Annotated in this window: 118 protein-coding genes, 11 tRNA genes and 3 rRNA genes (2 of these 132 running past the window's edge); 19 read left to right on the top strand and 113 right to left on the bottom strand. The window is 40.0% G+C overall.

The window, feature by feature from the left end; all coding sequences use genetic code 11:
• The 22 genes from cls to pbp2a form a co-directional block, all read right to left on the bottom strand.
• Positions 1–68: the 5' portion of a cardiolipin synthase gene (cls, locus tag ACVAMZ_RS08645; RefSeq protein WP_461684609.1), read on the bottom strand. Its footprint begins 1,465 nt before the window's first position; the window shows 68 of its 1,533 coding nt (coding positions 1–68); its start codon is at positions 66–68; the stop codon falls past the left edge of the window.
• A gap of 171 nt (positions 69–239) precedes the next feature.
• A complete protein-coding gene (locus ACVAMZ_RS08650; protein WP_461684610.1) occupies positions 240–1,184 on the bottom strand; it encodes a 3-oxoacyl-[acyl-carrier-protein] synthase III C-terminal domain-containing protein in 945 nt (314 codons plus the stop codon).
• Positions 1,185–1,198: 14 nt separating this feature from the next.
• On the bottom strand, positions 1,199–2,461 hold the full coding sequence (locus tag ACVAMZ_RS08655; protein WP_461684611.1) for a F390 synthetase-related protein: 1,263 nt from the start codon (positions 2,459–2,461) through the stop codon (positions 1,199–1,201).
• Positions 2,439–3,254, bottom strand: a complete 816-nt coding sequence (locus tag ACVAMZ_RS08660; protein WP_263394130.1) for an MBL fold metallo-hydrolase — start codon at positions 3,252–3,254, stop codon at positions 2,439–2,441. Before ACVAMZ_RS08660 ends, ACVAMZ_RS08655 begins: the two co-directional genes overlap by 23 nt.
• Positions 3,229–4,209 (bottom strand): NAD-dependent epimerase/dehydratase family protein, encoded by a 981-nt coding sequence (locus ACVAMZ_RS08665; RefSeq protein ID WP_461684612.1) that lies wholly within the window; start codon positions 4,207–4,209, stop codon positions 3,229–3,231. The genes ACVAMZ_RS08660 and ACVAMZ_RS08665 overlap by 26 nt, the downstream gene beginning before the upstream one ends.
• A complete protein-coding gene (locus ACVAMZ_RS08670; protein ID WP_461684613.1) occupies positions 4,206–5,480 on the bottom strand; it encodes a glycosyltransferase in 1,275 nt (424 codons plus the stop codon). The genes ACVAMZ_RS08665 and ACVAMZ_RS08670 overlap by 4 nt, the downstream gene beginning before the upstream one ends.
• Positions 5,481–5,667: 187 nt before the next feature.
• A tRNA-Pro gene (locus ACVAMZ_RS08675) sits at positions 5,668–5,741 on the bottom strand.
• A gap of 14 nt (positions 5,742–5,755) precedes the next feature.
• Positions 5,756–5,829: transfer RNA gene (locus ACVAMZ_RS08680), tRNA-Arg, on the bottom strand.
• A gap of 11 nt (positions 5,830–5,840) precedes the next feature.
• A tRNA-Leu gene (locus ACVAMZ_RS08685) sits at positions 5,841–5,926 on the bottom strand.
• A gap of 7 nt (positions 5,927–5,933) precedes the next feature.
• Positions 5,934–6,005: transfer RNA gene (locus tag ACVAMZ_RS08690), tRNA-Gly, on the bottom strand.
• A 27-nt stretch (positions 6,006–6,032) separates the two neighbouring features.
• A tRNA-Thr gene (locus ACVAMZ_RS08695) sits at positions 6,033–6,105 on the bottom strand.
• Positions 6,106–6,117: 12 nt separating this feature from the next.
• Positions 6,118–6,199: transfer RNA gene (locus ACVAMZ_RS08700), tRNA-Leu, on the bottom strand.
• 5 nt (positions 6,200–6,204) lie between these two features.
• A tRNA-Lys gene (locus ACVAMZ_RS08705) sits at positions 6,205–6,277 on the bottom strand.
• Between the two features lie 18 nt (positions 6,278–6,295).
• Positions 6,296–6,368 (bottom strand) — tRNA-Asp (locus tag ACVAMZ_RS08710).
• 2 nt (positions 6,369–6,370) lie between these two features.
• A tRNA-Val gene (locus ACVAMZ_RS08715) sits at positions 6,371–6,443 on the bottom strand.
• 4 nt (positions 6,444–6,447) lie between these two features.
• Positions 6,448–6,563: ribosomal RNA gene (rrf, locus tag ACVAMZ_RS08720) — 5S ribosomal RNA — on the bottom strand.
• A gap of 77 nt (positions 6,564–6,640) precedes the next feature.
• Positions 6,641–9,543 (bottom strand): 23S ribosomal RNA (locus ACVAMZ_RS08725).
• A 125-nt stretch (positions 9,544–9,668) separates the two neighbouring features.
• A tRNA-Ala gene (locus ACVAMZ_RS08730) sits at positions 9,669–9,741 on the bottom strand.
• A gap of 50 nt (positions 9,742–9,791) precedes the next feature.
• Positions 9,792–11,340, bottom strand: a 16S ribosomal RNA gene (locus ACVAMZ_RS08735).
• Together the 16S, 23S and 5S rRNA genes with 11 tRNA genes alongside form the textbook arrangement of a ribosomal RNA operon.
• Before the next feature lie 229 nt (positions 11,341–11,569).
• Positions 11,570–11,641 (bottom strand) — tRNA-Glu (locus tag ACVAMZ_RS08740).
• Positions 11,642–11,708: 67 nt separating this feature from the next.
• Positions 11,709–12,188 (bottom strand): sigma factor, encoded by a 480-nt coding sequence (locus ACVAMZ_RS08745; RefSeq protein ID WP_004251150.1) that lies wholly within the window; start codon positions 12,186–12,188, stop codon positions 11,709–11,711.
• 184 nt (positions 12,189–12,372) lie between these two features.
• Positions 12,373–14,598 (bottom strand): penicillin-binding protein PBP2A, encoded by a 2,226-nt coding sequence (gene pbp2a, locus ACVAMZ_RS08750; protein WP_461684614.1) that lies wholly within the window; start codon positions 14,596–14,598, stop codon positions 12,373–12,375.
• 88 nt (positions 14,599–14,686) lie between these two features.
• On the opposite strand from pbp2a, the gene ACVAMZ_RS08755 reads away from it, so the two are divergent.
• A complete protein-coding gene (locus tag ACVAMZ_RS08755) occupies positions 14,687–15,562 on the top strand; it encodes an RluA family pseudouridine synthase (protein WP_461684615.1) in 876 nt (291 codons plus the stop codon).
• 66 nt (positions 15,563–15,628) lie between these two features.
• Here ACVAMZ_RS08755 and gap read toward each other — a convergent pair whose 3' ends face one another.
• The 51 genes from gap to mnmA all read right to left on the bottom strand — a co-directional run bounded on the left by gap (position 15,629) and on the right by mnmA (position 52,937).
• Positions 15,629–16,639, bottom strand: a complete 1,011-nt coding sequence (gap, locus tag ACVAMZ_RS08760; RefSeq protein ID WP_006154814.1) for a type I glyceraldehyde-3-phosphate dehydrogenase — start codon at positions 16,637–16,639, stop codon at positions 15,629–15,631.
• Between the two features lie 310 nt (positions 16,640–16,949).
• Positions 16,950–19,601, bottom strand: a complete 2,652-nt coding sequence (gene adhE / locus ACVAMZ_RS08765) for a bifunctional acetaldehyde-CoA/alcohol dehydrogenase (RefSeq protein WP_461684616.1) — start codon at positions 19,599–19,601, stop codon at positions 16,950–16,952.
• 299 nt (positions 19,602–19,900) lie between these two features.
• Positions 19,901–20,314 (bottom strand): MORN repeat-containing protein, encoded by a 414-nt coding sequence (locus ACVAMZ_RS08770; RefSeq protein ID WP_247922258.1) that lies wholly within the window; start codon positions 20,312–20,314, stop codon positions 19,901–19,903.
• Positions 20,307–20,744, bottom strand: a complete 438-nt coding sequence (locus tag ACVAMZ_RS08775) for a low molecular weight protein-tyrosine-phosphatase (RefSeq protein WP_461684617.1) — start codon at positions 20,742–20,744, stop codon at positions 20,307–20,309. The genes ACVAMZ_RS08770 and ACVAMZ_RS08775 overlap by 8 nt, the downstream gene beginning before the upstream one ends.
• Positions 20,745–20,792: 48 nt before the next feature.
• Positions 20,793–21,113: a preprotein translocase subunit YajC gene (gene yajC / locus ACVAMZ_RS08780; protein WP_247922259.1), complete on the bottom strand. Its 321-nt coding sequence runs from the start codon at positions 21,111–21,113 to the stop codon at positions 20,793–20,795.
• Positions 21,114–21,228: 115 nt separating this feature from the next.
• Entirely contained in the window at positions 21,229–23,205 is a 1,977-nt protein-coding gene (gene tkt, locus ACVAMZ_RS08785; protein ID WP_247922260.1) for a transketolase, read from the bottom strand.
• 118 nt (positions 23,206–23,323) lie between these two features.
• Positions 23,324–23,944, bottom strand: coding sequence for a ribonuclease P (locus ACVAMZ_RS08790; protein WP_247922261.1), 621 nt, complete (start codon positions 23,942–23,944; stop codon positions 23,324–23,326).
• Positions 23,945–23,995: 51 nt separating this feature from the next.
• A complete protein-coding gene (jag, locus tag ACVAMZ_RS08795; protein WP_074324785.1) occupies positions 23,996–24,952 on the bottom strand; it encodes an RNA-binding cell elongation regulator Jag/EloR in 957 nt (318 codons plus the stop codon).
• A gap of 14 nt (positions 24,953–24,966) precedes the next feature.
• Positions 24,967–25,782 (bottom strand): YidC/Oxa1 family membrane protein insertase, encoded by an 816-nt coding sequence (locus tag ACVAMZ_RS08800; protein ID WP_461684618.1) that lies wholly within the window; start codon positions 25,780–25,782, stop codon positions 24,967–24,969.
• Positions 25,757–26,128 carry a ribonuclease P protein component gene (gene rnpA / locus ACVAMZ_RS08805; RefSeq protein ID WP_025169334.1) on the bottom strand — a complete coding sequence of 124 codons (372 nt, stop codon included), beginning with the start codon at positions 26,126–26,128 and terminating at the stop codon, positions 25,757–25,759. The genes ACVAMZ_RS08800 and rnpA overlap by 26 nt, the downstream gene beginning before the upstream one ends.
• A 311-nt stretch (positions 26,129–26,439) precedes the next feature.
• Positions 26,440–27,777 carry a PFL family protein gene (locus ACVAMZ_RS08810; protein ID WP_461684619.1) on the bottom strand — a complete coding sequence of 446 codons (1,338 nt, stop codon included), beginning with the start codon at positions 27,775–27,777 and terminating at the stop codon, positions 26,440–26,442.
• A gap of 9 nt (positions 27,778–27,786) precedes the next feature.
• Positions 27,787–28,053 (bottom strand): ACT domain-containing protein, encoded by a 267-nt coding sequence (locus ACVAMZ_RS08815; RefSeq protein ID WP_461684620.1) that lies wholly within the window; start codon positions 28,051–28,053, stop codon positions 27,787–27,789.
• Positions 28,054–28,316: 263 nt separating this feature from the next.
• On the bottom strand, positions 28,317–28,703 hold the full coding sequence (gene rplQ / locus ACVAMZ_RS08820; RefSeq protein WP_000331493.1) for a 50S ribosomal protein L17: 387 nt from the start codon (positions 28,701–28,703) through the stop codon (positions 28,317–28,319).
• Between the two features lie 11 nt (positions 28,704–28,714).
• The gene (locus tag ACVAMZ_RS08825; RefSeq protein WP_004251121.1) at positions 28,715–29,650 is read right to left on the bottom strand and encodes a DNA-directed RNA polymerase subunit alpha; all 936 of its coding nucleotides are present in this window, start codon (positions 29,648–29,650) and stop codon (positions 28,715–28,717) included.
• Between the two features lie 43 nt (positions 29,651–29,693).
• On the bottom strand, positions 29,694–30,077 hold the full coding sequence (gene rpsK, locus ACVAMZ_RS08830; protein ID WP_001118385.1) for a 30S ribosomal protein S11: 384 nt from the start codon (positions 30,075–30,077) through the stop codon (positions 29,694–29,696).
• Positions 30,078–30,094: 17 nt separating this feature from the next.
• Positions 30,095–30,460, bottom strand: a complete 366-nt coding sequence (gene rpsM, locus ACVAMZ_RS08835; protein WP_004251117.1) for a 30S ribosomal protein S13 — start codon at positions 30,458–30,460, stop codon at positions 30,095–30,097.
• A 17-nt stretch (positions 30,461–30,477) separates the two neighbouring features.
• A complete protein-coding gene (gene rpmJ, locus ACVAMZ_RS08840) occupies positions 30,478–30,594 on the bottom strand; it encodes a 50S ribosomal protein L36 (protein ID WP_001808836.1) in 117 nt (38 codons plus the stop codon).
• Positions 30,595–30,618: 24 nt separating this feature from the next.
• Positions 30,619–30,837 (bottom strand): translation initiation factor IF-1, encoded by a 219-nt coding sequence (gene infA, locus ACVAMZ_RS08845; protein ID WP_001029883.1) that lies wholly within the window; start codon positions 30,835–30,837, stop codon positions 30,619–30,621.
• A gap of 117 nt (positions 30,838–30,954) precedes the next feature.
• The gene (locus ACVAMZ_RS08850; protein WP_004251114.1) at positions 30,955–31,593 is read right to left on the bottom strand and encodes an adenylate kinase; all 639 of its coding nucleotides are present in this window, start codon (positions 31,591–31,593) and stop codon (positions 30,955–30,957) included.
• Positions 31,594–31,748: 155 nt separating this feature from the next.
• Positions 31,749–33,059, bottom strand: a complete 1,311-nt coding sequence (secY, locus tag ACVAMZ_RS08855) for a preprotein translocase subunit SecY (protein ID WP_414272954.1) — start codon at positions 33,057–33,059, stop codon at positions 31,749–31,751.
• Positions 33,060–33,071: 12 nt separating this feature from the next.
• Positions 33,072–33,512 (bottom strand): 50S ribosomal protein L15, encoded by a 441-nt coding sequence (gene rplO / locus ACVAMZ_RS08860; protein ID WP_006151070.1) that lies wholly within the window; start codon positions 33,510–33,512, stop codon positions 33,072–33,074.
• Positions 33,513–33,655: 143 nt separating this feature from the next.
• Entirely contained in the window at positions 33,656–33,838 is a 183-nt protein-coding gene (gene rpmD / locus ACVAMZ_RS08865) for a 50S ribosomal protein L30 (RefSeq protein WP_000057241.1), read from the bottom strand.
• A 13-nt stretch (positions 33,839–33,851) separates the two neighbouring features.
• Positions 33,852–34,346 (bottom strand): 30S ribosomal protein S5, encoded by a 495-nt coding sequence (gene rpsE, locus ACVAMZ_RS08870; RefSeq protein ID WP_004251100.1) that lies wholly within the window; start codon positions 34,344–34,346, stop codon positions 33,852–33,854.
• Positions 34,347–34,363: 17 nt separating this feature from the next.
• Positions 34,364–34,720 carry a 50S ribosomal protein L18 gene (gene rplR / locus ACVAMZ_RS08875; protein ID WP_004251098.1) on the bottom strand — a complete coding sequence of 119 codons (357 nt, stop codon included), beginning with the start codon at positions 34,718–34,720 and terminating at the stop codon, positions 34,364–34,366.
• Positions 34,721–34,803: 83 nt separating this feature from the next.
• A complete protein-coding gene (gene rplF / locus ACVAMZ_RS08880; RefSeq protein WP_075565061.1) occupies positions 34,804–35,340 on the bottom strand; it encodes a 50S ribosomal protein L6 in 537 nt (178 codons plus the stop codon).
• A 188-nt stretch (positions 35,341–35,528) separates the two neighbouring features.
• Positions 35,529–35,927 (bottom strand): 30S ribosomal protein S8, encoded by a 399-nt coding sequence (rpsH, locus tag ACVAMZ_RS08885; protein WP_006144711.1) that lies wholly within the window; start codon positions 35,925–35,927, stop codon positions 35,529–35,531.
• A gap of 211 nt (positions 35,928–36,138) precedes the next feature.
• The gene (locus tag ACVAMZ_RS08890; protein ID WP_001085699.1) at positions 36,139–36,324 is read right to left on the bottom strand and encodes a type Z 30S ribosomal protein S14; all 186 of its coding nucleotides are present in this window, start codon (positions 36,322–36,324) and stop codon (positions 36,139–36,141) included.
• Positions 36,325–36,341: 17 nt separating this feature from the next.
• Positions 36,342–36,884, bottom strand: coding sequence for a 50S ribosomal protein L5 (gene rplE / locus ACVAMZ_RS08895; protein WP_000013542.1), 543 nt, complete (start codon positions 36,882–36,884; stop codon positions 36,342–36,344).
• Between the two features lie 23 nt (positions 36,885–36,907).
• On the bottom strand, positions 36,908–37,213 hold the full coding sequence (gene rplX / locus ACVAMZ_RS08900) for a 50S ribosomal protein L24 (RefSeq protein WP_000497691.1): 306 nt from the start codon (positions 37,211–37,213) through the stop codon (positions 36,908–36,910).
• Between the two features lie 74 nt (positions 37,214–37,287).
• Positions 37,288–37,656: a 50S ribosomal protein L14 gene (gene rplN, locus ACVAMZ_RS08905; protein ID WP_000616547.1), complete on the bottom strand. Its 369-nt coding sequence runs from the start codon at positions 37,654–37,656 to the stop codon at positions 37,288–37,290.
• Positions 37,657–37,681: 25 nt separating this feature from the next.
• Entirely contained in the window at positions 37,682–37,942 is a 261-nt protein-coding gene (gene rpsQ, locus ACVAMZ_RS08910; RefSeq protein WP_000440801.1) for a 30S ribosomal protein S17, read from the bottom strand.
• Positions 37,943–37,966: 24 nt separating this feature from the next.
• Positions 37,967–38,173 carry a 50S ribosomal protein L29 gene (gene rpmC, locus ACVAMZ_RS08915; protein WP_000772918.1) on the bottom strand — a complete coding sequence of 69 codons (207 nt, stop codon included), beginning with the start codon at positions 38,171–38,173 and terminating at the stop codon, positions 37,967–37,969.
• A 9-nt stretch (positions 38,174–38,182) separates the two neighbouring features.
• Positions 38,183–38,596: a 50S ribosomal protein L16 gene (rplP, locus tag ACVAMZ_RS08920; RefSeq protein ID WP_000960948.1), complete on the bottom strand. Its 414-nt coding sequence runs from the start codon at positions 38,594–38,596 to the stop codon at positions 38,183–38,185.
• A gap of 3 nt (positions 38,597–38,599) precedes the next feature.
• Complete coding sequence (gene rpsC, locus ACVAMZ_RS08925; protein WP_000529936.1) at positions 38,600–39,253, bottom strand: 30S ribosomal protein S3; 654 nt, start codon at positions 39,251–39,253, stop codon at positions 38,600–38,602.
• 12 nt (positions 39,254–39,265) lie between these two features.
• The gene (gene rplV, locus ACVAMZ_RS08930) at positions 39,266–39,610 is read right to left on the bottom strand and encodes a 50S ribosomal protein L22 (RefSeq protein ID WP_000818137.1); all 345 of its coding nucleotides are present in this window, start codon (positions 39,608–39,610) and stop codon (positions 39,266–39,268) included.
• An 11-nt stretch (positions 39,611–39,621) separates the two neighbouring features.
• Positions 39,622–39,903 carry a 30S ribosomal protein S19 gene (gene rpsS, locus ACVAMZ_RS08935; protein WP_000533766.1) on the bottom strand — a complete coding sequence of 94 codons (282 nt, stop codon included), beginning with the start codon at positions 39,901–39,903 and terminating at the stop codon, positions 39,622–39,624.
• A 104-nt stretch (positions 39,904–40,007) separates the two neighbouring features.
• Positions 40,008–40,841, bottom strand: a complete 834-nt coding sequence (gene rplB, locus ACVAMZ_RS08940; protein ID WP_006144707.1) for a 50S ribosomal protein L2 — start codon at positions 40,839–40,841, stop codon at positions 40,008–40,010.
• Between the two features lie 17 nt (positions 40,842–40,858).
• Complete coding sequence (locus ACVAMZ_RS08945) at positions 40,859–41,155, bottom strand: 50S ribosomal protein L23 (protein ID WP_001055347.1); 297 nt, start codon at positions 41,153–41,155, stop codon at positions 40,859–40,861.
• Positions 41,155–41,778 carry a 50S ribosomal protein L4 gene (rplD, locus tag ACVAMZ_RS08950; protein WP_000024549.1) on the bottom strand — a complete coding sequence of 208 codons (624 nt, stop codon included), beginning with the start codon at positions 41,776–41,778 and terminating at the stop codon, positions 41,155–41,157. The genes ACVAMZ_RS08945 and rplD overlap by 1 nt, the downstream gene beginning before the upstream one ends.
• Positions 41,779–41,802: 24 nt before the next feature.
• Positions 41,803–42,429, bottom strand: a complete 627-nt coding sequence (gene rplC / locus ACVAMZ_RS08955; RefSeq protein ID WP_004251088.1) for a 50S ribosomal protein L3 — start codon at positions 42,427–42,429, stop codon at positions 41,803–41,805.
• 216 nt (positions 42,430–42,645) lie between these two features.
• Positions 42,646–42,954 carry a 30S ribosomal protein S10 gene (gene rpsJ / locus ACVAMZ_RS08960; protein ID WP_003009585.1) on the bottom strand — a complete coding sequence of 103 codons (309 nt, stop codon included), beginning with the start codon at positions 42,952–42,954 and terminating at the stop codon, positions 42,646–42,648.
• Between the two features lie 265 nt (positions 42,955–43,219).
• A complete protein-coding gene (locus ACVAMZ_RS08965; protein ID WP_461684621.1) occupies positions 43,220–43,852 on the bottom strand; it encodes a uridine kinase family protein in 633 nt (210 codons plus the stop codon).
• On the bottom strand, positions 43,849–44,445 hold the full coding sequence (gene nrdG / locus ACVAMZ_RS08970; protein ID WP_461684622.1) for an anaerobic ribonucleoside-triphosphate reductase activating protein: 597 nt from the start codon (positions 44,443–44,445) through the stop codon (positions 43,849–43,851). Before nrdG ends, ACVAMZ_RS08965 begins: the two co-directional genes overlap by 4 nt.
• Before the next feature lie 5 nt (positions 44,446–44,450).
• Positions 44,451–44,951 (bottom strand): GNAT family N-acetyltransferase, encoded by a 501-nt coding sequence (locus ACVAMZ_RS08975; RefSeq protein ID WP_461684623.1) that lies wholly within the window; start codon positions 44,949–44,951, stop codon positions 44,451–44,453.
• A 37-nt stretch (positions 44,952–44,988) separates the two neighbouring features.
• Positions 44,989–45,129 carry a hypothetical protein gene (locus ACVAMZ_RS08980; protein WP_000521611.1) on the bottom strand — a complete coding sequence of 47 codons (141 nt, stop codon included), beginning with the start codon at positions 45,127–45,129 and terminating at the stop codon, positions 44,989–44,991.
• An 11-nt stretch (positions 45,130–45,140) separates the two neighbouring features.
• Complete coding sequence (nrdD, locus tag ACVAMZ_RS08985) at positions 45,141–47,348, bottom strand: anaerobic ribonucleoside-triphosphate reductase (RefSeq protein WP_461685182.1); 2,208 nt, start codon at positions 47,346–47,348, stop codon at positions 45,141–45,143.
• Between the two features lie 126 nt (positions 47,349–47,474).
• Positions 47,475–49,028, bottom strand: a complete 1,554-nt coding sequence (locus ACVAMZ_RS08990) for a damage-inducible protein CinA (RefSeq protein WP_461684624.1) — start codon at positions 49,026–49,028, stop codon at positions 47,475–47,477.
• Positions 49,029–49,072: 44 nt separating this feature from the next.
• A complete protein-coding gene (locus tag ACVAMZ_RS08995; RefSeq protein WP_259274709.1) occupies positions 49,073–49,207 on the bottom strand; it encodes a hypothetical protein in 135 nt (44 codons plus the stop codon).
• 87 nt (positions 49,208–49,294) lie between these two features.
• The gene (gene mnmG, locus ACVAMZ_RS09000) at positions 49,295–51,211 is read right to left on the bottom strand and encodes a tRNA uridine-5-carboxymethylaminomethyl(34) synthesis enzyme MnmG (protein ID WP_178895577.1); all 1,917 of its coding nucleotides are present in this window, start codon (positions 51,209–51,211) and stop codon (positions 49,295–49,297) included.
• 8 nt (positions 51,212–51,219) lie between these two features.
• The gene (locus ACVAMZ_RS09005) at positions 51,220–51,675 is read right to left on the bottom strand and encodes an NUDIX hydrolase (protein ID WP_461684625.1); all 456 of its coding nucleotides are present in this window, start codon (positions 51,673–51,675) and stop codon (positions 51,220–51,222) included.
• A 140-nt stretch (positions 51,676–51,815) separates the two neighbouring features.
• Positions 51,816–52,937, bottom strand: coding sequence for a tRNA 2-thiouridine(34) synthase MnmA (mnmA, locus tag ACVAMZ_RS09010; protein WP_461684626.1), 1,122 nt, complete (start codon positions 52,935–52,937; stop codon positions 51,816–51,818).
• A 304-nt stretch (positions 52,938–53,241) separates the two neighbouring features.
• On the opposite strand from mnmA, the gene ACVAMZ_RS09015 reads away from it, so the two are divergent.
• Positions 53,242–54,045, top strand: coding sequence for a hypothetical protein (locus ACVAMZ_RS09015; RefSeq protein WP_263394153.1), 804 nt, complete (start codon positions 53,242–53,244; stop codon positions 54,043–54,045).
• Positions 54,046–54,223: 178 nt separating this feature from the next.
• Here the strand turns inward: ACVAMZ_RS09015 and ACVAMZ_RS09020 are convergent, their stop codons facing one another.
• Complete coding sequence (locus tag ACVAMZ_RS09020) at positions 54,224–54,421, bottom strand: hypothetical protein (protein ID WP_416385342.1); 198 nt, start codon at positions 54,419–54,421, stop codon at positions 54,224–54,226.
• Here ACVAMZ_RS09020 and ACVAMZ_RS09025 point away from each other — a divergent pair.
• Positions 54,404–54,676, top strand: coding sequence for a hypothetical protein (locus tag ACVAMZ_RS09025; RefSeq protein ID WP_263394154.1), 273 nt, complete (start codon positions 54,404–54,406; stop codon positions 54,674–54,676). The genes ACVAMZ_RS09020 and ACVAMZ_RS09025 overlap by 18 nt on opposite strands.
• A 21-nt stretch (positions 54,677–54,697) precedes the next feature.
• Here ACVAMZ_RS09025 and apf read toward each other — a convergent pair whose 3' ends face one another.
• On the bottom strand, positions 54,698–55,324 hold the full coding sequence (apf, locus tag ACVAMZ_RS09030; RefSeq protein WP_263394155.1) for an aggregation-promoting factor: 627 nt from the start codon (positions 55,322–55,324) through the stop codon (positions 54,698–54,700).
• A 240-nt stretch (positions 55,325–55,564) separates the two neighbouring features.
• Here apf and sdaAB point away from each other — a divergent pair, with 240 nt between their 5' ends.
• The 3 genes from sdaAB to ACVAMZ_RS09045 are packed head-to-tail and all read left to right on the top strand — an operon-like array spanning position 55,565 to position 57,770.
• The gene (sdaAB, locus tag ACVAMZ_RS09035) at positions 55,565–56,236 is read left to right on the top strand and encodes an L-serine ammonia-lyase, iron-sulfur-dependent subunit beta (RefSeq protein WP_004251057.1); all 672 of its coding nucleotides are present in this window, start codon (positions 55,565–55,567) and stop codon (positions 56,234–56,236) included.
• 8 nt (positions 56,237–56,244) lie between these two features.
• Positions 56,245–57,117 (top strand): L-serine ammonia-lyase, iron-sulfur-dependent, subunit alpha, encoded by an 873-nt coding sequence (sdaAA, locus tag ACVAMZ_RS09040; protein ID WP_461684627.1) that lies wholly within the window; start codon positions 56,245–56,247, stop codon positions 57,115–57,117.
• 23 nt (positions 57,118–57,140) lie between these two features.
• On the top strand, positions 57,141–57,770 hold the full coding sequence (locus ACVAMZ_RS09045) for an HAD hydrolase-like protein (RefSeq protein ID WP_461684628.1): 630 nt from the start codon (positions 57,141–57,143) through the stop codon (positions 57,768–57,770).
• A 76-nt stretch (positions 57,771–57,846) separates the two neighbouring features.
• On the opposite strand, the gene ACVAMZ_RS09050 is transcribed toward ACVAMZ_RS09045, so the two are convergent.
• From ACVAMZ_RS09050 to ACVAMZ_RS09070, 5 genes are all read right to left on the bottom strand, one after another.
• Entirely contained in the window at positions 57,847–58,206 is a 360-nt protein-coding gene (locus tag ACVAMZ_RS09050) for a DUF805 domain-containing protein (RefSeq protein ID WP_049494423.1), read from the bottom strand.
• Between the two features lie 74 nt (positions 58,207–58,280).
• On the bottom strand, positions 58,281–58,745 hold the full coding sequence (locus ACVAMZ_RS09055; RefSeq protein ID WP_461684629.1) for a DUF805 domain-containing protein: 465 nt from the start codon (positions 58,743–58,745) through the stop codon (positions 58,281–58,283).
• A 167-nt stretch (positions 58,746–58,912) separates the two neighbouring features.
• Positions 58,913–59,269, bottom strand: coding sequence for a DUF805 domain-containing protein (locus ACVAMZ_RS09060; RefSeq protein WP_178895584.1), 357 nt, complete (start codon positions 59,267–59,269; stop codon positions 58,913–58,915).
• A 116-nt stretch (positions 59,270–59,385) separates the two neighbouring features.
• Positions 59,386–61,236 carry a polysaccharide biosynthesis protein gene (locus ACVAMZ_RS09065; protein WP_178895585.1) on the bottom strand — a complete coding sequence of 617 codons (1,851 nt, stop codon included), beginning with the start codon at positions 61,234–61,236 and terminating at the stop codon, positions 59,386–59,388.
• Positions 61,237–61,293: 57 nt separating this feature from the next.
• A complete protein-coding gene (locus tag ACVAMZ_RS09070) occupies positions 61,294–62,328 on the bottom strand; it encodes a glycosyltransferase family 2 protein (RefSeq protein ID WP_461684630.1) in 1,035 nt (344 codons plus the stop codon).
• 214 nt (positions 62,329–62,542) lie between these two features.
• Between ACVAMZ_RS09070 and ACVAMZ_RS09075 the strand changes: the two genes are divergently transcribed.
• The 7 genes from ACVAMZ_RS09075 (at position 62,543) to ACVAMZ_RS09105 (ending at position 69,070) form a co-directional block, all read left to right on the top strand.
• Positions 62,543–63,709 (top strand): CynX/NimT family MFS transporter, encoded by a 1,167-nt coding sequence (locus ACVAMZ_RS09075; protein WP_049494428.1) that lies wholly within the window; start codon positions 62,543–62,545, stop codon positions 63,707–63,709.
• A gap of 349 nt (positions 63,710–64,058) precedes the next feature.
• The gene (locus tag ACVAMZ_RS09080) at positions 64,059–65,555 is read left to right on the top strand and encodes a gliding motility protein (protein WP_461684631.1); all 1,497 of its coding nucleotides are present in this window, start codon (positions 64,059–64,061) and stop codon (positions 65,553–65,555) included.
• Between the two features lie 41 nt (positions 65,556–65,596).
• On the top strand, positions 65,597–66,022 hold the full coding sequence (locus ACVAMZ_RS09085; RefSeq protein WP_461684632.1) for a hypothetical protein: 426 nt from the start codon (positions 65,597–65,599) through the stop codon (positions 66,020–66,022).
• 172 nt (positions 66,023–66,194) lie between these two features.
• Positions 66,195–66,521, top strand: coding sequence for a PadR family transcriptional regulator (locus ACVAMZ_RS09090; RefSeq protein ID WP_049526196.1), 327 nt, complete (start codon positions 66,195–66,197; stop codon positions 66,519–66,521).
• The gene (locus tag ACVAMZ_RS09095) at positions 66,508–67,101 is read left to right on the top strand and encodes a DUF1700 domain-containing protein (RefSeq protein ID WP_461684633.1); all 594 of its coding nucleotides are present in this window, start codon (positions 66,508–66,510) and stop codon (positions 67,099–67,101) included. Before ACVAMZ_RS09090 ends, ACVAMZ_RS09095 begins: the two co-directional genes overlap by 14 nt.
• Complete coding sequence (locus ACVAMZ_RS09100) at positions 67,094–68,002, top strand: DUF4097 family beta strand repeat-containing protein (protein ID WP_414254577.1); 909 nt, start codon at positions 67,094–67,096, stop codon at positions 68,000–68,002. Before ACVAMZ_RS09095 ends, ACVAMZ_RS09100 begins: the two co-directional genes overlap by 8 nt.
• 84 nt (positions 68,003–68,086) lie before the next feature.
• The gene (locus ACVAMZ_RS09105; protein ID WP_461684634.1) at positions 68,087–69,070 is read left to right on the top strand and encodes a DUF6574 domain-containing protein; all 984 of its coding nucleotides are present in this window, start codon (positions 68,087–68,089) and stop codon (positions 69,068–69,070) included.
• A gap of 104 nt (positions 69,071–69,174) precedes the next feature.
• Here the strand turns inward: ACVAMZ_RS09105 and ACVAMZ_RS09110 are convergent, their stop codons facing one another.
• From ACVAMZ_RS09110 to ACVAMZ_RS09150, 9 genes are all read right to left on the bottom strand, one after another.
• Entirely contained in the window at positions 69,175–70,035 is an 861-nt protein-coding gene (locus tag ACVAMZ_RS09110) for a DUF4299 family protein (protein ID WP_461684635.1), read from the bottom strand.
• Positions 70,036–70,158: 123 nt separating this feature from the next.
• On the bottom strand, positions 70,159–71,145 hold the full coding sequence (gene trhO, locus ACVAMZ_RS09115) for an oxygen-dependent tRNA uridine(34) hydroxylase TrhO (protein WP_461684636.1): 987 nt from the start codon (positions 71,143–71,145) through the stop codon (positions 70,159–70,161).
• A 443-nt stretch (positions 71,146–71,588) separates the two neighbouring features.
• Positions 71,589–73,073: an ABC transporter substrate-binding protein gene (locus ACVAMZ_RS09120; RefSeq protein ID WP_414254572.1), complete on the bottom strand. Its 1,485-nt coding sequence runs from the start codon at positions 73,071–73,073 to the stop codon at positions 71,589–71,591.
• A gap of 106 nt (positions 73,074–73,179) precedes the next feature.
• Positions 73,180–74,100: a carbohydrate ABC transporter permease gene (locus tag ACVAMZ_RS09125; protein WP_036756344.1), complete on the bottom strand. Its 921-nt coding sequence runs from the start codon at positions 74,098–74,100 to the stop codon at positions 73,180–73,182.
• 13 nt (positions 74,101–74,113) lie between these two features.
• Positions 74,114–75,043 carry an ABC transporter permease gene (locus tag ACVAMZ_RS09130; RefSeq protein ID WP_006151078.1) on the bottom strand — a complete coding sequence of 310 codons (930 nt, stop codon included), beginning with the start codon at positions 75,041–75,043 and terminating at the stop codon, positions 74,114–74,116.
• A gap of 203 nt (positions 75,044–75,246) precedes the next feature.
• Entirely contained in the window at positions 75,247–77,127 is a 1,881-nt protein-coding gene (locus ACVAMZ_RS09135) for a beta-N-acetylhexosaminidase (RefSeq protein ID WP_461684637.1), read from the bottom strand.
• Positions 77,121–77,990, bottom strand: a complete 870-nt coding sequence (locus tag ACVAMZ_RS09140; protein WP_461684638.1) for an ROK family protein — start codon at positions 77,988–77,990, stop codon at positions 77,121–77,123. The genes ACVAMZ_RS09135 and ACVAMZ_RS09140 overlap by 7 nt, the downstream gene beginning before the upstream one ends.
• A gap of 84 nt (positions 77,991–78,074) precedes the next feature.
• Positions 78,075–80,720, bottom strand: a complete 2,646-nt coding sequence (locus ACVAMZ_RS09145; RefSeq protein WP_461684639.1) for an alpha-mannosidase — start codon at positions 80,718–80,720, stop codon at positions 78,075–78,077.
• Between the two features lie 232 nt (positions 80,721–80,952).
• On the bottom strand, positions 80,953–82,233 hold the full coding sequence (locus tag ACVAMZ_RS09150; RefSeq protein WP_461684640.1) for a glycoside hydrolase family 125 protein: 1,281 nt from the start codon (positions 82,231–82,233) through the stop codon (positions 80,953–80,955).
• Positions 82,234–82,403: 170 nt separating this feature from the next.
• Between ACVAMZ_RS09150 and ACVAMZ_RS09155 the strand changes: the two genes are divergently transcribed.
• Positions 82,404–84,488: a GH92 family glycosyl hydrolase gene (locus ACVAMZ_RS09155; protein WP_461684641.1), complete on the top strand. Its 2,085-nt coding sequence runs from the start codon at positions 82,404–82,406 to the stop codon at positions 84,486–84,488.
• A gap of 426 nt (positions 84,489–84,914) precedes the next feature.
• Positions 84,915–86,363: an APC family permease gene (locus ACVAMZ_RS09160; protein ID WP_461684642.1), complete on the top strand. Its 1,449-nt coding sequence runs from the start codon at positions 84,915–84,917 to the stop codon at positions 86,361–86,363.
• A gap of 105 nt (positions 86,364–86,468) precedes the next feature.
• On the opposite strand, the gene polA is transcribed toward ACVAMZ_RS09160, so the two are convergent.
• From polA to ACVAMZ_RS09205, 9 genes are all read right to left on the bottom strand, one after another.
• Positions 86,469–89,102 (bottom strand): DNA polymerase I, encoded by a 2,634-nt coding sequence (gene polA / locus ACVAMZ_RS09165; RefSeq protein WP_461684643.1) that lies wholly within the window; start codon positions 89,100–89,102, stop codon positions 86,469–86,471.
• Positions 89,103–89,166: 64 nt separating this feature from the next.
• Positions 89,167–90,288 (bottom strand): N-acetylmuramoyl-L-alanine amidase family protein, encoded by a 1,122-nt coding sequence (locus ACVAMZ_RS09170; protein WP_461684644.1) that lies wholly within the window; start codon positions 90,286–90,288, stop codon positions 89,167–89,169.
• Positions 90,289–90,382: 94 nt separating this feature from the next.
• On the bottom strand, positions 90,383–90,649 hold the full coding sequence (locus ACVAMZ_RS09175) for a Veg family protein (RefSeq protein WP_004250994.1): 267 nt from the start codon (positions 90,647–90,649) through the stop codon (positions 90,383–90,385).
• Positions 90,646–92,004, bottom strand: a complete 1,359-nt coding sequence (gene dnaB, locus ACVAMZ_RS09180) for a replicative DNA helicase (protein ID WP_006153396.1) — start codon at positions 92,002–92,004, stop codon at positions 90,646–90,648. Before dnaB ends, ACVAMZ_RS09175 begins: the two co-directional genes overlap by 4 nt.
• Before the next feature lie 42 nt (positions 92,005–92,046).
• Positions 92,047–92,499 carry a 50S ribosomal protein L9 gene (rplI, locus tag ACVAMZ_RS09185; RefSeq protein ID WP_004250991.1) on the bottom strand — a complete coding sequence of 151 codons (453 nt, stop codon included), beginning with the start codon at positions 92,497–92,499 and terminating at the stop codon, positions 92,047–92,049.
• On the bottom strand, positions 92,496–94,469 hold the full coding sequence (locus tag ACVAMZ_RS09190; protein WP_461684645.1) for a GGDEF domain-containing protein: 1,974 nt from the start codon (positions 94,467–94,469) through the stop codon (positions 92,496–92,498). Before ACVAMZ_RS09190 ends, rplI begins: the two co-directional genes overlap by 4 nt.
• Before the next feature lie 152 nt (positions 94,470–94,621).
• Positions 94,622–95,170: a ribosome hibernation-promoting factor, HPF/YfiA family gene (gene hpf / locus ACVAMZ_RS09195; RefSeq protein ID WP_414275539.1), complete on the bottom strand. Its 549-nt coding sequence runs from the start codon at positions 95,168–95,170 to the stop codon at positions 94,622–94,624.
• Positions 95,171–95,249: 79 nt separating this feature from the next.
• Positions 95,250–95,912 (bottom strand): ComF family protein, encoded by a 663-nt coding sequence (locus ACVAMZ_RS09200; RefSeq protein WP_461684646.1) that lies wholly within the window; start codon positions 95,910–95,912, stop codon positions 95,250–95,252.
• Positions 95,909–97,207 carry a DEAD/DEAH box helicase gene (locus tag ACVAMZ_RS09205; RefSeq protein WP_461684647.1) on the bottom strand — a complete coding sequence of 433 codons (1,299 nt, stop codon included), beginning with the start codon at positions 97,205–97,207 and terminating at the stop codon, positions 95,909–95,911. Before ACVAMZ_RS09205 ends, ACVAMZ_RS09200 begins: the two co-directional genes overlap by 4 nt.
• A gap of 55 nt (positions 97,208–97,262) precedes the next feature.
• Here ACVAMZ_RS09205 and ACVAMZ_RS09210 point away from each other — a divergent pair, with 55 nt between their 5' ends.
• Positions 97,263–97,898, top strand: coding sequence for a YigZ family protein (locus tag ACVAMZ_RS09210; protein ID WP_461684648.1), 636 nt, complete (start codon positions 97,263–97,265; stop codon positions 97,896–97,898).
• A gap of 155 nt (positions 97,899–98,053) precedes the next feature.
• Positions 98,054–98,980, top strand: coding sequence for a cysteine synthase A (cysK, locus tag ACVAMZ_RS09215; protein ID WP_461684649.1), 927 nt, complete (start codon positions 98,054–98,056; stop codon positions 98,978–98,980).
• Between the two features lie 84 nt (positions 98,981–99,064).
• Here the strand turns inward: cysK and tsf are convergent, their stop codons facing one another.
• From tsf to yfmF, 13 genes are all read right to left on the bottom strand, one after another.
• The gene (gene tsf, locus ACVAMZ_RS09220) at positions 99,065–100,105 is read right to left on the bottom strand and encodes a translation elongation factor Ts (RefSeq protein ID WP_461684650.1); all 1,041 of its coding nucleotides are present in this window, start codon (positions 100,103–100,105) and stop codon (positions 99,065–99,067) included.
• Positions 100,106–100,183: 78 nt separating this feature from the next.
• On the bottom strand, positions 100,184–100,966 hold the full coding sequence (gene rpsB / locus ACVAMZ_RS09225; RefSeq protein WP_004250981.1) for a 30S ribosomal protein S2: 783 nt from the start codon (positions 100,964–100,966) through the stop codon (positions 100,184–100,186).
• Between the two features lie 279 nt (positions 100,967–101,245).
• Complete coding sequence (locus ACVAMZ_RS09230) at positions 101,246–102,457, bottom strand: aminoacyltransferase (protein WP_414294028.1); 1,212 nt, start codon at positions 102,455–102,457, stop codon at positions 101,246–101,248.
• A 209-nt stretch (positions 102,458–102,666) separates the two neighbouring features.
• Entirely contained in the window at positions 102,667–103,872 is a 1,206-nt protein-coding gene (gene pcsB / locus ACVAMZ_RS09235; RefSeq protein WP_461684651.1) for a peptidoglycan hydrolase PcsB, read from the bottom strand.
• A gap of 92 nt (positions 103,873–103,964) precedes the next feature.
• Entirely contained in the window at positions 103,965–104,459 is a 495-nt protein-coding gene (mreD, locus tag ACVAMZ_RS09240; RefSeq protein ID WP_214262851.1) for a rod shape-determining protein MreD, read from the bottom strand.
• Positions 104,456–105,277, bottom strand: coding sequence for a rod shape-determining protein MreC (mreC, locus tag ACVAMZ_RS09245; protein WP_263394188.1), 822 nt, complete (start codon positions 105,275–105,277; stop codon positions 104,456–104,458). Before mreC ends, mreD begins: the two co-directional genes overlap by 4 nt.
• Positions 105,278–105,308: 31 nt before the next feature.
• Complete coding sequence (locus ACVAMZ_RS09250) at positions 105,309–106,103, bottom strand: energy-coupling factor transporter transmembrane component T family protein (protein ID WP_461684652.1); 795 nt, start codon at positions 106,101–106,103, stop codon at positions 105,309–105,311.
• Positions 106,096–106,935, bottom strand: a complete 840-nt coding sequence (locus tag ACVAMZ_RS09255; RefSeq protein ID WP_461684653.1) for an energy-coupling factor transporter ATPase — start codon at positions 106,933–106,935, stop codon at positions 106,096–106,098. The genes ACVAMZ_RS09250 and ACVAMZ_RS09255 overlap by 8 nt, the downstream gene beginning before the upstream one ends.
• Positions 106,920–107,747, bottom strand: a complete 828-nt coding sequence (locus ACVAMZ_RS09260) for an energy-coupling factor ABC transporter ATP-binding protein (protein WP_461684654.1) — start codon at positions 107,745–107,747, stop codon at positions 106,920–106,922. Before ACVAMZ_RS09260 ends, ACVAMZ_RS09255 begins: the two co-directional genes overlap by 16 nt.
• A gap of 2 nt (positions 107,748–107,749) precedes the next feature.
• Positions 107,750–108,289 (bottom strand): CDP-diacylglycerol--glycerol-3-phosphate 3-phosphatidyltransferase, encoded by a 540-nt coding sequence (gene pgsA, locus ACVAMZ_RS09265; protein WP_461684655.1) that lies wholly within the window; start codon positions 108,287–108,289, stop codon positions 107,750–107,752.
• A gap of 11 nt (positions 108,290–108,300) precedes the next feature.
• The gene (gene rodZ, locus ACVAMZ_RS09270; protein ID WP_461684656.1) at positions 108,301–109,134 is read right to left on the bottom strand and encodes a cytoskeleton protein RodZ; all 834 of its coding nucleotides are present in this window, start codon (positions 109,132–109,134) and stop codon (positions 108,301–108,303) included.
• A gap of 40 nt (positions 109,135–109,174) precedes the next feature.
• On the bottom strand, positions 109,175–110,455 hold the full coding sequence (gene yfmH, locus ACVAMZ_RS09275) for an EF-P 5-aminopentanol modification-associated protein YfmH (RefSeq protein ID WP_461684657.1): 1,281 nt from the start codon (positions 110,453–110,455) through the stop codon (positions 109,175–109,177).
• Entirely contained in the window at positions 110,452–111,702 is a 1,251-nt protein-coding gene (gene yfmF, locus ACVAMZ_RS09280) for an EF-P 5-aminopentanol modification-associated protein YfmF (protein ID WP_461684658.1), read from the bottom strand. The genes yfmH and yfmF overlap by 4 nt, the downstream gene beginning before the upstream one ends.
• Before the next feature lie 159 nt (positions 111,703–111,861).
• Here yfmF and yaaA point away from each other — a divergent pair, with 159 nt between their 5' ends.
• On the top strand, positions 111,862–112,230 hold the full coding sequence (gene yaaA / locus ACVAMZ_RS09285; RefSeq protein ID WP_461684659.1) for a S4 domain-containing protein YaaA: 369 nt from the start codon (positions 111,862–111,864) through the stop codon (positions 112,228–112,230).
• A 2-nt stretch (positions 112,231–112,232) separates the two neighbouring features.
• Complete coding sequence (gene recF / locus ACVAMZ_RS09290) at positions 112,233–113,324, top strand: DNA replication/repair protein RecF (RefSeq protein ID WP_461684660.1); 1,092 nt, start codon at positions 112,233–112,235, stop codon at positions 113,322–113,324.
• Between the two features lie 55 nt (positions 113,325–113,379).
• On the opposite strand, the gene guaB is transcribed toward recF, so the two are convergent.
• Together guaB and trpS are read right to left on the bottom strand one after the other, a co-directional pair.
• Entirely contained in the window at positions 113,380–114,858 is a 1,479-nt protein-coding gene (guaB, locus tag ACVAMZ_RS09295) for an IMP dehydrogenase (protein ID WP_006154819.1), read from the bottom strand.
• Positions 114,859–115,020: 162 nt separating this feature from the next.
• Positions 115,021–115,343, bottom strand: the end of a protein-coding gene (gene trpS / locus ACVAMZ_RS09300; protein ID WP_461684661.1) for a tryptophan--tRNA ligase. The gene runs 703 nt beyond the window's last position; only the last 323 of its 1,026 coding nucleotides appear in the window; the start codon falls outside the window, past its right edge; the stop codon is at positions 115,021–115,023.

The following is a 115,343-nucleotide window of genomic DNA, read 5'->3' on the forward strand; positions in this document are numbered from 1 at the left end:
TCTATCAGGATAATCGCAATACTAAAGCCATACTTGGACATCAATAATCGAAATTTTCTGATTCCCATATCTCCCTCTCAACTTCTAAGTATACTCCCTAATTCAACGTCTGAAAACGCTTGTTCCCTTCTAGTATACTTAGTTTCATAAAACTTATCAAGCTTTTTCTGTATAGGCCGATAGTTCTATGTTTAAAATTAATTTAAAAAGCAGGCCACTTATAGGTGCCTGCTCTTATTTTACAATTTCAAAGCCAACATATTAACCGTCATACCAGCTGCAGTCCCCATCAAGAAGATGGTATCTCCTTCCTTCACATAGCCATGATCGAGTGCATAGGCCAAGCCAAAAGGTACCGCAACGGAAACCATGTTCCCATACTCACTGACAATATTGAGATACTTGTCTTTGCTAACTCCTAGTTTATCCATAACAAGTGGTAATGCTCGGCTAGCTTGGTGTGGAATAATATAGTCTACAGCATCTTTAGAAATACCAGATTTCTCTTGGAATTCTTGGAACATTTCTGGAATGACACGAGCAGAAAGCAAGAGGATTTTCTTCCCTTTCATATCAAACATGAAATTGGTCTTCGTTTCTTCAGAGTACTCTTTTGGTTGATATGAAGTCAAACCTCCACGAATTTCAGTATCGTGAGCTCCCTCCGACCAAGTACGTTGAAGGCTTGCTATCACTCCCTTATCCTTGTCACTTGCTTGGAAAATAAAGGCTGCCGCCCCATCACCAAAGAGTTCATAACTTTCTTTTTGCTTTGGATTGAGACCCAAGCTACCGACTTCACTAGATACAATCAAAACGCGATCATATTCTCCTGCTTCAATCAAATATGACATCGTTGATAGAGCAGAGATAAAACTTGTACAAGTCGTATTGATATCCATAGCTGGAATAGAGAGTCCTTTTGCTACGCGCTCATGAATCAAAGCAGCTGTACATGGAATAGGTTGAACACCTACCGCGCTAGCTGATACAAGGCAATCAATATCTTTAATACTTAAGTTTGCATTTTCAAGCGCAGCTTGGATCGCCGCTTCTGCCAAATCTAGCTGTGTTTGTTCATTTTCTACGACACGATAACGCGTTTGGTCTTTAAATTGCACTGTGTTTTTTGGGAGGCAAACTCCATAGCCTGCAATTTCTACATGTCTTTTCACTTCTGTCATAATCTTTTGTCCTTTCATAAACGTTGGATACGTTTGAGCTTACGGCTTGTATCCCAGTGATAATCTGAAAATTTTATTTCAGGTGTTTTAAACTCTTTTTGTTGCGCCAAGAGTCTGAATTGCTCTGTGATTGCTGTTTCTACTTGCTCATCTCTTCGACTCAAACAAACTTCCACTAGCTTCTCAGAGTGTTGCTTAACTTGATAATCTCCAACATTCTCCACAAAGAGGATGCAACGTCTGATAAAGTCAGGATAAATCGTTACCTGACCTCCATCTCGTCCATCAAAATAGAAGATGTCGTCAGAACGCCCTTCGATCTTGTCAATCCTTGTGTAATGAGATCCACATGGACAAGGTTTAGGATTTTCAACCAAGATATCGTTGAGTTGGTAGCGATAAACAGGCTGACTGCTCCGCTTAAAATCCGTAATCACTGGATAAAAACGTCGTTCATCCAAGTAGTGCTTTTCTACAAAAATGATGTCTTCATTGAGATGAAGATTCCCAGCAGAGCAAGTACAGGCTAGGAAACCTTCGGTTGCCTGGTAGACTTGGTCAATAATCGGCAACTCAAAAGCGCTCAAAATTCGCTCTTTATCACTATCTTCCAAGATTTCAGCCACCGATACGATTTTTTGCGGATGAATCTTTAGCTCTCCGGCTTTTAGGCGCTTGCTCAATTCAATCAACATAGAAGCAGGTGCCACTACAATAGTCGGTTGATAACTATTGAGACGCTCGATATGCTCATCTGTATTCTTGAAAATATCAAAGTATTCTAAACGAATGAGTGCCGTATTGATTGTCTGATAGAGTTCATTATCCGCTCTCAGGAAAAAGGCGATGCGGTGTCCAAAAAGTTGACCTTTAGGCAACATCTTGGCTAGGATTGCCGCCGCCCACATACTTCGCTCTTTTTCGGTTGTAATAAAGATTCCCCGATGCCCGGATGTCCCTGAAGAAAGACCGACAGCTATTTCTCCTTTAAGTTCTGTGAAATTTCGAGTCTTTTCACTTTCGATAGCCAAAGCCAAGGCCTCGTCTCGATCCACTTCTTGGGTGTTGAGCTCATTAAAATGAGCCATCATAAAAGCTTTGTCCATATGGTCAAAGTCGCTAGGTACCCCATTTTTAAAATAAGGCGACTCACGTTTAAGAAAGGCCATATAGGCAGCTAGTTGCTTTTTCTGATAGTTTTCTAAAGCGTCTCGAGATTTAAAATGATGAAGCCACCGAGTTTGGATAAACGTTTTAAGAAAGGTTATTTTTTTCATACAAAATCCGCTCAATCCTTTCTACAGGGTCATGGCTGACAACTACCTCAATGCCGTCTCTCAAGACTTCTTCCAGTAACTCTGTTCCCTTGATATAGTCAGTCTTGCTATCTTGAACCAAGGAAGGAATCAGATGCATCTGCTTGGTATAAGGCAAGAGGTCTATTCCCCAACAAAGATCTGCCGCGATAAAGAGATGATAGTCTGGAATAAAGAGACAAGCTTGCCCTTTGGCATGACCATCTATCGAAGCTACAAGGATACTTCCGTCTCCAAAAAGATCCTTGGTAGGCCGATAGTTAAAGTTAGCATTTTGCTGATCTGCCTTAATAACTGTCAACCTCTCCTCAAAAGTAGCCGGTAAAAATTCTTTAAAAATTAAATCTTTTAGTTTTGGTTTCTTATAAACATCATACACTTCCTGGGTCAGGATAAAGTTTGCATGAGGAAAGAAGCTAGCCCCTCCTAGATGATCTGGATGTAAATGAGATAGCAAGACATAGTTAATGTCTTCTGGCTTTATTCCTTTAGCTTCCAGCAAATGTGAAATCTGATCCTCCTCCGTCATTTGAACTGGAGTTCCTAGACGATAAAAACCATAACGAAGTTTCCTCTTAATATCATAGTGATAGCCAGTATCGTAAAGCAGATAGCCCTTTTCCTTATGCTTGATTAAAAAGACACCCGCTGGAAAAGTCATCTTTCTATTCTTGACACCCTTAAAGAGCAAACCAGCATAACTTGTACAATATCCTGCTGGGAAATACTCAATGCTTTCGATAATCTTGGACATATTGCTCAATCCCTTCTGAAATACTTATTTTTGGATGATAACCCAGTTCCTTCTCAGCCTTACTAATATCAAGAGTCTGACTATAGCGAAGCAGGTAATAGGTATAGCGTGTCAGGGCTGGCTCCCCTTTAAGATTCAGAGTCTTATAAAGAAACTCTAAACTACTGGCAATTCCCGATAATAGAGTTGCTGGAATTTTTCTATATTTGATTGGATAACCCAAACCTGTCAAACTTTCCTCCAGCAAATCCCTAAAAGCTCTTGGTTCGCCATTAGTGATGTTATAGATATCACCTTTTGCTTCTGGAGTTTCCAAAGCCAAACGAATTGCCAAAGCTACATTTTCCACACAAGTCATGTCCATGAGCTGACGCCCATCTCCAATCAAAGGAATTCCTATTTTTTGACTAAGGTTGATCACCCGTGGCAAAATACTGGTATCCCCAATCCCAAAAAGTCCACGAGGTCTCAAGATGATACTAGGAACATCTGGATAATCTTTAAAGAGTTTCTCCGAAGCTAATTTACTACGGATATAGTTATTGAGATTGTTTTCCTCTGGAGCATCACTTTCTTTGATAGCCAACTGCTCCTTGGGAGCAGCATAAATACTTGGCGAGGATACATAGACTAAGCGCTGAATTCCAGCTTGACGACAAGCTTCAAGAACATGTTTAGTCCCTAAAACATTGGCCTGATAAAAATCTTCCCACGGGCCCCAAACTGTTGACAGAGCTCCCGCATGAACGACCATATCCATCCCCTTACAAGCCTCTAGCACATCATCAGCTTTGGTCAAATCCCCTTTAAAAAAACTGACTGAAGAATTCTCTAAGGAGTAACTAACTTTTCTATTTCTGCCAAAAGCTCGCACTAGATAACCATGATCTACTAATTCTTCTACTACATATTTACCCAAGAAACCTGTTGCTCCAGTTACTAAAACTGTTTTCATTTTTCTTTCTCCTTATCCGCTAGCAGACGATGAATTTCACTCTCCAAAATTTCCGTCGGATGATAAGACTGTGCTGCCTGGCGCAAAGTCTCTAATTCTGGCCAATTTTCTATAGCTAACAGTTTCTCAAAGGCTTGTCCAATGGCCTCGCTATTATCTCTTTTAGCTGTAAAAGCAATACCGGCCTCAACCCCACGAACGGCATAATCAAATTGATCATAATCATGAGGTAATATCAAAGCTGGCTTACCATAAATAATGCATTGATAAAAAATTCCAGCTCCACCATGATGAATGACATAATCCATCTGAGGGATATACTCCTTATAAGGGAGATAAGAAACAAGGGACAGATTCTCCATGAGTTTTTCACATTGGAAGGCCTCTCCACCTACACCACGAGTTACAAAAAAGTGACAATCAGGATGAGCTTTTGCAAGTTGCTTAGCTTGATAAATAAGATTTTCTTTTGCCCAAGCTAGTTGTGTACCGCAAGTCATCAAAACTTTCTTTCGCTCCATAAAAGGAGACAAATCTAAAGGATAATCCTCTCCTGCCTCAACTGAAGCTCCTGATGGGCCCACCCAACGAAAATGCTCTGGAAATTCCTTTTTAAGTTCTAATTCTTTCATGCCAATAGCGAGAATGGAATAAGGAGAATAAATTGTCTCCTGACCGAGTTGGTTATATACTTTGAATTTATATCTCTTTAAACGATCACGGAATGAAAAAGATACAATACGTTTCACTATACGAGTTGCTTTTCTCCCCAAAAATTGTATTGTAGCCTGCCAAAAATTCTTGGGACTTCCCAGTCCACCAAAGAAACAAGGAGGACCATCTGTCGTTTCAATCGCAAACTGGGTAGCCATAGTAGTTATCCAAGGAATACCAAGTTGATTAGCTACTAAACCTCCAGACAAGGTTATAAAATCAGCAATGACGATATCAGGGCGATTCATTTGCCACTCTTCCAATAATTGATCTGAAACTACATTAATTAAATCAATACTAGAAGAAAGTTGTTGATAAGCTGATAGTATCCCTAATTGCTGATCATTATTAGCAGCCCGTTCAAAATCCTCAATGTGATTTTCTAGTATTGGAACTACATGAAAACCTGCAGATTCGGCAACGGCTTTTTTTTGAGGACCAGTGAATAAGCGAATATCATATCGAGGGTTATTAAGTAAGGGTATTAATAAATTCATTGTTGGGTACAGATGTCCACTTAAAGGCACAACTACAACATCAATTTTGATTCTTTTCATATGTCTAGGATATCAAATTTTAAAAAAAAGAACTATCGATAAGATAATTCTTTACATATTTATTAGTTTAGACATGAAAAAGTAACGAAACATTTAAGAAAACGCAATGTAATTTTCAGATTATAATGATCAAAATCAAATATAAAAATAAAAAAAAGGCAATTGCCTCAATTCAAGTATTGACCAATCGGGAAGACAGGATTCGAACCTGCGACACCTTGGTCCCAAACCAAGTACTCTACCAAGCTGAGCTACTTCCCGAATTAAATTGTTAATGCACCCTAGAGGAGTCGAACCTCTAACCGCCTGATTCGTAGTCAGGTACTCTATCCAGTTGAGCTAAGGGTGCTCTTCAATATATGCCGAGGACCGGAATCGAACCGGTACGATCGTTACCAATCGCAGGATTTTAAGTCCTGTGCGTCTGCCAGTTCCGCCACCCCGGCCTCTATAAGCGAACGACGGGATTCGAACCCGCGACCCCCACCTTGGCAAGGTGGTGTTCTACCACTGAACTACGTTCGCATCGACTCTGGTTTATATTAAAAAAAATGCCGGCTACATGACTTGAACACGCGACCCTCTGATTACAAATCAGATGCTCTACCAACTGAGCTAAGCCGGCTGATTTCTATTATGCGGGTTAAGGGACTTGAACCCCCACGCCGTTAAGCGCCAGATCCTAAATCTGGTGCGTCTGCCAATTCCGCCAAACCCGCAAATATGACCCGTACTGGGCTCGAACCAGTGACCCATTGATTAAAAGTCAATTGCTCTACCAACTGAGCTAACGAGTCAAATAACTTTCGTTATTACGGTCCCGACGGGAATCGAACCCGCGATCTTCGCCGTGACAGGGCGACGTGATAACCGCTACACTACGGGACCTATGGGAGTTAACGGGATCGAACCGCTGACCCTCTGCTTGTAAGGCAGATGCTCTCCCAGCTGAGCTAAACTCCCTCGAGCTAAGCGACTTCCATATCTCACAGGGGGCAACCCCCAACTACTTCCGGCGTTCTAGGGCTTAACTTCTGTGTTCGGCATGGGTACAGGTGTATCTCCTAGGCTATCGTCACTTAACTCTGAGTAATACCTACTCAAAATTGAATATCTATCAAATTCCAAGAAAACCTTACGCTTTCGTATTCTCAGTTACTTTGGATAAGTCCTCGAGCTATTAGTATTAGTCCGCTACATGTGTCGCCACACTTCCACTTCTAACCTATCTACCTGATCATCTCTCAGGGCTCTTACTGATATAAAATCATGGGAAATCTCATCTTGAGGTGGGTTTCACACTTAGATGCTTTCAGCGTTTATCCCTTCCCTACATAGCTACCCAGCGATGCCTTTGGCAAGACAACTGGTACACCAGCGGTAAGTCCACTCTGGTCCTCTCGTACTAGGAGCAGATCCTCTCAAATTTCCTACGCCCGCGACGGATAGGGACCGAACTGTCTCACGACGTTCTGAACCCAGCTCGCGTGCCGCTTTAATGGGCGAACAGCCCAACCCTTGGGACCGACTACAGCCCCAGGATGCGACGAGCCGACATCGAGGTGCCAAACCTCCCCGTCGATGTGAACTCTTGGGGGAGATAAGCCTGTTATCCCCAGGGTAGCTTTTATCCGTTGAGCGATGGCCCTTCCATACGGAACCACCGGATCACTAAGCCCGACTTTCGTCCCTGCTCGAGTTGTAGCTCTCGCAGTCAAGCTCCCTTATACCTTTACACTCTGCGAATGATTTCCAACCATTCTGAGGGAACCTTTGGGCGCCTCCGTTACCTTTTAGGAGGCGACCGCCCCAGTCAAACTGCCCGTCAGACACTGTCTCCGATAGGGATCACCTATCCGGGTTAGAGTGGCCATAACACAAGGGTAGTATCCCAACAGCGTCTCCTTCGAAACTGGCGTCCCGATCTCATAGACTCCTACCTATCCTGTACATGTGGTACAGACACTCAATATCAAACTGCAGTAAAGCTCCATGGGGTCTTTCCGTCCTGTCGCGGGTAACCTGCATCTTCACAGGTACTAAAATTTCACCGAGTCTCTCGTTGAGACAGTGCCCAAATCATTACGCCTTTCGTGCGGGTCGGAACTTACCCGACAAGGAATTTCGCTACCTTAGGACCGTTATAGTTACGGCCGCCGTTTACTGGGGCTTCAATTCATACCTTCGGATTACTCCTAAGCACTCCTCTTAACCTTCCAGCACCGGGCAGGCGTCACCCCCTATACATCATCTTACGATTTAGCAGAGAGCTGTGTTTTTGATAAACAGTTGCTTGGGCCTATTCACTGCGGCTGACTTAAAGTCAGCACCCCTTCTCCCGAAGTTACGGGGTCATTTTGCCGAGTTCCTTAACGAGAGTTCTCTCGCTCACCTGAGGCTACTCGCCTCGACTACCTGTGTCGGTTTGCGGTACGGGTAGAGTATGTTTAAACGCTAGAAGCTTTTCTTGGCAGTGTGACGTCACTAACTTCGCTACTAAACTTCGCTCCCCATCACAGCTCAATGTTATAGAATTAAGCATTTAACTCAATTCACACCTCACTGCTTAGACAGACACTTCCAATCGTCTGCTTTAGTTAGCCTACTGCGTCCCTCCATCACTACATACTCTAGTACAGGAATATCAACCTGTTGTCCATCGGATACACCTTTCGGTCTCTCCTTAGGTCCCGACTAACCCAGGGCGGACGAGCCTTCCCCTGGAAACCTTAGTCTTACGGTGGACAGGATTCTCACCTGTCTTTCGCTACTCATACCGGCATTCTCACTTCTATGCGTTCCAGCGCTCCTCACGGTACACCTTCTCCACACATAGAACGCTCTCCTACCATACCTATAAAGGTATCCACAGCTTCGGTAAATTGTTTTAGCCCCGGTACATTTTCGGCGCAGGGTCACTCGACTAGTGAGCTATTACGCACTCTTTGAATGAATAGCTGCTTCTAAGCTAACATCCTAGTTGTCTGTGCAACCCCACATCCTTTTCCACTTAACAATTATTTTGGGACCTTAGCTGGTGGTCTGGGCTGTTTCCCTTTCGACTACGGATCTTAGCACTCGCAGTCTGACTGCCGACCATAATTCATTGGCATTCGGAGTTTATCTGAGATTGGTAATCCGGGATGGACCCCTCACCCAAACAGTGCTCTACCTCCAAGAATCTTGATGTCGACGCTAGCCCTAAAGCTATTTCGGAGAGAACCAGCTATCTCCAAGTTCGTTTGGAATTTCTCCGCTACCCACAAGTCATCCAAGCACTTTTCAACGTGCCCTGGTTCGGTCCTCCAGTGCGTCTTACCGCACCTTCAACCTGCTCATGGGTAGGTCACATGGTTTCGGGTCTACGACATAATACTAAAGCGCCCTATTCAGACTCGGTTTCCCTACGGCTCCGTCTCTTCAACTTAACCTCGCATCATATCGTAACTCGCCGGTTCATTCTACAAAAGGCACGCTCTCACCCATTAACGGGCTCGAACTTGTTGTAGGCACACGGTTTCAGGTTCTATTTCACTCCCCTCCCGGGGTGCTTTTCACCTTTCCCTCACGGTACTGGTTCACTATCGGTCACTAGGGAGTATTTAGGGTTGGGAGATGGTCCTCCCAGATTCCGACGAGATTTCACGTGTCTCGCCGTACTCAGGATACTGCTAGGTACAAAGACTATTTTAAATACGAGGCTCTCACTCTCTTTGGCTGACCTTCCCATGTCATTCTTCTATAGTCTTTGAGTCCACATTGCAGTCCTACAACCCCGAAGAGTAAACTCTTCGGTTTGCCCTCCTGCCGTTTCGCTCGCCGCTACTAAGGCAATCGCTTTTGCTTTCTCTTCCTGCAGCTACTTAGATGTTTCAGTTCACTGCGTCTTCCTCCTCATATCCTTAACAGATATGGGTAACAGGTAGTACCTGTTGGGTTCCCCCATTCGGAAATCCCTGGATCATCGCTTACTTACAGCTACCCAAGGCATATCGTCGTTTGTCACGTCCTTCTTCGGCTCCTAGTGCCAAGGCATCCACCGTGCGCCCTTATTAACTTAACCTTACTTTTTTGACCTTTCAGTCATAAACTCTTATTAATACTACAGCGTTTTCGGTTTATTTTCTTGTTACTATTTGATATAGATATTCAATTTTCAATGTGCATTACTTGGTGATCTCTCACCAATGGAGCCTAGCGGGATCGAACCGCTGACCTCCTGCGTGCAAAGCAGGCGCTCTCCCAGCTGAGCTAAGGCCCCACAAGACCTCTCAAGACTAAACAAGACCAATGTGCATTCCTTATCCTTAGAAAGGAGGTGATCCAGCCGCACCTTCCGATACGGCTACCTTGTTACGACTTCACCCCAATCATCTATCCCACCTTAGGCGGCTGGCTCCTAAAAGGTTACCTCACCGACTTCGGGTGTTACAAACTCTCGTGGTGTGACGGGCGGTGTGTACAAGGCCCGGGAACGTATTCACCGCGGCGTGCTGATCCGCGATTACTAGCGATTCCGACTTCATGTAGGCGAGTTGCAGCCTACAATCCGAACTGAGATTGGCTTTAAGAGATTAGCTTGCCGTCACCGGCTTGCGACTCGTTGTACCAACCATTGTAGCACGTGTGTAGCCCAGGTCATAAGGGGCATGATGATTTGACGTCATCCCCACCTTCCTCCGGTTTATTACCGGCAGTCTCGCTAGAGTGCCCAACTGAATGATGGCAACTAACAATAGGGGTTGCGCTCGTTGCGGGACTTAACCCAACATCTCACGACACGAGCTGACGACAACCATGCACCACCTGTCACCTCTGTCCCGAAGGAAAACTCTATCTCTAGAGCGGTCAGAGGGATGTCAAGACCTGGTAAGGTTCTTCGCGTTGCTTCGAATTAAACCACATGCTCCACCGCTTGTGCGGGCCCCCGTCAATTCCTTTGAGTTTCAACCTTGCGGTCGTACTCCCCAGGCGGAGTGCTTAATGCGTTAGCTACGGCACTAAACCCCGGAAAGGGTCTAACACCTAGCACTCATCGTTTACGGCGTGGACTACCAGGGTATCTAATCCTGTTTGCTCCCCACGCTTTCGAGCCTCAGCGTCAGTTACAAGCCAGAGAGCCGCTTTCGCCACCGGTGTTCCTCCATATATCTACGCATTTCACCGCTACACATGGAATTCCACTCTCCCCTCTTGCACTCAAGTTAAACAGTTTCCAAAGCGTACTATGGTTAAGCCACAGCCTTTAACTTCAGACTTATCTAACCGCCTGCGCTCGCTTTACGCCCAATAAATCCGGACAACGCTCGGGACCTACGTATTACCGCGGCTGCTGGCACGTAGTTAGCCGTCCCTTTCTGGTAAGATACCGTCACAGTGTGAACTTTCCACTCTCACACTCGTTCTTCTCTTACAACAGAGCTTTACGATCCGAAAACCTTCTTCACTCACGCGGCGTTGCTCGGTCAGACTTCCGTCCATTGCCGAAGATTCCCTACTGCTGCCTCCCGTAGGAGTCTGGGCCGTGTCTCAGTCCCAGTGTGGCCGATCACCCTCTCAGGTCGGCTATGTATCGTTGCCTTGGTGAGCCGTTACCTCACCAACTAGCTAATACAACGCAGGTCCATCTGGTAGTGGTGCAATTGCACCTTTCAAGTAGTTATCATGCGATATCTACTGTTATGCGGTATTAGCTATCGTTTCCAATAGTTATCCCCCGCTACCAGGCAGGTTACCTACGCGTTACTCACCCGTTCGCAACTCATCCGGAAAGAGCAAGCTCCTTCCTTCAGCGTTCTACTTGCATGTATTAGGCACGCCGCCAGCGTTCGTCCTGAGCCAGGATCAAACTCTCATTAAAAGTTTGAGTTCTCACTCATTTCTGTCACTGACAGATTTATTGTTTTTTTCATTGTTCAGTACTACAACTTAATGTTATAGTGCCCTGCACATTGGTTCGTCTTGTTCAGTTTTCAAAGGTCTTTGTCGCGCTTACGACAACTATATTAGTATATCACAGTCACTTTTCTCTGTCAACAGGTTTTTTTAACTTTTTTTAAATCCTATTTCCATTAACCGCGATACACCCATAGTCCGTACGGGATTCGAACCCGTGTTACCGCCGTGAAAAGGCGGTGTCTTAACCCCTTGACCAACGGACCTGAGCTTTTTTAACTCTTTCTATTATACCGACTTTTAGATTCTTGTCAAGAACTTGAGCTTATTTTTTTATCTTTTTGGAGAAAAATCTCTTAGTACATGCTTTAGTTCTTTCAACATTGCTTTTCTTCCTTTGAATCGCTCATCAGCCAACAATCGTTCAAATAACTCCAATTTTTCTTTCCCTAATCCTGCTCGATACTCGTTAAGCAATTCTTGTAGTGCGTAAGACTCATCTATCAACAACCCCCCTTCGCCTAATCGATGGCTAATCTCGCTCACTTCTTCATAAGCTTGTCGATCCAATCTTCTTTTATAACTTTCTTGTTTTCGAACTGCATCCAAAATTCGATTTCGAAACTTTGTTTTGAAGTAGGTATAAAATTCCTTATTTTTATTTTCCTTAAAATCAGGGTGATTTTCTAATAAGTCATGTAGGCAAATCATTCCCTCTTGATCCCAATCTTCTTTTTCCCATAAATGAAGGTAGTATTCTTTTCTACACTTATGTACAATAGCTTTTACTTCGTGATAATTCATGTCTAACATAGTCGTTCTCCTTTTCTGCCAATAGTATAGCAAAGGTAGAGACGAATTATGACATTTCTTCTATTTTGTTATTTATCTTGCTTGATTATATTTTTTAGAATTTTTGATATTTCGTTGGGATATCTTTTTAGACTTTTTAGGATATAAAAAGAGACAAGAGTTATGCTCTTGTCTTTTAAAAAATTTATTGGAACAAATCTACAATTGTATCCCAGACGGTTTTTGCCTTTTCTTTAATTTTTGCATCTGAAATAGCTTTTTCTGCTTCATCAATAAGGTTCTGAGCTCTACTTTGGATATCATTTATAGAGTCATTTGACTGCCCTCCACCATTGTCAGCAGACTGATTTGGAACATTTTTAGGAGCAATCCCATTTATTTTATAGGCGTTTTCAACTGTAAATGTACTTCCTGGCGTATATGGAAGAATTGTTTCTGCCATACTTCTAAAAATATGAGCGGCGCCATTTGATGTCGAACCTGCTAGATAATGATTTTCATCGGTTGTCGGGAAACCAAGCCAGTGACTAATGACTACATCTGGCGTATAGCCGATAACCCACTGGTCACTCGTATACACCGGGTTGAAGGCTGCTTCTGTTGTACCTGTTTTCCCGGCCATAACATAATCACCTGGTGATGAACTTATCCCTGTACCGTTTGTGAATGTCCCTAGCATCATACTAGTCATTTTATCCGCTACGGATTTATCTATCACTCGTTTTTGAGAATTCTTATGAGTAGCAATGACTTGCCCACTTGCATTTTCAATACGTGTAATGAAATGTGCTTCAGGCATCAAACCTTCGTTTGCAAATGCTGCATAAGCTTGCGCCATTTGCAGTGGACTAGTTTCCACACCACCACCCAGTGCAACACCCAACACACGATCTACATCGGTTAAGTTAAGCCCGAATCTTTCACCTGATTCAAAAGCCTTTTCAATACCAAGTTCCTTAACCGTGGCTACTGCAGGAAGGTTTAGGGATTCAGCTAAAGCTTGGTACATTGGAACTTCTGGAGATGTTTTGATTCCTGCGTAGTTATCTACCTTGTAATCACCATACTCCATAGTATGATTGTCCAACTCTTTATTTAGAGCCCAACCAGCTTCGACTGCTGGGGTATAGACAACTAAGGGCTTAATAGTTGAACCTGGGCTTCTTTTTGATTGAGTCGCATAGTTGAAATTTCGGAAGCCGGCTTTATCATCTCCTGCTACACGACCAACAACTCCTCGAACTCCTCCTGTTTTTGGCTCTAGAGCAACACTTCCCGACTCAGCATGAGTTCCATCTTCTGCGGTTGGAAAGAGAGCTGTGTTTTCATAAATGACCTGCATATTAGCCTGGTAATTCTGATCTAATTCCGTATATATACGATAGCCGTTGTTCACAATTTCTTCTTCAGTTAAATTATACTTTTCAATTGCTTCATTAACAACAGCATCAAAATAGGATGGATATCGGTAGTCTGAAACTTTACCTTCATAAGCATCTTGCAGTTGAGAGGCCATATCAACACCCGAAGCTTCCGCTTCTTTGTCTTTATCAATATAGCCAGCAGCGACCATGTTTTGTAGAACAGTGTCTCTACGATTAGTAGAATCTTCAATAGAATTCAAAGGGTTATACAATTCCGGCCCTTTGAGCATTCCAGCTAAAGTTGCAGCTTCATCAAGCGTCAGTTGAGAAGCTGAGACCCCGAAGTATTTTTTACTTGCATCTTCAACACCCCAAACTCCATTTCCGAAGTAGGCATTGTTCAAGTACATAGTCAGAATTTCTTTCTTGCTATACTTTTTAGTTAGCTCTAAAGCTAAAAAGAATTCTTTCGCCTTTCTCTGTACAGTCTGATCTTGAGAAAGATAGGCATTCTTCGCCAATTGTTGGGTAATTGTAGAACCACCACCTGAGCGTCCAGCCGTCACTATCGCTAGAAAAAAACGAACATAGTTAATACCATCGTTCTTGTAGAAACTTCTATCTTCTGTAGCAATGACGGCATTTTGTAAGTCTTCACTGATGTCCGAAAGTTCGACATAGGTGCCTTTTTGACCTGACAAGGCGCCTGCTTCTTTTTCCTCTCTGTCAAAAATCAGAGTGCGAGTTTTTAAAGCGTTTTGTAAGTCGGTAACATTTGTCGATTTTGCTAGAGCAAACAAATAGACCCCAACAAACAAGCTGGCACTAAGCCCAAGAATCAAAAAGATTTTTGTCAGGTGATAGCGACGCCAAAATTTTCGAACAGGGCCAATTGCCCCCGCTTTCTTTCGTCCTGCTCTTGAACGCCGTAAATTGCTCGACACACTTTCTTCTTGTTCAATTCCATTCATTTCTGTTTTTTCAATTTCAAATTCTTCTTTTTTAAACAAAGAAAGAAATTTTTCAAATAAGGTATCTAATTTCATGCGTATATTTTATCATCTTCCCCATAGGAAGACAAGAATTTTGCTAGTTCCCCTGTCCAAATAAATTGATTTTTGTTACAATATCAGTATGAAATTTACCTTTACAATCCCCGACTCTCTACCCGAAATGACTGTCAAACATTTTCTAGAAGAACAGCTGTTAATACCTAGAAAAATAAGGCACTTTTTGAGAATCAAAAAACACATCCTCATTAATCAAGAAGAAGTCCACTGGCATCAAACGGTCAAAGCTGGGGATGAATGTCAGTTGATCTTCGATGAGGAGGATTATCCTACAAAAAAAATTCTCTGGGGAAATCCCAAACTTGTCGAAGAAGTCTATCAAGACCAACATTTAATTATCGTCAATAAACCTGAGGGTATGAAGACACATGGAAATCAGCCAGACGAGATAGCTCTTCTCAATCATGTCAGCGCCTATGTCGGCCAAACCTGCTATGTTGTCCATAGACTAGATATGGAAACAAGTGGTCTCGTACTGTTTGCTAAGAATCCATTCATTCTTCCTATCCTTAATCGCTTATTAGAAAAGAAAGAGATTTCTCGAGAATACTGGGCTCTGGTTGATGGAAGATTAGAGGCTAAGGACTTGATCTTCCGAGATAAAATCGGTCGCAATCGCCACGATCGTAGAAAAAGAATTGTGGATCAAAAAAATGGTCAATACGCCGAAACTCATGTAACTCGGTTAAAACAATTTCAAAACAAAACCAGTCTCGTTCGGTGTAGATTAAAAACAGGACGTACTCATCAAATCCGAGTCCACCTATCTCACCACGGACATCCAATCCTCGGGGACCCTCTCTACAACCCACACTCAAAAAACAAGAGGCTGATGCTTCACGCATTTAAACTATCCTTTATCCACCCTCTGACTTTAAATAAATTAAGCTTTACCACTCTCTCAGATACATTTGAAAGAGAATTAAAACAAAATGGATGATAAAATCATCCATTTTGTTAGATACAAAAAGCAAGACCTATTGGTCTTGCTTTTTTGACTCAGAAATTATTTAGCAATTTTTGCGAAGTATTCAAGAGTACGTACAAGTTGTGCAGTGTAAGACATTTCGTTGTCGTACCATGATACAACTTTAACCAATTGTTTACCGTCAACGTCAAGAACTTTAGTTTGAGTTGCGTCAAACAATGAACCGTATGACATACCTACAACGTCTGAAGAAACGATTGGATCTTCAGTGTAACCGTATGATTCGTTAGCAACAGCTTTCATAGCTGCATTTACTTCATCAACAGTAACGTTCTTTTCAAGAACAACTACCAATTCAGTTACTGATCCAGTTGGAGTAGGAACGCGTTGTGCAGCTCCGTCCAATTTACCGTTCAATTCAGGGATAACCAAACCGATTGCTTTAGCAGCACCAGTTGAGTTAGGAACGATGTTAGCAGCACCAGCGCGTGCACGACGAAGGTCACCTTTACGGTGTGGACCGTCAAGGATCATTTGGTCACCAGTGTAAGCGTGGATAGTAGTCATCAATCCTTCTACAACACCGAAGTTATCTTGAAGAGCTTTAGCCATTGGAGCCAAGCAGTTTGTAGTACATGAAGCACCTGAGATAACTGTTTCAGTACCATCAAGAATATCGTGGTTAGTGTTAAATACGACTGTCTTAACATCTGATCCACCAGGAGCAGTGATAACAACTTTCTTAGCACCACCAGCATGCAAGTGTTTTTCAGCAGCTGCTTTAGTAGCAAAGAAGCCAGTTGCTTCAAGAACGATTTCTACACCGTCGTTAGCCCAGTCGATTTGTTCTGGATCACGTTCAGCAGAAACTTTAACGAATTTACCGTTAACTTCGAATCCACCTTCTTTAACTTCCACAGTACCGTCGAAACGACCTTGAGTTGTGTCATATTTCAACAAGTGTGCAAGCATAACTGGATCTGTAAGGTCGTTGATGCGAGTAACTTCAACACCTTCTACATTTTGGATACGACGGAAAGCAAGACGACCGATACGACCGAAACCGTTAATACCAACTTTAACTACCATTAGTGATTTCCTCCTTATGAAAATCATGAAAATTTTATTGTGAAAAGAGTAACTTGAATCACTACAAATCACCTTTCAACAAACCTATTATATAACTATTTTAGTTTTATTGCAAGCGCTGACGTTGATTTTCACTTCAGTTTTCTATTTTCTAGATACACAATTTTATATAGATTCCCTTTGTCAAAAGTCTATCAACATACATCTTTATAGTTATTTACAAAACTTTTTTGTTAAACTTTTAACCTCTTCTATTTTGAAAAACTATAAAAAAGAGACAGGATTACTCCTGCCTCTGACTGATAATCAATTATTTAAGACGTCCTGGTCTTTCTTTGTATCCATAGTAAGCATCTTCGATGATTTCTTGCATATGATCAACCATTGGAAGACGTGGGTTTGCAGGTGAACATTGATCTTCATAAGCAAGGAAGGCCAATTCGCGTGAATGTTCTTTCCATTCTTTCTCGTCAACACCTTGTGCTTTGAAGTTCATTTCGATACCTACGCGCTCACCGAGTTCGTAAACAGCTTTAGCATAAGATGCAACCCCTTCTTCTGGAGTAGAAGCTGGAAGTCCAAGCATACGAGCGATATCTTGATATTTCTCATCTGCACGGTAGTAGTTGTACTTAGGCCATGTAGCTGTCTTAGCTGGACGTGTACCATTGTAACGGATAACGTATGGAAGCAAGATTGCATTTGTACGTCCGTGAACTGTGTGGAATTGTGCACCAATCTTGTGAGCCATTGAGTGAGAAATTCCTAGGAAGGCATTAGCAAAGGCCATACCAGCAATAGTTGAAGCGTTATGCATTTTCTCACGTGAGTGGAAGTCTGCATTCTTAACTGAGCTTTCAAGGTTTTCAAATACGAGTTTGATCGCTTGAAGAGCAAGTCCATCAGTGTAATCGCTAGCCATTTGTGATACGTAAGCTTCAGTTGCGTGAGTCAATACGTCCATACCAGTATCAGCAGCAACAAATCCAGGAACTGTCAATACCAAGGCAGGGTCTACAATTGCCACAGTTGGTGTCAATGAGTAGTCAGCGATTGGGTATTTACGGTTGTTTGCTTTATCAGAGATAACGGCAAATGGAGTTACTTCAGATCCTGTACCAGATGTAGTTGGGATCGCGATGAATTTAGTCTTCTTACCAAGTAATGGGAATTTGAAGGCACGTTTACGGATATCCATGAATTTTTGCACAAGGTCACGGAAGTCCACTTCTGGTTGCTCGTAGAAGAGCCACATTACTTTAGCAGCGTCCATTGGTGATCCACCACCAAGAGCGATGATTGTATCTGGTTTGAAGGAACGCATAATCTCAGTACCACGTTCAACTGTCGTGATATCTGGATCTGGTTCTACATCTGCAAAGATTTGGTAAACAACCTTATTGCGACGAAGGTCAAGTTGTTCGATGATACGATCAAGGAAGCCAAGCTCTACCATAGCGTGGTCAGTAACGATCATGACACGCTCAACGTCACGACATTTTTGAAGGTATTGAATTGAATCACGTTCAAAGTATGTTTTTGAAGGAAGTTTCATCCATTGCATGTTATTTCTCCGTCTTCCGACTTTTTTGATATTCAAGAGGTTAATGGCGCTAACGTTATCCCCAACTGAGTTACGTCCGTAAGAACCACATCCGAGTGTCAATGATGGCAAGAAGGCATTATAAACATCCCCGATACCACCGAAAGTAGAAGGTGAGTTACAGATAACACGAATAGCTTTAACAGCTTTACCAAATTCTTTAGTCAATTCTTCATCAGCAGTATGGATGGCAGCTGAGTGTCCAAGACCGTTAAATTCAACCATTTGACGAGCTTTAGAAATACCGTCTTCACGGCTTTCAGATTTCAAAACTGCGATAACTGGTGACAATTTTTCACGAGTCAACGGCTCTTTTTCGCCAACTTCTTTACATTCTGCAGCAAGAATGTTTGTTCCTTCCGGAACAGTAAATCCTGCTTGTTCTGCGATCCAAGTTGCTGGTTTACCAACGATGTCAGCGTTCAATTTTGCACCAGCACAGTTTTTGCTGTTTGCTTTCACGCCGAAGCAGAACTCTTCAAGAAGAGCTTTTTCTTTTTTGTTTACAAAGTAAGTATGGTAAGATTTGAACTCAGCTACAAATTCATCATAAATTTCTTTATCAATGATAACCGCTTGTTCAGATGCACAGACCATACCGTTATCAAATGATTTAGACATGACGATGTCGTGAGCAGCTTGGCGGATGTTAGCTGATTTTTCAACATAAGCTGGAACGTTTCCGGCACCTACCCCAAGAGCTGGTTTTCCACATGAGTATGCAGCTTTAACCATGGCATTCCCACCTGTTGCAAGGATTGTTGCAACACCTTCGTGGTTCATCAATGCGCTAGTTGCTTCCATAGATGGTTCAGTAATCCACTGTACACAGTTTTCAGGAGCTCCTGCTTTAATCGCTGCATCACGCACGATTTGAGCAGCGTGAGCTGATGATTCTTGAGCTGATGGGTGGAACGCAAAGACAATAGGATTACGAGTCTTCAATGAAATCAAAGCTTTAAAGATTGCTGTTGAAGTAGGGTTTGTTGTTGGAGTGATACCACAAACAACACCAACCGGTTCAGCGATAAGAGTCAATCCTGTTACATCATCTTCTTCGATAACACCAACTGTTTTAGTGTGGCGCATGTTATTTACCACGTGCTCACAAGCAAATAGGTTTTTAGTCGCTTTATCTTCAAATACTCCACGTCCTGTTTCTTCAAAGGCATGTAAAGCCAATTCTCCGTGGGCATCAAGAGCTGCAACTGAAGCTTTTGCTACGATATAATCGACTTGATCTTGGTCAAGTTTACGCATTTCTTCAAGGGCAACCAAAGCTTTTTGCACCAAACCATCAACATGCTTTTCAGCAGCGAGTTTCTTTTCCTCTGGTGTTACAGTTTTTTTATCAGCCATATTTTCCTCCATAGCTTTCAAGGATTGTAAGTCCTTTGTTAATTTTTTCACAATCTTATTATAACTCTTTTTTCAAGATTTGTAAACAGTTTCATAGAAATTTCACAAACTTTTTTTATTTCCTTGTGAAAATATTTTTGTACATGCCTACACATGCACTTTTACACTTCCACTTTGTGAATAATTCAATAAAACTTTTATTTTTCACAAATTCCATTGTAAAAAGGTATTGTAAAGCATCTCAATTTCCATGTAAGCGCTTTCCGTTTACGCAGTATAATACCCCCTCTAAGAGGAGGTTATTGTGCTTGTTGGAAGAGCCCTTGTTTAAAGTCACCTTCATAGACAACTTCTTGCTCTGTAGTCAGTTTTCCTTTTCCTTCAGCTTGGCCATTAACAAAGTCACCTTCATAAACCCAGCCTTCTTTAGCTTGGTAGGTTCCTTTACCGCTAAATGCTCCATTTTTAAATTCACCAGTATAAGTGTCGCCATTAGAGAAGGTCATTGTGCCTTTGCCATTCATCTTCCCACGAACAATACTTCCATCATATACAAGTGAATCGCCATCCAGTTTTAAAACTCCTTGCTTAGGCATATTCCCTACAAATACAAATATAGCACAAAGAGCTATGACTACTACTGTTGCAATTTCCAAACGAGGACGCGTTATATAGACACTGTACTTATCATAGAATTTTTTTAAATCATCCATTTTTTGCCTCATTTTCTAAACGTGTTAGCCAAGCTTGGCAACCAGTTAAAACTCGATCGTAAGTTTCATCAAAATCACCTGTATACCATGGGTCAGGAACACCCTCAGAAGCAAATGCCTCTAGCTTGTGTTGTTGGTCTTGAGGACACATTCGAGTCAAATCTAGAAGATTGGACTCGTCCATTCCAATGACATAATCAAAATATTCAAAATCATCCTTAGAAATTTGCTGTGATGTTTTTGATGAATCGTAAGGAATCTCGTGAGCTTTAAAAATTTTCTGAGTTCCTTTGTGAATTGGATTTCCATGTTCCCAAGAAGAAGTTGCTCTACTTTCAATCTCATAATCATCGGTTAAAGACTTCATAACAAATTCTGCCATAGGACTTCGGCAAATATTACCAAGGCAAACAAAAACAATCTTTTTCATCATTATTCCCCATCTTCATAGAAAAAGGGGTATGAGATCCACCCCGTTTTATTCTTCAATCGCGCTTTCACCATCAACAACTGCACCTTCAGGTGTGACAGCTTCTTTAACTGGCAAAACTGTTCTAATTGCACTTAATTCGAAAGTCAAGTATACTCCGTCTACATCAAGTACAATCGTTTTGTTTTCAGTATCAACTTCGTCGACTGTACCGTAGAGACCACCAATAGTGATTACTTCGTAGCCTTTTTGAAGTTTGTTGAGGCTCTCCATACGTTTTTCAGCTTGTTTCTTTTGAGAACGTTGCATGAAGAACATCAAGGCAAACATCAAAACAAGCATAATCAAGAATGTTAAATTTCCACCCATTATTTTTTCTCCTTTGTAATTCAGATAAAACTACTATATCAAATTTCACTATTTTTTACAAGATTGCACCTTAGTTTTAGGTCAATAAAAAACCAGAGCAAAGCTCTGATTTTTCTTATTTCAAGTTGTTTACAAGTTCTACTAAGTTTTCAACTGTAAATCCATACTCTGCTAACACTTTTGAAGCTGGGGCAGATGCTCCAAAGGTATCAATACCGAGAACTGCTCCATCAAGACCAACGTATTTGTACCAGTTTTGAGTCGCTCCCATTTCAACCGCCACACGGCGACGAACTGCATTTGGTAGGATTTCTTCTTTGTATGTAGCATCTTGTGCATCAAAGACATCCGTAGATGGCATGCTGACTACGCGAACTTTTCCACCTTGACTTACCAATTCTTTAGCAGCTGAAACAGCCAGATTAACCTCTGAACCTGTTGCAATCAAAATAGTGTCAAAGTCTGTAGCATTTTCATAGACAACATAAGCACCTTTCGCAACCTTATCAAAGTTTGTTCCTTCCTCAACAGTCAAGTTTTGACGAGTCAAGACGAGGGCAGTTGGTGTTTTTTCACTCTTCACTGCTTGATACCAAGCTGCTTGAGTTTCACGCGCATCTGCTGGACGGAAAACATTAAGGTTTGGAATCGCACGAAGTCCTGCCAAGTGCTCAATCGGTTCGTGAGTTGGCCCATCTTCACCAACTGCGATTGAATCGTGAGTAAAGACATAGGTTACAGGAAGACCTTGTAGAGCTGACAAACGAACTGCTGCTTTAAGGTAGTCTGAGAATACGAAGAAAGTTCCACCGTAAACTCGAAGTCCACCGTGAAGAGCCATTCCGTTCAAAACTGTACCCATTGCAAATTCACGAACACCAAATTGGATATTACGGTTCAAGCGATTTGCATCGTCCTGAAGTCCGTCAGTTTTGATGTAAGTCATATTTGAATGAGCAAGGTCAGCTGATCCACCAAGGAAGGTTGGCAATTTAGCAGCGACTACATTTAAAGCATCCTGACTTGAGTTACGAGTTGCTTGAGAGAAGCCATTTTCTATAGCTGGGAAGTCTTCTGGAGTCAATTCAACTGGATCGCGTCCTTCGATGATGGCGTCCACTTCTTCAGCCAATTCTGGGTAAGCTTCTTTATAGTCTGCAACTAGTTTTGTCCATGCTTCATATGCTGATGCACCTCGATCTGCAACATTTTCTTTGAAATCAGCATAAACTTCTGCTGGGATTTCAAATGGTTCGTAGTCCCAACCAAGGGCTTGACGAGTTGCAGCAGTTTCGTCTGCACCAAGAGGAGCACCGTGTACGGCATTAGTTCCTTGTTTGTTTGGCGAACCATAACCAATAACAGTTTTTACTTCAATCAAAGATGGTTTCCCTGAAGCCTTAGCTTCTTCAATAGCTGCTTGAATAGCTTCTAAGTCTGTCCCATCTTCAACCAAGGCTGTATGCCAACCGTAAGCATTGTAACGATCGCGAACACTCTCTGTGAATGAATCTTTTGTCTCACCGTCCAAATTGATATCATTTGAATCATAGAGAACAACCAATTTATCAAGTTTCTGCAAACCTGCATAAGAAGCAGCTTCACTTGATACACCTTCCATCAAGTCACCATCTCCACAGATAACATATGTGTAGTGATCAAAGATGTTATAACCTTCGCGGTTATATTTGGCTGCAAGGAAACGTTCTGCTTGTGCAAAACCTGTCGCAGTCGCAATCCCTTGTCCTAGAGGGCCTGTTGTTGCATCAACCCCTGCTGTATGACCAAATTCTGGGTGACCTGGAGTTTTAGAGCCCCATTGACGGAAGTTCTTCACTTCAACCATGCTCACATCTTCAAATCCAGAAAGGTGAAGAAGGGCATAGAGAAGCATTGATCCGTGACCAGCTGAAAGAATGAAACGGTCGCGGTTGATCCAGTTTGGTTGAGCTGGATTGATACGAAGTTCTTTAGTGAAAAGGCTGTAAGCCATCGGAGCTGCACCCATAACCACTCCTGGGTGACCTGAATTAGCTTTATTAATAGCGTCAATACCTAAGAAACGAATAGCATTAACAGATAGATTTGACATAGAATTTCCTTTCTATTTAAGGTGATAAGTTTATCACATATCCTATTCTACTATTATATGAAAAAACAGATAGAATAGCAATAAAACAATTTACTATAAAATGACTCAGCCGATTATACTAAACTCTAGTCACTTGATAGTAAGGTGATAGTTTTTCAAAACCTCTATCAAGTTTATCTAGAACCTTATCTATAGTATCTTCATCGGCTACTGGAATATCAACTTTTACTAAAACCTTACGAATCTCCTGATTGGATAATTGTTGTCTTAAAAGTTGTCTATTCTCCTCAGTAGCTTGTACTCTATAGCTTTCATCGTTTTTCTGAACCCAATAATAGATTCCATCAACCACTGGGATATCCAATATTTTAGCCTGTTTTGACAAGGTAGTCTCATCTTTCTTTCTCTCTACAAAGCTGACTTCTATAGAGATTCCCCAATTATTCTGATTTCCATACAAACGAAGAGCCATCATGGGCTCTGTTACATACCCCTCTCTCTGTATATAAACCCAGAAATGTGGTCGTAATCTCTGCGCTTGATTCATCCATTGACTGGTTGGGTGTAAATTCCAATCGGAATGCCTAGCTTGAAAACATTCCGCTAGGTGAGTAAATGCCTTTCGCGCTTCCTGCCCTTTTTGACGCAGGTCTAGCATTTTATCCTTTTCAGCTCCTGCTTTTTCAGGATTCCGGTACTGTTCCCCTTGATAAGCAAGATAGTCCTTGATTTCTTTCATTTGCTTCCTTCTTTAGTTAGAAAAAAATCAGGTTTCCCTGATTTTTCATTTTTATTCTGTGTCAACTACAACGTAACGATTTGGTTCGTCACCTTCAGAGTAGCTAGTAACACCTTCCATTCGTGAGATGATACGATGGATAATTTTGCGCTCGCTGCTTGACATTGGATCTGTCATCTGACTACGGCCTTCTTCCAAGACACGTGTAGCTAATTTTTGAGCATAACTCTGTAACACTTCTGCACGATGTTCTACATAATCATTCACGTTGATAGTAATGTAGAAAGTTTTTGAATAACGATTGTAGAGGTAATTTTGTGCCAAAAGTTGAAGGGATTTCAAAACCTTACCATGGTAACCAATGATACGGCCTGGCTCATTTGTATCAATTTGCATGTTGATAGAGCGACGGTTAGAGGTGCTAGAAATAGTTCCCTCAACATCCATATCATCGATGATTGCTTGAACATAATTGGTTACTTCTTCAACAACCTTTTCGGTGTCGTATGTTGGCTCGACTTTCAAACCAAGATTTTCTAAGTCGCTGCCTTTTTCAGGCTCAACTTCATCTTGAGTTTCTTCAGGTTGCAATTCTTTTAAAACTTCAATATGGCCTGTTTCTTCTAAAATCGTGCTGGCTTCTTTATCATTCTTAAGAATTTCAGCCTTGACTTCTTCAGAAATTTCTTGGCCTTCTTCTTCAATTTTCTTGATAGCAGCAACTACATGTCCCAAATCAACGGTTGCTTCACTGACTGTTTTAACTGGATCATTTTGATCATTAATTTCTTTTGGAACACCTTTGATCGCCTGCTGATTTGCTTTTACAACAGTTGTTTCACTGATTGCTTCGATATCAACTTGAGCTGGTTTTGTACCAAAAAGTCCAAAAAATCCCTTTTTTTCTCTCGAGACAACTTTGATATGAGCTTTCATTCTCGGAATATTTAATTCATTCAATCCCTTTTGGATTGCTTCTTCAACTGTTGAACCTGTAAATAATACCATTATCAGATTTCTCCTTACTTTTTCTTTTTCTGTGCTTTCTTTTGAGCTTTTCTTTTCTTAACTTCTAAATCCTTCTTAGCTTGCACATCTGCTTCACGCTCTGCAATGATTTTGAAGGGGTTGTTCAAAAGGTAAGTTTGCAACACTTGATAAGCATTTGAAACCGCCCAGTAAAGAGCGACACCACTTGGAGCAGATATTGCAAAAAAGAAGATTATAACAGGCATCCCATACATCATACCTGTCATTGCACCATTTTTCTCAGGCAAAGCTTTATTTGAAAGCCAGCTACTGAGGAAGGTGAATAGGGCAGCTAAAATAGGTAGTACGAAAGTGGTATCAGCTCCACCTAAATTGAACCATAAAAAGTGGCCTGTCTTCAAAAAATCTACGTTTGATAAAGCTTGGAAAAGAGCCAATAGAATTGGCATTTGAATCAAAAGCGGCCAGAAGGATGCGGATTGCTTAACGCCTAATTCTTTAAATAATTTACGTGTTTCCTGATCTAGCTTAGTACGACTTTCCATGTCGCGACCTGGATAACGTTCGCGCAATTCTTTGATAAGAGGTTGCGCCTCTTGCATTTTTCTGGAAGCCACCATTTGTGTTTGAAAGACTGGTAACAGTATTGTTCTAATCAAGACTGTGAACAGAATAATCCCTAAACCAATGCTGACATCAAATGACAAAAATCGAATAATTTCAGCAAAAAAATAAACAAGTTTACTCCAAAAGTCTGCAGAATCTGCAGACACTTCACTAGTTGCACAAGCAGTCATTACCAACAAGGACAAACCTAACAAACTAGTCAATTGTAATTTCTTCTTCACTCTTATTTCCTTCCTGGTAAATCTTTGCTAATCTCAAAACATGAAGTAAGTTTTTTTCAATTTCTGCATATTCTAATAGTTCAACGCCTTTTCGAGCAATCACAACAAAATCGACATTATCAACAAGTTGATTACTATTTTGAATGAGAACATGCCGGATTCTTCTCTTGATTTGGTTTCTTGTCACAGCATTTCCTAATTTTTTACTGACTGACAAACCTACTCGAAAATGTGTTTCATTGTTTTCTAATCGATAAATAACAAATTTTCGATTAGCTACACTTGCTCCCTTTTTAAATATGGCGTCGAAATCTTTCTCTTTTTTTACACGAAAGCTTTTTCTCAAAAATTCTACTCCATCTAATAAAACTACTACTATTATACCATAATTTTTCAAAAAGCCAATCATGGCAAGGTTTTAGGCTGGTTTGACTTCGAAAAAAGTAGCCATTCTTAAAAAATTTGATCAGAATCAATGAAATTTTACTAGTTTTATTAGAGAATACAAAACAAAAGCCACTCTTACGAGCGACTTTTGTAGGAGATTATTATGAAAAAGTTTAGGATTTCTATTAAATAAAGTTAGGAGGTCTTTATTTAATGATTAGAGTATACACACCTATCCTTAAATTGAACTTAAATCATTTTATTTTTTTATTAATTTTTAAAACTATGAATTGGAGCTGGAATCTGTCCTCCACGAGCAATGAAATCAGCCGAAGAAGCTCCATTGACTTTCATAACTGGGGCAGTTCCTAGCAAGCCACCAAACTCTATCATATCGCCTTCTTTACCCTTTGGAATGATACGGACAGCTGTGGTTTTCATATTAATAACACCAATTGCTGCCTCATCCGCAATCATAGCCGCAATGGTTTCGGCAGGTGTATCTTCAGGGATAGCAATCATATCCAACCCAACTGAACAGATAGCCGTCATGGCTTCTAGCTTTTCAAGATTGAGAGAACCATTTTGCACTGCCGCAATCATCCCCTCGTCCTCAGAAACTGGGATAAAAGCACCTGACAGACCACCGACTTGGTTGCAGGCCATCACTCCGCCCTTTTTCACCTGATCATTTAAAAGAGCTAGAGCAGCAGTTGTTCCATGTGTTCCAACTGTTTCCAATCCCATTTCCTCGAGGACACGAGCCACTGAGTCACCAACTGCTGGAGTCGGCGCTAAACTTAAATCAACGATACCAAAATCAACACCTAGTCTTTCACTGGCCATCTGTCCAACTAATTGACCAATCCGAGTAATCTTGAAAGCTGTCTTCTTAACAGTCTCAGCTACTACATCAAAGCTTTGGCCACGAACTTTTTCTAAAGCACGTTTGACTACACCAGGACCTGACACACCAACATTAATAATAACATCAGCTTCGCCAACACCATGAAAGGCTCCCGCCATAAAGGGATTGTCTTCGACCGCATTGGCAAAAACGACTAATTTAGCAGCACCCATATCCGAAAGACTAGCAGTTTCCTTAATGATTCGTCCCATATCGGCAACTGCGGTCATATTGATTCCTGACTTGGTTGAACCGATATTAACAGACGAGCACACTTTGTCTGTCTCAGCTAAAGCACGAGGAATCGAGTTGATGAGGATTTCATCACCTTTTTGATAGCCTTTCTGTACCAAAGCAGAAAAGCCACCGATAAAGTCAACACCAATTTTTTTAGCAGCTCTGTCGAGAGCTTTAGCTAAAGGTACATAGTCCGTTGCATCTGTTGCAGCACCAATTAATGAGATTGGTGTTACCGATACACGTTTATTGACAATAGGAATACCTAACTCAGCAGCAATTTCATCACCGACAGCAACTAAATTTGCCGCCTTAGTCGTAATTTTTTCATATATTTTATCTGCAGCCTTATCAATATCTGAATCAATACAATCAAGTAGAGAGATTCCCATGGTAATTGTTCTGATATCAAAATTCTGCTCCTCAATCATTGCGATTGTTTCGGTAACTTGTCTAATATCCATAAGCACCTCCTAGATATTGTACATAGCATCGAAAATAGCCGCGCTCTGAATATTGATTTTGACATTCAAGGTCTGGCCAAAGGCTTCAAACTCATTTCTTAGTCGAGTAAAATCATGTTTTTCATCACTGGATACTACAGCCATCATGGTAAAGAACTCATCCAAGACAGTTTGTGAAATATCATCAATATTTAATCCTAATTCAGCAATCTTAGTCGCAACACCTGCAACAATACCACCCTTATCTTTTCCAACAACAGTTATAATAGCTTTCATATTGGTCCTCCATCTTTGAAATCATAGAAAAATAACCATATCTATATTTTTCTTTTTTCTCAGTATAGCACATTTACTTCAAAAAAACTAAAAAACGCCTGCTTACGAAATTGTTCTTAAAAGAAAAACAATTTCGTAAACAAGCGTCTACCCTACCATCTTATGATGAGTGTTCCCGCTAGGACAAAAGTCCTAGCGGTAGACCAGAGCTAGACTAAGAGCACAGGGCTCCATCATCATAACACTCAACAAAATTGATGATTTTATACTAATTCGATAATCGCCATTGGCGCTGCATCACCACGACGTGGTTCAGTTTTAAGGATACGAGTGTATCCACCGTTACGTTCTGCGTAACGAGGTGCGATTTCTGAGAACAATTTTTGAAGTGCTGTAGTAGAAGTGTACTTATCAGTTGCTTCATCATAGTTTTCAGATGCGATTTCATTACGTACGAAAGCAGCAGCTTGACGACGTGCATGCAAATCACCACGTTTACCTAGAGTAATCATTTTTTCAACAGTTTTACGGATTTCTTTAGCACGAGCTTCAGTTGTCACGATTGATTCGTTGATCAAAAGGTCAGTTGTCAAATCGCGAAGCATTGCTTTACGTTGTGAGCTAGTGCGTCCTAGTTTACGGTAAGCCATGTATTCCTCCTTTATTTATCTTTTAATCCAAGACCCAAATCAATGAGTTTGAGTTTCACTTCTTCCAAACTCTTGCGTCCAAGATTTCTTACTTTCATCATCTCTGCTTCAGATTTTTCTGTCAAATCATGCACAGTATTGATACCAGCACGTTTCAAACAGTTATATGAGCGTACAGACAAGTCAAGTTCCTCAATCGTACGTTCCAAAATACGGTCGTCCGATTCAGTATCAGCTTCTTTCATCACTTCTGCAGATTTAGCAATCTCTGTAAGATTTGTAAACAAATCAAGATGTTCTGTCAAAATACGTGCTGAAAGCCCTAAAGCATCTTCTGGAATAATAGTTCCATTTGTCAAGATTTCAAGGGTTAATTTGTCGAAACCATCATTGCTTCCTACACGAGCAGGTTCAACTTGATAGTTAACTTTTGTAACTGGTGTATAAATAGAATCTACAGCAAGTGTTCCAACTGGGGCATTATCTTTTTTATTTTCATCTGCAGGTACATAACCACGACCAGTGTTTACAGTCATAGTTGCTTTAAATGAAGCACCTTCTCCGATTGTGAAAAGATAATGATCTGGATTTACGATTTCAATATCACTGTCAGTTAAAATATCTCCGGCTGTCACTTCAGCAGGACCTTCAACATCAAGTTCAATAGTCTTTTCGTCTTTTACATATGATTTAACTGCAATACCTTTAATGTTCAGAATGATTTGCATCACGTCTTCGCGAACACCAGGAATTGTATCAAATTCATGTAATACTCCATCGATATCGATAGATGTAACAGCTGCTCCTGGAAGAGAAGCAAGAAGTACACGACGAAGAGAGTTACCAAGTGTTGTACCGTATCCACGTTCTAGTGGTTCGATTACAAACTTGCCATAATCTTTATTTTCATCAATTTTTGTTATATTTGGTTTTTCAAACTCGATCATTTAGTTACTCCCTCTTAAACGAAAAGCAGTGTAAAGGTAATGATTATACACGGCGACGTTTTGGAGGACGAGCACCATTGTGTGGCACTGGAGTCACATCACGAATTGCTGTTACTTCAAGACCAGCGGCAGCAAGAGCACGAATAGCTGACTCACGACCAGAACCTGGACCTTTTACAGTAACTTCAACTGATTTAAGACCGTGTTCTTGTGCAGATTTAGCAGCAGCTTCAGAAGCCATTTGAGCAGCAAATGGTGTAGATTTACGAGAACCTTTGAAACCAAGAGCACCAGCTGATGACCAAGCGATTGCATTACCATGCACATCAGTAATCATAACAATAGTGTTATTAAATGTAGCGTGAATATGAGCAATACCAGATTCGATATTCTTTTTCACACGACGTTTACGTGTTGGTTTAGCCAAGACTTTTACCTCCTATATTATTTTTTCTTACCAGCAATCGCAACAGCTTTACCTTTACGAGTGCGAGCGTTGTTTTTAGTGTTTTGTCCACGGACAGGAAGTCCACGACGGTGACGGATACCACGGTATGAACCGATTTCCATCAAACGTTTGATGTTCAAGTTCACTTCACGACGAAGGTCACCTTCAACTTTAATTGCATCCACTTCACGACGGATAGCATCTTCTTGATCTGATGTAAGGTCACGAACACGAATATCTTCTGAAACTCCAGCAGCTGCCAAAATCTTTTGAGATGTTGCAAGTCCGATACCATAGACATAAGTCAATGAGATAACTACGCGTTTGTCATTTGGAATATCAACTCCAGCAATACGAGCCATGTTTTCTCCTTTCTATCTTATCCTTGACGTTGTTTGTGTTTTGGATTTGCTGGGCAAATTACCATAACACGACCATTACGACGAATTACTTTACAGTATTCGCAAATTGGTTTGACCGATGGTCTTACTTTCATTTCTTATCCCTCCAAGTTTTTCGATTATTTAAAGCGGTAAGTGATACGTCCACGTGTCAAGTCATATGGACTCATTTCAACAGTAACACGATCTCCCGCTAAAATACGAATATAGTTTTTACGAATTTTACCAGAAACTGTTGCTAAAATCTGATGTCCATTTTCAAGTTCAACCGTAAACATTGCATTCGGCATCGTATCGACTACTTTGCCTTCAACTTCAATCACATCGTCTTTTGCCACGCAAAAGTACCTCCCTAAATTTCGATTTGATGCCTCTAGACACAGAGACAACAATTATAAGTCAGACTAACTCAGTATAACATTTGTCAAGACATTTTGCAAGTCTGAAAAACGCTTTTATTTCAAATTTGTCAATACCTTTTCGATATCTTTAAAGACATCATTGATATCTTGGTTACCTTCGATATCATGTACTAGACCTTTAGCACGATAGTGAGCAATAATTGGTTCACCTTGAGCAATATTGACATCCAAACGACGTTTAACTGTCTCTGGTTTATCATCTTCACGTTGGTAGTAATCTTCCTCTTTGTAATCAACTGGTGGGTTGAATACCTTATGGAAAGTTTCTCCAGTTTCACGGTGAATGATACGACCACTCAAACGTTCAAGTAGGCAAGATGGATCTACCTCGATGTTGATAACACCTTCAAGTTTAATTCCAAGTTCAGCCAATGTTTTATCTAAGGCATGTGCTTGCTCAATTGTACGTGGGTAGCCATCCAACAAGAAACCAGTTTCTTTAATATCATCTTGAGAAAGACGTTCTTTAACAATTCCATTTGTTACTTCATCTGGAACCAATTCGCCTTTGTCAATATATGACTTAGCTAGTACACCCATTTCAGTTTGGTTAGCCATTGCTGCACGGAACATGTCACCTGTTGAGATGTGGGCAACGTGAAACTGTTCAACAATTTTCGCTGCTTGTGTCCCTTTACCTGCACCAGGTAAACCCATAATCAAAAGATTCATGATTCAAACTCCTTTTTTGTATTTAAATAGAAGCAAAAATTCATTTCAACTCCTATTTAAAAACAAAATAGAAGAGAGGAGATAAAAATCTGACAATGTCTTTGATTTTTACACTCCACTCTCTGAGCAATAGTGAATTTTATTTTCTATTACAATTATTCTGTTGTGTCTAAGAAACCAACATACTTACGTTTCAATAGATAACCTTCCAATTGTTTAATTCCTTCGATACCTGTAGAGATAATGATTAGCAAACTTGTTCCCCCAAAAGCGACAACTTCTGAAAGACCAAATAAATCTTTAGCTACAATAGGTAGGATAGAAATCACACCTAGGAAGATTGATCCGACTGTTGCGAGACGACGAAGAAGTTTTGACATATATTCTTCTGTCCCTTTACCAGGACGGACACCATGGATATAAGCTCCACTCTTTTGTAAATTTTCTGCTGCTTTCTCTGGATTGATCTGTACAAATGTATAGAAGAATGTAAAGAGAATAATCAACAGAGCATACAAAGCAACACCTGTTGGGGTTGAAGTAGATACCAACTCTTGAGCTGTTTTTACCCATTCCCAATTAAGGCCAGACGCACTTACGAATTGTAAAATTGCTGCCGGTGCTGCTGTAATAGAGCTAGCAAAGATAACTGGGATAACCCCAGCAGGGTTAATCTTCAATGGAAGATAGGAGCTTGACGGCGCACCTTGAGCTACCTTTGTATACTGAATTGGAATCTTGTATTTAGCTTGTTCAACGTAAGTTGTAAAGTATACAATTAACAAAACAGCAACGATTAAGATGGCAACGAAAATGAGAGACGATGTCAATCGACTACTTGGTACATTGACAAAGTAGTCCACGTAGATGCCCTTAACCATATCAGGAATTGAAGCAACAATCCCTGCAAAGATAATCATTGAAACACCATTACCATATCCCTTATCTGTGATTTGCTCTCCCAGCCAGGTTACAATCATGCTACCTGCTGTTAAGATTCCTCCAATCACAAGGAAAACTTGTGGTGTAAGTGGTACAGTCAAAAGTTTAGCTCCAGACAGAGCGTTAAAACCAGCAGTAATACCGACTGATTGAACAAATGCAAGCACCAGTGCAATGTATCGAGTCGCTTGGTTTAACTTTCTACGACCAACTTCCCCTTGTTTGCCCCACTCCACAAACTTTGGTAATAAATCCATTTGCAAGAGTTGGACGACGATTGAGGCTGTAATGTAAGGGCTAACTCCAAGAGCAAAAACTGAAAAGTTTTTCATGGCATTCCCTGACACCAAGCTCAACATATTCAAGAAGGATAGTCCACTCAAAGCATTCAAGCTATTTGCATTTACCCACGGTACAGTAATACTAGTACCGATACGAAAAACAAATACGATAAAAATTGTAAATAAAATTTTTGATCGAACCTGCTTAACTTTGAGTGCTTCTCTCAATAATTTAAAAAACATAGGTCACCTCACTTAGATGACTTCAACTGAACCACCTTTAGCAGTGATAGCTTCTTCAGCTGATTTAGAGAATTTAGCAGCTTTAACAGTCAATTTCTTAGTCAACTCACCGTTACCAAGAACTTTGATACCTGATTTTTCAGATTTAACAATTCCTGATTCTACAAGTACCACTGGAGTTACTTCAGCACCGTCATCAAAGGCGTTCAATTGATCAAGGTTTACAATAGCATATTCTTTAGCGTTGATGTTAGTAAATCCACGTTTTGGAAGACGACGGAACAATGGAGTTTGTCCACCTTCAAAACCAAGACGTACACCGCCTCCGCTACGAGCTTTTTGACCTTTTTGACCACGGCCTGATGTTTTACCGTTACCTGATGAAGTACCACGTCCAACACGGTTACGTGACTTACGAGAACCTTCTGCAGGTTTCAATTCATGAAGTTTCATTTATTTTTCTCCTCTTTTGTAAAATGCTAGCGCCGATAAAGGAGAAAAGGTTGTCTCCTTTATCAACTCGCCTATACTGTGTCATCTAAGATGACTATATCTAGTTTTAGGGGATGGTCATATGCACATCCCCTAAATAATCATTAGTTTACTTCTTCAACTGTTACCAAGTGAGATACTGCAGTGATCATACCACGGATTGCAGCGTTATCTTCTTTAATAACAGAGCTGTTCAATTTGCCAAGTCCAAGTGCTACAACAGTTTTACGTTGTGATGGAATGCGTCCGATTGGAGACTTAGTCAAAGTAATTTTAATTTGAGCCATTTTATCCCCTTTCTTATGCCAAATCAGAAACTGAAATACCACGAAGGGCAGCAACTTCTTCAGCGCGTTTCAATTGTTTCAAACCTTCAACAGTTGCGCGAACAATGTTGATTGGAGTGTTAGAACCAAGTGATTTAGATGTAATATCTGCCACACCTGCCAATTCCACAACGGCACGAACTGCACCACCTGCGGCAACTCCAGAACCTTCTACAGCAGGTTTCAACAATACTTTAGCTCCACCGAATTCTGAAAGAACTTCATGTGGAATTGTTGTTCCGACCATAGGAACTTCGATCAAGTTTTTCTTAGCATCTTCTACTGCTTTGCGGATTGCTTCTGGAACTTCTTGAGCTTTACCAGTACCAAATCCTACACGACCATTACGGTCACCAACAACTACAAGAGCTGCGAAACGAAGACGACGTCCACCTTTAACAACTTTTGTAACACGGTTAACAGCAACTACGCGTTCTTCAAGTTCTACTGCATTGTCTTTAAATGCCATTTTCTAGTGTCCTCCTATTAGAATTTCAATCCGTTTTCACGAGCTGCATCAGCCAAAGCTTTCACACGTCCGTGATATAGATATCCACCGCGGTCGAACACCACTTCTGAAATACCTTTAGCACTTGCACGTTCTGCAACGAGTTTACCGACAGCAACGGCTTGTTCAGTTTTAGTTCCTTTTGAAACTTCTTTGTCAAGAGTTGAAGCACTTGCGAGCGTTACACCCGCTACGTCATCAATCACTTGAGCGTAGATGCCTGTATTAGAACGGAATACGTTCAAACGTGGGCGATCAGCAGTTCCAGAGAGTTTTCCGCGTACGCGACGGTGGCGTTTTTGGCGGAGTTTGTTTTTATCTGGTTTAGAAATCACAGTTTTCACCTCTTTAATTTTAAATCGTGTGCTATGCACAAAGTTGGTAATGGGGTTGGTGGTTGAAAATCAACCACTCAACATTATTTACCAGTTTTACCTTCTTTAAGACGAACATATTCGCCAACGTAACGGATACCTTTACCTTTGTATGGTTCTGGTGAACGAAGGCTACGTACGTAAGCAGCTGTTTGACCAACTACTTCTTTTGAAATTCCGCTGATAACGATAGTCGTTGGGTTTGGAAGTTCAAAAGTAATTCCTGCTGGAGCTTCAACTTCGTCTGGATGTGATTTACCAACAGCCAAAACAAGTTTGTTTCCTTGAAGTTGTGCACGGTAACCAACCCCACGCATTTCAAGTTCTTTCTTGAATCCTTCTGAAACACCAATAACCATGTTGTTCAAAAGTGCACGAGTAGTTCCGTGGATTGTTTTCATTTCTTTTGAATCGTTTGGACGGTGAAGAGTTACTTCAGTACCTTCCACACGGATTTCAATATCTTTTGAGAACTCACGAGTAAGTTCTCCTTTAGGTCCTTTTACAGTTACAACGTTGTCATTGTTAGTGAGTTCAACACCAGCAGGCAACACGATAACTTTATTACCAATACGTGACATGTTTTTATTCTCCTGTTAAATTGTCAGGCCATGACGGCCAGTTTTCACGGGGGTTAAATCGATTTCTCGATTTAAAGGAATATTTAGGTTTCAATTTTAAAGTGAATCTAGGCATCGTCTTGCAGACATAACTTTGGGTTAGGCAAGAGACGATAACGACGAGTCACAAAGAAATTGGGAGCTAAATATTACCAAACGTAAGCGATAACTTCCCCACCAACATTCTTTTGGCGAGCTTCTTTATCAGTAAGCAAACCTTCAGAAGTTGAAAGGATAGCAATTCCAAGACCGTTAAGTACTTTTGGAAGATCTTCACGTTTTTTGTAGACACGAAGTCCTGGTTTAGAAACACGTTTCAAGTTAGTGATAACTCGTTCACCGTTTGTTCCGTATTTAAGGAATACACGGATGATGCCTTGTTTGTCATCTTCGATGATTTCTACGTTCTTAACAAAACCTTCGCGTTTAAGGATTTCAGCAATTCCTTTTTTGATGTTTGATGCAGGTACTTCAAGTACTTCGTGTTTTGCTTGGTTAGCGTTACGAATACGAGTTAGGAAGTCTGCGATTGGGTCAGTCATAACCATTTTATTTTCTCCTCTTACTAGTAGTTTGCAAGTTGCACTTGCTAGTTAATGATTGAGCTGGGCTCAGATAGTATTGACACATTCAAACAAGATAATCTCATTTGAACACGAGCTACAACCTGGGCAAAAAAGATAGATTTGTCTTGGAGAATCGCTCCTGAACCAAATCTCCTATTTTTGCTGGGGTTGTTACGCTCTTTGTATCATGATATTACCAAGATGCTTTTGTTACACCAGGGATTTGACCTTTATATGCCAATTCACGGAAGCAAACACGGCAAAGTTTAAACTTGCGGTAAACTGAGTGTGGACGTCCACAACGTTCACAGCGAGTGTATGCTTGAGTAGAGAACTTCGCTGGGCGTTTGTTCTTAGCAATCATAGATTTTTTAGCCATTAGTTATACCTCCTATATTATTTTGCAAAAGGCATTCCAAGGCCTGTAAGCAATGCACGTGACTCTTCGTCAGTGTTAGCAGTAGTAACGATAACGATGTCAAGACCGCGAGTTTTGTCAACGTCATCAAAGTTGATTTCTGGGAAAATCAATTGTTCTTTCACACCAAGTGTGTAGTTTCCGCGTCCGTCAAATGATTTTGTTGGAACACCGTGGAAGTCACGCACACGTGGAAGTGAAACTGAAACCAATTTATCCAAGAATTCGTACATACGTTCACCACGAAGGGTAACTTTTGCACCGATCGCTACACCTTCACGAAGACGGAAGCCGGCGATTGATTTTTTAGCTTTAGTGATAAGTGGTTTTTGACCTGAGATAAGTGCCAATTCTTCAGCAGCTTTTTCAAGGCTTTTAGCGTTTGATACAGCTTCACCGACACCCATGTTCAAAACGATCTTATCTACTTTAGGCACAGCCATCACTGATGAGTAGTTGAATTGTTCTGTCAAAGCAGGAACTACTTCATTAAGATATTTTTCTTTTAAACGATTTGCCATTATACTTCTCCTTTCCTTCGTGATTAATCAAGCACTTCGCCTGATTTTTTGTTGTAGCGAACTTTTTTACCGTCTACAAATTTGTAACCAACACGACCAGCTACACCATTTTTGTCCAAAACTTGAACGTTTGATACGTGGATAGCTGCTTCCTTCTCGATGATACCACCTTGAGGAAGTTCGTTTGTTGGACGTTGGTGTTTCTTAACGATGTTAACACCTTCAACGATAACTTTGTTTACTTTTGGAAGGGCAGTAAGGACAACAGCTTCTGTTCCCTTATCTTTACCAGCGATTACGCGAACTTTGTCGCCTTTTTTTACAAACATTTTTTTCTCCTTTTATTCTTACGCCCAATGGGCACCCTGGCTAGGCCAGGGGACTGTGTTTGTTTTTTTATTGATTAAAGTACTTCTGGAGCAAGTGACACGATCTTCATGAAGCCACCTTCACGCAATTCACGTGCAACTGGGCCAAAGATACGTGTTCCGCGAGGAGTTTTGTCGTCACGGATGATAACTGCTGCGTTTTCGTCAAATTTGATGTATGAACCATCAGCACGACGAGCACCTGATTTAGTACGAACGATAACTGCTTTAACAACGTCACCTTTTTTAACCGCACCACCAGGAGTAGCTTGTTTTACAGATGCCACAATAACATCACCGATGTTCGCAAATTTACGTTTAGAACCACCAAGAACTTTGATAGTCAAGATTTCGCGTGCACCGCTGTTGTCTGCGACTTTCAAACGAGTTTCTGTTTGAATCATTTCAGTTTTCTCCTTTCAGGCTTGATTAGATGATAACCGCTTCTTCAACAACTTCTACAAGACGGAAACGTTTTGTAGCTGAAAGCGGGCGAGTTTCCATGATACGTACGATATCGCCTTCTTTGGCAACATTGTTTTCATCATGTGCTTTGTATTTTTTAGAGTAGTTAATACGTTTACCATAGACTGGGTGGTTACGTTTTGTTTCAACTACAACTGTGATTGTCTTGTCCATTTTGTCAGATACAACACGTCCAACAAGAACTTTACGATTATTGCGTTCCATTGAAATTTCTCCTTCCCTAGTCTATTATTTCGCTTCAGATTGAACTGTTTTGATACGAGCGATTTGTTTTTTAACTTCTTTCAAGCGAGCTGTTTGTTCTAATTGACCAGTAGCAGCTTGGAAACGAAGTTCGAACAATTCTTTTTTCAATTCGTTTTCGCGCTTCGCGAGTTCTTCTTGAGAAAGACCACGAAGTTCTTTAACAAATTCTTTTACTTCATTAAGTTTCATGCCTTCTCCTTATTCTGCTTCACGTTTTACGAATTTACATTTAACTGGCAATTTGTGGCTTGCAAGACGAAGCGCTTCGCGAGCGATCTCTTCAGATACACCAGCAACTTCAAACATTACTTTACCACGTTTAACTGGTGCTACCCAACCTTCAGGTGCCCCTTTACCAGATCCCATACGAACCCCGATAGCTTTAGCTGTATATGATTTGTGTGGGAAGATTTTAATCCAAACTTTACCACCACGTTTCATGTAACGAGTCATGGCGATACGAGCAGCTTCGATTTGGCGGTTAGTGATCCAGTGGCTAGTTGTAGCTTGAAGACCGTATTCACCGAATGCTACTTCTTTTCCACCTTTAGCTTCACCGCGCATTTTACCACGGAATTCACGACGGTGTTTAACACGTTTAGGTACTAACATTGGTTATTTACCTCCTTTAGTGTTTTTACGAGCTGGAAGAACTTCACCACGGTAGATCCATACTTTAACACCAAGTTTACCGTATGTAGTATCTGCTTCTTCCCAAGCGTAATCGATATCTGCGCGAAGTGTGTGAAGTGGAACTGTACCTTCAGAGTATCCTTCTGCACGGGCGATATCTGCACCGTTCAAACGACCTGATACTTGAGTTTTAATTCCTTTAGCTCCAGCACGCATAGCACGTTGGATTGCTTGTTTTTGTGCACGACGGAAAGCAACACGTTGCTCCAATTGACGAGCAATTCCTTCACCAACAAGGTGAGCATCCAAATCAGGTTGTTTGATTTCGATGATGTTGATGTGTACTTGTTTTCCAGTCAATTTGTTAAGTTTAGCACGAAGTGCATCAACGTTAGCACCACCTTTACCGATAACCATACCTGGTTTAGCAGTGTGAAGTGAAACGTTAACTTTGTTTACTGCGCGTTCGATTTCAATAGTTGAAACTGCTGCGTCAGCAAGTTCTTTTTGAACGAATTTACGGATTGCAAGATCTTCATGAAGGTAATCCGCGTATTCTTTTTCAGCATACCATTTGGCATCCCAATCACGGATGATGCCGACACGCATACCAATTGGATGTACTTTTTGACCCACGATTTTACCTCCTTATTTTTCTGCAACAGCTACAGTGATGTGAGCTGTACGTTTGTTGATTGGTGAAGCTGAACCTTTCGCACGTGGACGGAAACGTTTCATAGTTGGTCCTTCGTTTGCGAATGCTTCAGATACTACCAAGTTAGCTTTATCCAAACCAAAGTTGTTTTCAGCGTTAGCTACAGCTGAGTTCAACACTTTCAAGATGATTTCAGCAGCTTTGTTTGGAGTGAATGTCAAAATTGCGATTGCATCGGCTACGCTTTTACCACGGATGTTGTCAAGAACAAGACGTGATTTACGAGGTGAAACACGTACTGTGCGAGCCATTGCTTTAGCTGAAGTAATTTCTGCCATTTATGTTCTCCTTATTTTCTACGTGTCTTCTTGTCGTCTGCGGCGTGACCTTTGTAAGTACGAGTTGGTGCAAATTCACCAAGCTTGTGACCTACCATGTCTTCTTGGATGTAAACAGGTACGTGTTTACGTCCATCATAAACTGCGATAGTGTAACCAATGAAACTTGGGAAGATCGTTGAACGACGTGACCAAGTTTTGATAACTTTTTTCTTTTCGTCGTTAGCTTGAGCTTCAACTTTTTTCATCAAATGCTCATCGACGAAAGGTCCTTTTTTAAGACTGCGTCCCATTTTTATATTTTCTCCTTTAAATATAGTACCACAGCGGCTTGCGCTCTCAACGAGCGCTACCGAGCTGGCGGAATTTCCTAGTTGCTTAAGCGACTAGTTTAAAATTATTTCTCGTTGCGACGACGAACGATAAGTTTGTCAGATTTCGCTTTCTTGTTACGAGTTTTAAGACCAAGAGCAGGTTTGCCCCATGGAGTTGATGGTGCTTTACGACCAACTGGTGCTTTACCTTCACCACCACCGTGTGGGTGATCGTTAGGGTTCATTACAGAACCACGAACTGTTGGGCGGATACCTTTCCAACGGCTACGTCCTGCTTTACCAAGGTTTACAAGTCCATGTTGTTCGTTTCCGACAACACCAACTGTTGCACGACAAGTTCCAAGAATCATACGAACTTCACCTGATTGAAGACGAACAAGAACGTATTTACCTTCTTGACCCAATACTTGAGCAGAAGCTCCAGCAGCACGTACTAATTCTCCACCACGACCTGGTTTCAATTCGATGTTGTGGATCAAAGTACCAACTGGGATGTTAGCAAGCGGAAGTGCGTTTCCGACTTTGATATCTGCTTCAGGACCTGAAACGATACGTTGACCAACTTCAAGACCTTTTGGAGCGATGATGTAAGCTTTCACACCGTCAGTGTAGTGTACAAGAGCGATGTTTGCAGAACGGTTTGGATCGTACTCGATAGTTTTAACAACTGCTTCAACGTTGTCTTTGTTACGTTTGAAGTCAACCAAACGGTAGAAACGTTTGTGTCCACCACCTTGGTGACGAACAGTGATACGACCGTTGTTGTTACGACCAGCCTTGTTCTTCAAAGCAACAAGCAAAGTTTTTTCTGGTGTGCTTGTTGTGATTTCAGCGAAATCCAAAGAAGTCATATTACGGCGACCGTTTGTTGTTGGTTTATAAACACGAATTCCCACGATATTTCCTCCTTAGATTATTCAGCTTCAGCAGCAAACAACTCGATTGCTTTTGAATCAGCTGTAAGAGTGATGATAGCTTTTTTAGTTTTGTTAGTAAAACCAGTGTAACGTCCAACACGTTTAGCTTTAGGTTTTACGTTGATTGTGTTAACATTTGCAACTTTAACACCTTCAAAAGCAGCTTCAACAGCTTGCTTGATCAAAAGTTTGTGTGCACGAGTGTCAACTTCAAATACATATTTTCCTGCTTCAAGTTGAGCCATTGAGCTTTCAGTGATAACAGGTTTTTTGATAACATCATACAAATTCATTATGCAAGAACCTCCTCGATTTTAGAGATAGCTGCTTGAGTAACAAGAAGTTTGTCACTATTTGCGATGTCAAGAACACTTGCAGTTGTAGCAGTCGCAACTTTCACGTTTGGAAGGTTACGAGCTGAAAGAGCTGCGAATTCGTTTCCTTCTTCAAGAATAACAAGGACTTTAGAATCGATGCTCAAAGCTGCAAGAACTTTTGCAAATTCAGCAGTTTTTGGAGCTGTAAATTCAAGAGAATCAACGGCTACAAATTTGTTTTCAGCAACTTTTTCTGAGTAAACAGATTTAAGTGCAAGGCGACGAACTTTTTGAGGAAGTTTGTACGCATAGCTACGTGGAGTTGGTCCGAAGACGATTCCACCACCACGCCATTGTGGAGAGCGGATAGAACCTTGACGAGCACGTCCAGTTCCTTTTTGACGCCATGGTTTGCGTCCGCCACCTGAAACAGCTGAGCGGTTTTTAACTGCGTGAGTTCCTTGACGAAGGCTAGCACGTTGGCTGATGATCACATCAAACACAACAGATTGGTTTGGTTCGATACCAAAGATTGCATCGTTAAGAACAACTTCGCCCGCTTGTTTACCAGTTTGGTCGAATAATGTTACATTTGCCATTTTGACTGTATTCCCCTTTCCTTATTATTTACCAGCTTTAACTGCTGACTTGATAGTGATAAGAGATTTCTTAGCACCTGGTACGTTACCTTTGATAAGGATAACGTTCTTTTCTGGAACAACTTGTACAACTTCAAGGTTTTGAATTGTTACGCGGTCGCCACCCATACGTCCTGCAAGGTTTTTACCTTTGAATACGCGGTTAGGTGCAACAGGTCCCATAGAACCTGGACGACGGTGGTAACGAGAACCGTGAGCCATAGGGCCACGTGATTGTCCGTGGCGTTTGATAACACCTTGGAAACCTTTACCTTTAGATGTACCAGTTACATCAACAATGTCTCCAGCTGCGAAAGTTTCAACTGTGATTTCAGCACCAACTTCCAAGCCTTCAACGTTTTTGAATTCACGAATGAAGCGCTTAGGAGCCGTGTTAGCTTTTGCTACATGTCCTTTAGCAGGTTTGTTGCTCAATACTTCGCGTTTGTCATCGAAACCAACTTGGATAGCGTTGTAACCATCTGTTTCAACAGTTTTAACTTGAAGAACAACGTTTGGAGTTGCTTCGATAACTGTTACAGGGATCAATTCGCCAGCTTCAGTGAAGATTTGAGTCATTCCCACTTTTTTCCCTAAGATTCCTTTTGTCATGAGAAAATAGTTCCTTTTCTATATTTTTTATTCAAAAAGTTTTTAACGAGCGTTTTTTATGCTCAAGTCTAAGATACAAAGGGCGTCAAACTCAAAGTGAAAATAGGAAACTGACGCAGTGTCTTACAGACACTAGGAAGTTTATCTTTTTCACACCGAGTTTAGCCCGTGTTCAATTCAATTGAAACACCAGCTTCTGCTCTTTTATATTTTAGATTAAAGTTTGATTTCTACGTTTACACCACTTGGAAGATCCAATTTCATCAAAGCGTCAACTGTTTTTTGAGTTGGGTTGATGATATCGATCAAACGTTTGTGTGTACGCATTTCGAATTGTTCGCGAGAATCTTTATATTTGTGAGTCGCACGAATGATTGTGTAGAGGCTACGCTCAGTTGGAAGTGGGATTGGACCCGCAACTTGTGCACCTGTACGAGTAGCTGATTCTACGATTTTTGCAGCCGCTGTGTCAAGCGTACGGTGTTCGTAAGCTTTCAAACGGATACGGATTTTTTTGTTTGCCATCTTTTTCTCCTTTTCGTCTATTTAAGATAATAGGCTAGCTCCACAAGAAAACCGACGCGCGTTGCGTGGCAATGCAACCGAGCGTGTCGCAACCTCTTGCATCAAAGCTAAGGCTGTAATTTACAGCACCATAATAGAATAACACAAAGCCCCTGCGATTGCAAGGGATTTGACAGGATTTTTTAAATTTTTTAGATGAAACTGTTTTCTTATTGCCCCTTATCTCAAAAAAGCATAAATGAAGAGCAAATTTTTATTTTTTCTTCTATATAGTATTCATAATATTCGTTTCGATCTGAAATTTATCATTCGATTGATTTATCAAGATATCTGTTTTTGACTCGGTTTCTTTATAATATTGCAGATACTGTTCTCGTCTCATTTGCTGACTAGCCAATATAAAGGATGCATCGCCATTTCTCACAGCCGTATCTCGAGCTAGACGCCTCTTTAATTCTGTCTCTTCATCCGTGTAGAAACAAATGGTTTTGTCAAAGAGTTCCTTTGGAAGAAAACCCACAGACATCCCTTCGACTATCAGAATTGGTTTTGCTCCCGATAAGACCTCACTAGCCTTCCAAGGTTCTTCGATTGTTAAGACATCCATACCCGCTTGCAAGGCTAGAATATCTCTCTGCAAACTTGCCAGTTCATGCGCCACTGGCAGACAAGCTGTCACCTTTTGATCAGGTGCTTGCTTTGGTACTACCAGGTGACGTTCTGAGGTTATGTAGGGATCTGTTTCTAGCAAATTTACTGTAGTAGAATCTATGGCTTGATATAATTCCTGAGCGAAGGTTGATTTACCTGAAGCCCCATGACCGTAGATCCCTAGCGTCCTAATTCTTCCTGAGTCTATTTCTGAGACCAGTTGCTCTATTAAGTCTTTTTTCTTCATTCTCTCTTCACCTGTTCATAGCTTTCTTTTCCATCGTTAAGCTTGTCCCAGATCACCACTTGCCCACTTTTGAGGGATTTTTGTACATCGATAATTCGTTGATTGGAAGAGCCACGGAATTGAAGCATTAGATTACGCTTGCTTTTATCATACCGTCCATCAACCAAGATATCAATCATTGACAAGAGCTCCCGTTTATCAGGTGTCTCCAATATCATCTCTTCCCAAGTGTAGCCCGTCCAAGACCAGATATCTTTGTCAGGCAATTCTTTCCGAATACGTTTCACAAGAGGCAGAAGGATACCTGTATTTAGGAATGGTTCTCCTCCTAGCAAAGTTAACCCTTGAACATAAGGCTGGGCCAAGTCTGCCATGATTTGTTCTTCTAATTCTGGCGTATAAGGAATTCCTGCATTGAAAGACCAGGTGGCTACATTGTAGCAACCTTCACAGTGAAACATACAGCCTGCTACATAGAGAGAATTGCGGACTCCTTCGCCATCGACAAAGTTGAAAGCCTTGTAATCGATGATTCGACCTTGGCTCAGCTCTTCACTCTTCCACTCACCTGGTTTTGGTGTATTCCATGTCATACTTTCTACTCCAACTCTATCCAATAGCGCTCCGTTCCATTTCGAACATCCTCTAACTTCCCACCATTAGCTAAGATAACAGCTCTGCTGGCCTGATTTTCCGTGCTACATGTCACAAGCGCTCGTTTGATATTCTTTTCCTTGGCAATTTGTAGACCTTGTCGGAGGGATTCTTTGGCGTAACCTTTTCCCCTTTCAGAAGGGCGGATGGAATAGCCGATATGGCCAGCATGATTCAGCAATCCCTCATTTAGTCTCAGCCGTAAATTTAAAAAACCTAAAGCATGATCTGATTTATCAAACAATACGAACTGAATTGATGGAACACGATTTTCAGGCAATTTTATTCCCATTTCTTTATTAAGGTTAGTTTCTAGCCACTCCTCATAATCAAAGTTCTCAGCATCCCAAAATCCACCATCGTGGGCTGATTGAGTCTGTTCAAACTCTGCCATCATCTCTAAAATTGTTTCTTTATCTTCCAATGTTGGTCTGCGTAATTCCATGTATTCCTCCCGCTATGAGAAAAGTGAGAGGGGACTCTCACTTTTTCTTATTTTTGTTTAAAAACTGTTCTCTAAGGCTAGCTACTCTGTCTTTTTTATTAACTCCACCCTTTGAATGTTTTTCGTGGAATCGTTGAACCAAGGCCTTGCCTTTATCATCTAATTGATATTTTCCCATGCTATCTCTTTCTAATTTCTTACTTCATGTCCTGCTGTTTTGATAGTAGAACCGTTCATGTGTTTGACACGCGCAGCAATTTCCTTGTGGCGTCCATTGACCATCGGACGCGCTTGTGGGTTCCCAAGATAGCCACAGGTCCGTTTAACCACATCTACTGTTTTAGGATCGTTATTCCCACAGTTAGGACAAGCAAATCCTCTCTCTGTCGGTTCAAAATCTCCTTCAAAATCACACTTGTAGCAACGGTCAATCGGAGTATTAGTTCCGAGATAACCTACCCGGTCATAAGCATAGTCCCATACAGCTTCCAAAGCCTTTGGATTTTGTTGAAGAACTGGATACTCACAGTAGTGGATGAATCCACCTGATGCACCCGCTTCTGGATAAACCTTTTCAAAATCTAGTTTTTCAAAAGGAGTTGGATTTTTACGCACATCATAATGGAAGGAATTTGTGTAGTATTCTTTATCTGTAATATCCGGAATAGAGCCGAATTTCTCCGTATCCAAGCGACAGAAACGATCTGTCAAACTTTCAGACGGCGTTGAATAGATAGAGAAATGGTAACCATATTGGTCAGACCATTCTTCTACTCGACGTTTCATATCGCGAATAATATCAAGGGTGAACTCTTTGGCTTCTGGATTATTTTCCCAATGATTACCAAAGAAGACTGTCGCCACCTCGTACAAGCCAATATAGCCCAGAGAAATAGTTGCACGACGATTCTTAAAGAGTTGATCAACACTTTCTTCTTTTCCAAGACGACGTCCGAAGGCTCCATATTGATAAAGAATTGGTGCATTAGCTGGAGTGGCTTCCTTGGTTCTGTCCACACGGTAAACCAAAGCATCTTCCGCGATATTCATGCGCTCGTTAAAGATTTCCCAGAACTTGTTCAGGTCGCCTTCGGATTCAAGGGCGATACGAGGAAGATTGACTGTCACGACCCCTAGGTTCATACGGCCCGAATTGACTTCTACTCCATTTTCATCCTTCCATCCTTGAAGGAATGAACGGCATCCCATCGGAACTTTGAAAGAACCAGTCAACTCGACAATCTTATCATAAGACAAGACATCCGGGTACATGCGCTTAGTTGCACACTCAAGAGCCAACTGCTTGATGTCGTAGTTAGGCGAGCCTTCCTCTAAGTTAAGACCTCTTTTAAGAGTAAAGATGAGTTTAGGGAAGATGGCTGTACGGTGTTCTGAACCAAGCCCCTTGATACGAATGTTCAGGATTGCCTTTTGAATTTCACGTTCAAAACGACTGGTTCCTAGACCGAAACCCAGAGAGGTAAATGGCGTTTGCCCATTTGATGTAAAGAGGGTATTAATCTCGTACTCTAGAGATTGCATGGCATCGTAGATGTCTTTTTGGGTTTTCTTCCAGGCATATTCTTGGCGCTTGTCAGGCAGAACCCATTCCTCCGCATCCTTGAGGTGCTTTTGATAATTCTTCTCTGCATAAGGAGCCAAGACTTCATCGATACGGTCTGCTGAACAGCCTCCATACTGGCTAGAAGCAACGTTTGCGATGATTTGTGAAATCTGTGCTGTCGCAGTTTGGATAGACTTGGGACTCTCTACCTCAGCATTCCCAATCTTAAAACCATTTTCCAACATGCCCTTGAAATCAATCAAACAGCAGTTGGTCATAGGGGTATAGGGACTGTAGTCCAAATCATGATAGTGGATATCCCCTTTTTGGTGGGCATTAGCCACATGTTTAGGAAGCATTTGAAGTCCGATGGATTTCCCAACAATCCCTGCCGTCAAATCACGCTGAGTGTTAAAGACATCACTGTCTTTATTGGCATTTTCATTGACAACTGCCTGATCTTTGTCAAGAAGTTTATGAATACTAAAGTTGATATCTGTCGCTTTTGAGCGCTCAAAATCCCTTTGAGTCCGATAGGTGATATACTCCTCGGCCAAAGCGTATTCTTTGGCTTCCAACAATTCGTGCTCTACGATGTTTTGGATTTCATAGATTTTTACACCTTGTGGGAAACGGCTATGAATTTCTTCAACGATACGTTCAACTAGGGTACTAAGTCGTTTTTCAACCAAAGGGGTTACATCCATAACCTTTTCAGCAGCCTTATGAAGCGCTTTGTCAATCTTGTCTACATCAAAAATTACACGTCTGCCGTCACGTTTTTCAACGAATAAAGTCGGATCAGGGACAGCCTTCTCTTCCAATACAATCATATCCATACCCTTTTCTTAAATATAATATTGATTCTAAAAAGTATTATATCACTAAAAAAATAAAAATCAATATCTTGTGTCAAAAAATAAATTTTTTTTTAAAATTACACAAGATATTGATAGTTTTTATTTTAATTTGTAGAGTTTAAAATCTTTGAATTTACTTTGAACCGCTTGATAATTTTCAGCTAAGAGCTGCTCAACTTCTGTCCATAGGCTTGTTTTTGTATTCACCACAATCATCTTTGGTTGATTATCTCGTAGATCATTTACAAGTTTAGTACGATTTGCATCAAGTCCTGTATGCAATCTAGGCGATAGCAACTGACTAGCTGACAAGCGTTCGCTAGCTTTATAGCTACTTGTCAGATTGTCCCAAACATAGATACGATCTGTAGCTTGAGTTTCCCCTTTGACCTTAGATTCAATGCTTGTACGTTCTTGATATTGTTCCGCATGGAGCAAATATCGTGATACTACAGGTGCTAAAAATAGGTAAGCCAGAGCTAAAATTGGCAGATAGGCATTTCCTTTTAGAAAAGCTCCCCATACCGAAGTTTCTTCTCTAGATCGTCTACGGCGATTCGCTCCTTCTGGCTTCTCTGTTGAAATTCGTGTCAGCAAAAGAAGCGACAAGAAAGGAAGGAACTCAACCATACGACTACCATTGATAAGATCTGTAGAAAAAATTTCTAAAACTAATACCAAAATGACAGCTATTGCAGCAGAGATTGATAAGACCGATTGCTTCAATGGTTTATATTTGAAGAGACCTGTCAATGCCAATGTCAATACTCCGAGACCTATCGACAACAATCCATAGAAGAGGATATTGTCGAATAATCCTGAGTTAGACGTAAAGTTTAAACTATCTAATGGATAGAGGATTTGACTAATGGCATTTCCGAAACTGCCTTTATAAGCTGTATAATATCCGATTGGATAAAAGAAGATTGAAAAACCAAGGCCCGCTGCAAAAAATTGATAAACACCATGAGCTAAATTATTGCGACCAACATTAAAAGCTGTTACAGCAAAAAACAAGACAAAGGCGTATAAAGTTGTGACCAAAGGTGCAAAGAAAAATGCTAGAGCTAAGCTAGCTCCAATACGGATAAATCCTTTGTCAAGGCTTGGTTCTGCCAAATAAGATGTTACTAAACTTAAGGCATAAAACAAGAATGGGAGTGCAAGAATAGTTGCATAGCCTCCACCAAAACTAAGAGCACTAGCCAGGACATAAAAGACTGTCAATACTTGTTGCGATTGCTTATCTTGTCCAGTCAGATTGAAAGCAGAACGGAAAAGAAAGAATCCGGCACCTACTAAGGCTAACCAATTAAAGACGGCAAACAAAATACTGCCCTTGGTTAAATACTGTAAAAAGTAATAGAGGAGGCCACTAGTCCCAAAATAATCTGCGTAGATATCCCCACTCTGATGCATAGCCCATCCAATATAGAAATCTTGAGCCTGCTCTGGACTAGTCAATCCTAGCACAAAAGGAAGAGCTACAGACACAAGTACCGCTAAAGTGCTCCAAATTAGGATTTTGAATAATGGTAAGCGAGCAGATTGTCGTGTTTCAAACTCTTCTCGCACCTCTCCCCCACCTGAATTATCTTGATTTCCAGTCCAAGTTGGGATTGGTTCGTCTTCTAATCTGCCATATACGTTCATTCGCTCTCTCCTATATTTTAATTTGTTCTAGTATATCAAAAAGTCTAGTTCTTGTCAGCCTGCTGAGGGCATTTGTTCAGCTTTTTACAGAGATTAGCGAAGTATTCAATCTCATAAAAACGATGATAAGACGCTTTTTTATAGGCTTCTAAAAAAATTTTTTCTTCTACTGTCAGCATAGTCATTTCTCCTTTTCTCTTAATTCGAAAAATGAAGAAAAAACTAAAAAAGCTGAAGCCCTCAATAGAGAATTCAGCTTTTTATTTTTAGTCAGCTTTTTTTTCTAAGTTTTTAGAAATACTTCGATTTTTACCTTCTAAGTACACCATAAGAATGGAAATATCTGCTGGGTTTACACCTGAAATACGGCTAGCTTGGCCGATGGTTTCTGGATTGATAAGCTTGAACTTCTGACGAGCTTCAGTCGCGATAGAGTCAATATCATCCCAGTCAATATTCGCTGGAATTCGTTTTTCTTCCATGCGTTTCATCTTGGCAACCTGATCCATGGCTTTTGAGATATAGCCTTCGTACTTGATTTCGGTTTCAATCAATTCGATAATCTTGTCATCTAATTCTTCGGCAGCAGGTCCGATGAAGGCTACCACATCTTGGTAAGAAACTTCAGGACGACGAAGGAATTCCTTGGCAGTCACCGCATCTGTCAATGGCTTGAAGCCCATCGCTTCAACCTTAGCGTTAGTTTCCTTGACCGGCTTGAGTTTGATGCTATCCAAACGCTTCATTTCATTTTCAAATTGATTTTTCTTGATTTCAAAACGAGCCCAACGTTCATCGTCCACAAGACCAATCTCGCGCCCCATTTCTGTCAAACGCATATCAGCATTGTCATGACGGAGGATGAGGCGGTATTCTGCACGACTGGTCAAGAGACGGTAGGGTTCAATGGTTCCCTTGGTCACCAAGTCATCAATCATCACCCCGATATAGCCGTCACTGCGCTTCAAAATTAACTCAGGCTTGCCTTGGATTTTCAGAGCCGCATTGATACCTGCGATAATCCCTTGGCCTGCTGCCTCTTCGTAACCAGATGTACCATTTGTCTGACCAGCTGTGAAAAGTCCTGAGATTTTCTTGGTTTCCAGAGTCGCACGCAATTGATGAGGCAAGACCATGTCATACTCAATAGCATAACCTGTACGCATCATCTCTGCATTTTCCAAACCTTTGATAGAATGAACCAGATCACGCTGGACATCCTCAGGAAGACTGGTTGAAAGTCCTTGGACATAAACTTCTTCTGTGTTTCGTCCTTCTGGCTCAAGGAAAAGTTGGTGGCGTTCCTTGTCTGCAAAACGCACAATCTTGTCCTCAATTGATGGACAGTAACGAGGTCCCACTCCCTTGACCACACCTGTAAACATAGGCGCACGATGGAGGTTGTTTTGGATAATCTCATGACTGGTACCATTGGTATAGGTCAACCAGCACGGCACTTGGTCTTTAACATAATCCTCATCACGTGAAGTATAAGAAAAGTGATTTGGTGTTTCATCTCCTGGCTGAATCTCTGTCACATCATAGTTGATAGAGGAAGCCTTGACGCGCGGTGGAGTTCCTGTCTTGAAACGACCGATTTCAAGTCCAAGTTCCTTGAGATTATCAGCTAGGTTAATAGAAGCCAGACTGTGGTTTGGACCTGATGAATACTTGAGATCTCCGATGATGATTTCCCCACGGAGGGCTGTCCCTGTGGTCACGATAACAGCCTTTGCAGCATACTCTTGATGGGTCGCTGTACGAACACCGACAACCTTACCATCTTCCACCAAAATCTCATCAATCATGGTTTGACGAAGGGTGAGATTTTCTTGATTTTCAACCGTTTTGCGCATTTCCTTAGAGTAAAGTTCCTTGTCAGCCTGCGCACGAAGAGCACGAACAGCAGGTCCTTTCCCAGTGTTGAGCATCTTCATCTGGATATAGCTTTTATCAATAGTCTTGGCCATTTCGCCGCCCAGGGCATCTACCTCACGCACAACAATTCCCTTGGCAGAGCCACCGATAGAAGGATTACAAGGCATGAAAGCCAACATTTCGATGTTGATAGTCGCAAGCAAGACCTTACAACCCATACGGCTAGCAGCTAGAGAGGCTTCTACCCCAGCATGTCCCGCACCAATTACAATAATATCGTATTCTTCTGTAAAATTATAAGTCATTTTCTCTCCTATTCCTCAAGATGAATGTGTCTTAGTTGTCCGTTCCAATCAGGCAGGGCTGTCTTTAAAAAGGCTGGAACCAGCCGAATATCCTCAAGCTTGTCCAAGTCAATCCACTCACAAGGCTGCGTTTTTTCGTCTTCCTGCATAGTCAATGGAGCATCTTCAAGCAAGTCTACTAAATAATGAAACTCGATATTGTGATAGTGAACACCGTCTTCCTCAAAACGATTTTCAACCACGAAAGCTAGTTGTCCAGCTTGAGCTTTGACATCCAGTTCTTCCCTCACCTCACGGACTACCGCATCTTCCGTTCTTTCGTTGACTTGAATAGCACCGCCGATGGTGTAATACTGGTCCTTATCTTTGGTGACTAGGAGCTTATGATTTTGGAGAATCAAGGCTGTTGCCCGAACACCAAAAACAGTGTTTCCCACCTTTGTCCGAAAGTCTTGTTGAGTCATTTTTGTCCTTTCCTTTAAACGACACAAAAACAGTCAAAACTCGTAAGAAGTGCAGGACAAAAAAGCCTGCAACATCCATGAGCTTTGACCATCATTTCTATTGCTTTTATTATTGTAGCAAATTGAGAAAATTTGTCAATCTAAATGTACTGACAAACCTTGCCATCACGGTAGGCATTGTCAATCAAACCACCACCGAGACATTCTTCACCATCGTAAAAGACAACTGCCTGTCCTGGTGTAATGGCGCGTTGTGGTTCTGCAAAAATGACCACTGCCTTGTCTCCTTTGACATGTACAGTCACCTTCGAGTCTGGCTGACGGTAGCGGAATTTAGCCGTACATTCGAGCGTAAATTCCTCTGGCATGTCACGAGTAAAGTGGACTTGACTAGCCTCTAAACTGGTTGACATGAGCGCTTCATGATAGAAACCTTGTCCTACATAGAGGATATTTTGGCTCAAGTCCTTTCCAACAACGAACCAAGGGGCATTATCCCCACCGTGTTGACCACCGATACCAAGTCCTCCACGCTGACCGATCGTATAATACATCAGTCCTGCATGCTCGCCCATATCGCGACCATCTACAGTCATCATGCGACCAGGCTGGGCTGGTAGGTAGTTGCTGAGAAATTCTTTAAAGTTCTTTTCTCCGATAAAGCAAATCCCTGTTGAATCTTTCTTCTTAGCAGTCGCAAGACCTGCTTCTTCTGCTAGTTTGCGAACTTCAGGCTTTTCCAAATGTCCCAGTGGGAACATGGTCTTTTGTAATTGTTCTTGTGAAAGTTGGCTGAGGAAATAGGTCTGATCCTTGCCATTATCCACGCCACGAAGCATGTGAACGATGCCATCCTCATCACGCGCCACACGGGCATAGTGTCCAGTTGCTACATAGTCTGCTCCCAAGGTCATGGCATAGTCCAAAAAGGCCTTAAACTTGATTTCCTTGTTACACATAACGTCTGGATTTGGCGTGCGTCCTGCTCTGTATTCCGCTAGGAAATACTCAAAAACGCGGTCCCAGTACTCTTTTTCAAAATTGACAGAGTAGTAAGGAATGCCAAGTTGGTCTGCCACTGCAGCCACATCCTTGTAATCTTCGGTCGCCGTACAGACGCCGTTTTCATCTGTGTCGTCCCAGTTCTTCATGAAGATACCGATCACATCGTAGCCCTGTTCTTTGAGTAAGAGAGCCGTCACCGACGAATCAACACCACCACTCATCCCCACGACAACACGTGTTTTAGAGTTATCACTCATGGTAGTTCTCCCATCTATTCGTTTATTCACGATTGAAGGTCGTGTTTGCTATCACGATTGAAGGTCGTTTGAGCAGTTTTCATTATAACATGCTTGGTTAGAGAAGACAAGGAAGATGCTGACAAACCTAGCCACCTCTTTTATAAATACATGAAGATAGGATACAAAAAAATCAATCCATTCCTAAATCTCTATTCTCTTTAAAAACTTATTTTTAAAATCAACTAAAAATGATATACTTTAATAAGGAGGAATGCGCACATGATTCCATATATACACCATCATCCATGTGCGTAGAACTAATGTGAACAACTACAAAGATATTCTAAAATCAAAAAATACTATTTTTATTATTACACTTATTGCAGGTATTGGACTTTTGACAGGCTTAGTCCTCCATCAAGAAAAAATCCAAGCAGAGAGAGGGAACGTTGCTCTCATCAAACAACAAAAAAATCAACAAGATGTCGAACAAGTAAAAAACGCCATTAAAGACTTCAATATTGATTCTGAAACTATTATAGAAGATTGGAAAAAAATTCAAGAATTAAAACCAACTACTGATGAAGGCAAAAAGACATTAGCAGACTTTCTCGCTTCTACTGCCGATAAAGTCACAAATCATTATAGTGAAAAAGCTTTGAAATTAGATATAAAGGATTCTGATAGCCAGTTTCAAGATAAACAAACACTTGAGACAGCCATCACTTCCTTGCAAAAAATAATAGACATCATTAAAAACATTAATTCTGCCAGCGACCAAGTTGCTCTTGAAGAAAAGATAAAACCAATTCAAGAACTAATCTCTAAATTCCAAAAACAAGTTGAAGTCTTGACCAAAAAAGAAGAAGAAAAAACTACCCAAACAGAAACGACTACTAGAGATGCCGGAATAGAAGCCAACCGTTCAGAAGATAGTAGCTATATTCAAAGCTATCCAGAAACAAATGGAAGCATATCTAATTCCCAAGCACCTGCAGCTGAGCAGTCTTCATCTGGTAGTACTAGTAGTGGAGGAGATAATAGCGCTAATACAGGAGGTCAAACTGCTGATTCTTCAGGTTCTCAATCAGAGTCTAATAGCGATACAACCAGTTCGTCTAACTAATAATCTAGATGTCGAAATCCCATAAACTTGTAAGCCCTCAACACCAATGTTTATAATGATCTCTCATCAAATGTAAACACACAAAAAGAGCCTTAAACGGCTCTTTTTTAGGGCTCTATGATATTTGTAGTAGGTAAATTCCCTATAGATATTATGGAGCCAATTATTGATAAAAACTTTAGTCATCTTCGTCTCTATAAAAATATTTTCTATACACCCTTGATAATATCAAAATTAATGCCCATATCGTACTAAGAGCTATAATAATAGAATTTATTGGATTTATTTCAGTATGTCCAATCACTAGTCCAATTATTGGACTAGTAGACATGCTTAGATATAATGAAAATGACAAAATATGATGTTGCTGCTGAATCTCTCAACTCTTTATCTTTACAATGGTGATAAGTTAGTTTACAAACAGCTTTGCTACACTCTCTTGGAGGAAGCAAAAATAAGCAAACGGTATGACACACTTGCGTTTTCCTATATTCGTATAGTCATTTGTACTAATGATGCTCAGTTGATACAAAATGGACTCTCCTTAGCTAAGCTAGTAGAAAATGAACACTTACTAACAGAACTAGAGCGAGAAGTTGATATCTTTGTAAACAAAAAAGAAAGTCATTGAGACTTCCTTTTCTATATCTTCTTAATACCAACCGTTGTTAAGCCAGAAGTTCTTAGCAGCTGTCCATGAACCGTAACGTCCAGCAACATAAGCGTCTGCTACACGTTCTTGGTTTTCAGCTGAGTAGTCGCCATTCAAGTAAGAATCTGTCAATTGGTAACGTCCGATGTAACGTCCGTTTGTCGCTGTGTAGCTACCTCCTGATTCTTTTTGAGCGATCCATTCTTTCGCTTCTGCTTCAGATCCGCTTACAGTTGCAGCTGGAGCTGAGTAGCTTTCTGTTGCTGCAGGTGCTTGAGCTGGAGCTTCGTAAGTTTCTTCGTATGTAGTTTCTTCTACAACAGTTTCAGCAACTGCTGGAGTTTCTTCAACTTCTGCTACAGGAGCTTCTGTTGTTGTAGTTTCAGCAACTGGAGCTGCCCCATCGATAACCAATACTTGGTCAACAAAGATAAGGTCAACATTTTTAATGTTGTTCAATTTAGCTAATTTTTCAACTGTTGTGTTGTAAGTCTCAGCAATTTCTGAAAGAGTATCTCCAGGTTTAACTGTATAAGTTTTTGTTTCTTGTGCAAAAGTAAGTGATGGTGCAAGGAAAGCAAGTACAACTGCAAATCCTGCAAGTTTAGTCTTAATGTTTAATTTCATTTAAAAAAGTTCTCCTTTTTTCTTATACTACCATGATACCTTTCTAATGTTACTATTTGTTAACGAATTTGTGTAGAAATGTTACAAAACTGTGATTTATTTACTTAAAAAAGCCACTTTTTGTTACAAAACCCTTGTTATAAAAGCTTTTTAATCTTTTTATATATTTCAGAAAGTAATTAAGCACTTACATCTAATCTTTGCTATAATAGAAGTAAGAATCTTTTTAAGGGGAAACAGATGCAATCACTTCGTTTTCAATCTGTCTTTGATATCATTGGACCAGTCATGATTGGGCCATCTAGTAGTCACACGGCGGGAGCTGTTCGTATCGGTAAAATCGTTTCATCTATCTTTGATGATACTCCAACTGAAGTTGAATTCCAGCTTTTTAACTCTTTTGCAAAAACCTATCGTGGACACGGGACAGACCTTGCCCTTGTAGCTGGGATATTAGGAATGGATACCGATGACCCTGAAATTCCAAATAGTTTAGAAATTGCTCATAAGCGTGGCATTAAAATCGTATGGACCATCCAAAAGGACAGTAATGCTCCCCACCCAAATACTACGAAAATCACTGTTAAGAACGATCGTAAGACTATCAGCGTAACAGGAATTTCAATCGGCGGTGGAAATATCCAGGTGACAGAACTCAATGGTTTTGCGGTATCCCTCAACATGAATACACCTACTATTATCATCGTTCATCAAGATGTTCCAGGTATGATTGCTCATGTGACAGAGGCCCTATCACGCTTTGGCATCAACATCGCCCAAATGAATGTGACCCGAGAAAAGGCCGGGGAGAAAGCCATTATGATTATCGAAGTTGATAGTCGCAACTGTGAAGAATCTATCGAAGAAATTCGTAAAATTCCTCATTTGCACAATGTCAATTTCTTTCAATAGGAGAAAATATGTTTTACTCTATCAAAGAATTAGTCGAACAAGCCGAACTAGATTTTCAAGGAAATGTTGCTGAACTCATGATTACAACTGAGTTTGAGCTAACTGGTCGTGAGCGAGAAGAAGTTCTCCTCCTCATGGAACGCAATCTTGAGGTTATGAAAGCTTCCGTCGAGCTTGGTCTCAGCGAAAAGAAATCTCGTAGCGGTTTGACAGGTGGTGACGCTGCCAAGCTAGATCATTACATCAAAAAAGGAAAGACCTTATCAGACTTCACTGTCTTATCTGCCGCCCGTAACGCCATTGCCGTTAATGAGCACAATGCCAAGATGGGCCTTGTTTGTGCGACACCGACCGCAGGTAGCGCAGGTTGTCTTCCTGCAGTTCTCACATCTGCTATTCAAAAGTTAAATTTAACACATGAACAACAACTAGATTTTCTCTTTGCTGCTGGTGCTTTTGGGCTCGTCATTGCTAACAATGCCTCTATCTCGGGAGCCGAAGGAGGCTGTCAAGCCGAAGTTGGATCTGCCTCTGCCATGAGCGCTGCTGCCCTAACCCTGGCTGCAGGTGGAACTCCTTATCAAGCGAGTCAGGCTATCGCGTTTGTTATCAAAAATATGCTCGGTCTTATCTGCGATCCCGTTGCAGGTTTGGTTGAAGTCCCATGCGTTAAGCGTAATGCCATGGGAGCAAGCTTCGCCTTCATCGCAGCTGATATGGCTCTAGCTGGTATCGAATCAAAAATTCCCGTTGACGAAGTCATTGATGCCATGTACCAAGTAGGCTCTAGCCTCCCAACTGCCTTTCGTGAAACTGCCGAAGGTGGTCTCGCAGCCACACCGACAGGCCGTCGCCTTCAAAAAGAAATCTTCGGCGAATAATTTCAAGATTACTAGGAGAATCAATGTCATCCTTATCAGCCATCTTTTTCGACTTAGATGGAACCCTTGTGGACAGCTCTATCGGTATTCACAATGGCTTCACCTATACTTTTGAACAACTGGGAGTCCCTAGTCCAGATGCAAAAACCATCCGTGGTTTTATGGGACCTCCTTTAGAAACTAGTTTCGCTAGTTGCTTACCAACTGAGCAGATTGAGTCAGCTATCCAGCTTTATCGCTCCTATTATAAGGAAAAAGGAGTTTACGAAGCCCAGCTCTTTCCACAAATCAAGGAACTACTCACTGAACTAGCTCAACAATATCCTCTCTATATCACGACAACAAAAAATACTCCGACAGCAGTCCATATGACAGCTAATTTTGAAATCGATCATTTCTTTGACGGCATCTATGGTTCAAGTCCTCAAGCAGTGCACAAGGCAGACGTCATTCGTCAAGCTTTGGCAACTCATAACTTGGACCCAGAAAAAGTGGTCCTTATCGGAGATACTAAATTTGATATGATTGGCGCCCAAGAAACTAGCATTAAAAAACTAGCGGTTACTTGGGGATTTGGTGACGAGAAGGACCTCATGACCTATCAACCTGACTGGGTCGCACATCAACCAGCAGACATTTTACGTCAACTATAATTGAAATCCTAAACAAAAAACACTCCAATTAAATTGGAGTGTTTTTTAATTTGTGCTTGCTTTGATCTGTCATTTATTAGTTAGTTACTTCCTTGGTTGGCATTGCCAGCAGGACTAAAAGAATAAATCCTCCCATTGGAGCGAAAGCGAGAAAAATGAAGGCCCAGTGAAAGCCTGCGTCACGTAAACGACGAATTCTTAGAGCGATACTTGGTATGAATATCACTAAATAAAAAATGATATAAAAACTCAGAATTCCCACACTTGCGATAGGGTCTGCTACTTCTTCTTCAGTAAAGACAGCCTGAAAATAGGTAATATAAAGAGGAATGGATAAAACACTGTTCATTATCCAAACCCACCAAAAATCCGGACGCGTTGAACGGCCTGTGAAATCTAAAAACCCTTTAAAGAAATTTTTATAAGCGTTAATCATAGAATACTCCGTATTAGATCTTAAACAAGGCATGAGAACTACTAGACAAGATTCAACCGTAAAACCGAAATCTTTTAGTTCTTATCTGATTCTTCGAACGGTGTCACCTCGATGACTTCTTCGACATTAACTGCCTGAGGTTCACTATAGTTTACCACTTCAGTTTCTTTTGTCGGCATAGCATGTAAAATCAAAAGGGCAATCCCTCCCATAGGGACGAAGCGAAGGAAGATAAAGGCCCAGTGGAATCCAGCATCACGCAAACGGCGAACCGACAAAGCTAGTGTTGGCACTAAGATTGCTAGGTAGAAAACTGCATAAATAATAACAACTAAGCCAAATACCATAAAAGTCGCTTCGCTCACTGAATCGTTTATTGAATCCATCACGGCACTAAGAAATACGGTGTAGAAATAGATAATCCAGAAAGGAATAGAAAGAATAAAGTTTCCTAGCCAAACCCACCAGTAATCTGGCCGCGTTGAACGTCCAGTGAACTCTGCATAATTCTTAAAAAAATTTTTATACGCATTAATCATAGGATACTCCCATTTTTTATTTTACTAGTAGATACTGTACAGTTATAGAACACTCCCAAATCTAGTAAAAGACCTGGGAGTGTTAGCAAATTGTTCAATAATATTCAAGAAGTCCTATGCAAGATTGAAACTTCTTAGTCCTTGTAGCATTCTTCAGATAGTTAATCTTATAGTGTTTCCTTTGTTGGCATAGCGAAAAGTACTAGAAGAACAATACTACCTAGTGGAACGAATAAAATAAAGATCAATGCCCAGTGGAAACCAGCATCACGAAGGCGACGGACCATCAAAGCAAGTGACGGCAATAAAAGTGCTAGGCCAAAAATAAAATAGATAATAGCGATAAAGCCCAAAGATATAAGAGCACCCTCGTTTCGCGAATTAGCCAGAGCATTTCCGTATGTTAAGAAGAAAGGAATATAAAGAATAATATTTCCAAGCCAAACCCACCAATAGTCGGAACGTGTTGAACGGCCTGCAAAATCTACATATCCTTTAAAAAAATTCTTATAAGCGTTAATCATAAGTTACTCCCTAATTTTTTATTTACTATAGTTTACCATATCTGTTCAATAATAACAAGTTTGTTCAAAAAACTCTGAAAGTCTCTCGAAATCTAGAAAAAAGAGATTATCTATATTTAGTCAACATGTGTTGTTTCGTTAGCAAAGCTAATAATAGCTCTCTTCAACTCAGAACCCTGCATAGTACGGAACTCTTCAATCTTCTGATTGATTATTTCAAGAGGCATCACATTTACCTTACCAACAAAGATTTTGTCCATTACTTGATTGTCAACTAATTCAGTTGATACAAGTAACTCTTCATATAGTTTTTCACCTGGACGGATCCCTACTTCTACGATTGGAATTTCATTTTCAGTATGGCCACTGAGTAGAACCATTTTCTTAGCCAAGTCGTAAATGCGTACTGGTTTGCCCATATCAAGGATAAAGACCTCCCCATCCTTGGCATAAGCGCCCGCATGAATCACCAAACGACTAGCTTCTGGAATAGTCATAAAGTAACGAGTCATTCGGAAGTCTGTCACCGTTACAGGACCACCTTCAGCAATCTGACGTTCAAAAACAGGAATCACACTACCACGACTACCGAGTACGTTACCGAAACGCACCGCACAATAGGTTGATTGGCTACGTTGGTTAAAACCTGTAACAATCAACTCAGCCACACGTTTAGTTGCTCCCATTACGTTTGGTGGATTAACGGCCTTATCTGTCGAAATCATGACCATTTTTGGAACTCGAGCAGCGTCAACTGCCTTAGCAACATTATAAGTTCCAAGGATGTTATTCTTGAAGGCTTCTTTTGGATTACGCTCCATCATCGGAACATGTTTATGGGCTGCAGCATGGTAAACAATAGCTGGTTCGTACTGCTCAAAAACTTGAAGCAAACGATCGTAATCTTGAATATCAGCAATGACAGGAACAAAATCAATTTCCTGGAACTTGCGAATCAATTCATGGTAAATAAGATAAATAGAGTTTTCTCCATGACCGAGCAGAATGACACGTTCAGGATTGAAACGACTAACCTGACGACAGATTTCTGAACCGATTGATCCTCCGGCACCGGTCACCAAGATGGTTTTACCAGTGATTTCAGAACCCAGACGTGATTCATCAAGCTGAATCTCCTTACGTCCTAAAAGGTCTGTGATATCAATCTTCTGGAAACCACCTGCTTGAGGTTGGATGCCTTGCACAACTGACTCAATCATCGGCATCTTATAGCATTTTACACCGATATGGTTACACATTTGCAGGATTCGCTCATATTCAGATGGATCTAGTGACGGAATCGCAACGATAACTTTTTCAACTCTATAGCGTTTAGCCAATTCTGGTAGATCATCATAAGAACCCAAAACTGGGATTTTCCCAAGCTTTTGTCCTTTTTTCTTTTCATCATTATCCAAAATCCCAACCAGTTCAAGGTCACTAGTAGGATGTTGGTAGCTGTCCATAAAGAGCGCACCACCATCGCCTGCACCAATCAAGAAGGTACGACGGTGTTCTCCTTCGCCATTTCCCTTTCTACGTCTTGAGTAAATCAACTGCCAAGTGATACGAGGAAGTAGAATCAAGAAAGTTGTTAATAGGATAAAGAGTACGATAAAGCGGACAGAAAAGAGTGGCAAGAAAGCATAGCAGATCACATAAGAGAAGATACTACTGATAGTCACTCCGAAGAAAATCTTCATAAAATCTGTGATTTTGCTATATCTACTAATACTAGCATTCAGCCCCCAAAATCCAATCATAAGCTGGTAGAAAAGGAAGGTTAGGCCTGTGTAAATGACATAGTCTACCGGGGCTGGATTAATCAAGCCATAAAATAGAATATAGGAAACAATAATTGATAAGACCATACTGGCAATATCAAAAAATCCCCAAAATATTTGTTTCTGTTGTTTATTTAATACTTCAACCAGATCAATTACGTAATCTGTTATTTTTTTATTCATGTGAATGGTATCCTCCTACACAGAGAAAATGTTTAATTGAGCATGAGATAAAGAGTCTTAATTTAAATACTGAATTTCAGATTTATAACTTTTTTTCCATTTAAAACCTTTAATCAACCCAACTATTGTGCCTATGCCGTAGGCAAAATGGATTGAAAACAGCATAAATGGCATTAAGAGCAATGCTACATTTTTATGTTTCAATAAGGTAAGTATAGTCAATGAAATTACAAATAGGCTATAAACTGCTACTAGAAACATTAAAAACAATGGAGAAAAAGGTAGTAATATAGTACTTACAATAATACTTAACACAAAAGCAAAGGGAACATAGTGAAAAATAGATAGACATTTTGGTTTAACATGAGTTGTCAATCCAATCCATAGACCATTTGAATACTTTTGATGGAGCATCTTTTTAAATGTGGGTCGAATATATTGATAAGATAAAACGTTAGGACTAAATCTTATCTTATATCCGTGATTTCTGATACGATAATGAAGTTCATTGTCTTCTGTTCTTCCGAGCTGTTCATCGACTAGACCAGCTTTCTCAAAAACTTCTCGACGGTACATACCATGAAAAATTGAAGAAACATATCTGTCTTGAGAGCTGTTTCGATAATCTGCGATGCTACTTCCAAACATATTTTCTTCAACGATATGTAAAGCTTCTGACCACTTCCCTTCGTCTTCAACAATCGTCGGTCTAGGGCCACCACAGATATACTCTCCCTGATTAATTAGCTCAACATTATTCCTCACAAAATTCTCTGTGACTTTGGAGTGCGCATCAATCTTCAAAATAAGGTCTCCATTAGAATTCTTAATCCCTAAATTAAAGCCACTTGCTTGATTCTTTTTAGGGTTATCATACAATCTAATTGACCTAAATTCAGTATTCTCAGAGATAAATCGCTGAATAATATCGGTTGTATTATCTGTGGACATTGCATTAATAAATAGAATTTCAATATTTTCTTTATTATATGTCTGTCTTTTTAAATCTTCAATTAAGACCGGTAAATATTTTTCTTCATTATAAGCACTAATCACAATAGAGACGATTAAATTATCGATTTGTTGAATCACTTACAGTCTCCTAAATATTTTCTTTCACTATTTTATCACAATTTTTCAGACTTTCCTATTTTTATTTGAATCCCAGAAAAAAACTAGTAAATATATTGTCCTTATTTTCTATGATTTCCTTTGGGAAAGTCGAGGATTACCTCACGTTAGCTTGACATCTTTAGGGAAAAAAATTAAAATAAGCTGTTATCAAAATCAGCTTATTGAGGTTCACATGAAAAAACGATCACTCTTTTTTATTCTAGGAATTATCTTAATCGGAGCGGTCTTAAGAGCTCCTTTCACAGCTTTACCGACTATTTTAGGTGATATTGCCCAAGGTTTAGGCGTGGAAGTTAGTTCACTTGGTGTTTTGACCAGTCTCCCTCTCTTGATGTTTGCCCTCTTCTCCTCTTTTGCGACTCGTTTAGCTCAAAAAATTGGACTCGAGCACCTTTTCACCTATAGTCTTATCGTATTGACCATAGGTTCAGTGATTCGTATCTTTAATCTTCCTCTACTCTATCTAGGGACTTTACTCATCGGAGCAAGTATTGCGATCTTTAACGTGCTCCTTCCTAGCGCCATTCAGGCCAATCACCCACAAAAGATTGGCTTTCTGACAACCATCTATGTGACCTCTATGGGGATTACAACGGCTCTTGCCTCCTATCTCTCTGTACCCATTACTCAAGTAAGCTCTTGGAAAGGCTTGATTCTCTGTTTATCCTTGGTCTGCCTACTAACTTTAGTTGCCTGGTTCCCCAATCATCGTCACAATCATTTTCTAAAAGGAAGTGAGAAAAAACAAAAGAAAGAGAATATCTTAAAAAACAAGGAAGTTTGGGCTATTATTGTATTCGGTGGACTTCAGTCCTTACTCTTCTATACCAGTATGACCTGGTTACCTACCATGGCAATCAGTGCTGGCTTATCTCACACAGATGCCGGTCTTTTAGCTTCGATCTTTTCTCTAACTAGTATCCCCTTCTCTATGACTATTCCAAGTTTAACGACTCGTTTGTCCAATCGTCACCGTCAAATCATGCTGACAGTCATCTCTATCGCTGGATTGCTTGGAATTGCCATGCTCTTATACCCGAGCAATAGTTTCCTCTACTGGTTAGTAGCGCATCTCTTGATTGGTACTGCCTGTAGCGCTCTTTTCCCTTATCTCATGGTTTGCTTCTCCATCAAAACAAGCTCGCCTGAAAAGACGGCCCAATTGTCTGGACTTGCCCAGACCGGAGGCTATATTTTGGCAGCCATCGGCCCAACCCTCTTTGGTTACAGCTTTGACATCTTCCATTCCTGGGTCCCAGCTGTTATTACCCTCCTAGTCATTGATATCATCATGACGGTCGCCCTCTTTATGGTGGATAAATCGGATAAAATCCTCTAAAAAGATTTTAGAATTTACCACAGATAAACACACTTTTCAAGCCAGACTGAGTCTGGTTTTTTGGATCTTCACAACATTTTACAAAGTATAGATTTACCAAGCATACTACTCTTACTATGCGCAAAAATGATATAATAAAGCTAGGAAAACTTCGGTTACAATTTTTTAGGAGTAGCACTGTTTGGGTACATAAAAGGTTATTACTTTCGGAATTGATAGTTGAAGCGATGCTAAAGTTGAAATTATAAACGTCTACATTCATAATTGTTTTAACACCATTAAGAAATTTTGATTAGATAAAAAATCTCGATTAACCCAGGACCATCGAATCATATAAGGAGAAATTTGTATGCTAGCAAAAGCAGGGGACGTCTATTGTGTTTACAATTTCCATCTAAAAAAATACACAGCTTGTCAGATAACCAAGATAGAAGAGGGGGAGAAAAAGCCGCAGGCTGTCCTACTGTCTTTAGACTGGTCAGGAAAACAACCTCTTAGAGAAGAAGAACTATCTTCTTTGAAGCCACTCTATATAGATTTTATGTACTGGGAAAGAAACTTACATCTCAGTAATGTTGATATTCATGTACCGTCACATTATATTTTTATTGGTAATACAACACCATTAACAACCGAAAGCACAAACACATATGCTATGTTTTGGGGGAATGGTTACGATATTTATAGGCAACTGAAATGGCAAGAAATACCAAAAGAAAAAAGAGATTTATTTAAGAAAGCAGATAAAAGCAAGGAAAAAGTTTCATTTACAGGAAATGAGTGCCGTATTTCTAAACACAATATCAATGACGAGTGGACGCCTTTTGAAGATGCATTAGAATTAAAAGTCTTCCCTTGTTTATCTAAGTTGACATTAACGAGATGGCACAAAAATATATATGAATATTTACAGTCAACTCCTTTTATTACAGAACTAGTTCTTGAGAATCATGGACAAACAAAACTGGATTTTTCTAAGACATCCATACATCGGCTTTCCATTGATTTGACAGGCGTAGAGGAACTTAGATTGAACGATGATTTGGAGGAGCTAGTCTTATTAGGAGACATGAGCGACAATTGTCAAATACTTGTAAAGGACCATGGAGCCAGCTTACGATTACAACTTGATAGTTCTCTACCTAAGGCACTGGGATTAAAAGATTTAGGAGCCATCCATTGTTCTAACATCCTTGAAATAGACTTTGCACAAATCTTGAATAACTATCCAAATCTTAGGGAATTAAGATTGTGGGGGAAACCTGGTCATATTCTTAATTTCCATAAATTGTCAGAGTTAAAAGAGTTAATCAATTTTTCAACCGTTGATTTGTTTGGCTTTACTGCAGAGGATATCCCCAAACCAGAAGATTTACCTCGATTAAGCATGTTTTGGATGAGCAGCTTACCAGAAGAGGCCGCTAAAGTAGCCAAAAAATATTATAAAAAACAGCAGGACAAGGGACTAAATCTTTGGATAACAAAACCGAGAAAAGCTGAATGGCTAGCCCAAAACCTAGACAATCCATTTCGCTCATGGGATGGACAAGAAAATATTTCAACCGCAAACGCAAAAAAAGCAGCCTCTCTATATAGAAAGACTAGAGCAAGCCTTATAAAGCTTCTAGAAAACCCCAACGAGGACACTATGAAACACATAGAAGTCCTCATAAGAGAGTATACTCAAGGTTTCAATAAAATGGACAAGCGTAACTATTTTATTGAAACAATCGAGAGAGAGGATATCTATGATGCCTTGATCGAGATCTTAGTTTTACTACCTGAAGATTTAGGGATGGACAAAGAAAAATTTATAGAAGTCTTTGATGAGCTAAAAGATTTTTAAATGAGAAGTTTTTCTAGTTCATTCTTGAAACGGAGATTATCATGACTAACTTTATACAGACTATCACAGTCGAAAATCGGCAGGTCGACAAAGAAAATTACTTTACAATTGGCTACTCTCCAGAGATAGAAAAATCTTTACTGTGTGTTTATATTTCTTGGATTGCTGGTTACGAACGCTATTACGAGTTAGATGACGAAGATTTGGCTCTCTTTGAAAGCAAACGAGAAGAATTTCTCAAAAAATATGAAAAAGAAATCAAGGCTTATCGGACTGAAAGATTGATTGGTTCTGGGGCTCTGAGGGATTACAATTTCAGATCTTTGCCTGAGAATATCCTAAAAAACTTGGATAGCTATCCTCCATTTAACGGATATGTCTATCAAAACGGCATCCTCTGTGCTAGAATCAAGATTGAAGACAAGTATTTTTATCTTCCACCCATTTATGATGAGGATTACAGATAAGCATTGCCTCAAAGTAATGCAAAACAGCCTCCAATCTTCTAGTTTTTACTAGGAGATTTTTATATATAAAAATTTTACACATATTACTTGACAGGGCTTTCATTTAGATGTATGATGTATGTGTAGAATAATTATATATAAAATTTTTACATACTAAAAAAGGAGGTGCCCCATGTATTTTCCAACATCATCGGCCTTGATTGAATTTCTCATCTTGGCCATTCTAGAACAAGGGGATTCCTATGGTTATGAAATTAGCCAAACCATTAAACTCATCGCCAAAATCAAGGAATCTACTCTCTACCCCATCTTGAAAAAACTGGAGACCAACCGCTATCTGACTACATACTCTCGCGAATACCAAGGTCGGATGCGCAAGTACTACTCCTTGACAGAAATTGGAGAGGAGCAACTATTTGTCCTTCGAGAAGAATGGACACTCTACACTGACACTATCAACGGCATCATAGAAGGGAGCATTCGCCATGACAAGAACTGAATATTTGAATCAGCTTGAAGCCTATCTGATGAAGCTTCCTCAAGCTGATCGCATTGAAGCCATGGATTACTTCAAAGAACTCTTTGATGATGCTGGCCCAGAAGGTGAGGAGGACCTTATCGCTAGCCTGGGAAGTCCAAAAGAAGCTGCCCATGATGTCCTGACTACACTTCTTGATAAGAAAATAAACGAAGAAAATTCCAATAAGAACAACCGTCAGGTTTTACAAATCGCAATCCTCGCACTTCTGGCTGCACCTATTGGGATTCCAGTCGGAATTGGTCTTCTCATGGCTATCATCGGGATTTTTATCGCTGCGGTTAGTGTACTTTTAGCCTTCTTTGCTGTTTCAGCAGCTGGGATGGTTCTCGGAGCTGTTCTCCTATTTGAAAGCTTCTACATTCTGGCTGAATCGACATCTGCTTTTGTGCTGATTTTTGGAGGAGGTTTATTAGCGATTGGGGCTTCGTCTCTAGTCTTACTAGCAACTTCTTATGTGACCCGTTTCTTTGGATTACTAGTCCTTCGACTTATCCAATGGATTCTTAATAGAGGAAAGAGAGGTGAAAGACATGCGTAAATGGACAAAAGGATTTCTTATCTTTGGTGTTGTTACTAGTATCATTGGTTTTTCCATGATGATCATCGGGATCCAAACAGATGGTGTCAGAAGCCTCCTTGCAATGTCTCAAAAACCAGTATTTGAAAGCCGTAAGGAAGAACTTGTATTTGACCAAGACATTGAAAATCTAAACATCTCTCTAAAAGAACATTCGCTCGTTATCACTGAATCAAGCGATGACAAGATTCACATCCAGTATCATCCAACCTTCTCTGAAAAAGAAAATCTTCAAAATTCTATCAAAGAAAAAACTCTTGATATTTCAGACACCGAGTCAACTAAGCGTCGCTCTATAGGTTCTAGTATTGAGGGTATCCTATTTATCGCAAGCAGAGTCTCAAGCCGCAATGATGAAGTCGTGCTCTCATTACCAAGAGGAAAAGAATTAAAAAATCTAACCACCCAGATCGAACATGGAGATCTTTCGATCACTAATGCAAAACTTAGTAATGCCAAGATTCAGTCAAATGGCTATCTTCGTATCACTAGTAGCGACATCAAAAATAGCCAATTAACCACAGCTGGAATCGTCAATGTATTTGAAACAAATCTAACAGATAGTCTCATCAAAGCAGAGCATGAACATATCATGGCAGACGATATCCAAGTACATGGTCGAGTGGAATTTGAGGCCAAAACAACTATCTCGCTCGAGTTATCCCAAAAGGAACTTGACCGAATCAATGTAGATTTTTCTACTGAACATGGTGAAATCTATCGTTGGCACCGAGACGGACATGACAGTCCTAGGGGAGGTAGTAAAGGTGAAACTTTAGCTAACCCATACAAAACAGAAAAAAAAGATACGCAAGATCTCCTCGTCGCAAAAGCGAATCAACGTATCTATTTCCCAAAATGAGATCGCTTGCTTTCTTATAGAAATCATGAATAAAAACAACTAGTAGTTACTACTCAAAAATTAATCAAAAAAGGGAGGTCTATTATGACTCAAGAATGGTTTGAAAGTGCTGATTTCGAAAAAACAGCCAACAATGATAAAAAAGATAGCCCATCCGACTCAGTTCTCCTTGAAGAAGATTCAGAGGCAGGAGAAGAGGCGCCAGTAGTTGAGGAAAATCCTCAAGCCAATCCTGAAAATCAGGAAACTGACCTAGAAAAAGTAGAGGCTGAAGAAGAAGAAGAAACTGAAGAAGCTGAAGAAGAACTGGTAACAAAGACAGACAAGTCAGAAGAACCTGTTAAAGAAGTTTCTCAGACAAGCAAACCTTTAACCAGCAAATCTTTGGAAAGCCCATTTTTACCAGACCCTACACCTACAAAAACTGCAATCTTCAAAGAAGAATTGGCTGATTTTTGGACTTGGCTACTAGGTGCTCTTAAAGAGCCAACAGCAAGCATTGATACAGATAAAAAACATAGTTATAACGCCTTTGCGCTCCTAACTATCTTTTCTGCCACAAGTTTCCTCTTTACAGTTTATCACGCCAAACAAGGCTACTATGGTCGTATGACAAGCATCGATGCTCACTTCATGGAACAATTCCCGTCTCTCAATCTCTTCTCGGTCTTCTCCATCCTAGTAGCGACAAGTCTCTTCTTCTTTTCAATTCTCATGGGTGGATTTGTAGTCAAACGCTTTGTCGACCAGGACAGTGACTGGACACTGGAAAAAACCTTGCAAGAACACAGCAGGCTCTTCGCCCTTCCTATCCTGCTCACGGGTATTGCGAGTTTCTTTGCCTTCTTTAATAGTCTACGTTTTGCGGCTCTTCTCTGCCTCATTAGCATTGCTCTGACTCTCTTGGCCAATCTCTACATCATCTCAAGACCTAGTAAGGATAGGCAAACTGATCCCTTCTATCGCCTTCTCTTAGCTTTCCTAGTCAACGGTGGTGTTCTATTTCTCTTCTTTCTAGCAGAAATGGCACTTGTTTTCGACTATCTTCGAATTCTTTCTTTTATGTAAGATAAAAACCTGTCACTCTGACAGGTTTTTTTGTGTACACAAAAAGCAGATCAAACGATCTGCCTTTTCACATTATTTAAAACCAATATCTTTCATTTATGCCTCTAGTTACCTTTTACTAAGTTCTCAAAATCTTCCCCTAAAACAGGTCCTACTTCTACTTGGTTAGCATCTAAGTCCTGATAAAGTTCTTTTGGCAAAGCTCCTAAAAAGGCTTGATAATCCAGTCTAGCTACTGCTTCATAGTCTTCTGGTTTTGAACCATCTCCAGAGATTTTTACCAAATCAATCTCCCAAATAAGTTCCTTGCCTACCAATTGCTCAACGTAAGGAGCAGGAATTACCGGTTCTTTTGGCAAAATGGTTTTTACTCCCTGAGCTAGGTGATAGACCCCATGAACCTTACCTTCACCATCTGGATAGAATTTAGCACTGGAAGGATATGCATCTGATTCTTGAACCCTCTTAACTAACTCTTCAAAACGTGCCACTCCATCTTCTTCTAGAAAGCTTTCTAAGTCCTTCTTATCAAAGTAAACAGGTGAAAGAATTCCTTGGCAGGAACCTAAACGAGCAGCTTTATCAGCTAGATAGTTTTTAACAGTTTCTTGGAAATAGTCTTCCAAATCAAAGTCTGCCAAGCCTTCAACTGCTTCACCAACCTTGCTAGACAAAGCCCGCAAGAGCCCTTCTACAATTTCCCAGTCAGCTCTTGTAATCAAGTCAGGAATGATTACTTGATAGCCTTTTTGAGCATCTAGATATCGAACTTTAAAGAGAAATTGAGACTTACCTACGATCCCACACTCGATATACTCAAGGCGATTGAGAGGTTGACGGAGGTAAACTGCATCATAACTATGTGACTCTAAGCCTTCTACTAGGGCCAAAACTGACTTAGCTGTTAAAATCTCCTGTTGTCCTAAAATACTTTGTTTATTTGGAATAAAAAATGTTTTAACCATAATGGTCTCCTTTGAAATCGATTACATATAGTATACACCATTTTCCTGAAAGATGCAGAAACAAATTTAAGATTTTTTAGTCAAAAGCATAGAAAAACAGCCCTTTAGGACTGTTAATGTTTATTATACAACTTCTGAATGATCTAGGCTCTCACCAATTTTTGCTAAACGCTCGATAACTTGATCTTGTGTCAATTCATGCTCTAAAACATAGCGATTACGTGGGTGAACACGACACTCGTGTGAGCAACCACGAAGATATTTGTCTTCGTTGTCTTCTGATGTCAAGATACGGCGGTTACAGAAAGGATTTCCACAGTTGACATAGCGTTCACATGGTGTTCCATCAAACCAGTCTTTCCCTACGATAGTTGGATTGACATGGTTGACATCGACTGCAATACGTTCGTCAAAGACATACATTTTCCCATCCCAAAGTTCCCCTTGAACTTCTGGATCTTTCCCATAAGTCGCAATTCCTCCGTGCAATTGACCGACATCTTTGTAGCCTTCACGTACCATCCAACCCGAGAATTTCTCACAGCGGACTCCACCTGTACAGTAAACAACGACACGTTTATCCATGAATTTTTCCTTGTTATCACGAACCCATTGTGGTAATTCACGGAAGTTGCGGATATCTGGACGGATAGCCCCACGGAAGTGTCCAAGATCGTACTCATAGTCATTACGAGTATCAAGGACCACTGTATCCTCGTCTAGAAGAGCTTCTTTAAATTCTTTTGGAGACAAGTAAGCACCTGTTGTTTCAAGAGGATTGATGTCGTTATCAAAGTTATTATCCTCTAAACCAAGGTGAACAATTTCCTTTTTGTAGCGAACAAACATCTTCTTGAAGGCTTGCTCACTTTCTTCGTCAATCTTGAACCAGAGGTCTTCCATCCCTGGAAGGCTGTGAACGTAGTCCATGTATTTTTGTGTTGTTTGGTAGTCACCAGAAACAGTTCCGTTGATCCCTTCGTCAGCCACTAGGATACGGCCCTTGAGGCCAATAGACTTACAGAAAGCCAAGTGGTCAGCCGCAAATTGTTCTGCGTTTTCGATTGGAACATATTTATAGTAAAGTAAAACTCGAATATCTTTTGACATTTGCTTCTCTTTTCTAAGATTAAATTATCAGAAATTTTCATTCAACTATACCAGTATACTCTCCCAAGAAAGCGAATGCAATTTATTTGACCGAAAAATAAAAAACAAGACCCATTTTCAGATCTTGTTTTAATTAAATATTTGAAGAAGAAAAATTAACAAAAAGATATCCATGGCCTGTCTTGACTAAATTACCTATCATGATCCAAAAAAAACAAGACTGATAAGATTTCGAATCCAGAAAAAATTGCACTGATTTTTAGGAGTAGATGGTATTTTTTCATGTACCTATTATCAACGCTACTTGTAAGGCAAATGTCTGGATTTCAAACACAGATAATTATATGTATTTGCTCAAAAAAAGAATCACCACCCCGTCTGGAAAACTCCAGACAAGGTAGTGATCGCATCTTTTAGGAATGAATACACGAAATCAATTATTCTTAAGATTTTTTGTTTTTCAAGAATTCGTCGTATTGTTTTTGCATTTCATCCAATACTTTTTGGTAAGCACCTTCAGATTTAAGTTTTTCCATCAATTCTGGAATAGCTTTTTCTGGGTCTACAGTACCAGTGTTGATAGCTGTATCGAATTGTTGCATAGTGTTAGTGATAGCTGAGATTTCAGATTTCACGTTGTCAGTGTTGAAGATGAATCCAAGCGCTGGAGATTCTTTTGCAGTTTCCAAGTCTTTCTTAGATTGTGCAATTTGTTCATCTGTAACATTTTCGTTGATGTAAAGGATCCAGTTGTTACCAGTGTTCCATCCTGACATGTGAGTGTTTCCTTTGTATCCATCAAGGACTTTAACACGGTTTTCTTTACCTGCTACTTTTTCCCAGTTCTTGCCTTCTGGTCCATAAACAAGTCCGTTCAAGAGTTCTGGGTTAGTGTTCAAGAGGTTCAACACTTCCATTGCTTTTTCTTTGTTCTTAGAGTTGTTTGAGATTACAAAGTTTGCAACTTGAGTTGTTTGGTTTTTCTTGATGAAGTTAGTAAATGGTTTGATTTGGATGTCTCTGTTAGCAACACGAGAAAGCAAGCTGCTACCGTAGTCAGCTGGTCCTACTGTTTCTTCACGAACAAGCCAAGTATCTTGAGTAAGGTCATATGAAGTTTCACTTGTTGCTACGTCTTTTGGAATGTATCCTGCTTCATAGTATTTGTGAAGGGTCTTCAAGTGCTCTACGAAACGAGGAACTTCGTAACGGTTTACGATCTTAGTAGTGTCACCTTCAAGGTCGATAACGAATGGAAGACCATTTGCAACTGGGTAGTCAAAGTTTTCTGATGGGATAAAGTTTTTACCAACAGCGAATGGCATTACGTCTGGAGCTTTTTCTTTGATTTGTTTCAATACTGGTTCAAGTGTTTCGTATGAAGTTACACCTGAGATATCGATTCCATATTTTTCAAGAAGTGGGCCGTTGAAAGCAAAGTTTTGTGAAGATGCAACGTTGGCTGCAACTGGAACTGCATAGATTTTACCGTTTACAGTGTTACCTTTGATGTAAGCTGGGTCAAGTGCTTTGTATAGGTCAGCTCCTTCTTTCTTGTACAATTCTGTCAAGTCAGCATAAGCACCTTTTTGAGCGTTTACAACGTAGTTATCTGCAAATGCGATATCATAGTTTTCACCTGATGAAGTGATAACTGACATTTTCTTGCTGTAGTCACCCCATCCAAGGTATTGGATATCTAATTTAGCACCAACTTTTTCTCCGATGATTTTGTTTGCATTTTCTAGCAATTCATCCAAGTTATCTGGTTTGTCACCGATTTGGTACATTTTGATAACAGTTTTGTCACCTGAAGCTGAGTCAGCAGCTTTTTGGTTGTTACCTTTAAGGTTCCCACAAGCAGCGAGGCTAGCAGCTAAAGCTACAAGGCTAGCAGATGCAAAAGCATATTTTTTCCAGTTTTTCATGATAAAAACTCCTTTTTTTATTTTTAAATTTAAAACAATTTTAGTGATCTACTCTTCAACAAAGAAAAGTTAGATAGGGTAGAGAAAGCTTGTTTCTCAGCGTCTCTTATTCTTTAACACCACCGATAGTTAAACCTTTTACAAAGTAGCGTTGGAAGAATGGATAGAGAATCGCAATTGGAACAGTCGCAACTACGACCATGGCCATACGACCTGTTTCTTTTGGTAGGGCAACTGCAAGTTGTCCTGACATCCCAACTGACTTAGCAATGTAATCCATGTTGTTTTGAATTTGCATGAGCAAATATTGCAATGGATACAAGTTGTCACTCTTGATGTAAAGAAGGGCATTGAACCAGTCGTTCCAGAATCCAAGCGCTGTCAACAGTGTAATCGTTGCGATGCCTGGTAATGACAGTGGCAAACAGATTTGGAAGAAGATACGAGCTTCACTAGCTCCATCGATACGAGCTGATTCGAGGATTGCTTCTGGAATGGTTTTCTTGAAGAAAGACCGCATCAACATGATGTTGAATGGTGATAGAAGCATCGGAACAATCAAGGCCCAAATAGTATCACCCAAGTGAAGTAACTGAGTTACCACGATATAGCCTGGTACCAAACCAGCATTGAACAACATACTAAGAAGAGCAAAGATTGTAAAGAATTTGCGATACTTAAATGTTGAACGTGAGATGGCATAAGCGTATGTTGTTGTGATAAATACGTTTGTCAATGTACCGACAACTGTCACAAAGGCTGAGATAAAGAGCGCTTGTAAAATTTTGTCTTTAAACTGAGCCAAGAATTGGAATCCATCTACACCAAACTTGGAAGGGAAGAAACTATATCCATATTGAACAATACTCTTCTCATCTGTAATTGAAATAATGATTACGAAGATGAAAGGCAAGATACAAGAGAAGGCCAGCAAACCAGATATGATACTAAAGAAGATATCTGCCTTTTTGCTGAAGGAGTGTATGCCAACATTATCAATTTTTTCTTTTTGAATTTTTTTTGCCATATGCTCCTCCTTTCTAGAATAGTGCTGAGTTAGGATCAACACGTCTTGCAAGTAAGTTTGATAGGATAACGAGAATCAAACCGACGACTGACTGATAGAGACCGGCTGCTGATGCCATACCGATATCTGCTGTTTGGGTCAATCCGTTAAAGACATAAACGTCCAATACGTTTGTTACGCTATAGAGCTGACCAGCGTTGTGAGGGATTTGGTAGAAAAGACCGAAGTCTGCACGGAAGATATTTCCGACTGCAAGGATGGTCAATACTGTCACAAGCGGAGTCAACTGAGGGATGGTTACGTTACGGATACGTTGCCATTTGCTAGCACCGTCCACTGTCGCTGCTTCGTAGTAAGTTGGGTCAATACCCATGATAGTTGCGTAGTACATCACACTACTATATCCAAAGCCTTTCCAGATACCTAGGAAAAGGAGAAGGTAAGGCCAGATGCTTACATCAGCGTAGAAGTTAATACCCTTCATTCCAAGAGCTTCTAAGGTGTGGTTGATAAGCCCTTTATCGATGTTTAGGAAAGCATCTGTAAAGAAACTGATGATAACCCAAGATAGGAAGTAAGGGAACAACATAGATGTTTGGTAGATTTTAACCATTTGCTTAGAGCGAAGTTCACTAAGGATAATGGCGATACCAACTGACACAACCAAACCGATAAAGATAAATCCAAGGTTGTAAAGTACAGTGTTTCGAGTGATGACAAAGGCATCTTTTGAACTAAACAAGAATTTAAAGTTATCTAGTCCAACCCATTTACTATTTATAATACTGTGGACGAATCCTTCACCAGTCATATGGTAGTCTTTGAAGGCAACCACATTCCCAAAAACTGGAATGTAGAAGAATAAAATCAACCAAATTGTTCCTGGTAGAACCATTAAGAGAAAAATCCAATTATCTCTTAAAGTTTTTGAAAACTTGTTCATAATTTCCTCCCTTTTTATTTTCTAAAACTTCATAATCTCACATTTTTTAGACTTGATAACGTTTACAAAAATAGTATACTCTTATTTTTAGGACAGTTTAAACTACAAATTATAGAAAAAACTCCACAAATTATTTTATGTGGAGAGCTTTTTTATATAAGAAGGATGTTTCACGAGAAACTTTCTTCCTGAATAGAGTTTTCCTAGGTTGTATAAATGGTCGAAGCTGTCGCAATAGTATGCCACTGGTTGGCTGTCGTTGCTGCGAAGTCCTTATCCCCGTAGAAATCATTAAATGGCAGGATGTCTACTTCTAGTTCGTCGATACGAGAGATTTCGCCTGCTAGGTAGTTTTCAATGCGACTTTCTGCTCGCTTGATTCGTTGCAATAGGCCACCCATACGGATGTCCACTGTATCCAAGCCAAAGACCTTGTTTTCTTTCAACCATTGTTGACTAAAGAGAGCATGGAAGATTTCAATCTGGCTTCTGAGTTTTGGCAATTCTCCTCTAGCGATTTGTTGCAAGCTCTCTTTATCACCTGCTTGATAGGCTTGACGGAGGCGTCGGCCCACATCCACTTTACTGCTTAAAATCTGGTTCAACTGGGCCTGAGTTTCAAAGAGATAGGCGTAGACACCCGCTTTTTCTTTAATGTCAGTAAGAATCTCAGCTGCCTGAGCAAAGTGCGGTTTGTCCTGTTCAGGAGTCATGTGCTTGTCGAGAATTGGGCAGAGAATATCCTGATAGAAGACATAGCGGTTGGGGTTGATACCATGTATATTACCTGGTAGGTCTGGCAAGAGGTTGGCTAGATCCAGCTGCATGAAGTCCTCAACTGATAGACCTGTATTGGTCTTGAAGTGGGCAGATAGACGCTCTAAATCATTGCGATAGCTGAGTTCCGCCCAGATTTGCAGACTTGGTAGAATAGAGAACTGGGCTGTTTCCCCACCATTATCTGCCCATCCTGTCACGATGACTTCCTTGATCTGGTTGGCACGGCAGGCTTTATTGGCTTCAATAGCTACTAAGCGACTAAATTGGTTGTGGGGCGTAAAACCAATCCACTTCCAGGCACCACCAGCAAAGGCAATATCCTGACTAATCTTATGGTGATTACGGAAGTTTCGGTTGTATTTTTCCTCGCTATCTTGATAATAATCCCAGTAAACCAAGGTCACACGGTCTTTGAGACGGTCAAGGTAAACACGCGTTTCTTCTGGAATTTCCACCTCACGGTCGTACTGGCCATCTGCTGACATGAGCTTGAAGAACATATCGCTCCACATCTGGCAGTGGAAACCGTACTTGTCCGCAATATCCAGCACGCGCTCCAAGTGTTGACACATAAGGAGACTACGGTCCACAATACCGTTCAGGATAAGGTAGCGTCCCAAACCAACCAGGTGAGCTTCATCCATCCCGATGTTGACCTTGCGAGTTTGTAGTTTAGATAACGTCGCAAACATACCGTCAATCAGGTCGTAGACTTTTTCTTCACCGATGAGGAGAATGTCTTCTACATCGCGGAGTTGCTGCACTTCCTTGACACCCCATTTGACAAAGGCTGACAAGTGGGCCAAGGTCTGGATGCATGGGACAAAGGTCATGTCAAACTGCTGGGCGTATGCTTCAATTTCCTGTAACTCTTCAGCTGAATACGCTCCACGGAAATAACCAAAGTAAGGTTGCCCCTCAATCTGATAGGTGTCTTCCATATAGAGCTCAAAGGTTGAATAACCCATGAGAGCCAAGACTTCAATCATCTGTTTGGCAGATGCGACATTGAGCACGGCATTTCGCGAACAGTCCGCCATATAGGCTAAATCTTCATAAGCCGCCTGCTCTTCAATCTCTACCTTATCACCTTCTGCTAAAGCTGTTGCTAGCACAGACAAGGCACGATAGAGTTGATGAGGTTTTCGATAGGTCAATTGATAGTGGCCACCCTCACCCTTGATAGAGATGGAGCCCTGATCAGACTGAGCGACTGCCACCTCTACATCCGGTAGAGAGATGTGATTTTTTAATACTTCCATAGCTTGCGCTTGTTTGGAACTAAGTCCTGTAAAAATTACCATTGGTTCTCCTCCTGTAACCAGTTGACAAGAGCACCGTAGAGATTAGCATCTGCCTGATAGGTGCAGGCTTGGATGACTGGCGCAATTGTATACTCTTCATATCTTTCCACAAAGACGTCTACCGCTTTTTGCACCCCTTTGATAAAATCTGGGTTCTGACTGATAGAGCCACCTAGGCTAATGACATCTGGGTCGATTAGATACTGGATATTGAGTAATCCTTGAGCTAGATTACGATTCATACGCTCAATGGCTTCTTGGCAAAGGGCATTGCCTGCTGCAGCCTCTTGATAAACCTTTCGGCCATCCCAGTCTGACTGACCTGATTTTTCAATCACATAACGAACCATGTTTCCTGTAGAAGCTAGTTGTGACCAGTTATTGAGTTTTTCCGCTGGTTCGATAGTTGTCATGTAACCAAACTCTCCACCCAATCCATGGCGACCACGGTGAATTTTGCCATTGATAATCATGGCTCCACCGATCCCTGTGCCAATGACAACACAGGCTGCATTTTCAATCTCCGGATGAGCTAGCAGTTCACTAAGTCCAACACAGTTGGCATCATTTTCTAGATGGACAGGTAGCTGGTGATGAGCAAGGGTCTCATACCATGAAAAACCATGGATATAAGGAATGGCACTAATCCCCTCAATCACTCCTGTTTCTTGATTGACCGCTCCTGGAACACTCATAGCAATCCCACGATAGTCCTGTTCTGACAAGCGTTGGTCCAACCAAGCCAACAAATCTTCTAGAGTTTCTGGAGTTGGGGTGCTGGTCTTATCTAAAATCTTTCCATCAGAAGTGAGACTAGCAAACTTAATCCCAGTCCCTCCGATATCAATCGTTGCAATGGTCATTGCTTTCACCTGTAAAAAGGAGCGAATCAGCAGTTGGTTCTTACTTTTTCGCTCCTCCTTTCTGTTTATGTTTTCTTTTTGAAATTAAATTTCTTCTTTTTTAATCAATTCTGTACGAATTTCTTGCGGTGCCAATAATCCTGAGTGAACTGGATATGGGCGTTCCAACAAGTCAAGAATGGTTTGTTGTTTGTCAGACACGCGAACATTTTCTTGACTCATATTGTAATAACGAAGGACGTAGCCTTCTTCATTTTCAGCAACTTTAAAGGCTGTTGGGCAGACTTGTGGTAAGTTGAGGGCTGCATGGTTGAAGAGACTACCTGTTGCAGCGACGCTACCTTCTTGTTTTGCAACTTGAAGAGCTGTAAATGGCACCTGGAAGGCTTTGGCACGACGGAAGGCTGAGAAACGTTCCCCTGCTTGATGGCATTCTACTGCAAACTCAACTTCGATATCGCGCAAACACTGGGCTTCTGGTGTTGGGAAGTAGCCCCAGTCACCTAGCTCCCCTGAAGCACGGAGAAGGGTTACAGCCATAGTATCGTCTCCAAGGATTTCGTATTCGTGCAATCCTTTATTGGATACGGTCACGCCTTTTACATCATCATACAAGCTGACAAAGGCTTGTTGGTGTTGTGGATTTTCAGGATTTTCCCAAGAAGCTGCCGGTTTATTTGGTCTTGTCACAACTTCATAGATACTTTCAGAATCATTACTTGGGCGTGTGTTATGAGTTTTGACCAAGAGACGAATGCGGTGGTCTTTGGCTGTATTGGTAAAGCGAGTCTTGAAGCGAATCTGTGGATTATCCACAAAGACAGTCATTTCTGTTTCAAGAGGAATGGTTGTCAACTCTTCTGAACGACCTGCATCTCGTTTCATGAACTCGATGATACCTCTTTGTTCAGCATCCAATTTTTCATCTGCGCTAACTGGAATAGTCAAGTCATGTTTGAGCAAGATTTTTGCATAGCGAGCATTGTTTTCTAAGACTTCATAGCCTTTCAGTTGGGCATAGATTGGCTCAGTTCCTTTTGGCTGGAAGTAAATGTACTCGTTACCAATATCTCCACGGTTCTCGAATTGGATGAAATCTTCGTAGGCTTCGTTAGTAGTCTTGTCGTAGACTGTAATTCCTTCATCTACACTCACTGTCACGAATGGTGTATCAATGACTCCATTTTGGTAAATACCATCACGGTGATCTACTTGACCTTCGACCAATTGGAAGCTTGCCCAAGAAAGCGGAGCAAGGTGGACTGGGATTGTCACGCGCACTTGGCGTGCAATATATGGTTGGCGGAATTTATCCTTAGGCAAGGTATAACCAAAACTTGCTCCCAAGTCTTCAATCTTGGCTTCAAGGACATGGCCATCCAAATCTTCAACATGGTAATCTGGCAAGGTCATAGCTGCCATCTTCTTGTAGCCTTCTGTTGGGTGCAATTCTTTGAAATCACAAGTCACAACATCCACTACAACACTGACTGTATCAACCTTGTCATGTAAAGTTGTATTGACAACCGTAAAGAGGTGGTCACTTTGCGCTTCTTGAGTTGCTATTTTATGTTTCCACTCATTGAGAAGGTTGGTCTTGACAAAGTTTCCAACCTGATTGACCTTGGCAAAACGAGTTTCCATTTCACGGTGTACTTCATCAATACTGCATCCACAGATGCTATCGTGTGGTGCATTTTGCAAGAGCACTTTCCAAGCATAGGTCAATTGATCCTTGTGGTTGTGTCCACCCGTGATGATGGTCAATGGTTCCACGACTTGCTCAAGCAAGTTGCTGTTTTCTTGGAAGGCTTGTTTGAGGTAAATACGTGAAGAAGATGTGTTAGCAAGAGTGTACCAACCATCTGTTTCCTGGCTAGTCAACTCACCTGTAACTGTTGATAGGTGTTCAGGAAGTGCACTTTCCACTGCTTGAACGTATTCATCAAAGGAGCTGTGAACAAAGGTCACGTCAGGGAAAAGTTCGTTTGCCACACGAATGGCTTCACTCAAGTTTCGTTGAACTGGTTGGTGATCACAGCCGTTCATCATCAACCATTGGTTGGTCGATGCATAGTCACGAACATCTGCCAATTTTTGTTTCCAGAAAGCCAAGGCTTCGTCTTTATCTACTGGAATTTCGTTTCCGTTACTGTACCAGTTAGCAAAGAGAATACCGAGTACACGGCTACCGTCTGCACCTTGCCAGTACATCTCAGAAAATTGAGAGGTAAACTGCTCATCTTCGAGGACTTGGTTGTCAAAGCCGATCGGTTTGACACCACGACCAAAGGCTGCTACGTGAATACCTGATTTTTGAAGGATTTGAGGAGCTTGCCCCATATTTCCAAAAGTATCTGGAAAGTAACCAATCTGAGTTGATTTACCCCATTTGGCACATTCAGCTTGGCCAATCAAGGTATTGCGGACATTGGCTTCACTTGAAATCAGGTAATCATCCTGCAAGATGTAGAATGGTCCAATCTTGAGCTTCCCTTCATCGATGTAACGCTGCACCTTGTCACGGTTTTCAGGACGAATTTCTAAATAGTCATCGAGGACGATGGTTTGTCCATCCAGGTGGAAACTCTTGAACTCAGGATCATTTTCAAAAAGATCAAACAGATTGTCAAAAAGTTCCACCAATTGCATCCGGTGACTTTCAAAAGGTAGATACCACTCACGATCCCAGTGACTGTGAGAGATGATATGTACAACAACATTTTCCATGAGTAAAACCTCATTCTAACTTAAATTTAAAAATATATTTGTGATTCTTTACAAGAATCTGTGAAGCTAAAGCGTGCTCCTTATACTCAATGAAAATCAAAGAGCAAACTAGGAAGCTAGCCGCAGGTTGCTCAAAGCACTGCTTTGAGGTTGTAGATAGAACTGACGAAGTCAGTAACATATATACGGCAAGGCGAAGCTGACGTGGTTTGAATTTGATTTTCGAAGAGTATTAGCGGATATCCAAGTAATCCAAGACTAATTCACAGAACATCATGTTGGCCCATGAGAACCATTCACGCGAGTAGAGAGTCGGATCGTCTACGTGGAAGCTTTCGTGCATGACACCTGTTCCACCATCGCAGGCAACGAGTTGATCTAGCAAATGTTTTTTCTCCGCCTTATCCGTCGTTGTCAATCCTTGGATAGATAGAGCAATCGGCCAGATATAGCGGTAGAAGGTATGTGAACTTCCGAGTCCACTAGCGTATTCTCCTTGGTAGAAGTATGGATTTTCAGGACTGAGAATGGTGCGACGAGTGGCTTGATACACTTTGTCATTGACATCACAGTAACCAAGATATGGAGCAGCCAACAAACTTGGCACGTTAGGATCGTCCATGATGCTAGCATTTCCTAGACCGTCTACCTCAAAGGCATAAATCTTTTCACCCTTACTATTTGTAGTGTAGGCGTAATTTTCGATCCCTTCTTGAATCTCAGTTTGGAGGCGTTTGGCATCTGCAATGATACTCTCACTATCGGCTAGAGTCAATTCTGCAAAGATTTCTTGGACATAACCCAAGACAACCACTGCAAACATATTCGACGGAATCAAGTAGCTATACTGACAGCAGTCATCACTTGGACGGAAGGCTGACCAGGTCATTCCTGTCACAGCAAAGTCAGGACCAAATCCATCATTTACCAAGGTATCCTCCTTGCGGTCAGTGTCACGAACGAAACGGTATGGTGAATTATTGTGATCTTGCTCCACCGTCCAAAGATGAAGGATTTCCTTGGCCGCTGTAACAAAAGTCTCATCAAACTGGCTAGTCTCACCAGTTTCCTTCCAAAGGAGATAAGCCAACTGCAAGGGATAGCAAAGCGAATCCACTTCATACTTGCGCTCCCAAATCCAGCCATTGAGGTCTGTATGGTCTGTCTCGTGATGACCCTTCCAGTTCTCCTCAATATTGAAAGAGTTGGCATAGGGATCCTTGAGAATCAAAGTCATCTGGCGTTTAACCAAGCCAGCAATGGTCTGGCGCAAACGAGGGTCTCTTTTAGCTACATGAAGATAAGGTCTAAGCTGAGCAGTTGAGTCACGAAGCCACATAGCTGGGATATCCCCAGTTAGTACAAAAGTTGAGCCGTCTTCTAAGATTTCAACTGTATTGTCTAAAGTATCTGTGTAGCAACGTTCAAAAATATCTACCCATTCAGGATGATCCTTGGCACGCTCCGCTACTTGGTCCAACCATTCTCTAACGATTTCTTTAGAATAAACCATAAACTATTTTGCCTCTTTCAAACAGATTTTCATTTTCAGTATATAGCTTTTAGCCCAGAAAATATATACACAAATGATAGTCATTTTTCTACAAAATTGTTATATTTAAAACTCCTTTTCTAAAGGCTAAATTTTCTGATATAATGTAGAAAACGACTAAAGGATATTCTATGAAACCTATACTTGAAACCATTGATACGCGTTTTGGAACAGCTAGTAAACATGCATTTTCACGAGGCAACACCCTACCCTACACTGGAGTGCCTTTTGGGATGAATTACTTTGTTCCACAAACTAGTGATCAGGAAGGATCTTGGTTTTTTGATCCCCATCTTCCCATATTTCAGGGTATTCGATTAACCCATCAGCCTAGCCCTTGGATTGGTGATTATTCTTGGTTACTACTGACTCCAGTTACAGGAAAAATCAGCGGTGACACGCTCTTCTATCGTCAGTCTTCCTATAACTTGGAGCGTGCCATTTTCAATCCCCATTATCTCAGAATTTTTTCTGAACGTTACCAGATTGAAACTCAACTCACACCGACTTGCTATGGGGCTTCTATTCAACTAAGACAGATACAAGGCAAGAAGATCTCACTCTATCTGCATGCAGCTGATGATTTATCATTAGAGCAAATAGATGAGCGTACTGTCAGCCTTGGTCAAAGCGGATTAACCGAAACCAACAAAAGTCCCCTCGTCATGTTTACTGCTCTCGTATTCTCTACGGATATTCTATCTATCAATCAAGTGGGGCAAAACTGGTGTATCGACTTGGCTGGAGCAGAAGCTCTGGTTCAACTAGCTACTTCTTTTATTTCTAAAGAACAGGCCCTCTTTAATCTGCCTAGAAAAGACTTTGAAGAAACGAAATCAGAGGCTAAAGCAAGTTGGGAAGACCTTCTAGGCCGTTTTGATGTCGTGGAAACTGGCTCTGTAGACCGAACATTTTTTGATCATTGTCTATACAGACTCTTTCTTTTCCCACAAACCTTCTATGAGGTAAATGAGCAAGGCGAGAATATTCATATAGACCTTGCTTCAGGAACTATCAAGCCTGGTCTGCTCTTTACCAACAATGGTTTTTGGGATACCTTCCGCACTTCATTCCCACTCTTTGCCTTGATTATTCCAGAGCACTATCGTCAGTTTCTTGAAGGTTTCCTCAATAGCTATAGAGATACCGGGTATCTCCCTAAGTGGCTGGCTCCTGACGAAAGAGGAATGATGCCTGGCACCTTGATTGATGGCCTTCTTGCAGATAGTGCCAGCAAGGATATGGCACCTGAGTTTGAAGAAGAATTTCTCAAAGCCATGATTGAAACTGCTACTCAGGCAGATCCAAAAGCTATCAACGGGCGACACGGCATAAGCCAATACCAAGAACTGGGTTATTTATCCACAGATTATCATGAAAGTGTCAGTCATACACTGGACTATGCTTATAGTGATTTTTGCATCTCTACCTGTGCAGCAAAATTGGGTCAAGAAGAACTAGCACAAACTTATTCCCAGTATTCTAAGAATTATCAAAATCTATTTGACCCTGAAACAGGCTACATGAGGGCGCGTGATGTAGATGGCAACTTCCGTCCTAACTTTTCTCCTTATAGTTGGGGTCGTGACTACGCTGAGTGTTCAGCCGTTCAAGCCAGTCTCGGTGTCTTACATGATATTTCTGGACTTAGCCAACTAATGGGGGGAAAAGAAGCCTTTAGCAACTATCTTTTGAAAACTTGTCAAAGTCTCCCTCTCTTTGAAACGACCGGCTATGGTTATGAAATCCATGAGATGAGCGAAATGGCAACAGCCCCATTTGGTCAACTAGCCATTTCAAACCAGCCAAGTTTCCACATCCCTTATCTTTTCCGCTACAGTAATTATCCTCAATATACCAGTCTCTTAATCAAGACCCTTCGTCAAAAAGCCTTTCGATCTGGCTGGGATGCTTACCCAGGCGATGAGGATAATGGCAGTCTATCGGCTTGGTATGTCTGGTCTGCTCTTGGACTTTACCCGACCTGCCCAGGAAAAGCAAACTATGACCTTGGAATTCCACTCTTTGACCACCTTCGTGTCTATCTTGCAGAAAAAGAGCAGTGGTTGGATATTCGTACTCAGCAAAATCATGAACATTTCCACTTTGTACAAGACTGTCGACTGGACGGGAAAGAAAAGCAAAGCATCAGCCATCAGGAATTGCTTAATGCTCAAACCCTTGACTTTAATCTCAGTTGGTTGCCAAAACATTAAGAACCTAACCCCTTTGTCGTACATAAAGGGGTTTTCTTATTCATATAAAGTTATCCACAAACTGTGAATAACCTTCAACTTTTCTTCGGAAAATATTTTCAAGATTTTCTAAAACATATTTCCAATCCCAGTCTCTATGACACACAATAGAAAAACGCTCATAGACCTTAATCTATCAAGGTTCATTCCAAGATTTTTTCTTATAGGTTTCATGCATTTCTTCTCTTCTACTCACACGAAATCCATAAAAGAAATTTATTTTTAATATATAGAGTTATCCACAAGTTGTGGATAACTCTTTCTAAATCAACAAGGCCTTCCTCCTATATTTTAGCGAGCCTTTACATTTTTTATAGTAAATTTTGAATTTTGTTAGGCGCTTTCAAAAAAACATGATAAACTGAAATTATCAGAAAAGGAGACATTATGAAAAAAGATCAACACCAACTTAATTGGCTGATGGTATCTCTGATTGCCTTCAACATGGTTTGGGGGCTGGGAAACGTCGTCAATAACTATTCTCAACAGGGAATTTCAGTCGTCGTATCTTGGGTTTTAATCCTCGCACTCTACTTTATCCCATATTCCCTCATTGTCGGACAACTAGGTTCTACCTTTAAGGAAAGTGGAAGCGGTGTTAGTGACTGGGTTGAAAAAACATCAACCAAACGTCTCGCCTACTTTGCCGCTTGGACCTACTGGGTTGTGCATATCCCTTACCTCGCACAAAAACCTCAAGGAATCCTGATTCCGCTTGGATGGGCCTTACAAGGCAACGGTCAATTTCTAAAACAAATTGACTTCCACTGGATTGTTATTCTCTGCTTACTAATTTTTGGACTTTTCCTTTACCTTTCTACAAAAGGATTAGCAACTCTAAAAGTCATCGGTAGCTTGGCAGGAAGTGCTATGTTGATTATGTCTCTACTCTTTGTGCTTTTGGCTGTCGGGTTACCTTTCATCAAACCAGACATCCAGTTTGCGACACCACACATGGATCAACTGAGTACCTACATTCCAAATTTTGATTTTTCTTATTTTACAACGATCTCACTACTAGTCTTTGCAGTTGGTGGTTGTGAAAAAATTTCCCCATATGTCAATCAAACTCGCAACCCTGCAAAAGAATTTCCAAAAGGTATGATTGTCATGGCCATCATGGTCGGTCTCTCTGCTATCCTCGGTTCTGTTGCCATGGGAATGCTATTTGATGGCAATAATATCCCTGAAGACCTCATGCGTAATGGTGCTTATCAAGCCTTCCAAATGTTAGGAAATTATTGGGGCGTTGGAAACCTATTTGTTGTGATCTATGCTCTCACAAACATGGTCGGACAAATCGCAGCACTTGCCTTCTCCATTGACGCACCATTACAAATCCTTCTCAATAACGCAGATGAAAACTTTATCCCAAGTTGGCTTCGCAAACGTACTAAAAAAGGCGTACTCATTAATGGTTATCTCCTTACGGGCGTCCTCGTCAGTCTCATCATCATCCTTCCAATTTTTGGTATCCAGGAAATTGACGGACTTGTAAAATGGATGACCAACCTTAATTCTATCGTGATGCCGATGCGTTATCTCTGGGTATTCCTTGCCTACATGATGCTTAATCGCGCTTGGAAAACATACAAAAATGCCGAATACAAGTTTGTGAACAATCCTAAGCTTGGCTTTATTATCGGTACTTGGTGCTTCCTCTTTACTGCCTTTGCTTGTATCCTTGGTATGGTTCCAAAAATTAACTATGCTGAGAATCCAACTGCTTGGCAATTCTCTCTACTTACAAATATCTTAACACCAATTATTCTGATTGGTTTGGGTGTTATTCTACCAATACTTGCTAAAAGAGAACAAAAGAAACAAAGCAAATAAATTCTACTATTAGCTAGATAGTTTCGCTTTTGTCTTTTCCTGAAAGAAAAATCCCTTTGAACAGTAGCGTTCAAGGGGATTTCTTTTTGTCTAATAGTCTATTTTTTATTTGGCCTCATACCAAGTCACGCCTTCATTTTCATCAGCAATCAAGGGTACACTGAGTTGAATCGCTTCTTCCATGGTTTGTTTGACAAGTTTTTTAATGGATGCCAATTCTGACTTAGGCACTTCAAGAACAATTTCATCGTGCACTTGTAACAGCATCTTAGTTTGATAACCACCTGCAACCAAGGCCTTATCTAGCTGAATCATGGCGATTTTGAGAATATCTGCACCCGATCCTTGAATAGGTGAGTTGATAGCTGTACGCTCTGCAAAACCACGAATGTTAAAGTTACGCGAATTGATATCTGGCAACTCACGACGACGTTTGAAGAGGGTCTCTACATAGCCCTTATCACGCGCCTCACGAACCACTTCATCCATGTAATTTTTGATACCTGGGAAGCGTTCAAAATAGGTATCAATATAGGCTTTAGCCTCTTTACGGCTGATACCTAGATTATTTGATAACCCAAAGTCTGAAATTCCGTAAACAACTCCAAAATTGACAGCCTTGGCATTGCGACGGTCATTTGGAGTTACATCCTCAGGACGTTCAATTCCAAAGACCCGCATGGCTGTCGAGGTATGGATATCAGCTCCCTCTTGGAAGGCCTTGATTAAGTGCTCATCTTTAGAGATATGTGCCAAAACTCGCAACTCAATCTGTGAATAGTCAGAGCTGAGAAGGACACTATCTTCCCACTCGGGCACGAAAGCCTTACGAATGAGGCGACCTTGTTCCAACCGAACCGGGATATTTTGCAAGTTAGGATCGACACTAGATAGACGCCCTGTCTGAGTCAAATCCTGCACATAGCGAGTATGAATCTTACCATCAGCTAAAATCCAATCCTGTAAACCAATCACATAAGTCGATTGAATCTTAGCAATCTGACGATAATCTAAAATTTTCTTGACGATTGGGGCAATAGGAGCTAGGCGCTCTAACACATCCACTGCTGTTGAGTAACCTGTCTTAGTTTTCTTGGTGTATTCTATAGGGAGACCTAGCTTTTCAAAAAGTAGTTCGCCCAACTGCTTAGGCGAGTTGATGTTAAACTCCTCACCAGCCAATTCATAAATCTCTTGAGTTAGCTTTTCAATGACAAGCTCATTTTCAGCTTGCATCTCGAGTAGAGTTTCTTTTTTTACCTTGATCCCAGCGATTTCCATCTTAGCAAGAACAAAGGCCAAAGGTTGCTCCATGTCATAGAGAAGGTCTAATTGTCCGTTTTCACTTAATTTTTCAAGTAAGACAGGCTCAGTCTCAACCAGCACAGCAACCTTGCGAGACAAGTGCTCCAAGAAGGTTTCTCTCTCAGGGATAGCCTTCTTGACACCCTTACCATAGAAGGTTTCATCATCGACTAGGTAAGTTTGACCATAGAGACTAGCAATGGTTGAAATTTCATTATTCTCTACAGTAGAGAGAAGGTATTTGGCCAAGCGACTGTCAAAAGCAGGAGCCTGCAAGTCCAAACTAAAACGATTTAAGAGAACTTTAGCTTTCTTAAAGTCATATACTTTCAGAGGTGTTTTTTCTAGAAAATCCTTAAGAATCGGATCCTGCAGAAGTTCCAGCTTATCTGTAGCATAGAGCTTGTCTCCACAAGACCAAGAAAAACCAACCAAATCATCTGTATGGTAATTTTCTCCAAAAAGTTCAAAGTGGAAGATAGAGTCGGCGCTAAGCATATCTTCACTCACTTTATCAACCATAGTAAAGTTCAATGCTTCAGTTTGATTGATCTGAGAAGCATTCAAGGCCTGTTTCAGTTGTTTGAAGCCCATCTCATCGTAGAATTTACCAAGGTTTTCCACATCTGGACCGCTATAAACCAAATCATCCAGTCCAATCTCAATCGGTGCTTTCGTATCGATAGTTGCTAGTGTTTTAGATAGGAAGGCTTGTTCCTTGTCATTGACAAGATTTTCCTTCATCTTAGAAGCCTTCATGCTATCAATATTTTCATAAATGCCTTCCAGCGATCCGTATTCTAACAAAAGCTTGATCCCAGTCTTTTCACCAATCTTAGTTACGCCAGGGATATTATCCGACTTATCTCCCATGAGAGCCTTAAGATCAATAAATTGAGTTGGTGTGATGCCCATCTTTTCCATGAGATAATCCGGTGTAAATGCCTCAAACTCAGCTACACCTTTCTTGGAAATCTCAACCACCGTATGCTCATCCGTCAACTGAATTAAATCCTTGTCTCCACTGACGATAGTTACATCAAAAGATTCCTTTTCAGCCAAGCGACCCAGGGTACCAATGATATCATCTGCTTCATACTGGGCCAACTCATAATGGCGAATCCCCAGATGGTCTAGCAACTCACGGATAAAAGGAAATTGCTCCCGAAACTCATCCGGAGTCTTGGCACGACCACCCTTATAATCTGCATACATCTCTGTACGGAAAGTCGTCTTCCCCGCATCAAAAGCAACCAAGATATGACTCGGTTGAATACGCTCCAACAGATGATTTAGCATCAGGTGAAAACCGTAGATTGCATTGGTATGAAGTCCATTGTCATTTTTAAAACGATCCAGTTGCTGGTAAAGCGCAAAGAATGCTCTGAAAGCAACTGAAGAACCGTCAATTAGTAATAATTTTTTCTTGTCCATACACCCATTATAAAGGAAAGCAGGGAAAAATACCATTGCTAAGAGTTAGATTATAGGAGAAGGCTTATTGAGTTGATTTTTCTACTCGCGCACCGTTACTGTCGACTTGGAAACCATCTATTGTCGTATCTACTGCCAATTCTCCAGATACGTTTACGTAATAATATTTCCCTGAAACCTGGAACCACTGACTAGACTTCATAGCACCTGAGCTTTCGAGGTAATACCAAATGCCCTTATCCTTTAACCATCCCGTCTGCATTTCTCCAGATGATTTCAAGTAGTACCACTTAGATCCGTCTTTTAGCCATCCTGTTCTCATGGCACCACTTGTTTGGAAATAGTACCAACTTCCGTCTATTTTTTTCCAACCAAGAGCCACTTTGTCATTTTCATAGTAGTACCAGATTGTCCCCTGTTTTTCCCATCCATTCTTAGAGGTTTCCGTTTTAATTAACGGGATATAACGTCTATTCCCACTTCGTGACATATAACTAATCCATCTATAACCATCCTTTTCAAGAGTTTGATCATAATGAACACTCATTCCAGGTTCGTAGTAGTCGATGATAGTAGATGTCAATGATGGCTGATTCATAATAGCTGCTTTTTCTGTAAAATAATGTGTTCCACTAGAGGCTAGTACAGATTGATAATTTCCTACACTAGCATTCCCTACATCTTTAAAATGAATGAATCCAGTCATAGAACTTGCTTTTACTGTCCTACGATGATACGTTTCTGTATAATCGTAATTGTACTCCTCGATTTCAACCATATCTCCAATCACGTTAGAAACCCAAGCTACGTGGCCATGTGTTCCCCTCGTACTCCAAGCAATAGCTCCAATCGCTGGTCTCTGATCTACACGATATCCTTCTTTTTGAGCACGGTATCCCCATTCCTTCGCATGCCCATAAGCAGCTGGTAGTTCAAATCCATTAACACTACTTAAACGAAAGGCAGCGAAAGATGTACACTGTCTGGAGTATAGACGCCATTTATCGATTTCTTGACTTCCATTTTTATAATAATAAGGATAATCATCTCCACGTGCCAGTGAGCCATTGTTTGCCTGATTGGCATGAACAGCTCCTCCACCAAACAAAAAAGCACCTGCTAACAGTAGGGAAGCTGTCCCCACTGTCGTTCTCTTAAGAAAAGCTCCCTTTTTACTATATGTCATTCATTCTCCTTCGAATAGATAAATTTTTGAGGTTGACCTCATTTATATCATTCGAAAGAAAAAGAAAAAAGTGAGAAAACTCCCACTTTCAATCTTAATCCAAATAGTGAATCAAATTCTTTTCCGTTAAAATATCAGAATACGTGAAGGATTCAACGTAGACGTTGGCTTGTTTGTCTCCTTCTACATCTCCAAATTCAACGATAAAGAGTGATGGATAAACCTCAATAAGTCTTCCCAAACGATTCTTTTGGCGTTTACGACCATTTTCCAGGGTCATTTCCACGACTTGTCCTTCATGCGCCTTGATTTCTTCTTTGATTTTTTTCATCTTGGCTACATCTGTAAATGCATCTGTCATCTTTGTTCCTCTCTCTTCGAAATACTTGAAAACTTGTTATACTCTTTTTGGAAAATCAATTCTACCGTTCCACGCGCACCGCTACGGTTCTTCTCAATAATAACTTCTACCTTGTTATTTGGAAGACCTTCCTCTTCTTCGCCACCACGTTCATAATAGTCATCTCGATAGAGAAAGGCTACGATATCTGCATCCTGCTCGATAGAGCCCGACTCACGAATATCTGATAGTACAGGCCTTTTATCTTGACGTTGTTCAACACTACGTGACAGCTGACTTAGCGCAATTACAGGCACCTTCAATTCCTTGGCTAGAATTTTCAACTGACGTGAAATCTCTGAAACCTCTTGTTGACGGTTCTCACGACCAGTCCCTGTAATTAACTGCAGGTAGTCAATCAAGATCAATCCAAGATTGCCTGTTTCCTGAGACAATTTTCTGGCGCGTGAACGAATCTCCGTAATTCGAATTCCAGGGGTATCGTCAATATAGATACTTGCTTTTGCAAGATTGCCTTGAGCAATCGTATATTTGCGCCACTCTTCCTCAGTCAATTGCCCTGTACGGATAGAGTGAGACTCTACTAGTCCTTCGGCAGCCAACATACGGTCAACCAGACTCTCAGCACCCATCTCAAGCGAGAAAATTGCAACGGTCTTGTCTAGCTTGGTTCCGATATTTTGAGCAATATTCAAGGCAAAAGCAGTCTTACCAACCGCAGGACGAGCAGCAAGAATGATTAACTCCTCCTCGTGCAAACCAGTTGTCATATGATCCAAATCTTGATAACCAGTAGCAATCCCCGTAATATCCGACGTTTGTTGTGATCGAACTTCCAGATTCCCAAAATTAAGATTTAAAATGTCACGAATGTTTCTAAAACCACTACGATTTGCATTCTCACTGACATCGATCAAACCTTTTTCTGCTCGCGCAATGATTTCATCTGCTGGACTTGAGGCTTCGTAAGCTTGGTTTACAGACTCTGTCAACTTAGCAATCAAACGACGAAGCGTGGCTTTCTCTGCTACAATTTTTGCATAGTATTCAGCATTTGCAGAGGTTGGTACAGAGTTGATAATCTCAACAAGGTAGGACAAGCCACCAATATTTTGCAAATCACCTTGATCATCTAATATCGTACGAACAGTCGTTGCATCAATGGCTTCGCCACGATCTGACAAGTCAACCATGGCTTGAAAAATCAAACGGTGAGCATACTTAAAGAAGTCTCGAGAGTCAATATATTCTCGAACAAATACGAGTTTACTCTCATCGATAAATATAGCTCCCAATACAGATTGTTCTGCCAAAATATCCTGGGGCTGAACTCGTAGTTCCTCTACTTCTGCCATCAGATTTTCCTTCCTTTTACAAAATCATTACTCAAATCTAGCTTATCCTTCTTTTACACGAAGATTGATGACGCTAGTTACATCCTGATAAATTTTTACCGGAACATCAATCAAGCCAACTGCTCGAATTGGAGATTGAACTTGAATATGACGTTTATCAATTTTAATTCCAAATTGTTTTTGGAGCTCTTCCGCAATTTTCTTGCTAGTAATTGAACCAAAAGTTCTCCCATCTGGACCAACTTTTTCAACAAACTCAACAATTGTTTCTTCTGCTTCAAGTTTCGCCTTAATTTCTTGTGCTTCTGCAAGAAGTTGAGCATGTGCTTTTTCTTCAGATTTTTGCTTCCCACGCAGCTCACCAATTGCTTGTGAAGTCGCTTCTTTAGCAAGGTTTTTCTTAATCAAAAAATTTTGCGCATAACCTGTTGGTACTTCCTTGATTTCGCCTTTTTTTCCTTTGCCTTTTACATCTGCTAAAAAGATTACTTTCATTCTTCTGTCTCCTTTTCTCTAATTTCATTAGAAATAACGGTTTTTAGTTTATCACCTGCTTCTTGCAGAGTCATATCTGTCAGTCGGGCAGCTGCCAGGTTGAAGTGGCCTCCACCTCCCAACTCTTCCATAATCCGTTGCACATTGATCTTACTTCGACTTCGTGCAGAAATGGAAATATCACCTTGGCTGTTTTTAGCAATGACAAAGCTAGCTTCAATACCTGACATAGCTAACATAGTATCAGCTGCTTTACTAATCACTACAGTATCATATTCCTTAGTATCCTTGGCCTGAGCGACAAGAATAGAAGGTTGTACCGCCTGTCCTTGCAAGATGAGTTCATTAACCAATCGATACTCTTCAAAGTCAGTCGCCGCAAGTTCTTGAATTACAATACTATCACTACCACGTGTTCTTAGATAACTCGCCACGTCAAAGGTTCGGCTAGTTACACGAGAGGTGAAATTCTTAGTATCCAGCATCATACCGCCCATAAGAACACTAGCTTGGATACGACTTAAGCGTGCTTTCTTAGAGTTTTGGAATTGAATTAACTCTGTTACAAGCTCGCTCGCACTACTTGCTCCACTCTCGATATAGGTGATAACAGCATTTTCCGGGAAATCCTGATCTCGTCTATGGTGGTCAATAATGATGGTTTGTGTAAACAAATCATAAAACTCTTTTGACAAGGTTAAAGCTGTCTTAGAGTGGTCGACCATCACTAGCAAGGAACGATTAGTGACCATTCCCATAGCTTGAGTTAGAGGGATGAGTTTTGTTACTCCCTCATTCTCTAAAAATTGAATGGCACGATGAATGTCCGGAGACATTTGTTCTGCATCATAGACCACATAACTTTCATCCAAGACGTTACTCGAGAACAATTGCATACCAACAGCGGAGCCTAAAGCATCCATGTCTAAGTTTTTATGACCAACCACGAAGACATGGTCAACACTTCTCAACTTTTCAGAGATTGCCGTCATCATTGCTCTTGTACGTGTTCTTGTTCGCTTAATAGAAGCTGCAGAACCACCACCAAAATAAATTGGATTTTTCGTCTCATCATTTTCTTTTACAACGACCTGATCTCCCCCTCGAACTTCTGCAAGGTTGAGATTTGATAAAGCAACTTTACCAATACCTTCATGATCACCATCACCGTATGACAAGCCCATACTCATGGTTAAGGCTAAATCTCGCTGCTTAGCTTCTTCACGGAAGGTATCAATTACAGAAAATTTATCCTGCATCAATTGCTCTAATACCGTATAGTCGGTAAATAAGTAGAAACGATCCATGGTCACTCTACGAGAAAACATCTGATGTTTTCCGGTAAACTCTGCGACAAAATTCGCAACAAAACTATTAATGTGACTGATGTCAGATTCAGATGTTTCGTCCTCTAAATCATCATAATTATCTACCGAAATAATACCAATAACAGGGCGACTTGTAACCAATTCTACTGTGGCTTCGTACTCTCCAGAAACATCAAAAAAGTAGAGCACACCAGAATTTCTATCTAGATGTACCGCATAACGTTTTTCTCCCACATTTGCATAAATTCCAGGAGACGATATGGATGTTTTTATAATTTCTTGAACTTGAGGAAGGTCAATTTCTCCATCTTCCGTTGTCAGCATTAACTCTGCGTAGGGATTGAACCACTCAATCTCACTACTTTCCATGTTTAGTTTGACAACTCCAACTGGCATCTGTTCTAAGAGTGAACTTAAACTATCTTCCGCCTGATGGTTTACGTATTGGATTTGTTCAATTTCTGTTTTTTGATAAGATTTCTTCTGAAAATAAAATAGCAAAAGAAATGCCACCATCAAGAAAAATAAGCATGCTATTGTGACTAGGTTATTTTGAAGAAAAATAACCAATACAGTCATGATTATAAAGGCAATCCCAACAAATAAGTATATAAAAAAGGGATTCATTTCATTTTTTTTCATTACAAACCTCTTGCGCAATATTATACCATATTTGCACTAAAAAAGCGACCTTTAAAGAAGGAATAGCACTTGTGCTCAAATGTAGCATGTAGGAACACAAAAGGTGGTTTACACTAGTGTAAACCACCTTTTTAGTCTAAGCATATTACATATTATGATTCTTTTACTTCAAGAAGACCAATATCTCCATCTTCGCGTCGATAAATGACATTTGTTGTTTCATCTTCAACATCGATATAAATGAAGAAATCATGCCCCAATAAGTCCATCTGAAGAAGTGCTTCTTCAAGGTCCATTGGTTTTAAATCAATTTGTTTTGAACGAACAACTTTAGGTTGAGCAACATCTGTCTCTTCTACCAAGGCATCTGTAAATAGTTGGCTAGTAGAAACTTTATTTCTGTTCTTACGTTCAATTTTAGTTTTATTTTTACGGATTTGACGTTCAATCTTATCTGTCACCAAATCAATAGATCCATACATATCTTGAGAAACGTCTTCTGCACGAAGAGTTATAGACCCAAGCGGAATTGTTACTTCTACCTTAGCAGTCTTTTCACGATACACTTTCAAATTTACACGTGCATCTAGTTCTTGATCTGCTTGGAAGTATTTTTCGATCTTTTCGAGTTTAGAAACTACATAATCACGAATTGCTTCAGTTACTTCTAGGTTTTCACCACGGATACTATATTTAATCATATAAGTACCTTCTTTCTAAACATATTTGTTTTTCTACATTTATTATAACGCTTTCATAATCTTTTTGCAATCTTTTTCCTCATCTTACGAGGGAAAATGTTTTAACCTCTTCTGCTCCTGCATTTTCTAGCATACTCTTGACACGGTTAACAGTCGCTCCTGTTGTATAAATATCATCAATCAATAGAATCTTTTTGGGAATCCTACTGTCTTCTTTAATAAAAAACGGAAGTTCCGTGGCCAAACGCTCTGAACGATTTTTAGAAGAACTTGCTTTTTCTTCTCTTTTCCCTAATACATCCAGATGGGAAAGCCCTGCCGCTTCTATTAGGCCTGCAACCTGATTAAAACCTCTTTTTGCATACCTCTCAGGGCTTAACGGTATTAAAATAAAATGATAATCCTTGTATTTTTTTAAATTCTCTTTTAAAATCATTGCAAAAACTTTTCGGAGAATATAATCGCCATCAAATTTATAACGATTAAAGAAGTCTTTCATGGCTTGATTATAACTAAAAATCGCTTCATGACTTACTTCAATCCCTTCTTTACACCAAAGTTGACAATCTTGACACGAACTTGATACTCCTTTTTTATGACAATTTGGGCAATGTTCTTCCCCAATCATTTCAAAACTTGAGTAGCATGCTAAACAAAGTGAGCCCTCCTCCTTTTTCAAAAAAAGAAGCTCTCCAAAGGTTAGATTTTTCTTCAAATGTTGGGCACATAGTAAACAAATCATAGTCCTGCCTCCTTGTTCATCAGTTTAATTTCCTTTATAGCATTCTTAATCGAACGATTTAATCCATTATGAAAGAAAATTAGATCTCCTGTAGGTCTATCCATGCTACGACCTACACGTCCTCCAATTTGAATGAGGCTTGATTTTGTAAAAAGACGATGGTTTGCTTCTACGACACAGACATCAACACAAGGGAAGGTAACTCCGCGCTCCAATATTGTTGTGCTTATCAATATGGTCAATTCCCTATCCCTAAAAGCTTGAACTTGCTCTAATCTATCTTCAGTAACTGAGGATACGAAACCAATTTTCTCATTTGGAAATGTCTCTTGTAAGATTTCCTTCAACTTCTCTCCCTTTGTAATTTCTGATGCAAATATTAGTAAGGGGTAGCCAGTTCTTCTCTGGTTTTCAACATATCTTTTTAGCTTTGGTGGTAGGTGAAACTTATCCAAACATTTATCCAGACCAGATAGCCAAACGGGTTTTGGAATAATTAAAGGATTTCCATGGAACCGCCTTGGCAGGCTTAGTCGTTTTAGTTTCCCTAAGCGAACCTTCTTATCCAACTCATCTGTAGAAGTTGCAGTGAGAAAAATTCTGAGTCCATTTTCCTTTACACAATTCTTTACAGCTTTGTAAAGCATCTTGTTGTCAACATAGGGGAATGCATCTACTTCATCTACTATTAGTAAATCAAAAGCGTGATAAAACTTTAATAATTGATGAGTTGTTGCAACAACTAGTGGTGTCCGAAAGTATGGTTCAGACTCACCATGCAGTAAAGCTATTTCACAAGCAAAGTCATTCTGCAATCGCTTATACAATTCCAAACAAACATCTATCCGTGGACTTGCTAGACAAACTGCGCCACCATCATTAATAACTTTCGCAACAACTTTATAAATCATCTCTGTCTTCCCAGCGCCAGTCACTGCATGAACTAAAGTCGGTTGCTGGTTCTCTACTGCCTGAAGTAATCCTTCTGATACTTTCTCTTGAAATGGAGTCAATTGTCCCTTCCATTTAAGAACATCTTGTTTAGGAAAATCTTCTTGAGGGAAATAATATAAGGCCTGATCACTCCTAACTCGCTTCATCAACAAACATTCTCGGCAGTAATGAGCATTAATAGGTAGAGACCATTCATCTTGAATCATACTATCACATCGTTGGCAGAAGAGTTTCCCCTTCTCTTTTCTCATGCTTGGCAGCTTCTCCGCCAGTTGTCGTTCTTCAGGGCTTAATTCTTGTTCTGTAAAAAGTCGGCCTAGATAGTTTGGATTTATTTTCATACTTCTTTATTCGTAAAATCTAGAACTTTAGACTATTTTTTAGTACAATAAAAATATGGAATTTAGAACGATAAAAGAGGACGGACAAGTCCAAGAAGAAATCAAAAAATCACGATTTATTTGTCATGCAAAACGTGTCTATAGTGAAGAAGAAGCTCGTGCCTTTATCACTGCTATCAAAAAAGAACACTATAAGGCTACCCACAACTGCTCTGCTTTTATTATCGGTGAGCGCAGTGAAATCAAGCGAACCAGTGATGATGGGGAGCCAAGTGGAACTGCTGGTGTACCTATGCTAGGAGTTCTAGAAAATCACAATTTGACCAATGTTTGTGTAGTTGTTACCAGATATTTTGGTGGTATCAAACTGGGAGCAGGAGGTCTTATTCGCGCTTATGCAGGTAGTGTTGCCTTAGCTGTCAAAGAAATTGGAATTGTTGAAATTAAAGAACAAGCCGGGATTCAAATTCAAATGAGCTATGCTCAATATCAAGAGTATGGGAATTTTCTTAAAGAACATAATCTTATGGAACTCGAAACCAACTTTACAGATCAAGTTGACACAATTATCTTTGTCGATAAAGAAGATAAAGAGGATACCAAAGCTGCCCTCATAGTTTTTTTTAATGGGAAAGTTATCCTAACAGATCGAGGTTTACGAGAAGTTGAAGTCCCTGTAAACCTTGTGTAGAGCACTCTTAAATACCTTCCCTCAATTTTTAGATTTACACTGACTATTTTTCTGATTGTTATAAAAAAATCCTATCGCTTCGATAGGATTTCTATATTTTACAAAAGTTTAAGATAGCGTTATACTAGAAGCATCTTATATAAAGAGGTGCTAACATGGCTATTTATAACAATATCACAGAACTTATCGGAAAAACACCGATTGTTAAATTGAATAACATTGTACCAGAAGGTGCAGCAGACGTCTACGTAAAACTAGAAGCTTTTAACCCAGGTTCATCCGTTAAAGACCGCATTGCTCTCAGCATGATTGAAAAAGCAGAACAAGAGGGTAAATTGAAACCAGGCTCTACAATTGTAGAAGCAACAAGTGGGAACACTGGTATCGGTCTTTCATGGGTTGGCGCTACTAAAGGTTATAAAGTTGTCATCGTTATGCCTGAAACAATGAGTGTTGAACGCCGTAAGATCATCCAAGCTTATGGTGCTGAACTAGTCCTTACTCCTGGTAGCGAAGGTATGAAAGGTGCGATTGCAAAAGCGCAAGAAATTGCTGCTGAACGCGATGGTTTCCTACCATTACAGTTTAATAACCAAGCTAACCCAGAAGTTCACGAAAGAACAACAGGAGCTGAAATTCTAGCTGATTTCGGAGCTGATGGTTTAGATGCCTTTGTTGCAGGTGTTGGTACTGGAGGAACTATTTCTGGTGTCTCTCACGCTCTTAAATCGGCTAATTCAGACATTCAAGTTTTTGCAGTTGAGGCAGACGAATCAGCAATCTTGTCAGGTGAAAAACCTGGACCACACAAAATTCAAGGTATCTCAGCTGGATTTGTTCCAGAAACACTTGATACGGAAGCTTACGATGGGATTGTTCGTGTAACATCAGACAATGCCCTTGCACTTGGCCGTGAGATCGGCGGAAAAGAAGGCTTCTTAGTAGGTATTTCTTCTGCCGCAGCTATCTATGCAGCAATCGAAGTTGCTAAAAAACTTGGAGCAGGTAAAAAAGTACTTGCACTCGCACCAGATAACGGAGAACGTTATCTATCTACAGCGCTCTATGAATTTGAAGTGTAGTCTCCTAAATACACAAAGCCCTTGTTAAAGGGCTTTTAAATTTTTATAAAAGAAAAAGGAAGCAAATTGCTTCCTTTTGTATGATTAGTTATTCAAGGCTGCTGCCATTGTAGCTGCAACTTCAGCTTCAAAGTCATTCGTAGCTTTCTCGATACCTTCACCAACTTCAAAGCGAGCGAACTCAACTACTGAAGCGTTAACTGATTCAAGGTATGCTTCAACTGTCTTGCTGTCATCCATGATGTAGACTTGTGCAAGAAGTGTGTATGCTTGGTCAACTTTAGTGTTGTCAAGCAAGAAGCGATCCATTTTACCTGGAATGATTTTGTCCCAGATTTTTTCTGGTTTACCTTCTGCAGCCAACTCTGCTTTAATGTCAGCTTCAGCTTGAGCGATAACTTCATCAGTCAATTGTGCTTTTGATCCATACTTCAAGTGTGGAAGAGCTGGTTTGTTAACCATTGCACGGCTTTCGTTATCTTGGTCGATTACGTGGTTCAATTGAGCCAACTCATCTTTAACAAATTGCTCATCCAATTCTTTGTATGAAAGAACTGTTGGTTTCATCGCAGCAATATGCATTGAGATTTGTTTAGCAAGCGCTTCGTCTCCACCTTCGATTACAGAGATAACACCGATACGTCCACCGTTGTGTTGGTAAGCACCGAAGTGTTGTGCATCTGTTTTTTCAAGTAAAGCAAAACGACGGAATGAAATTTTTTCTCCGATAGTTGCTGTTGCAGATACATATGCAGCTTCAAGTGTTTCACCTGAAGGCATTGTCAATGCAAGTGCTTCTTCGTTGTTAGCTGGTTTTCCTTCAGCGATTACTTTTGCAGTTGCATTTACCAATTCAACGAATTGAGCGTTTTTCGCAACGAAGTCAGTTTCAGCATTTACTTCAACTACTGCTGCGACGTTACCGTTAACAAATACACCAGTCAAACCTTCAGCAGCAACACGGTCAGCTTTTTTAGCTGCCTTAGCCATACCTTTTTCGCGAAGCAATTCAATCGCTTTTTCGATATCACCTTCAACTTCGACCAATGCTTTCTTAGCGTCCATGACACCAGCACCAGATTTTTCACGCAACTCTTTAACAAGTTTAGCTGTAATTTCTGCCATTTTGATTCTCCTATATTTTTTAAAAATAGGAGAGCCGGGCTAAGCCCCGCCCTCCTAGGTAATGATTACTTATTTGAATTAAGCGTTGTCGCCTTCTACAACTTCAACGATTTCTTCGATTGAGTCTGCTTGAGCTTCTGAAGCTGCAAATTCTGCTTCAACTGCTGCTACAGCATCTTCACCTTGGCGACCTTCGATGATAGCGTCTGCCAATTTAGCTGTGATCAACTTAACTGCGCGGATAGCGTCATCGTTAGCTGGGATGATTACATCGATATCATCTGGATCAGTGTTTGTGTCAACCATCGCTACAACTGGGATACCCAATTTTTTAGCTTCTTTAACAGCGATTTGCTCTTTATGTGGGTCAACTACGTACATTACATCTGGAATGCGAGGCATGTCTTCGATACCACCCAAGAATTTTTCAAGACGAGCGCGTTGTTTGTTAAGAAGTGCAACTTCTTTCTTAGGAAGAACGTCGAAGATTCCTTCTTCTTCCATGCGTTTGATTTCTTTCAAACGAGCGATACGTTTTTGGATTGTTCCCCAGTTAGTAAGGGTACCACCCAACCAACGGTGGTTGATGTAGTATTGACCTGAACGTTCTGCTTCTTCTTTAACAGCGTCAGCAGCTTGTTTCTTAGTACCAACAAACAATACAACTGCATCGTTAGCTGCTGCATCACGCATAAAGTCGTATGCTTGGTCAGCATATTTTACAGTTTGTTGCAAGTCGATAACGTGGATTCCGTTACGCTCAGTGAAGATGTACTTAGCCATCTTAGGGTTCCAGCGACGAGTTTGGTGACCAAAGTGTACACCAGCCTCAAGAAGTTGTTTCATTGAAATTACTGCCATGAGTATTTCTCCTTTTTTGTTTTTTCCTCTTCTTGATTTCAACTTGCAAAACAACCCAAAGGCAACCGATCCACAATTCATCAAGAATGAGTATTATCGTTCACACGACAAGTTTCATTTTATCATAATTGGAGCTTTATTTCAAGTGATTTTGTTATTTTCTCCTTATTAAATTACTCGTAAGCACTCTAAATTTAAAACATCTCAACATATACTGCTGAGATGTTCTAATAGCTAATTTTTAAAAATTTAATGTAGTAGCAAAATAATTAGTTCATCCTATCTACTTCGAAGTTTCTTGCGGATTTTATAGGCTATATTAAACAAGAAATACAATGAGCTAGTTGGATAGTTAAACTCACCAGCAAACTCCTCAATTGTGGGATTAAATTTAGATTTAAAATTAAATAACCCGCCTTCTAAGTTGTTTTCAATTCCACCCATATTATGAGTCTCTGCCCCACGTTCAAATGAATGTTGAGCTGTCTCAAACCATGTAGGAATAGCAGGTTGATAGTGTCTAAACTCTTCATTCATTCCAGCATATAAGTTTTCTGAGGTTTTTCCAAATTCGATGGTCAAAGTTCCAGATAATGGGACGATATTGTCCCCTCTATCAATATGGCTCTTAAGAAAAGAAACCTCTTCCTCTAACCGTTTTCTCTCTTGCTGATTCTCTTTTACTTTGCCTTCTTTCGTTTTATCTGTAAACTTCTGCGCTGTTTTTAGATTCTTTTCGAGTTGATTCTCAACTTCTTTCAATCTATTAGGTAAATCTAAATAGCTCAGTGTGATAAAGGAGTGATCAGGATAAGTGTTCAGTAACTTTTGATAATAATCTTTGCCTCGTAAACTAATGTTCTTACGAGACTCTGTTTTCTTCATTAAAAATGAAAATTCATCTAATAAGTCGAGTCCACCGAATTTTACTTCCAATCCTTTATTTCTTGCAGTTCGGATAGCCTGCTTAGTAGACTTGGATAATTGATCTAGTGAGAAGTTTTCTTTATGAATATTGGCTTGAAAACGTGGTTGTATATTTTCTGCCATATCCTTTGTTAAGCCTGTCCAATAAACTTTATTTTTTTTCAGTTCTTCAATAATTTCAAAAGTTTTAGAGTTTTGAATAGTTTCTTGCCCAATAAGACCTCTACTGATAAATAAACTTGGATCAAATTTAACCATTATTGCATGGCTTTTTTTAGCAAGTTTTTTCAACGTCAAAAGTACAAATTTCAGAAGTTCTTTATCTTCATAGTCAATTACTGGACCTCGTGGAATATAGAACATAGAAAGTCCTAATGGTAGTGGCTGAATTAAGATATTCGCTACTCCAACTAGTTGATCCTCTTTATAAAAGCCAACTCTCTCATTTCCCCAAGTATCCTTTATCTTGGACCAATCACTACTCTGCAATAAATTTCCTTGAGGATGATTTTCTAAAAACAAATCCCACTCTTTCACATCAACATTTATTTTATACGTAAACATAACTCCAACACCGACTCCCTTTAGAAACCTTTTTATTAACGTGCTACACTCGTACTAAATCTCTAAATTTCATCTAACTTTAACTAAATAATTATAAGAAAAGAATATAAAATAAGTTCAAGTAATTATATAATGAAATTTATTTTTCAGCACTATACAAAGGGTGAGATTTATAAAACCTCACCCTAAATTTAGTAATAATCAGTATATTAGTTTGGATAAATGTATCTTACAGTACCTCTTGATGCTGTCGGATTAAACCATCCACGATAATTTCCAATTGGTTGAGTTCCACTACCATCATAGTTACATTCAGAAACTTGAATACGAGTTGATGATTCAACAGCCGTAACAACTGCTACGTGACCATATCCTCCATCATCCCATGAAGCAATTGCACCAACTTGTGGTGTAGAACCTGTACGGAAACCTGCAGCCGCTGCACTTGCAGCCCATTGGCCACCATTCCCCCAGTAATCGCCAGCCCATGGTGCTAAAGTTTTTGCACCCCATGTACATTGACCTACAGGATAACTTGATGCATTTGAACTATAGGTTGGGCGCTGACTTACAGTAGTTACTGCAGGTGTGTAGCTTGAATCATCGTCTGATGATGAGCTTGAAGTTGCTTGTACTTGTGCTGCAAAGGTTGTATTTGCTGAAGCAGCAACTGTTTGTTGTTGACTTGTTTGTTTCGCTTTGTATGCTGCTTCTGCTTCAGCTGCAGCCTTAGCTTCTGCTTCAGCTGCTGCTTTTTGCTCTAACAAAGTAGCTTTTTCACCTTCTGCGGTAGCTTTTTCTGCTGCAAGATTCAACTCGGCTGCTTTCAATTCAGCTTGTTTTGTTGTCAAAGCTTGAGCGTCATCAGCAAGTGTTTGTTGGTTGGCAATAACTGTGTTGATTGCTTCATTGTTAGCAACTTGTTTTTCAGAGATAGCCTTTTTATCTTCTTTTTGTTGTTGCAACATTTTATTGTTTGCTGAGACAATTTCACTCATAGCTGCTACACGAGAAATAGCTTCTGTGATTGAGTTAGAGTTAATAATTGTATTAATGTAGCTTGTAGCAGTTCCGTTAGTTTGTGCACTACGAGCTTGGTTTTCAAGCGATTCATTACGAGCTACGATATTTTTTGAAAGCTCTGCAATTTCTCCTTCAAGTTTTTTAGACTCTTCTTGAAGCTTTTCGTTTTCAGATTGTAATTTTTCTTGCTCTGATTGAATAGCTGAAACTTTAGTTTGAATTTCGTCTACTTGTTTTTGAGCTTCCTTTTGTTGTGTTGTCAACTCACTAATTTTGCTATCTTGAGCTGCAATTTTTTCATCTGTTGTGTTAGCTTTAACACTTGAAAGCACAGCTCCTTGTGAAACTAATACTGTACTTAATAATAGTGATGCTAGAATTTTTTTCTTCATAGTGTAAATACTCCTTCTTTAAAAAGACAATACTAGTATATCAAAAAAAGGCCTAATAAATATTACGCCTTTATTACAGTTTTGTTTCTTTCTTATAGATATATTTTTTCAAAAATATATTGGAAAACTAACATCCATATAAAATTCAATATCATAGTAGGAACAAGACTATAAACCATAAACACAGATAAATTTTCTGCAGTTAATCCTACCAAGTGTGCTAGGATAAAGCTAGCAAATTCAAATGTAAAAGTCATCATTAAAACGGCAAGTACTCGAGTCCATCTATTTGACAAAATAACTGAGTTGCTTTTATACACTATTGCTCCAATAATTACAAATAGTAGACTAGCTATTCCAATCAAATGGAAGAAATAAATATCGTATACAAGTCCTACAACTAGGCAATAAGCTAAAAACAGATACTCAGATACTTCTATCGTTTCAAATAATAAGAAGATAAAAATAAAGTGGCTAACAATTTGTATATGTGGAAAAAAACTATTTACAAACTGCCCTAAATGGCTATCAATCAAGACAATCAAGGGCAATAGTACAAACATTCCTATCTGCTTAAAAAGTCTCATGATGGATTCCCCACTAACTCTACAACTTTAAGGTTCATTGGATCAGCATGCAATTTAACCATGACTTCTCTTGTTAGATAGTCCGTACTATGTGTCACTGATACGACTTCCCCTACAGGGATATCTGTAGCATTAAAGTTTCCTAAGCCGCCAGTTACCACTTTGTCACCTTGACTAATGTCGCCACTGCTGTTTAATTGACTGATTTTTAGTAGTTCTTTTTCCTTGTCATAACCAATGATAATACCATAAATACTACTAGATCCGTGCTGGATTTTAACAGAAATCTTCTCTGTGTTTTCAGCGTTTGTTAATAAATTGACTACGGATGAGTTGTCTTCTACTTTTTCAACGCTTCCAACAAGCCCTCCACCAGAAACAACGAGCATACTAGTTGTTACACCTTGTTTTGATCCGGCATTAACTGTCAATTCCTGTCTCCAAGTTGCTGGAGTTCTCATAATGACATCTGCAGTAATTAGCTTGCTCGCGTTCAATTTTGACTTCATATCTAATAATTGACGCAGTTGTTCATTTTCTTCTTTTAATCTGTCTGCTTCATTTGTTTCTTTTTCCATTTGATAGAGTTCTTTTTTAAGAGTCTCATTCTCATTATAAGCTCTCGTCAAATTTCCTAAATCTGACTTTGTAGATTCTAACCATTGAAATGGTTTCTGTACAATTCTATCTATCAGCGAAATGCCATCTCCAACCTTTGTCACAACTGCACTGGATTGTGTCGTTACTAAAAAGACAGAAACCATTAGTATAACGACAAATAGAACAATGATATATTTTGATTTTTTAAAACGATTCATGCCTTTACCTTATATTATTCTATACTTCACTTTAGGATTTTAATAAAAACAAGATTCCACCTAACACACATACAAGTAGTATGGCCACACTATATTTATGCATCCAATTCAATTGTCGATACTGACTACGTCCATTCCCACCTTGATATCCTCTAGCTTCCATAGCTGTAGCAAGAGAATCCGCTCTTTTCAAACTTGTAGCGAATAATGGAATTAAAATAGGAATCATAGCCTTAACCTTCTGGATGATATTCCCCTCTCCAAAATCTACACCACGCGCCTTTTGAGCGTTCATAATTCGAATTGTATCATCCATCAAGGTTGGTACAAAACGCAAGCTCATTGACAACATCAGTCCAATTTCATGAACAGGCACTTTAAATCTTTTTAAAGGGCCAAGCAAGGACTCAACTGCCGTTGCCAGGCTTAGTGGCATTGTAGTCAAAGTAAGCAAGGTTGAGAAAAAAATAATCAACACAAAACGGCAAAAAATGATCCCTGCCTGCTCAATGCCCTGACTCGTGATTTTAATAAACCCCATCTCGAACAAGACATCTCCACCAGAGATAAAGAAAAGTTGAAAAAGGGTTGTAAAAGCAATCAGAAAAAACATAGACCGCAAACCTTTTATGAAAAAGGATAAGGGAACCTCAGATAAGGCTACAAATATACCTGTTACAACGAAAAGGATCACATTAGTTATTGGATTATTGGCCCAAAAAACGATCATAATCAATAAAATCATTGCCACTAATTTACTACGAGGATCCAAACGATGAACAATCGAATTTCCTGGTATGTAACGACCTAAAATCATGTTATCCATTGATGAACTCCTTAAACTCCTCTATCGTTATCGGCAATTGTTTAAAAGAAACCCCTCGTTCAGCTAGCCTTTGAGCAAATCTTGTGATTTTTGGAACACCTAATTGGATTTTTTCCATGAATTCGACATTTTGAAATATAAGACTTGGCTTCCCACTCTTGACCAACTTTCCTTTTTCCATCACATAAACTTGGTCAGCAAATTCGGCCACGTCATCCATCAGATGAGTCACTAAAACAATCGTGATTCCATCCTGATGAAGTTTTTTAAACAAGGCCATTAACTCTTTTCGACCAATTGGATCCAAACCAGCTGTTGGCTCATCTAAGACCAAAATGCTAGGCTCCATCGCCAAAATACCAGCAATCGCAACCCTTCTCATCTGACCACCTGAAAGTTCAAACGGGCTTCGTTCAAAGAGTGATTCATCAATTCCTACTAAAGCTAGTTTTTCACGCGCAATAGCTTCTGCCTCTTCTACAGAAACTCCAAAATTTTGAGGTCCAAAAGCCACATCTTTCAAGACCGTTTCCTCAAAGATTTGATTTTCTGCAAACTGAAAAACCAAGCCCACTTGTTTGCGGATTTGACGAATTTGCTTATTGACGGATGTTGATGTAATTAATGTATCAAAGACACGAACACTTCCCTTTGTGGGAACCAACAAACCATTCAAAAGTTGTAGAATTGTAGATTTCCCACTTCCTGTATGCCCAATAATTGCTGTATAAGATCCATCCTCTATTGACAAACTAACATCGGACAAGGCTGCTGAAGCAAAGGGTGTTCCTTCCTGATACGTATAACTCACATTGTCTAGAATAATTCCCATAAAGCCTCCTCGAGCTCCTCTTCGGTCAGGTAGTGCTCTGATAATTTCAAGCCACTAGTACGTAGCGATTCTTTTAATTGGTTGACAAAGGGTTGATCTAAACCAATTTGATCTAAATCTGACCTAGAGAATAATTCTCTAGGAGTGCTTGTTGACTCAACTTCTCCTTTTTTCATTACCAAAACACGGTCACTCATAGCAACCTCATCTAAATCATGCGTAATAGAGATAACTGTCATCGGGTGGTCTTGGCGAATCTTCTGGACTATCTTAATCAACTCTAGTCGTCCTTCTGGATCCAACATACTTGTAGCCTCATCCAAAATTAAAATGTCTGGTCGCAGAGCTACAACTCCTGCAATTGCCACTCTCTGTTTCTGACCTCCAGACAAGCGAGCTGGTTCTTTTTTTGTAAATTCCGCCATCCCAACTAATGACAGAGCTTCAGAGACTCGTTTCTTCATCTCTTCAAGCAGAATCCCTTGGTTTTCTAGGCCAAAAGCAACGTCATCTTCAACAGTTGCTCCCACGAACTGATTATCGGGATTTTGAAATACCATACCAATCTTACGTCTTTTCTCCCAGACATTTTCTGGTGTTAGGCAATCACCATCTATCCAAATTTCTCCAGATTCAGCCTCGAGTAAGCCATCAATCAAGCGAACTGTCGTTGATTTCCCACTCCCGTTGTGACCAACGATTGACAACCATTCTCCACGTTTCACGTGAAACGAAATGTTATGAACATCATAATGTTCTTGATCTGCCTGGTATCGAAATGACAGATCCTTAATTTCAATAATCGATTCCATATCTAGCGAAAGGTTCCTTTAAATAAATATGCGCTTCCCTTGAAGTAATCATAACCAGAATAAACTGTGAAGAACAAGGCAATATAAAGAGTTATCTGACCAAGTAAATTCCAATGGAATAACAAGAAGATAATCGCGAACATCTGGCTAAATGTCTTGATTTTTCCTGGCATTGCTGCAGCTAAAACAGTTCCTCCAGTTTCAACTAAGAGTAGGCGCAACCCAGTAACTGCAAGTTCACGACAAATGATAACAGCAACTAGCCAGGCTGGAGCCATGTTTAAACCAACCAACATGATGAAGGCTGACATGACCAACAACTTATCAGCCATCGGATCTGCAAATTTACCAAAATTACTAACCACTTGCCATTTTCTAGCTAAATAACCATCTAGATAATCAGTGATACTAGCAATAGCAAAAACAACAGCCGCCATTTTATGCAATAAAGGAGACGATCCGAATGATAAAAGGAGGATAAAAATCGGAATAAATACAATTCTACCCAGCGTAAGTATGTTAGGAATATTCTCTTTTTTCATATTATCCTTCCTTAATTTGAACTCAAATTCATTGTAATCCAACCAGTTTGGCCTGTTAATTTCGAAGTATCGATTTCCTGATTATCGATTTTTATTTTCACGCCTTTAACAACACCTAATGTGATAGTTACTGGAGATCCTTTAGAAATTGTTGTTTTAACTGTTTTATTATTTGGATCTAGAGTTGCCCCTCCAGCCAAATCAGTATCTGAAACGCTAACCCAACTTGTTGCATCCGTTACAGATAATTGAAGTTCGGCAGTTTCTTTAGGAGTTTTATATTCCACTGATATGACATCTCCCTGACCTGAAACAGTTACAGCTGAGGCTTCAGTCGAACTTGATGGATTAGTGGTTTGATTACTACTTGTTGTTTCACTACTTGGTGCATTTGTAGTTGTAGTTGTAGTCACAATATTATAGTTAGCTGAAGTTGTTTCTGTTGGCTGTGTTTGAATATAATTCCAAACATAGCAGGTTACGAAAATTAAAATTGATAGGGAAAATAGAACAAAGTAAAAAAGTGGAAGCAAGGAACGCTTCTTACGATTGGAACGTCTACGACCTGTTAGTTCTATCTCATCAACATCAACTTCCTCATAGGTAATCATACTCCCTGAATCATATGCGTCTAAAACAATGTTTTCATCCAACTCAACTGCCCAAGCATATTTCCTCAAAAAAGAACGAGCATAAAAGGGACTAGGCAATTTATCAAAATCATCTGATTCTAAGGCTTCTAGCATATCAAGTTGGATGTCCGTTTTACGCTGCAATTCCTCCAGACTCAAACCTTGATTAATTCTTGCTAAACGTAAAACTTCACCAATTGTTTTTTTTCTCATACTTACCATTCCTTCTTTCTAGTCTATTTTACTTGAATGACTATAGTGGAAAAATCGTAAATTCAACGATTTCACTACTGTCGATAAAATGATGTCCTACCTCAAGAACATCTTCCAAGGTCATTTCCTGTATAATCTTTGGCAAATCAAATAGGGTTGATTCCTCAATATGCGACTGATATTGAGTCGCAATAAATTCTAAAGAATTCATGTTATGGATAAACTCTCCATAAATTTCACTTTTTATTAAATCAAGATGTTCTTCCGAAACATCTGCATCAGTCACAAAGTTCTGAATCGCCTTTCGAAATTGGTGCGAAATTGCAACAGGCTCCTTCGTCTCCATTGTCAGCATCAAAAAGTTAAACCGTCGATTGATTTCAACTTCTAAAGCTAATGAAGCATCTAATTTCCCAGTTTCATACAAACTCTGAAATCTATTAGAAGTCCAACCAAACATCATCGTAAATAAAGCTCTTAGCAAAATACTATATCGGTAACAATCCTGATTACTCATATTGGAATTTGTTCGAACACCAATAGCTAATTTAGGAGAGGCGACATCCATACGACTGCTATCAACCTTCTTTACAGGGTTTAAAGCGATTGTTTCTCTCGAAGTTTCTTCTATCCAATCTCCAACATCCTTTTGTCTGAAATAATTCTGTATCAGTTCTAAATCAAAGTTCCCAACAAGGAAAATATGACTATTGACAGGAGTGTAAAATTCTTCAAAATTATCTCGTAAATCCTCTAATCTAATATTTTCTATCGAATCTTCAGTTCCAACAATATCTGAAGCCAGAGGACTTTCTGGATATAGATTTGCAAGTGTTTTAAAGAATAAGCAGGAATCCGGATCGTCTTGGTACATTTCGCGTTCTTGCTGAATGATATCCTTTTCACGTTCAACAGATTCTTCAGTAATATTAAAGCTTGTAACTAGCTCGTCAAGCAGGTCCAAACACTCAGTAACATGGTCAGACGTTGAAAAAAGATAACTTGTACTTGTAAAGCTTGTAAAGGCATTACTATCTGCACCTAGTTCAGTAAAACTAGCCATAATATCTTCAGAATTTTCTCTTTCAAAAAGTTTATGCTCTAAAAAATGAGCAATCCCTTTTGGATATATTTTTCTTTTTCCATCTCTTGCTGTAAACTCTGTGTCAACTGAGCCAACTTGAACGGTGACTACACCGTAAACTTCGTTAAAGTCATTTTTTGGAAGTAAAGTAACTGTCAAGCCATTTTCTAATGTTGCTTGATAAAGAGTTTCCTTTACAGCTGGATAGTATTTCTCGTCAAAAGTAACTCTAGTCATTCTGCTCCTTCCATAAAATAGATAGCTTGCAATTTCAGGCTAGACGCAGCCCTACAGATTGCCTCCTTGTCAACTTGCTCTAGTGTCTCTATCAAAGTATCCAGGTCTAAAACCGATTTACCAAAAAAGATGCTTAAGTATTCTCTGTCAATAATCGAATCTTGATTATCCTGACTCAACAACATCGTCCTACGAATCATTTCCTTAGTTTGATTAACTTCAATATCTGTAAATCTACCATTTTTGATATTGAGTAATTGATCATTCATCAATTTTCTTGCCTTGTTTCGGTTCTGACGATTGATTCCAGCAAATAATCGTAAAAATCCACTAAAAAGATCCAGGTGACTAGATACAGTATAAGCTAGACCTTCCTTTTCCCTTACTTGAGTAAACAATTTAGAGTGGGGGAAAGCTCCAAGCAGACCGTTTACAAGCAGTAAAGCCATTTTTTGATCATCCCCATAACCAATTGTGCTATGATAGCCCAATTCTAAAATAGACTGCCCTAGGTTTTTCCTGTCAATTCCTTCCCTAAGAACATTTGAATAGTCTTGTCGATACTGAATGTTTACAGTTTCTTTACGACCTGTCAAGTTCAATTTCTTCAGGTTTTCTAGAACTTCAATTTCATTAAAGTCCCCTAAAAAGAATAAATCAATCCTATCTTCGTTCAGCATTTTTTGGAAACTTGAATAACAAGTTTTAGATGTTTCTTCGGAAATTCTGGAAATCAAATCTTTAGGGACTAACTGCATGGATTCTTCTTGGAAAAACAAATGATCTAATTCTTTATGCGCAAAGAAGAAAGGATCCTCTAATTCTGATTCCAGTCTTGCCAACAGTTGTTTTTTCTCAATTTCAAAGGCATTCTTTTCAAACCCTTCCTCATCTGACAAGGGATTAAATATGACTTGATACAATAATTCTAAAATTTGAGAAGTTAACACGTTTTTCTTGCTTAAAAATTCATCTCGAACATACGTTAAACTGACATCTACAAGATGGCTTTGCCCTCTTCTATATGCATGAGTCGATAAATCCGCTCCATATAATGCTGCTAAATGTTTTCTAAGAATTTGAGCAGTTGGAAAACTTTTATTAGCTGTTTCAAGCATACTAGCGCTTAACATGCGACCTGAAATTAAATCCAGAGATAACGGAGCTGTGAAACGCATGGTTATTTTATTAGTCTTAAACTTTTTAGATTGGATAAAATGAACTGCAATTCCAGGGAACAACTCCATCTTTTACCTCCTTTTACATAGAGTTCTATTATACCATGAAAACGAAAATTTTTCTTGTTCTCTTTGACTCTTTTAAAATTAAAATCGTTTTCATATCAGTGGTTTCTTCTCAACTATTTTGAGCAAAATATGGTATAATACCAAAGATTGAGGTGAACTATGGAATACAAATTATTTGAAGAATTTATTACTCTCCAATCTCTTTTGAAAGACCTTGGAATCATACAAAGTGGCGGTGCTATTAAATCTTTTTTATCTGACCACCTTGTTTATTTTAATGGAGAATTAGAAAATCGTCGAGGCAAGAAAATTAGAATCGGGGATTCTATTGAAATCCCTGATTTAAAAACCCAGATTGTTCTAGTTCAACCAACCCCAGAAGAACTAGAGGAGTTTCATCTAGAAAAACTTGAGAAAGAACGTGTAGCTAAGCTTGTAAAGGAAATGAATAAGAAAGTTCAAAAAAAATCTACAAAAAAAGATCAACCAACAAATACAAAACCTGCACCACGTTTTCCAGGTAGATAATCATGTGGTTGAAAAACTTATCCATTAAACAATTTCGTAACTATCATAATATTGAAGTTGATTTTAACCCAAAATTAAATGTATTTGTTGGCCGAAACGCCCAAGGGAAAACGAATCTTCTTGAAAGTATTTACTTTTTAGCCTTAACAAGAAGTCATCGAACAAAGACAGACAAAAATTTAATTCAGTTTGAAGAAGAACAACTACAAGTTTCCGGTCTGTTGCAGAAGAAAACAGCAACTATACCACTTGAAATCGACTTAACACAAAAAGGTCGGATTACTAAAGTGAATCATTTAAAACAAGCTCGTCTTTCTGATTATATTGGACATATGAATGTTGTCTTATTTGCTCCAGAAGATTTACAACTTGTCAAAGGTGCGCCAGCCATTCGACGTAAATTCATTGACATGGAGTTGGGACAGATCAAACCGATTTACTTGTCAGACTTGTCAAGCTATAACCATATTCTTAAACAGAGAAATACCTATCTAAAAACTACACAAAACATTGATGAAACATTTTTATCCGTTCTTGATGATCAACTTGTTGAATATGGATGTCGTGTAATGATTCACAGGGCTGACTTTATACAGAAAATGGATTTCTTTGGTCAAAAGAAACATTTTGACATTTCAGACCAATTAGAAGAACTGTCAATACGCTATCAACCTTCTGTAAACTTTGTTGACAAAGAACATTTAGCTGATTCTTTTTATATAGCACTTCAAAAGAGTAAACCTAGAGATTTATTTAAAAAGAACACAGGAGTTGGTCCTCACCGAGATGATATGGTTTTCTTAATCAACGGTATAGAAGCAAGTTTTGGCAGTCAAGGACAGCATCGTAGTCTAGTTCTGTCTGTCAAACTAGCTGAAATCGAGTTGATGGAAAGCATTACCAAGGAATCTCCCATTCTTTTACTTGACGATGTTATGAGTGAACTTGACAATAATCGTCAACTTAAATTATTAGAGACTATCTCTCATAACATTCAAACCTTTATAACAACTACAAGTTTAGACCACCTTCAAAACTTGCCTGATAACCTAAGCGTCTTTACAGTAAATGATGGTCAACTATCTGTAAACTAAACTTTACATGCATGTTAAAACAAAAAAGCTCCTGTTAAACAGGAGCTTTTTTTAATTACATTGAGTAATTTGGTGCTTCGTTAGTAATTTGCACATCATGCGGATGACTTTCTTTTAGACCTGCACCAGACATTTCGATAAACTGAGCATTATCATGCAATTCTTTAAGATTCGCAGCACCACAGTAACCCATACCAGAACGAATACCACCAATCATTTGGAAGACGATGTCAGCCGCTGCACCTTTATAAGCAACACGACCTTCAATTCCTTCTGGAACCAGTTTGTTTGCTTCATTAACTGAACCTTGGAAGTAACGGTCGCTTGACCCCTTCTTCATAGCAGCAATTGAACCCATACCACGGTAAGTCTTGAACTTACGTCCTTGGAAGATTTCAGTTTCACCTGGAGCTTCATCTGTTCCTGCAAACATTGATCCAAGCATTACTGCATTTCCACCAGCAGCAAGAGCTTTAACAATATCTCCAGAATACTTGATTCCACCGTCAGCGATAATCGTTTTTCCATATTCACGTGCAACTGCTGCAGCATCGTAAATTGCTGTTACCTGTGGTACACCAACACCTGCAATCACACGAGTTGTACAGATTGAACCTGGACCAATACCAACTTTAACAACGTCAACTCCTGCGTCATAAAGAGCACGCGCACCTTCAGCAGTAGCAATATTTCCGGCAATCAATGTACGGTCTGGGAAATGCGCACGAATCTCAGCAATTTTTCGGAGAACTCCTGCAGAGTGTCCGTGTGCTGTATCGATGACAATCGCATCTGCACCTGCTTCAAAGAGAGCCTCTGCACGTTCAAATGTGTCAGAAGTAACACCCACTGCACCTGCAACTAGAAGGCGACCAAACTCATCTTTTGCAGCATTTGGAAACTCAATAACTTTTTCAATATCCTTAATAGTAATCAAGCCAGAAAGACGACCTTCTTCGTCAACCAAAGGAAGTTTTTCAATACGGTGCTCTTGTAGAATACTCTCAGCTGTTTTTAAATCTGTACCAACCGGTGCAGTAACCAAGTTTTCGCTAGTCATGTGTTTTGAAATCGGTTGGTTATAGTCAGAAATAAAACGAAGATCTCGATTTGTTAGGATACCAATCAATTTACGGTTTTCAAGAGTTTCAACTACAGGTACACCACTGATACGGTAGCGACCCATTAGTTCATCTGCTTCAGCGATTGTATGTTCCGGCGTCAAGAAAAATGGATCGATAATAACACCATTCTCAGAACGTTTTACCTTTCGTACTTCGTCAGCTTGTTGCTCAATAGACATGTTTTTATGGATAACTCCAAGACCACCTGCACGCGCAATAGCAATTGCCATCTGGCTCTCTGTTACTGTGTCCATCGCAGCTGTAATAATTGGGATATTTAAAGTCAAATTATCTGCCAATTTCGTTGTCAAATCCGCATCATTAGGCAACACATGACTCTCTGCTGGAATGAGCAATACATCATCGAAGGTAAAACCTTTTTTCAAAAATTTAGTGTCCCAATTAGACATTGAAGTTTCCTCTTTTCTTTCTTTTTGAGCTTGACGCTTTTTGTATTGTATCTATCATACCATTCTATGAAAATTTGTCAATTATATTGATAATAGATAATATAAAAAAACTATCCCTTTAATTTTAAAGAAGAGATAGTTTTAGAGTTCATATTTTATCTATTAATGAAAGTAATTTAGCCCCATTGCTGCTTTTACCTCTGAGAGTGTTTGTCCTGCAACTTCTCGAGCTTGTTCACTACCTTTTTGCAACATATTATAAACTTCACCCATATCTTTAGCAAACTCAAGACGGCGTTCACGGATTGGACCAAGTTCACGTTCTAAGATTTCAAGTAGATAACGTTTAGTCTTGACATCACCTAGACCACCACGTTGATAATGCTCTTTCATTTCAGCAATTTCTTGAACATCCTCTGGACGTCCGAAAACATCTAAGTAATGGAAAACCATATTGCCTTCAATCCTACCTGGATCCTCAACAC

The organism is Streptococcus sp. KHUD_017 (assembly GCF_054861245.1).

Coding starts and splice junctions, on each gene's coding strand:
- ACVAMZ_RS08650 (WP_461684610.1), bottom strand. CDS start 1,184: ATGACAGAAGTGAAAAGACATGTAGAAATTGCAGGCTATGGAGTTTGC.
- ACVAMZ_RS08655 (WP_461684611.1), bottom strand. CDS start 2,461: ATGAAAAAAATAACCTTTCTTAAAACGTTTATCCAAACTCGGTGGCTT.
- ACVAMZ_RS08660 (WP_263394130.1), bottom strand. CDS start 3,254: ATGTCCAAGATTATCGAAAGCATTGAGTATTTCCCAGCAGGATATTGT.
- ACVAMZ_RS08665 (WP_461684612.1), bottom strand. CDS start 4,209: ATGAAAACAGTTTTAGTAACTGGAGCAACAGGTTTCTTGGGTAAATAT.
- ACVAMZ_RS08670 (WP_461684613.1), bottom strand. CDS start 5,480: ATGAAAAGAATCAAAATTGATGTTGTAGTTGTGCCTTTAAGTGGACAT.
- ACVAMZ_RS08745 (WP_004251150.1), bottom strand. CDS start 12,188: ATGTTAGACATGAATTATCACGAAGTAAAAGCTATTGTACATAAGTGT.
- pbp2a (WP_461684614.1), bottom strand. CDS start 14,598: ATGAAATTAGATACCTTATTTGAAAAATTTCTTTCTTTGTTTAAAAAA.
- ACVAMZ_RS08755 (WP_461684615.1), top strand. CDS start 14,687: ATGAAATTTACCTTTACAATCCCCGACTCTCTACCCGAAATGACTGTC.
- gap (WP_006154814.1), bottom strand. CDS start 16,639: ATGGTAGTTAAAGTTGGTATTAACGGTTTCGGTCGTATCGGTCGTCTT.
- adhE (WP_461684616.1), bottom strand. CDS start 19,601: ATGGCTGATAAAAAAACTGTAACACCAGAGGAAAAGAAACTCGCTGCT.
- ACVAMZ_RS08770 (WP_247922258.1), bottom strand. CDS start 20,314: ATGGATGATTTAAAAAAATTCTATGATAAGTACAGTGTCTATATAACG.
- ACVAMZ_RS08775 (WP_461684617.1), bottom strand. CDS start 20,744: ATGAAAAAGATTGTTTTTGTTTGCCTTGGTAATATTTGCCGAAGTCCT.
- yajC (WP_247922259.1), bottom strand. CDS start 21,113: ATGGGTGGAAATTTAACATTCTTGATTATGCTTGTTTTGATGTTTGCC.
- tkt (WP_247922260.1), bottom strand. CDS start 23,205: ATGTCAAATCTATCTGTTAATGCTATTCGTTTCTTAGGTATTGACGCT.
- ACVAMZ_RS08790 (WP_247922261.1), bottom strand. CDS start 23,944: ATGAAAGAAATCAAGGACTATCTTGCTTATCAAGGGGAACAGTACCGG.
- jag (WP_074324785.1), bottom strand. CDS start 24,952: ATGGTATTATTTACAGGTTCAACAGTTGAAGAAGCAATCCAAAAGGGA.
- ACVAMZ_RS08810 (WP_461684619.1), bottom strand. CDS start 27,777: ATGGATATTAGACAAGTTACCGAAACAATCGCAATGATTGAGGAGCAG.
- ACVAMZ_RS08815 (WP_461684620.1), bottom strand. CDS start 28,053: ATGAAAGCTATTATAACTGTTGTTGGAAAAGATAAGGGTGGTATTGTT.
- rplQ (WP_000331493.1), bottom strand. CDS start 28,703: ATGGCTTACCGTAAACTAGGACGCACTAGCTCACAACGTAAAGCAATG.
- ACVAMZ_RS08825 (WP_004251121.1), bottom strand. CDS start 29,650: ATGATCGAGTTTGAAAAACCAAATATAACAAAAATTGATGAAAATAAA.
- rpsM (WP_004251117.1), bottom strand. CDS start 30,460: ATGGCTCGTATTGCTGGAGTTGATATTCCAAATGACAAACGCGTAGTT.
- rpmJ (WP_001808836.1), bottom strand. CDS start 30,594: ATGAAAGTAAGACCATCGGTCAAACCAATTTGCGAATACTGTAAAGTA.
- ACVAMZ_RS08850 (WP_004251114.1), bottom strand. CDS start 31,593: ATGAATCTTTTGATTATGGGTTTACCTGGTGCAGGTAAAGGGACACAA.
- secY (WP_414272954.1), bottom strand. CDS start 33,059: ATGTTTTTTAAATTATTGAGAGAAGCACTCAAAGTTAAGCAGGTTCGA.
- rplO (WP_006151070.1), bottom strand. CDS start 33,512: ATGAAACTTCATGAATTGAAACCTGCAGAAGGTTCTCGTAAGTCACGT.
- rpmD (WP_000057241.1), bottom strand. CDS start 33,838: ATGGCTCAAATTAAAATTACTTTGACTAAGTCTCCAATCGGACGCATT.
- rpsE (WP_004251100.1), bottom strand. CDS start 34,346: ATGGCATTTAAAGACAATGCAGTAGAACTTGAAGAACGCGTAGTTGCT.
- rplF (WP_075565061.1), bottom strand. CDS start 35,340: ATGTCACGTATTGGTAATAAAGTTATCGTGTTGCCTGCTGGTGTTGAA.
- rpsH (WP_006144711.1), bottom strand. CDS start 35,927: ATGGTTATGACTGACCCAATCGCAGACTTCCTAACTCGTATTCGTAAC.
- ACVAMZ_RS08890 (WP_001085699.1), bottom strand. CDS start 36,324: ATGGCTAAAAAATCTATGATTGCTAAGAACAAACGCCCAGCGAAGTTC.
- rplE (WP_000013542.1), bottom strand. CDS start 36,884: ATGGCAAATCGTTTAAAAGAAAAATATCTTAATGAAGTAGTTCCTGCT.
- rplX (WP_000497691.1), bottom strand. CDS start 37,213: ATGTTTGTAAAAAAAGGCGACAAAGTTCGCGTAATCGCTGGTAAAGAT.
- rplN (WP_000616547.1), bottom strand. CDS start 37,656: ATGATTCAAACAGAAACTCGTTTGAAAGTCGCAGACAACAGCGGTGCA.
- rpsQ (WP_000440801.1), bottom strand. CDS start 37,942: ATGGAACGCAATAATCGTAAAGTTCTTGTTGGACGTGTTGTATCTGAC.
- rpmC (WP_000772918.1), bottom strand. CDS start 38,173: ATGAAACTTAATGAAGTAAAAGAATTTGTTAAAGAACTTCGTGGTCTT.
- rplP (WP_000960948.1), bottom strand. CDS start 38,596: ATGTTAGTACCTAAACGTGTTAAACACCGTCGTGAATTCCGTGGTAAA.
- rplV (WP_000818137.1), bottom strand. CDS start 39,610: ATGGCAGAAATTACTTCAGCTAAAGCAATGGCTCGCACAGTACGTGTT.
- rpsS (WP_000533766.1), bottom strand. CDS start 39,903: ATGGGACGCAGTCTTAAAAAAGGACCTTTCGTCGATGAGCATTTGATG.
- ACVAMZ_RS08945 (WP_001055347.1), bottom strand. CDS start 41,155: ATGAATTTGTATGATGTTATCAAAAAACCTGTTATCACTGAAAGCTCA.
- rplD (WP_000024549.1), bottom strand. CDS start 41,778: ATGGCAAATGTAACATTATTCGACCAAACTGGTAAACAAGCGGGCGAA.
- rplC (WP_004251088.1), bottom strand. CDS start 42,429: ATGACAAAAGGAATCTTAGGGAAAAAAGTGGGAATGACTCAAATCTTC.
- rpsJ (WP_003009585.1), bottom strand. CDS start 42,954: ATGGCAAACAAAAAAATCCGTATCCGTTTGAAAGCTTACGAACACCGT.
- ACVAMZ_RS08965 (WP_461684621.1), bottom strand. CDS start 43,852: ATGAAGAAAAAAGACTTAATAGAGCAACTGGTCTCAGAAATAGACTCA.
- nrdG (WP_461684622.1), bottom strand. CDS start 44,445: ATGACATGGAATACACCAAAACCAGGTGAGTGGAAGAGTGAAGAGCTG.
- ACVAMZ_RS08975 (WP_461684623.1), bottom strand. CDS start 44,951: ATGGAATTACGCAGACCAACATTGGAAGATAAAGAAACAATTTTAGAG.
- ACVAMZ_RS08980 (WP_000521611.1), bottom strand. CDS start 45,129: ATGGGAAAATATCAATTAGATGATAAAGGCAAGGCCTTGGTTCAACGA.
- nrdD (WP_461685182.1), bottom strand. CDS start 47,348: ATGATTGTATTGGAAGAGAAGGCTGTCCCTGATCCGACTTTATTCGTT.
- ACVAMZ_RS08990 (WP_461684624.1), bottom strand. CDS start 49,028: ATGAACGTATATGGCAGATTAGAAGACGAACCAATCCCAACTTGGACT.
- ACVAMZ_RS08995 (WP_259274709.1), bottom strand. CDS start 49,207: ATGCTGACAGTAGAAGAAAAAATTTTTTTAGAAGCCTATAAAAAAGCG.
- mnmG (WP_178895577.1), bottom strand. CDS start 51,211: ATGACTTATAATTTTACAGAAGAATACGATATTATTGTAATTGGTGCG.
- ACVAMZ_RS09005 (WP_461684625.1), bottom strand. CDS start 51,675: ATGACTCAACAAGACTTTCGGACAAAGGTGGGAAACACTGTTTTTGGT.
- mnmA (WP_461684626.1), bottom strand. CDS start 52,937: ATGAGTGATAACTCTAAAACACGTGTTGTCGTGGGGATGAGTGGTGGT.
- ACVAMZ_RS09025 (WP_263394154.1), top strand. CDS start 54,404: ATGATGTTGCTGCTGAATCTCTCAACTCTTTATCTTTACAATGGTGAT.
- apf (WP_263394155.1), bottom strand. CDS start 55,324: ATGAAATTAAACATTAAGACTAAACTTGCAGGATTTGCAGTTGTACTT.
- sdaAB (WP_004251057.1), top strand. CDS start 55,565: ATGCAATCACTTCGTTTTCAATCTGTCTTTGATATCATTGGACCAGTC.
- sdaAA (WP_461684627.1), top strand. CDS start 56,245: ATGTTTTACTCTATCAAAGAATTAGTCGAACAAGCCGAACTAGATTTT.
- ACVAMZ_RS09045 (WP_461684628.1), top strand. CDS start 57,141: ATGTCATCCTTATCAGCCATCTTTTTCGACTTAGATGGAACCCTTGTG.
- ACVAMZ_RS09050 (WP_049494423.1), bottom strand. CDS start 58,206: ATGATTAACGCTTATAAAAATTTCTTTAAAGGGTTTTTAGATTTCACA.
- ACVAMZ_RS09055 (WP_461684629.1), bottom strand. CDS start 58,745: ATGATTAATGCGTATAAAAATTTTTTTAAGAATTATGCAGAGTTCACT.
- ACVAMZ_RS09060 (WP_178895584.1), bottom strand. CDS start 59,269: ATGATTAACGCTTATAAGAATTTTTTTAAAGGATATGTAGATTTTGCA.
- ACVAMZ_RS09065 (WP_178895585.1), bottom strand. CDS start 61,236: ATGAATAAAAAAATAACAGATTACGTAATTGATCTGGTTGAAGTATTA.
- ACVAMZ_RS09075 (WP_049494428.1), top strand. CDS start 62,543: ATGAAAAAACGATCACTCTTTTTTATTCTAGGAATTATCTTAATCGGA.
- ACVAMZ_RS09080 (WP_461684631.1), top strand. CDS start 64,059: ATGCTAGCAAAAGCAGGGGACGTCTATTGTGTTTACAATTTCCATCTA.
- ACVAMZ_RS09085 (WP_461684632.1), top strand. CDS start 65,597: ATGACTAACTTTATACAGACTATCACAGTCGAAAATCGGCAGGTCGAC.
- ACVAMZ_RS09090 (WP_049526196.1), top strand. CDS start 66,195: ATGTATTTTCCAACATCATCGGCCTTGATTGAATTTCTCATCTTGGCC.
- ACVAMZ_RS09095 (WP_461684633.1), top strand. CDS start 66,508: ATGACAAGAACTGAATATTTGAATCAGCTTGAAGCCTATCTGATGAAG.
- ACVAMZ_RS09100 (WP_414254577.1), top strand. CDS start 67,094: ATGCGTAAATGGACAAAAGGATTTCTTATCTTTGGTGTTGTTACTAGT.
- ACVAMZ_RS09105 (WP_461684634.1), top strand. CDS start 68,087: ATGACTCAAGAATGGTTTGAAAGTGCTGATTTCGAAAAAACAGCCAAC.
- ACVAMZ_RS09110 (WP_461684635.1), bottom strand. CDS start 70,035: ATGGTTAAAACATTTTTTATTCCAAATAAACAAAGTATTTTAGGACAA.
- trhO (WP_461684636.1), bottom strand. CDS start 71,145: ATGTCAAAAGATATTCGAGTTTTACTTTACTATAAATATGTTCCAATC.
- ACVAMZ_RS09120 (WP_414254572.1), bottom strand. CDS start 73,073: ATGAAAAACTGGAAAAAATATGCTTTTGCATCTGCTAGCCTTGTAGCT.
- ACVAMZ_RS09125 (WP_036756344.1), bottom strand. CDS start 74,100: ATGGCAAAAAAAATTCAAAAAGAAAAAATTGATAATGTTGGCATACAC.
- ACVAMZ_RS09130 (WP_006151078.1), bottom strand. CDS start 75,043: ATGAACAAGTTTTCAAAAACTTTAAGAGATAATTGGATTTTTCTCTTA.
- ACVAMZ_RS09135 (WP_461684637.1), bottom strand. CDS start 77,127: ATGGTAATTTTTACAGGACTTAGTTCCAAACAAGCGCAAGCTATGGAA.
- ACVAMZ_RS09140 (WP_461684638.1), bottom strand. CDS start 77,990: ATGACCATTGCAACGATTGATATCGGAGGGACTGGGATTAAGTTTGCT.
- ACVAMZ_RS09145 (WP_461684639.1), bottom strand. CDS start 80,720: ATGGAAAATGTTGTTGTACATATCATCTCTCACAGTCACTGGGATCGT.
- ACVAMZ_RS09150 (WP_461684640.1), bottom strand. CDS start 82,233: ATGGTTTATTCTAAAGAAATCGTTAGAGAATGGTTGGACCAAGTAGCG.
- ACVAMZ_RS09155 (WP_461684641.1), top strand. CDS start 82,404: ATGAAACCTATACTTGAAACCATTGATACGCGTTTTGGAACAGCTAGT.
- ACVAMZ_RS09160 (WP_461684642.1), top strand. CDS start 84,915: ATGAAAAAAGATCAACACCAACTTAATTGGCTGATGGTATCTCTGATT.
- polA (WP_461684643.1), bottom strand. CDS start 89,102: ATGGACAAGAAAAAATTATTACTAATTGACGGTTCTTCAGTTGCTTTC.
- ACVAMZ_RS09170 (WP_461684644.1), bottom strand. CDS start 90,288: ATGACATATAGTAAAAAGGGAGCTTTTCTTAAGAGAACGACAGTGGGG.
- ACVAMZ_RS09175 (WP_004250994.1), bottom strand. CDS start 90,649: ATGACAGATGCATTTACAGATGTAGCCAAGATGAAAAAAATCAAAGAA.
- dnaB (WP_006153396.1), bottom strand. CDS start 92,004: ATGGCAGAAGTAGAGGAACTACGAGTTCAGCCCCAGGATATTTTGGCA.
- rplI (WP_004250991.1), bottom strand. CDS start 92,499: ATGAAAGTAATCTTTTTAGCAGATGTAAAAGGCAAAGGAAAAAAAGGC.
- ACVAMZ_RS09190 (WP_461684645.1), bottom strand. CDS start 94,469: ATGAAAAAAAATGAAATGAATCCCTTTTTTATATACTTATTTGTTGGG.
- hpf (WP_414275539.1), bottom strand. CDS start 95,170: ATGATTAAATATAGTATCCGTGGTGAAAACCTAGAAGTAACTGAAGCA.
- ACVAMZ_RS09200 (WP_461684646.1), bottom strand. CDS start 95,912: ATGATTTGTTTACTATGTGCCCAACATTTGAAGAAAAATCTAACCTTT.
- ACVAMZ_RS09205 (WP_461684647.1), bottom strand. CDS start 97,207: ATGAAAATAAATCCAAACTATCTAGGCCGACTTTTTACAGAACAAGAA.
- ACVAMZ_RS09210 (WP_461684648.1), top strand. CDS start 97,263: ATGGAATTTAGAACGATAAAAGAGGACGGACAAGTCCAAGAAGAAATC.
- cysK (WP_461684649.1), top strand. CDS start 98,054: ATGGCTATTTATAACAATATCACAGAACTTATCGGAAAAACACCGATT.
- tsf (WP_461684650.1), bottom strand. CDS start 100,105: ATGGCAGAAATTACAGCTAAACTTGTTAAAGAGTTGCGTGAAAAATCT.
- rpsB (WP_004250981.1), bottom strand. CDS start 100,966: ATGGCAGTAATTTCAATGAAACAACTTCTTGAGGCTGGTGTACACTTT.
- ACVAMZ_RS09230 (WP_414294028.1), bottom strand. CDS start 102,457: ATGTTTACGTATAAAATAAATGTTGATGTGAAAGAGTGGGATTTGTTT.
- pcsB (WP_461684651.1), bottom strand. CDS start 103,872: ATGAAGAAAAAAATTCTAGCATCACTATTATTAAGTACAGTATTAGTT.
- mreD (WP_214262851.1), bottom strand. CDS start 104,459: ATGAGACTTTTTAAGCAGATAGGAATGTTTGTACTATTGCCCTTGATT.
- mreC (WP_263394188.1), bottom strand. CDS start 105,277: ATGAATCGTTTTAAAAAATCAAAATATATCATTGTTCTATTTGTCGTT.
- ACVAMZ_RS09250 (WP_461684652.1), bottom strand. CDS start 106,103: ATGGATAACATGATTTTAGGTCGTTACATACCAGGAAATTCGATTGTT.
- ACVAMZ_RS09255 (WP_461684653.1), bottom strand. CDS start 106,935: ATGGGAATTATTCTAGACAATGTGAGTTATACGTATCAGGAAGGAACA.
- ACVAMZ_RS09260 (WP_461684654.1), bottom strand. CDS start 107,747: ATGGAATCGATTATTGAAATTAAGGATCTGTCATTTCGATACCAGGCA.
- pgsA (WP_461684655.1), bottom strand. CDS start 108,289: ATGAAAAAAGAGAATATTCCTAACATACTTACGCTGGGTAGAATTGTA.
- rodZ (WP_461684656.1), bottom strand. CDS start 109,134: ATGAGAAAAAAAACAATTGGTGAAGTTTTACGTTTAGCAAGAATTAAT.
- yfmH (WP_461684657.1), bottom strand. CDS start 110,455: ATGACTAGAGTTACTTTTGACGAGAAATACTATCCAGCTGTAAAGGAA.
- yfmF (WP_461684658.1), bottom strand. CDS start 111,702: ATGGAGTTGTTCCCTGGAATTGCAGTTCATTTTATCCAATCTAAAAAG.
- yaaA (WP_461684659.1), top strand. CDS start 111,862: ATGGAATACAAATTATTTGAAGAATTTATTACTCTCCAATCTCTTTTG.
- recF (WP_461684660.1), top strand. CDS start 112,233: ATGTGGTTGAAAAACTTATCCATTAAACAATTTCGTAACTATCATAAT.
- guaB (WP_006154819.1), bottom strand. CDS start 114,858: ATGTCTAATTGGGACACTAAATTTTTGAAAAAAGGTTTTACCTTCGAT.